The organism is Paenibacillus massiliensis 2301065 = DSM 16942, from assembly GCF_000377505.1.
Classification (GTDB): Bacteria; Bacillota; Bacilli; order Paenibacillales; family Paenibacillaceae; genus Paenibacillus; species Paenibacillus massiliensis.
This window is the reverse complement of record NZ_KB898187.1, coordinates 1-115,343: the sequence shown is the minus strand read 5'-3', so window position 1 is coordinate 115,343 and position 115,343 is coordinate 1. Positions and strand designations below refer to the sequence as shown.

The 115,343-nt window shown below is 47.3% G+C and carries 101 protein-coding genes (1 of these 101 running past the window's edge); 7 read left to right on the top strand and 94 right to left on the bottom strand.

The window, feature by feature from the left end; all coding sequences use genetic code 11:
* The 21 genes from D328_RS28500 to metH all read right to left on the bottom strand — a co-directional run.
* Nucleotides 1-2,049, bottom strand: partial view of a DUF5704 domain-containing protein gene (locus tag D328_RS28500; protein ID WP_018884289.1) — the 5' portion only. 984 nt of this gene lie to the left of the window's left edge; only the first 2,049 of its 3,033 coding nucleotides appear in the window; its start codon is at nt 2,047-2,049; its stop codon lies beyond the left edge, outside the window.
* Nucleotides 2,050-2,423: 374 nt separating this feature from the next.
* Nucleotides 2,424-3,674 (bottom strand): S-layer homology domain-containing protein, encoded by a 1,251-nt coding sequence (locus D328_RS0107125; RefSeq protein WP_018884288.1) that lies wholly within the window; start codon nt 3,672-3,674, stop codon nt 2,424-2,426.
* Between the two features lie 96 nt (nt 3,675-3,770).
* Nucleotides 3,771-4,754: a hypothetical protein gene (locus tag D328_RS0107120; RefSeq protein WP_018884287.1), complete on the bottom strand. Its 984-nt coding sequence runs from the start codon at nt 4,752-4,754 to the stop codon at nt 3,771-3,773.
* A complete protein-coding gene (locus D328_RS0107115; protein ID WP_018884286.1) occupies nt 4,741-5,292 on the bottom strand; it encodes a hypothetical protein in 552 nt (183 codons plus the stop codon). The genes D328_RS0107120 and D328_RS0107115 overlap by 14 nt, the downstream gene beginning before the upstream one ends.
* Before the next feature lie 12 nt (nt 5,293-5,304).
* The gene (locus tag D328_RS0107110; RefSeq protein WP_018884285.1) at nt 5,305-5,688 is read right to left on the bottom strand and encodes a hypothetical protein; all 384 of its coding nucleotides are present in this window, start codon (nt 5,686-5,688) and stop codon (nt 5,305-5,307) included.
* Between the two features lie 33 nt (nt 5,689-5,721).
* A complete protein-coding gene (locus D328_RS0107105; protein ID WP_018884284.1) occupies nt 5,722-6,138 on the bottom strand; it encodes a hypothetical protein in 417 nt (138 codons plus the stop codon).
* Nucleotides 6,139-6,180: 42 nt separating this feature from the next.
* Nucleotides 6,181-8,250 carry a hypothetical protein gene (locus tag D328_RS0107100; RefSeq protein WP_018884283.1) on the bottom strand — a complete coding sequence of 690 codons (2,070 nt, stop codon included), beginning with the start codon at nt 8,248-8,250 and terminating at the stop codon, nt 6,181-6,183.
* Nucleotides 8,247-10,121 (bottom strand): P-loop NTPase family protein, encoded by a 1,875-nt coding sequence (locus D328_RS0107095; RefSeq protein WP_018884282.1) that lies wholly within the window; start codon nt 10,119-10,121, stop codon nt 8,247-8,249. Before D328_RS0107095 ends, D328_RS0107100 begins: the two co-directional genes overlap by 4 nt.
* Nucleotides 10,121-10,975: a hypothetical protein gene (locus D328_RS0107090; RefSeq protein WP_018884281.1), complete on the bottom strand. Its 855-nt coding sequence runs from the start codon at nt 10,973-10,975 to the stop codon at nt 10,121-10,123. The genes D328_RS0107095 and D328_RS0107090 overlap by 1 nt, the downstream gene beginning before the upstream one ends.
* A 1-nt stretch (nt 10,976) precedes the next feature.
* The gene (locus tag D328_RS0107085) at nt 10,977-11,720 is read right to left on the bottom strand and encodes a hypothetical protein (protein WP_018884280.1); all 744 of its coding nucleotides are present in this window, start codon (nt 11,718-11,720) and stop codon (nt 10,977-10,979) included.
* 15 nt (nt 11,721-11,735) lie between these two features.
* A complete protein-coding gene (locus D328_RS28495) occupies nt 11,736-12,902 on the bottom strand; it encodes an SAF domain-containing protein (protein WP_018884279.1) in 1,167 nt (388 codons plus the stop codon).
* A 21-nt stretch (nt 12,903-12,923) separates the two neighbouring features.
* Complete coding sequence (locus tag D328_RS0107075) at nt 12,924-14,414, bottom strand: serine/threonine protein kinase (protein WP_026281044.1); 1,491 nt, start codon at nt 14,412-14,414, stop codon at nt 12,924-12,926.
* A 256-nt stretch (nt 14,415-14,670) separates the two neighbouring features.
* Nucleotides 14,671-15,735 carry an SAM-dependent methyltransferase gene (locus D328_RS0107070; protein ID WP_025680112.1) on the bottom strand — a complete coding sequence of 355 codons (1,065 nt, stop codon included), beginning with the start codon at nt 15,733-15,735 and terminating at the stop codon, nt 14,671-14,673.
* A gap of 14 nt (nt 15,736-15,749) precedes the next feature.
* Nucleotides 15,750-16,523: an ABC transporter ATP-binding protein gene (locus D328_RS0107065; RefSeq protein ID WP_018884276.1), complete on the bottom strand. Its 774-nt coding sequence runs from the start codon at nt 16,521-16,523 to the stop codon at nt 15,750-15,752.
* Complete coding sequence (locus D328_RS0107060) at nt 16,520-16,834, bottom strand: thioredoxin family protein (RefSeq protein WP_018884275.1); 315 nt, start codon at nt 16,832-16,834, stop codon at nt 16,520-16,522. Before D328_RS0107060 ends, D328_RS0107065 begins: the two co-directional genes overlap by 4 nt.
* A 6-nt stretch (nt 16,835-16,840) precedes the next feature.
* Complete coding sequence (locus D328_RS0107055) at nt 16,841-17,179, bottom strand: cyclic-phosphate processing receiver domain-containing protein (RefSeq protein WP_018884274.1); 339 nt, start codon at nt 17,177-17,179, stop codon at nt 16,841-16,843.
* A 110-nt stretch (nt 17,180-17,289) separates the two neighbouring features.
* Complete coding sequence (locus D328_RS0107050) at nt 17,290-18,129, bottom strand: deoxyribonuclease IV (protein WP_018884273.1); 840 nt, start codon at nt 18,127-18,129, stop codon at nt 17,290-17,292.
* A gap of 3 nt (nt 18,130-18,132) precedes the next feature.
* Complete coding sequence (locus D328_RS0107045; protein WP_018884272.1) at nt 18,133-18,954, bottom strand: Fpg/Nei family DNA glycosylase; 822 nt, start codon at nt 18,952-18,954, stop codon at nt 18,133-18,135.
* 33 nt (nt 18,955-18,987) lie between these two features.
* On the bottom strand, nt 18,988-19,767 hold the full coding sequence (locus tag D328_RS0107040) for a TIGR01457 family HAD-type hydrolase (RefSeq protein ID WP_018884271.1): 780 nt from the start codon (nt 19,765-19,767) through the stop codon (nt 18,988-18,990).
* A gap of 348 nt (nt 19,768-20,115) precedes the next feature.
* Nucleotides 20,116-21,048, bottom strand: a complete 933-nt coding sequence (rnz, locus tag D328_RS0107035; RefSeq protein ID WP_018884270.1) for a ribonuclease Z — start codon at nt 21,046-21,048, stop codon at nt 20,116-20,118.
* 74 nt (nt 21,049-21,122) lie between these two features.
* A complete protein-coding gene (gene metH / locus D328_RS0107030) occupies nt 21,123-24,560 on the bottom strand; it encodes a methionine synthase (RefSeq protein WP_018884269.1) in 3,438 nt (1,145 codons plus the stop codon).
* A 317-nt stretch (nt 24,561-24,877) separates the two neighbouring features.
* Between metH and D328_RS0107025 the strand changes: the two genes are divergently transcribed.
* The gene (locus D328_RS0107025) at nt 24,878-25,420 is read left to right on the top strand and encodes a 1,2-dihydroxy-3-keto-5-methylthiopentene dioxygenase (protein ID WP_018884268.1); all 543 of its coding nucleotides are present in this window, start codon (nt 24,878-24,880) and stop codon (nt 25,418-25,420) included.
* A gap of 287 nt (nt 25,421-25,707) precedes the next feature.
* On the opposite strand, the gene D328_RS0107020 is transcribed toward D328_RS0107025, so the two are convergent.
* From D328_RS0107020 to D328_RS31180, 4 genes are all read right to left on the bottom strand, one after another.
* Complete coding sequence (locus D328_RS0107020) at nt 25,708-26,502, bottom strand: HAD family hydrolase (RefSeq protein ID WP_018884267.1); 795 nt, start codon at nt 26,500-26,502, stop codon at nt 25,708-25,710.
* A 20-nt stretch (nt 26,503-26,522) separates the two neighbouring features.
* On the bottom strand, nt 26,523-27,047 hold the full coding sequence (locus tag D328_RS0107015) for a hypothetical protein (RefSeq protein ID WP_018884266.1): 525 nt from the start codon (nt 27,045-27,047) through the stop codon (nt 26,523-26,525).
* Between the two features lie 69 nt (nt 27,048-27,116).
* Nucleotides 27,117-27,329, bottom strand: coding sequence for a DUF896 domain-containing protein (locus D328_RS0107010; RefSeq protein ID WP_018884265.1), 213 nt, complete (start codon nt 27,327-27,329; stop codon nt 27,117-27,119).
* Between the two features lie 323 nt (nt 27,330-27,652).
* Nucleotides 27,653-27,847, bottom strand: a complete 195-nt coding sequence (locus D328_RS31180; protein WP_169445788.1) for a LysM peptidoglycan-binding domain-containing protein — start codon at nt 27,845-27,847, stop codon at nt 27,653-27,655.
* Nucleotides 27,848-28,303: 456 nt separating this feature from the next.
* Between D328_RS31180 and lexA the strand changes: the two genes are divergently transcribed.
* The gene (lexA, locus tag D328_RS0107000) at nt 28,304-28,930 is read left to right on the top strand and encodes a transcriptional repressor LexA (protein ID WP_018884263.1); all 627 of its coding nucleotides are present in this window, start codon (nt 28,304-28,306) and stop codon (nt 28,928-28,930) included.
* A 273-nt stretch (nt 28,931-29,203) separates the two neighbouring features.
* On the opposite strand, the gene D328_RS31800 is transcribed toward lexA, so the two are convergent.
* The 11 genes from D328_RS31800 to D328_RS0106945 all read right to left on the bottom strand — a co-directional run bounded on the left by D328_RS31800 (nt 29,204) and on the right by D328_RS0106945 (nt 39,311).
* Complete coding sequence (locus D328_RS31800; RefSeq protein ID WP_018884262.1) at nt 29,204-29,929, bottom strand: M23 family metallopeptidase; 726 nt, start codon at nt 29,927-29,929, stop codon at nt 29,204-29,206.
* Between the two features lie 386 nt (nt 29,930-30,315).
* Nucleotides 30,316-31,644 (bottom strand): type I glutamate--ammonia ligase, encoded by a 1,329-nt coding sequence (gene glnA / locus D328_RS0106990; protein WP_018884261.1) that lies wholly within the window; start codon nt 31,642-31,644, stop codon nt 30,316-30,318.
* Between the two features lie 49 nt (nt 31,645-31,693).
* Nucleotides 31,694-32,104, bottom strand: coding sequence for a MerR family transcriptional regulator (locus D328_RS0106985; RefSeq protein WP_018884260.1), 411 nt, complete (start codon nt 32,102-32,104; stop codon nt 31,694-31,696).
* A gap of 83 nt (nt 32,105-32,187) precedes the next feature.
* Complete coding sequence (locus D328_RS0106980; protein ID WP_018884259.1) at nt 32,188-33,441, bottom strand: methionine gamma-lyase family protein; 1,254 nt, start codon at nt 33,439-33,441, stop codon at nt 32,188-32,190.
* Between the two features lie 101 nt (nt 33,442-33,542).
* The gene (gene hflX / locus D328_RS0106975; protein ID WP_018884258.1) at nt 33,543-34,829 is read right to left on the bottom strand and encodes a GTPase HflX; all 1,287 of its coding nucleotides are present in this window, start codon (nt 34,827-34,829) and stop codon (nt 33,543-33,545) included.
* Nucleotides 34,830-35,120: 291 nt separating this feature from the next.
* The gene (locus tag D328_RS0106970; RefSeq protein ID WP_018884257.1) at nt 35,121-36,089 is read right to left on the bottom strand and encodes an AAA family ATPase; all 969 of its coding nucleotides are present in this window, start codon (nt 36,087-36,089) and stop codon (nt 35,121-35,123) included.
* 149 nt (nt 36,090-36,238) lie between these two features.
* Nucleotides 36,239-36,901, bottom strand: coding sequence for a YdcF family protein (locus D328_RS0106965; protein WP_018884256.1), 663 nt, complete (start codon nt 36,899-36,901; stop codon nt 36,239-36,241).
* Nucleotides 36,898-37,455, bottom strand: a complete 558-nt coding sequence (locus D328_RS0106960; RefSeq protein ID WP_018884255.1) for a DUF402 domain-containing protein — start codon at nt 37,453-37,455, stop codon at nt 36,898-36,900. The genes D328_RS0106965 and D328_RS0106960 overlap by 4 nt, the downstream gene beginning before the upstream one ends.
* 252 nt (nt 37,456-37,707) lie before the next feature.
* Nucleotides 37,708-37,977, bottom strand: coding sequence for a thioredoxin family protein (locus D328_RS28485; RefSeq protein ID WP_018884254.1), 270 nt, complete (start codon nt 37,975-37,977; stop codon nt 37,708-37,710).
* A gap of 32 nt (nt 37,978-38,009) precedes the next feature.
* Nucleotides 38,010-38,276 (bottom strand): hypothetical protein, encoded by a 267-nt coding sequence (locus tag D328_RS0106950; RefSeq protein ID WP_018884253.1) that lies wholly within the window; start codon nt 38,274-38,276, stop codon nt 38,010-38,012.
* A gap of 72 nt (nt 38,277-38,348) precedes the next feature.
* Entirely contained in the window at nt 38,349-39,311 is a 963-nt protein-coding gene (locus D328_RS0106945; protein WP_018884252.1) for a sigma-70 family RNA polymerase sigma factor, read from the bottom strand.
* A 154-nt stretch (nt 39,312-39,465) separates the two neighbouring features.
* Here D328_RS0106945 and D328_RS0106940 point away from each other — a divergent pair, with 154 nt between their 5' ends.
* Nucleotides 39,466-39,705: a hypothetical protein gene (locus D328_RS0106940; RefSeq protein WP_018884251.1), complete on the top strand. Its 240-nt coding sequence runs from the start codon at nt 39,466-39,468 to the stop codon at nt 39,703-39,705.
* Here D328_RS0106940 and D328_RS0106935 read toward each other — a convergent pair.
* The 46 genes from D328_RS0106935 to D328_RS0106695 form a co-directional block, all read right to left on the bottom strand.
* Complete coding sequence (locus D328_RS0106935) at nt 39,699-39,941, bottom strand: hypothetical protein (RefSeq protein ID WP_018884250.1); 243 nt, start codon at nt 39,939-39,941, stop codon at nt 39,699-39,701. The genes D328_RS0106940 and D328_RS0106935 overlap by 7 nt on opposite strands.
* Nucleotides 39,942-40,306: 365 nt before the next feature.
* The gene (locus D328_RS0106925; protein WP_018884248.1) at nt 40,307-40,882 is read right to left on the bottom strand and encodes a hypothetical protein; all 576 of its coding nucleotides are present in this window, start codon (nt 40,880-40,882) and stop codon (nt 40,307-40,309) included.
* A 4-nt stretch (nt 40,883-40,886) separates the two neighbouring features.
* Nucleotides 40,887-41,147 carry a hypothetical protein gene (locus tag D328_RS0106920; RefSeq protein ID WP_018884247.1) on the bottom strand — a complete coding sequence of 87 codons (261 nt, stop codon included), beginning with the start codon at nt 41,145-41,147 and terminating at the stop codon, nt 40,887-40,889.
* A gap of 175 nt (nt 41,148-41,322) precedes the next feature.
* A complete protein-coding gene (locus D328_RS0106915) occupies nt 41,323-41,616 on the bottom strand; it encodes a hypothetical protein (RefSeq protein WP_018884246.1) in 294 nt (97 codons plus the stop codon).
* Nucleotides 41,603-41,947, bottom strand: coding sequence for a hypothetical protein (locus tag D328_RS0106910; protein WP_018884245.1), 345 nt, complete (start codon nt 41,945-41,947; stop codon nt 41,603-41,605). The genes D328_RS0106915 and D328_RS0106910 overlap by 14 nt, the downstream gene beginning before the upstream one ends.
* Nucleotides 41,948-42,261: 314 nt before the next feature.
* Complete coding sequence (locus D328_RS0106900; RefSeq protein ID WP_026281043.1) at nt 42,262-43,377, bottom strand: hypothetical protein; 1,116 nt, start codon at nt 43,375-43,377, stop codon at nt 42,262-42,264.
* Between the two features lie 317 nt (nt 43,378-43,694).
* Nucleotides 43,695-44,225, bottom strand: coding sequence for an RNA polymerase sigma factor (locus tag D328_RS0106895; protein WP_018884242.1), 531 nt, complete (start codon nt 44,223-44,225; stop codon nt 43,695-43,697).
* Between the two features lie 342 nt (nt 44,226-44,567).
* On the bottom strand, nt 44,568-44,882 hold the full coding sequence (locus tag D328_RS0106890) for a hypothetical protein (RefSeq protein ID WP_018884241.1): 315 nt from the start codon (nt 44,880-44,882) through the stop codon (nt 44,568-44,570).
* Between the two features lies 1 nt (nt 44,883).
* Entirely contained in the window at nt 44,884-45,906 is a 1,023-nt protein-coding gene (locus tag D328_RS30615; RefSeq protein WP_169445787.1) for a peptidoglycan recognition protein family protein, read from the bottom strand.
* Between the two features lie 56 nt (nt 45,907-45,962).
* On the bottom strand, nt 45,963-46,310 hold the full coding sequence (locus D328_RS0106880) for a hypothetical protein (RefSeq protein ID WP_018884239.1): 348 nt from the start codon (nt 46,308-46,310) through the stop codon (nt 45,963-45,965).
* A 268-nt stretch (nt 46,311-46,578) separates the two neighbouring features.
* Nucleotides 46,579-50,526, bottom strand: coding sequence for a DNRLRE domain-containing protein (locus tag D328_RS0106875; RefSeq protein WP_018884238.1), 3,948 nt, complete (start codon nt 50,524-50,526; stop codon nt 46,579-46,581).
* Between the two features lie 36 nt (nt 50,527-50,562).
* Nucleotides 50,563-53,364 (bottom strand): GLUG motif-containing protein, encoded by a 2,802-nt coding sequence (locus tag D328_RS0106870; RefSeq protein ID WP_018884237.1) that lies wholly within the window; start codon nt 53,362-53,364, stop codon nt 50,563-50,565.
* On the bottom strand, nt 53,349-53,972 hold the full coding sequence (locus D328_RS0106865; RefSeq protein ID WP_018884236.1) for a hypothetical protein: 624 nt from the start codon (nt 53,970-53,972) through the stop codon (nt 53,349-53,351). The genes D328_RS0106870 and D328_RS0106865 overlap by 16 nt, the downstream gene beginning before the upstream one ends.
* Before the next feature lie 33 nt (nt 53,973-54,005).
* Nucleotides 54,006-54,497, bottom strand: coding sequence for a hypothetical protein (locus tag D328_RS0106860; protein ID WP_018884235.1), 492 nt, complete (start codon nt 54,495-54,497; stop codon nt 54,006-54,008).
* Between the two features lie 138 nt (nt 54,498-54,635).
* Nucleotides 54,636-55,868: a hypothetical protein gene (locus D328_RS0106855; protein WP_018884234.1), complete on the bottom strand. Its 1,233-nt coding sequence runs from the start codon at nt 55,866-55,868 to the stop codon at nt 54,636-54,638.
* An 81-nt stretch (nt 55,869-55,949) separates the two neighbouring features.
* Nucleotides 55,950-56,783, bottom strand: coding sequence for a hypothetical protein (locus D328_RS0106850; protein ID WP_018884233.1), 834 nt, complete (start codon nt 56,781-56,783; stop codon nt 55,950-55,952).
* A 14-nt stretch (nt 56,784-56,797) separates the two neighbouring features.
* Nucleotides 56,798-57,955: a hypothetical protein gene (locus tag D328_RS0106845; protein ID WP_018884232.1), complete on the bottom strand. Its 1,158-nt coding sequence runs from the start codon at nt 57,953-57,955 to the stop codon at nt 56,798-56,800.
* Nucleotides 57,895-61,002 carry a hypothetical protein gene (locus D328_RS0106840; RefSeq protein ID WP_154658987.1) on the bottom strand — a complete coding sequence of 1,036 codons (3,108 nt, stop codon included), beginning with the start codon at nt 61,000-61,002 and terminating at the stop codon, nt 57,895-57,897. The genes D328_RS0106845 and D328_RS0106840 overlap by 61 nt, the downstream gene beginning before the upstream one ends.
* Before the next feature lie 21 nt (nt 61,003-61,023).
* Nucleotides 61,024-62,859 carry a major virion structural protein gene (locus tag D328_RS0106835; RefSeq protein ID WP_018884230.1) on the bottom strand — a complete coding sequence of 612 codons (1,836 nt, stop codon included), beginning with the start codon at nt 62,857-62,859 and terminating at the stop codon, nt 61,024-61,026.
* 36 nt (nt 62,860-62,895) lie between these two features.
* The gene (locus D328_RS0106830; RefSeq protein WP_018884229.1) at nt 62,896-64,338 is read right to left on the bottom strand and encodes a hypothetical protein; all 1,443 of its coding nucleotides are present in this window, start codon (nt 64,336-64,338) and stop codon (nt 62,896-62,898) included.
* Between the two features lie 47 nt (nt 64,339-64,385).
* Nucleotides 64,386-67,055 (bottom strand): PKD domain-containing protein, encoded by a 2,670-nt coding sequence (locus tag D328_RS0106825; protein WP_018884228.1) that lies wholly within the window; start codon nt 67,053-67,055, stop codon nt 64,386-64,388.
* A gap of 15 nt (nt 67,056-67,070) precedes the next feature.
* Nucleotides 67,071-67,457: a hypothetical protein gene (locus D328_RS0106820; RefSeq protein WP_018884227.1), complete on the bottom strand. Its 387-nt coding sequence runs from the start codon at nt 67,455-67,457 to the stop codon at nt 67,071-67,073.
* Nucleotides 67,458-67,461: 4 nt separating this feature from the next.
* Nucleotides 67,462-67,887 (bottom strand): hypothetical protein, encoded by a 426-nt coding sequence (locus D328_RS0106815; RefSeq protein ID WP_018884226.1) that lies wholly within the window; start codon nt 67,885-67,887, stop codon nt 67,462-67,464.
* 89 nt (nt 67,888-67,976) lie between these two features.
* Complete coding sequence (locus D328_RS0106810; protein ID WP_018884225.1) at nt 67,977-71,444, bottom strand: peptidoglycan DD-metalloendopeptidase family protein; 3,468 nt, start codon at nt 71,442-71,444, stop codon at nt 67,977-67,979.
* A gap of 14 nt (nt 71,445-71,458) precedes the next feature.
* A complete protein-coding gene (locus D328_RS0106805; protein WP_018884224.1) occupies nt 71,459-72,499 on the bottom strand; it encodes a hypothetical protein in 1,041 nt (346 codons plus the stop codon).
* A gap of 1 nt (nt 72,500) precedes the next feature.
* Nucleotides 72,501-73,121, bottom strand: coding sequence for an S-layer homology domain-containing protein (locus D328_RS0106800; protein WP_018884223.1), 621 nt, complete (start codon nt 73,119-73,121; stop codon nt 72,501-72,503).
* Between the two features lie 319 nt (nt 73,122-73,440).
* The gene (locus D328_RS30180) at nt 73,441-77,748 is read right to left on the bottom strand and encodes a hypothetical protein (RefSeq protein ID WP_018884222.1); all 4,308 of its coding nucleotides are present in this window, start codon (nt 77,746-77,748) and stop codon (nt 73,441-73,443) included.
* 67 nt (nt 77,749-77,815) lie between these two features.
* Nucleotides 77,816-78,043, bottom strand: coding sequence for a hypothetical protein (locus tag D328_RS0106790; protein ID WP_018884221.1), 228 nt, complete (start codon nt 78,041-78,043; stop codon nt 77,816-77,818).
* Between the two features lie 101 nt (nt 78,044-78,144).
* The gene (locus D328_RS0106785) at nt 78,145-78,603 is read right to left on the bottom strand and encodes a hypothetical protein (RefSeq protein WP_018884220.1); all 459 of its coding nucleotides are present in this window, start codon (nt 78,601-78,603) and stop codon (nt 78,145-78,147) included.
* 196 nt (nt 78,604-78,799) lie between these two features.
* Nucleotides 78,800-79,858, bottom strand: coding sequence for a hypothetical protein (locus D328_RS0106780; RefSeq protein WP_018884219.1), 1,059 nt, complete (start codon nt 79,856-79,858; stop codon nt 78,800-78,802).
* Between the two features lie 13 nt (nt 79,859-79,871).
* A complete protein-coding gene (locus D328_RS0106775; protein WP_018884218.1) occupies nt 79,872-80,324 on the bottom strand; it encodes a hypothetical protein in 453 nt (150 codons plus the stop codon).
* Nucleotides 80,325-80,414: 90 nt separating this feature from the next.
* On the bottom strand, nt 80,415-80,741 hold the full coding sequence (locus D328_RS0106770) for a hypothetical protein (RefSeq protein ID WP_018884217.1): 327 nt from the start codon (nt 80,739-80,741) through the stop codon (nt 80,415-80,417).
* 748 nt (nt 80,742-81,489) lie between these two features.
* On the bottom strand, nt 81,490-81,726 hold the full coding sequence (locus tag D328_RS0106760; RefSeq protein ID WP_018884215.1) for a hypothetical protein: 237 nt from the start codon (nt 81,724-81,726) through the stop codon (nt 81,490-81,492).
* A 312-nt stretch (nt 81,727-82,038) separates the two neighbouring features.
* Nucleotides 82,039-84,672: a PBP1A family penicillin-binding protein gene (locus D328_RS0106755; RefSeq protein WP_018884214.1), complete on the bottom strand. Its 2,634-nt coding sequence runs from the start codon at nt 84,670-84,672 to the stop codon at nt 82,039-82,041.
* A gap of 178 nt (nt 84,673-84,850) precedes the next feature.
* Nucleotides 84,851-85,096, bottom strand: coding sequence for an RNA chaperone Hfq (hfq, locus tag D328_RS0106750; RefSeq protein WP_018884213.1), 246 nt, complete (start codon nt 85,094-85,096; stop codon nt 84,851-84,853).
* 19 nt (nt 85,097-85,115) lie between these two features.
* Nucleotides 85,116-86,096 (bottom strand): tRNA (adenosine(37)-N6)-dimethylallyltransferase MiaA, encoded by a 981-nt coding sequence (gene miaA / locus D328_RS0106745; RefSeq protein WP_018884212.1) that lies wholly within the window; start codon nt 86,094-86,096, stop codon nt 85,116-85,118.
* Nucleotides 86,080-86,898: a class I SAM-dependent methyltransferase gene (locus tag D328_RS0106740; RefSeq protein ID WP_026281039.1), complete on the bottom strand. Its 819-nt coding sequence runs from the start codon at nt 86,896-86,898 to the stop codon at nt 86,080-86,082. The genes miaA and D328_RS0106740 overlap by 17 nt, the downstream gene beginning before the upstream one ends.
* A gap of 43 nt (nt 86,899-86,941) precedes the next feature.
* On the bottom strand, nt 86,942-89,302 hold the full coding sequence (mutL, locus tag D328_RS0106735) for a DNA mismatch repair endonuclease MutL (RefSeq protein ID WP_018884210.1): 2,361 nt from the start codon (nt 89,300-89,302) through the stop codon (nt 86,942-86,944).
* 61 nt (nt 89,303-89,363) lie between these two features.
* Nucleotides 89,364-92,270: a DNA mismatch repair protein MutS gene (gene mutS / locus D328_RS0106730; protein WP_018884209.1), complete on the bottom strand. Its 2,907-nt coding sequence runs from the start codon at nt 92,268-92,270 to the stop codon at nt 89,364-89,366.
* 270 nt (nt 92,271-92,540) lie between these two features.
* Nucleotides 92,541-93,773, bottom strand: coding sequence for a putative amidoligase domain-containing protein (locus D328_RS0106725; protein ID WP_018884208.1), 1,233 nt, complete (start codon nt 93,771-93,773; stop codon nt 92,541-92,543).
* A gap of 202 nt (nt 93,774-93,975) precedes the next feature.
* Complete coding sequence (locus tag D328_RS0106720; RefSeq protein ID WP_018884207.1) at nt 93,976-94,530, bottom strand: outer spore coat protein CotE; 555 nt, start codon at nt 94,528-94,530, stop codon at nt 93,976-93,978.
* Nucleotides 94,531-94,637: 107 nt separating this feature from the next.
* Nucleotides 94,638-95,615, bottom strand: a complete 978-nt coding sequence (locus D328_RS0106715; RefSeq protein WP_025680093.1) for an aromatic acid exporter family protein — start codon at nt 95,613-95,615, stop codon at nt 94,638-94,640.
* Between the two features lie 223 nt (nt 95,616-95,838).
* Nucleotides 95,839-96,669, bottom strand: a complete 831-nt coding sequence (locus D328_RS0106710; RefSeq protein WP_018884205.1) for an ABC transporter permease — start codon at nt 96,667-96,669, stop codon at nt 95,839-95,841.
* A gap of 5 nt (nt 96,670-96,674) precedes the next feature.
* Nucleotides 96,675-97,442 carry an ABC transporter ATP-binding protein gene (locus D328_RS0106705; RefSeq protein WP_033412505.1) on the bottom strand — a complete coding sequence of 256 codons (768 nt, stop codon included), beginning with the start codon at nt 97,440-97,442 and terminating at the stop codon, nt 96,675-96,677.
* A gap of 36 nt (nt 97,443-97,478) precedes the next feature.
* Nucleotides 97,479-98,480, bottom strand: a complete 1,002-nt coding sequence (locus tag D328_RS0106700) for an ABC transporter substrate-binding protein (protein WP_018884203.1) — start codon at nt 98,478-98,480, stop codon at nt 97,479-97,481.
* Between the two features lie 382 nt (nt 98,481-98,862).
* Nucleotides 98,863-100,380 (bottom strand): carboxypeptidase M32, encoded by a 1,518-nt coding sequence (locus D328_RS0106695; RefSeq protein WP_018884202.1) that lies wholly within the window; start codon nt 100,378-100,380, stop codon nt 98,863-98,865.
* Nucleotides 100,381-100,528: 148 nt separating this feature from the next.
* Here D328_RS0106695 and D328_RS0106690 point away from each other — a divergent pair, with 148 nt between their 5' ends.
* The 4 genes from D328_RS0106690 to D328_RS0106675 all read left to right on the top strand — a co-directional run bounded on the left by D328_RS0106690 (nt 100,529) and on the right by D328_RS0106675 (nt 102,981).
* Nucleotides 100,529-101,101 (top strand): beta-class carbonic anhydrase, encoded by a 573-nt coding sequence (locus tag D328_RS0106690; RefSeq protein WP_018884201.1) that lies wholly within the window; start codon nt 100,529-100,531, stop codon nt 101,099-101,101.
* A gap of 327 nt (nt 101,102-101,428) precedes the next feature.
* A complete protein-coding gene (locus D328_RS0106685; RefSeq protein WP_018884200.1) occupies nt 101,429-101,998 on the top strand; it encodes a PadR family transcriptional regulator in 570 nt (189 codons plus the stop codon).
* A gap of 242 nt (nt 101,999-102,240) precedes the next feature.
* Nucleotides 102,241-102,696, top strand: a complete 456-nt coding sequence (locus D328_RS0106680) for a hypothetical protein (protein WP_018884199.1) — start codon at nt 102,241-102,243, stop codon at nt 102,694-102,696.
* Nucleotides 102,697-102,702: 6 nt separating this feature from the next.
* Nucleotides 102,703-102,981 carry a YxcD family protein gene (locus D328_RS0106675; protein ID WP_018884198.1) on the top strand — a complete coding sequence of 93 codons (279 nt, stop codon included), beginning with the start codon at nt 102,703-102,705 and terminating at the stop codon, nt 102,979-102,981.
* Between the two features lie 154 nt (nt 102,982-103,135).
* Here the strand turns inward: D328_RS0106675 and cysC are convergent, their stop codons facing one another.
* From cysC to D328_RS30610, 12 genes are all read right to left on the bottom strand, one after another.
* Complete coding sequence (gene cysC, locus D328_RS28465) at nt 103,136-103,747, bottom strand: adenylyl-sulfate kinase (RefSeq protein WP_018884197.1); 612 nt, start codon at nt 103,745-103,747, stop codon at nt 103,136-103,138.
* Entirely contained in the window at nt 103,744-104,634 is an 891-nt protein-coding gene (locus tag D328_RS0106665; RefSeq protein ID WP_018884196.1) for an STM4011 family radical SAM protein, read from the bottom strand. Before D328_RS0106665 ends, cysC begins: the two co-directional genes overlap by 4 nt.
* On the bottom strand, nt 104,631-105,977 hold the full coding sequence (locus D328_RS0106660) for an STM4012 family radical SAM protein (RefSeq protein ID WP_154658997.1): 1,347 nt from the start codon (nt 105,975-105,977) through the stop codon (nt 104,631-104,633). The genes D328_RS0106665 and D328_RS0106660 overlap by 4 nt, the downstream gene beginning before the upstream one ends.
* 166 nt (nt 105,978-106,143) lie before the next feature.
* Nucleotides 106,144-106,926, bottom strand: coding sequence for an STM4013/SEN3800 family hydrolase (locus tag D328_RS0106655; RefSeq protein WP_018884194.1), 783 nt, complete (start codon nt 106,924-106,926; stop codon nt 106,144-106,146).
* 44 nt (nt 106,927-106,970) lie between these two features.
* Entirely contained in the window at nt 106,971-108,314 is a 1,344-nt protein-coding gene (locus D328_RS0106650; protein WP_324608925.1) for an STM4014 family protein, read from the bottom strand.
* A 57-nt stretch (nt 108,315-108,371) separates the two neighbouring features.
* A complete protein-coding gene (locus tag D328_RS0106645) occupies nt 108,372-109,211 on the bottom strand; it encodes an STM4015 family protein (protein ID WP_018884192.1) in 840 nt (279 codons plus the stop codon).
* A 297-nt stretch (nt 109,212-109,508) separates the two neighbouring features.
* Nucleotides 109,509-110,975 carry an efflux RND transporter periplasmic adaptor subunit gene (locus tag D328_RS0106640; RefSeq protein ID WP_026281036.1) on the bottom strand — a complete coding sequence of 489 codons (1,467 nt, stop codon included), beginning with the start codon at nt 110,973-110,975 and terminating at the stop codon, nt 109,509-109,511.
* A gap of 169 nt (nt 110,976-111,144) precedes the next feature.
* Nucleotides 111,145-112,656 carry a DHA2 family efflux MFS transporter permease subunit gene (locus tag D328_RS0106635; protein ID WP_018884190.1) on the bottom strand — a complete coding sequence of 504 codons (1,512 nt, stop codon included), beginning with the start codon at nt 112,654-112,656 and terminating at the stop codon, nt 111,145-111,147.
* Nucleotides 112,657-112,667: 11 nt separating this feature from the next.
* Nucleotides 112,668-113,321: an HlyD family secretion protein gene (locus D328_RS0106630; protein ID WP_018884189.1), complete on the bottom strand. Its 654-nt coding sequence runs from the start codon at nt 113,319-113,321 to the stop codon at nt 112,668-112,670.
* Between the two features lie 372 nt (nt 113,322-113,693).
* A complete protein-coding gene (locus tag D328_RS0106625; protein ID WP_018884188.1) occupies nt 113,694-114,476 on the bottom strand; it encodes a hypothetical protein in 783 nt (260 codons plus the stop codon).
* Between the two features lie 27 nt (nt 114,477-114,503).
* On the bottom strand, nt 114,504-114,953 hold the full coding sequence (locus D328_RS0106620; RefSeq protein WP_018884187.1) for a flavodoxin: 450 nt from the start codon (nt 114,951-114,953) through the stop codon (nt 114,504-114,506).
* A 203-nt stretch (nt 114,954-115,156) separates the two neighbouring features.
* Nucleotides 115,157-115,342 carry a group II intron maturase-specific domain-containing protein gene (locus D328_RS30610; RefSeq protein WP_081625233.1) on the bottom strand — a complete coding sequence of 62 codons (186 nt, stop codon included), beginning with the start codon at nt 115,340-115,342 and terminating at the stop codon, nt 115,157-115,159.
* Nucleotide 115,343: the final 1 nt, after the last annotated feature.

Sequence of the window (115,343 nt, the reverse complement as noted above, 5' to 3'; positions counted from 1 at the left end):
AATTTTAAAATCGTACAGCCGACCAATGACTTGTACAGGAATCGTATTAATCGCCGCATGATGATTCAAGTCAGTATTCGCCATACTCTGCCAAGTGAATTCAGCAGGTGCATTCTCCGCCATAGAACGAAAATGGACAGTATAGTTGCCTTCATCTACCCATGTTGGCATGCGAAATGTCGTATTCAATTGAGCAATTGGAATATCAATCCACGTATTTTTCGGGATATACTTGTTCTTATCCTCGTTGTACACATCAAATTCAAATAGTACCTGCTTATACGCTGTATATTTTGCATAATCCCGATGGCCAAAGCCGCGAATATCTCGGTGCACACCACTTGTTGGCATTGTCACTGTAAATGGTCGATCCAAAATGAGTGCTGCACGCCAAGACGTTGGTGATACCCGTTGATTAAACGCCTTATCGTCCGTAATGGCCGGATACATGACGACAGGGGTATGGACCGTTACGGAGTTAAGATTTCCAATAGGCTGTTCCTGATTAGTTGGCTCCCCCAAACTCCCCTCCAGTGGCAAATAGGTAATTGTTCCTGTGGAAGCATTATCTGCTTGATTCACTTTCACCTTTGGAATCATATTATATGGCTTAAATAAAGTGTTATCGTCAATGCTTAGAGGCGTTGGAATTCGGCCTGGCGCGGGCCCATTCGTTTGAACGATCGCACCGTCCATAATGGTATGACCATTAAACTCCAAAGCATCATTTCGTACATTCAGCTGTGGGGTGGCAGCCTCTGCAAAGGATTTTAGGTTTTGGTCCGGTACATCTGGCTCACTACGGCCACCATCAATGGTTTGACTTGGGGCGCGGGCCGTTACAATGTCCGGATATTCGAGATGTTCTACATCCGTCTCCAGCATCATGGATGGACTGTCATAGCTACTTCCTGGCTGAATCACAATTTCTCCGCCTTCAAAAGCATAGTTTTTAAGCTTCGCATTGTCGATTTTGAAAGCTTGCATTTCTGGAATAGTCCAGTACGAATATGGACGAACGATATCATAATGTGGATTCACGGTAACACTGCTGGATTTATTTACAGTGACCGTACGTGATGTGCCATCAGGCCGCTCCCGCTCCTCCTCCTCTTTCCATTTCAGGTTATATGTCTTGGAAACAGGAACCGTAAAGGTACATGTACCCGTGAATTTTTCAAATTTGTTGTTGTACAGATACTGCCGCGCCTGAACAACACCATATAGACTTTCACTGGTCGGAATCCCTTTGGCCACTTCAAATTTTTCACCGTCACGTTCATCGGCCTTAATTTTGCCTACAGCACTGCCATTCATGAGACTACCTGTCTGTGCACCTGCTGAAGCAGGATTAGTGCATACAACTCCCGGCTCCTGCTCCGGCTCGGGCAATTCTTCTCCATCTACAGCCACAACTATTGAAGAGGTGAGCCAGTAAACATCACTTTTCCAGGTTGCCGTAACTTTAGTGGTACCTTTAGCTTTAGCCGTGACCATGCCTGTCTGCGGATCGACAGTAGCGATATTGCTGTTATCTGATTTCCATTCCGTCTTATCAGTTTCACTATTACGAGTTGTCACATCGAACCAATGCCCGAAGCTCGTTTGACCCGGTGCCTGTGTAGCCACCTCAGCGGTGAATTGAGCTTGTTCGTCAATGGCAAGCTGTTGTTTCCCCGTGACCTGAATCTTTTTGTGCTCGACGATGGTACCTCTCCATTCGAGGTCGACTGGGGTGTAGTACATGGCTGTCTTTTTAGGGTAGCCACCTGGTCTTTTCGAAAGATTGCCGTTGTTAAATTGATCTTTGTTGTAATCTTGTTCATATAGCGAACTTCCATCCTGAATACCAGATCCACTCTCTCCTGAAAGAGAAATAATAAGTACAAAGTAAAGGTCTACTATTTTAAGATCGGTTATTAGAGAATCTGTACCTTGTCTACTTGTTGTCATTGCTTTTGCAATATGAGCATTGCTAACCTGATCTGGCGAGTATGGCTGTTCAAAAAAGTCCTTGTAGCCAAACGGTTTATATACATTTTTGTTCATATCGATTTTATCAGTTACCTCACCAACACCTGGCCAAGGATCAGAATTAGTACCAATATTATCTACAGTTACTTTCCCCCCAGAAGCACGATGTGAGGTAGCAGACCACTTACCATCGTCTCTTTGTACCCAATAAACTCCGGGGTTAGCATCCTTTATACCGACAACAGGAACAACATGCTTTTGATGCCTCACAGGTCCTAATGGAGTAACATACGGGGTTTTCAATGGCGCTTGATCATCTAAAGACCCGCTAACTACAGTAATTTGATTTGCACTAGCACTACTTGTAATAAAACAACTAGCAGTTATAATAAGGCTAAAGAAAACGACCCCAGTTATTATTTTGATCAACAGCGAACCCCTTTCTAGCATTACTTTTTTGGAGCGTAGAATAACGAAACTTTATCATTAACGTAAATCTCTTCAGAGCCACGTGTTGAATCGTAATTTCTTCCAATTGTAGTTTGCATCCAAAACCTTTGAGATTTCCCCATTTTAAAGAATCCTGAAGTAGCGAAATCGTCTTGAGGAAGAGCGTTTATTCTATATTTTTTTGCGGTCCCACTACTAAAATTACGTGCACTCAAAAAATGGCTTCCTGTTGCATTAGTAAAGGACAAATTATCCAAATTATCTCCATCAGGAATAACCGTAGCTTCAAGAAAAACAATGTATCTATCCGAATTAATAACCCTACTATATTTCTCATCAATAAACATCTTCCCATACAAATTCTTAGGCTTTTTATCCGTTGTCGCATCTACTACGATCATCCGATGGAGGATCTGGGTTCCCAGGTTGTTACGCAGCTTAAATGCTTGATCACGGACTTGATTGAAATCAGCTACTACCCCTGTTGCTTTAATAGTCACATACTCATAGTCAGTAGCCGACGTCAGATTCGTTCCAGTCAGGCCTACTTCACGCATTTCATTTAAGTCGCGGAAGCTACTCGCTTCTTTCTTCTGCACTTCTTCATAGCGGCTCAAAATCGCTGCCACTTCAGCACGTGTCGTTGTCTTCGCGGTTCCAAAAGAACCATCCTCATAACCATTCATAAGACCTGTACCAAGTGCTACAGATACATACGGATAATCCACCTTGTCCAAGCCACCCTTGTAATACTCAGCAACAGGCACCAGCGTATCCTTGGTGTCTTCTAATGCTTTGTGAAAATCCTCTTGCGCGGAAGCCAAGCCTGACGCCATCCACTTCGCCATCTCACGGCGAGTCAGTTGTGTTGAAGGTTTGAAGCCTCCAGGGTAATCAGAAGGTGACATAAAGCCCATACCTAACGCTTTAGTAACCTCCTGCTCACTCCAATTCCCTTTCAAATCCGCAAAGCTACCCTTACCATCTACAACCTGATTTGTGGAGATACGGGACAAAATTGCGGCAAACTCCGCACGTGTCACAGGGGCGTTGGGACGAAAAGTACCATCCGAGTACCCTTTCAAGTATCCCTTGTTAACTGCAGCATCTATTGAAGCTTTGGCCCAATGATTGCTTGACACATCCTTGAAGGCGGCAGCAGCTACTACAATGTTTGATGTACCCACTAAGGCAGTTACTGCAGAGATAAATGTAATACCTGCAAACACGGCTAGAGCTAGTTTTTTCATTTGTATAAATCCCCTTTTTCTCACTTTTTTTATCACTAAATCTAGTTTAACCCTCTTTCCTTATTTAACCAATATTTTTATCCATTTATTGTAAATTTATTTCAATCCCCGTCTCCCAGGATAATAGCCCGCTTGAGCCGCATCACGCTCACTACTGAATTTCTCCAGAATTTTGCCACCAAAATGATCTGACTCCCGATAGTATAATTTCTGACCATCCTGCTCGTATCCGTATATTACCGGTGACTTGATTAGTCTGCCTCCTCCCAGCGCATAGCTGTTATAGTAGTTCATCCCAACCGGAACACCTTGTATGAAGGAGAGCACGCCAACATCATTGATGGTGTTATTCCATTCCTCCTGAGAAATAACAGGCAACATGAACCTGTAACTAATCCCCACTCGACTGGCATGCTGGTTATATGAATTGATCGTATGCTCCACATTCCGCTGTAACGTATCTATTATCGTTTGCCTACGAACAGCTTCGAAGGCTTCTGGGTCATTTACCAGTGAGATATTATAATCCACTTCAGCAGCGACTTCCTCTCTCGTTCCCTCAACCCACTGTTGATTGTGAGAATTATAGGCATAGATATAGTCGTCCAGCGTGAAAGCAATGCTATTGCCTTGCTCATCCAGATATGTGTATGCTTTTTTCGATTTCCACACCTGCCGGTTCTCCAGCTCTCCTCTTTCATTGCGGAACGATTCATTCGTATACACCCAGATCCCGTCGTAGTCAATAATAGCTAATAGAGGAATATAAGCTTTCAAGACACCTTGCGCTATGGCATCATCTGCAATACCAGTATTATGAAATAAAGTTTCGTAGAAAGCTTCTACAGCCAACTCCTTATTGGCTCGAATTTTCTTCAGTGAACCGTAATTACTTTCCTGGTTCTGATTCTCATTCATCTGCAGTGCAAAAGCAGCATCCTGCACAGCCGCCTGAAAAGCTCCGTTATACATGACCATAGTTTCCTGCGTGCGCTCCTGTTCCATAACTCTTAGGTCATTCTTAAAGAACAGAGGGAACACGATCATGATAAACACCACAGCCCAGCTAAAAATCTTCATTCAAGATCATGCCTCCATACGGAATATAGATCCTGTTATAACCCATGGATTCACTGCCCGTCAGAAAATCTCGGATCAGCGTAGCCTTCGTCGTATTCGTATTCCTTACGGTCACGGAAAAGAAATCCCCAGTTCTCATATAGTACTTGCGACTTTCACTTCTATCTGAGGTCATCCCTTCAGGAAATAACGTAGCCATTACCTCCTTGGTATATTTCCCGTCATAGAATACGTCAGTCTGTCCTGTGAAGGAGTCTGGATCTTCCGGATCTGAGTATATCGGATGATATTGCTTGGCCTTATGTTCAAGCTGGATATCATACAGATTCGAGGTTCCCAGTTCCCTGACAAAATCGTTATACATGATCGGAGAGATATATCCTTTATTGCGGACTGCATCCACAAAGTTGGTCGTTGCCTGATAAGCCATGTTATAAGCAATTTGATCCTGCTGCTCAAAGGCTGATTGCATCGGATAAATATACAGCAGACCACAAGCGACCATAAATACAAAAGGATAAAGTACGTATTTGGCCATCTTCAACCATCCCTACCTTTTGCGGAAAACAACGCGTTCGAGCTTTCCTTGATTATTCCTGAAATACTCTATGCCATAGTCCGATTCCATTGAGATCATACCGACATTTGCCTCATGGATGTCAGCATCTTTTTGAAAGAGATACCCATCCACTATAATATCCGCATCAATCTCAGCAATCTGAAATATAGACTGGAGAACTATGGTGCCATACACAACCTCGTCTCCCTCTAAGGCAGGACTCATGATCAAGTCTCTATCCCTTATGGTTATAGCTTCGTCCACCGTAGCCAAAGCAGCCTGACTTTGACTATTCAATGATATCGCCACTGTGATTGCCGTAATAAATAACCCTACGCTAAATGACATGAATAACATTCTTCCTACTACGTTCATGCTCCCGATCCCATCCTAAGTCCAGCTTGAATGCTATCTCTGCTTAAATACAATTCCTGTCACGACATTGTTGACATCCCGTTCAATCGTACCTTCAAATTGACCAGATGGATTCACATATTCATTGGAGGTTGGCTTCGTCGTTCCACCAATGTTCCCTTTTGTATAAGACGTACCTCCCGAATTTTTATTAGTAATTACCTTCACCGAAAAATCCTCTTTATTCGAATATTTGCGGATCGTGTTCACCACCTGACTACCTGTCAAAATGGTATTATCATAACCAGCATAGGACTGACCCGATAGCTCTGTCTGAATGGCGGAAAACTCCGTTTGTGCTTGCTTCGCACCCTCCTGCGCTGTACCAAACAACGTTACACTTAGCGTAATGAGAGCGATAGCTAGAAATAATCCCGCGGCTCCTAAAATAGCTTTTGCTGCTGTACTCATGTCCTTATCTCCTTTTCATATGATTCACAATTCAAACTGCCTCTACCTTCCTGATATTCTCGTAATTTGCTGAAACGAATCTGCCGTCTGCATAATGCTTAGATACACCATCGGTACAACGAGATACAAGAAAATCAGATAAAATGATGGGGTAAGACCCAGTGCTCTTCCCCAAAATGCTTTCACCTCAATTAATCTGTTGAAATGCTCCTTTCGTTTCTCCGAGTAATACTCCTTTGTTAGCTCCAAATCATCAAATGCCTGCCTTAATGGAATTTTCTCAACGGACAGCTGTAGCTTCTCGATGATTCTCCCAAATGCCTCAAAGGATACGATTTCTTTTAAATTCTCCAAAGCCTCCTCTGGGCCACTACTGAAGATATTAAGCGTATTCTTTAGCGGGTCCTTGAAAATCACACTGTAACGCTCCATCCATTCCATAACAGTCTCAACATCCATTCGTTCGAAATGAGCCAAAATCGATATAATAGTATGAAATTGATCCACCTCATCCTGCATTTCCATGTAACGTACTTTTTTCTGAAAGTGCAGTAGCCAGACGGGCCAGTGATAAGCTGCTGTTGCCAGGATCAGGGTAAAGAGTAGCTCCCACCATTTGAAGTATTCCTGTTGGATCTCCATATACTTGTGATATATCCGATTAGCTGCTGTAATTGTTCTCGTATCATGCTCACTAGTCTGTGTGAATGTGCTGATTAAGGTCCTTAACCTTTCGGGTGTTACCTCTGTTCCTTGGGCCAGCGTCCGAATTATGGCACGATCAAAATCTGTATTCTGCTGAGCAGTCTTTAGTTCATTGGGGCCCAACCTTCCAAACACTCCCGTACCCCTCAGTGGATCATATAGTACGTTGTGTGTAGCTAATGAATGCATGTACACGAACATCGTTACCGACATAACAAGTACGATCAGACAGAGTAACATGCGCTGTACATAAAGCCATTCCAACGTTAGATAAGAATTTGCGTTCTTGATTAGTTGAACAAGTCTAAAGTGTTTTTTTTGATGTCGCTGCGGTATGATCCGATCCACCAACCATCGTAGTGGCAGTATCTTGGTATAAAGAAGCTTCTCCCACAGCATACGCTCAGACTTGGCTATGTACCGGGCTTCATCGTTAGCGAGCAGCTTCTTGATCATGGAGTAGCATAATAGCACTATGAGGAAGAAGAACACCTTTGTAAAAAAGCCCATTTTACTTGTATAAAAGTCACTCATCACTGGAAAATACCTTCGCGCCCAGCCCTCAATAGGTTGAATGAACAGAACCGAGAGCACTGCGATCGTGGAAAGTCCCTTGAGAAGATAGTTAAGTCTATCTCTTCGTAGAATGTCATAGTTAATGTCCTGAATTAGCTTGGCAATTGCATTCAAGTACATAGAGGAGTCCCTCACGATTCGATCGCCATACTCCGAGACTAGATAAGAGAAGCCGGTGAACATTTTATAATATTTGTTGGGCGCAACTTCATAGTAGATATCCAGTGCCCTTTGCTGATCATCTGCTGTTAAAATCTCATAAATGCGTTCTCCGTGGCCAGCTGTCTCATGAGGAGCACTCTGACTAGCTTCATAAATGGCCTCCTCAACATTCTTGGTACGCTGGAACTGATGTCGTGTATTTTCAAATAAAATAACAGACTGCTTCAGTAGACGATCCTCTACACGGTTCACGAACGTCGTAATCATAATTCCATTCACCACGACAGCTCCAAACAAAATGAAACACATCGTAATGAAATCCCGACTGATTAGACAGAACAGTATTACCAGTACAGTAGTCGAGATCAAGGTAGTAAATGCTATTCTCATCGTCTGACGCCGAATCGTGTATTCATCAAAAGAATCTAGAACTTCAAGGCGTTTGCGAATTTTCCATATATACCTGCGCAGAGGAGGTACTCTCTGAAAATGTACATACGCTCTTTGATAGAGCAGATTAATACGATGCTGTCTAGCACGTCTGCCAAACTGCTGCTGCAAGATATTCCTCTGTCTAGTTCGTTGGTTACCGATCGTAAGAAGAATAAACAACAGCATGAATATAATGAAGCCCCCCAGGGCCATCCCGAATAATAGCCAAAGTTTCATGCAGACTGCCCCCAATAGACTGATATCAAATGAATCAGCTTGGCACGATCCGCATCATTCATATGCTTCATCATTTCTGATGTTTGGTGTTCCGAAATGGGATGCTTGGCAACATACCCACCATTCTCAAATACGATAATATCCCGTCCCTCGAAAGTCTTGCGATCGGTCATACGTCTGTAAAACTCCATGGCAGCCTGTTCCGGCTCATTCGGGTAAGACTGCTGATCCAATAAAGGTACACATTCCGTTATTCGCTCAATGTATCTTCGCCCCCGTGCATCCTTGAACAAGTGGATATCGAAATCCAATACATTCACTACCTGCTGCTCGGCAATGGACTCATTACGAAATAGACCTGTCTGAAGAGTCGAGTTACGAAGCGAGTAGACCAAATCCCGAAACGTCTTGGCATGGTGTGATAAAATGGTAAACAAGCTGGCAACGGTCCCCGCCTGCAAAAACCAGGTTACTTGCTCTGCTGTAGCTGCCTCACCGATAATATTGACAGCTCCATCCGTCTTCTTCTGGATATCCATCCCTTTCTGGCCTGTAATATCCGCTGTCTCGCGAATAGAAACAATATTACGCTGTGGAAACAGCTTGCGCAGATGGAGCTCAAAAGCCATTTCCTGTACCCGCAGTGTCAGATACCCATGAATGTACCGAGTCATAGCCATCATTAGCGTGGATTTCCCTGTTCCCTGATCACCAGTAACTGCTGTAACTCTCGCCCCCTTCATCAAGAGCGCAATCAATTCGGCAGGCAGGTCTGCATTACAGACAGATTCTCCATCCTCAGGTTGTAGAAACTGCTCCAGATTCGTATATGACAGATTGAACTTTCGATTAAAAAACACCCACGACTCGGCGAAAGGAGGACGCATTACTACAATGCGGGAATGATCCTTCATGTCATTAACAATATAACCATTCTGCTCAGTGAGCTGGCCTGGATTGTTCCATTTGTAGATCGTCTGACAGATTCGCTTCAGTTCTAATTCACTGCCAAAAGACAGGAAGGACAGATGGATCGTTTTGCCACGATACATAATCCAGATCGAATGAGTGGCATCCTGTGCTGAATTAGTTCGCATCGTCATCAACATCTCCTCTTCGTCCTCAATATCCCTCATAGACGAAGGAATACCTGACACTCCCCCGGATATACCGTCAATATCCATGTTGCGAATCTCATCAATAACACCAAATCCCTTGAAGCTCTGATAAATCCTTTGCGTAATAACCTGTAGCTTGTCCTCAAAGCTAAGGCTACCTCTTACCTTCTGCCGATATATGTGCCTGATTTCCTCCGCTGTAATGATGTAGGATTCTGTATCACCATGTTCAATGACCTGTTTGAGATCATCCAGCCGATACTCATCAATCATGCGAGAGAGGGCTTTGTACTGATGCTTTTGTTTATACAATTGAAGCAAAATATCAAACTGATCTTGAACCGTAAGCTGTGCTGGCTCTCCAAATGGAATGATCTGATCCACATTATGCTCGTTCAGTCCGTAATCGCGAATGAGCAAATCAAAGATAAGCTCCTTGATGTACAGCTTGTCATAAAGATCACCACTATTGCAGCCTTTCAAGGCTGCCTTCAATTCCGTACGCATTTGCTTATGACGATTAAAATCCTCCAAATCTAGTGCCAAATCGTATAGGTTGGCTCCAGTCAATTCATTGAATTGATCTTTAATGTACTGAATCATCACCTGTAAGCTGTACTTTTCACGTTCCATCTGAGGTAATGCTGTGGCTGGAACCGCGTATGCATTCAATCTTCTTAATTGGTAGACGCACCATACGATCAAAGTAAGTAGAATCACACAAATGATGATGCCATTTATGAGAAACGTCACTACGATATTCCCCTCTCTATCCTTTTAACATTTGTATTGACTCCTACCTGAGTTAAAATCTCTTCTGTGATTCGCTGTACATCACTGATAAATGAGTAACTATCATGACGTCTACCGACATGGCGTGTGCGCCGGAACCAGGACAGCACATCCTTGTCATTTATAGCATCCCGATAAGCTGAAAGATAAGGTACCGTTAGGATCGGCCCTTGAATCCGATACGTACGCTTTAGATTCACCATGCTGTATTTAGATCTACTGTCATATTGAGACAGGAGAATAAGCTTAGGCTTATGTTGAAGTGATTCTGGCCAAAATTGTGGACGCATACATCTCTCAATCCCATCTGTCTCTTGACCCAGACTAATCACGATCAGATCAGACTGCTCCAACAGCCGATTAGTCACTGGATTCTCAAATCCACTGCACACATCTAGTATGATCGCCTGATAATATAGATTAGCCTGTTCAAACAACAACGGTAGCATTCTTGAAAGCTCTTCTCGATAACAGTGATCCTGATAAGCTCGACTCTGTTTGTTAGTTCCTAGCAGCAAATCCAGTCTCCCAGGTTCCAGAGAAATAGAGTGATTGCTGATGCTTTCCGGAGTGAGTCGCTTCGTTTTTAATAGTCGCTCCAGGGCATCCAAGCCTAAAGTAGCTGTGTTCACAAAATTTTTGAGCTGTAGCTCCTTGGATTTGGCGAAAGCTCCCTGTAAATCTCCCCCGCGTTGCTGAGTCTGCACCATTAACGTTCGCAGGTCATACTCCAGTCCAAGCAGCGTGCCTGCTGCTGCAGCATTTGCTGAGTTACCTCTCCCACGATCAGGACTCCAAAATGTAATAATTGCCATCCTATCTTCCCCTCTCAGCTAATTTCAGTGCTCCCTGTAGTTGCTTCGGTGGAACCTCTGTCCAGATCCCCAGAAGATGGAGCAGATTGCGCTTGGTTGCCCTAGAAAGGGACTTTAATCGAAACTCTGATTCGAATTGCATCTGACTCTTCAGGGCCACCTCCCGCTCATCCAGATAAAATAAAAACTCGCGCTCCTCTTCAAACGTAATCGGTAAATGAGACAGGGTAGACCGTAAATACTCTGGATCGACAATCGTTTCCACGAACGGATAGTGTATCTCTGTAAAGGGTATGAGCTCCGTCTGCATCTTTCCCAGATATATCTCCAACATGGCTATATTACAGCTAATGGTGTACCGATCCGCATTTGACACAAGCACATGCTGGTCCACCATTCCCCACTTCCGAATCGAATCTGACTTAAGAAATGACGAGATGTCGGTATCAATTAACACAAAATCGTACGTACCCAAGTTCTTCTGTTCCTGCTGTAATTCTGTATTCAAGGCTTCATAGATTGTCTCCCCAGCTGTACAAGAAGGAAAAAAGTTCGTGGCGACATCAAAGCCGTTACATTCAGTAATGATCTGCTTCGCCTCAAATTCCGGAATCATATAGCTGTATCTCTGCTGCATCGTGGCATCAACGATCAACACATGCCAAGCTGCCTTGGACATTATTTTGGCACAGTACATTAATAGCTCAGATTTATCACAGGCCCCTATAAACAGTATTTTCTTCACAAAGCATGCTCCTCTTTATGGTTCTACGTGCTTCTCCGGCTGTTGCCCATAGATGACATCCTCAACAGTTGCTGCAGGATCTCCCGCTTCCGATACATTGACGGAATTGGACTGAACTTTTGACTCTTCGCTTGACAAATCATTGTTTAAAGAACTGTATACTTCCTTGCTGCCCTGATTTTGCTGCTGGTTTCCCCTCGAACCTTCAATTATGGAACTCACATCCACAGTTGAATCTGTAGAGCTAGTTGGATAAGTGCTCATTACTGGTGGGAGCTCTGATGTATATTCATTGCTTCCTTTCTCGATGTAGCTGGTACTTAATCCATTTTTGCTTTGATTTTGAATGCCGGCTCCAGCCTTAAAGTTCTGGCGGTCTGCCTCCGACATATTTATGAGATGCGCCTCAAGCGTCTCTCTTTTGCGGATTTCAAGCTGCTTGGTCGCAATTGCGACGATATTGGGATCCGATTGAATGAGCTTGCGAACCTCCTGCTTCGGCGGATAGGTAACCACCGCATTCTTTTGCATATAAGGATCTACATAGCTGAGTGCATATATAGTTGCGTCATGAATATAGGCGTCTACAATGGCGCTTGACATCATGAGTATCTCCTCCTCACTCATTTCGTAGGTAATGAGATCGCCAGAGAGATCTTTTATTTCTTTTTTGGATAGAACAATAAAATCCTCTCCAGTCGGAAACTTGATGCGAACATCAACGAACTCCCTTTGCTTTAGCTTCTGTGGAAGCTGAATTAGCCGAAACTCCTGATTCCGTATATCTGCTGCAGTTACACCCTTGGTATACAGCATAGATGCAGTAACCGGTGTGTTTCTTGGTAAAGAAATCTTGGTGTACTTGCCGATCACATCCTCCAACGCCAAACTGTTCTCAGGCAAAGCTGTCACTGGTAAGCGAACCATTGCAATATCCTCTGCCGATAGTTGATCCCCTGCTGTGCGTGCCCTGGACACCAGTGGAACCTCCTTAAATTCTTGGTTTAATATCTCCTGTGCTTCAACAAGCTGAAGTTCCAGCGCAGAACGCTGCTCACTGTAGTCGCCTTGCACACTCTTCATGATCCATATACCTACTGCTGTACAGATTAACAGTGTAATCGCTGCGCCGGTCCCCACAGCGAGTGCGAGTTGCCTGTGGCGAAGTCTAAATCTGGACATTCCAGCTGATCCTCCCTCATTCTATCTTCTGAACAAAAAACGAAACCACTTTTTACGTACTGGCATAGAGCCATGAATTAATTTACTTAATTCTTGCTCCATATCCGTGCTTGGACCAAATGGGTCCAGATGCAGCGGAAGAGCGAACATTCGCTTTGTCTTTAGAACACGACCGACCCTAGAAGCAACTTCCTGCGAAGCGAGTGGAAGGCAGTAGCTCCATCTTGCTTGCGGCTCGCAGGGAAGTGTCTGGACAAAATGTATCAGATCAGCCACTCGCCATTCAGCTCCTGGCGCGACGATAATTGGGAAGTCTGCACGCTGAAATTCTTCCAGGCTGTACGTATGACTCAGATGACCCATATCAAGGACAATCCATTCGTAGTTGCCGCCAAGTAATGCAATGACGTCCGCTCTGGAGCTTCGCCGCCAGTAATGCACTCCCTCTAGGGCAAAAGAGCGACTAGCCCGATTCTGCTCCATAGACTCTGCTTCTCCCTGCAGAAGGCCTCGTATTCGATCAAATGCACGCGTCTCTTCATTCATTTCTGCCAAAGCAACCGAATAGCCGTTTCTTTCAAGAAAATGACTAATGGCAATAGCCGTGTGGGTCACTCCACAGCCAGCTGCAGTGCCCATGAGTGCAATAACTCGCGTACCACTGTGCCCGATTCCTTTGGTGCGGTGACTATCCTTCCATTCACCTCCATATAGGCTGAACTGAATATCGCCAACTACCTCTTGCGCTGTCTGGTAGCGTTCACCTGGATTATAACGCAGCAATTTGCGAATGATTGTCAGCAGCTCACCAGGTACACATGATTGAATCTCTCGATCCACCTCTGGTCGCCATTCGCTATATTTGCCGGATGAGGCCATGTACAGGAGAATTGCCCCCAGACTATAGAGGTCCGAGCGTTCATCCGTCTGCCCTCCTCCATACTGCTCCGGTGCGGCAAAGCCAATCGTCCCGAGCTTTACAGTGTCCTCTTCATAACCTACCTTGTAATTGCGCGCAATGCCAAAATCAATGCATTTCAGCTCATAATCTGGCGTAATCATGATATTGGAAGGCTTCAAATCCCGGTAAATTACAGCAGGCTGATGGCCGTGTAGATATTGCAGAACATCCAGCAACTGCAGTGCGAACGATCGGATATGATCATCCCGATGTAGGTCTGCACCCGCGCTTCGCAGATGCTCCTCTAGTGTCACCCCCTCGATATAGTCCATCACCAGATAGACGTAGCCGCTCTCCATATCTTCGAAAAAATCAGTCACACGTGGCAAGCGAGAATGTGTAAGTGATATCAACAAGCTAGCCTCCCTGCGCAGATCGATTAAGCGGCTATGCTGCACGGCCGTCTCCTTGATCGCCCACACTTTTCCGCTCAGCTTGAGATCCTCTGCCATATACACACAGCTCATACCTCCTGCACCAATCGTTCGAATGATCCGGTATCTACTGACCAGCACCTCCCCTTGAGCAAGTCGCTCCTTTGCCCTCAACATGATCCCTCCCATATCCATAGCCTTATTCATATAAAATTCACAACACAAAAAAGGGAAAGTCATCCATGAATCCTCCTCTATTACGAGGTGATTCGGGATGCTTTCCCTGTATGCGCTATTCAGTTACCATGCAATTTAGAAGTAATTATATAGCATGTGTACAGAATTTGTAAACTAGTTTTTGAAATTTCCTGAAGTCAGTCCTTGGATTCAACCAATTACCCTTAAAACATAGTACATAGCGCATTACACACATCTACAAATACTTAATCATATAAAGTGTAATCTCGTCCCGGTTATGAAAAAGCTGTTTGGCACGCTGTACCTGCATACCGGCTTCCTCAAAGGTAGATATGACATCCTGTATGAGCGCAAGCGGTTTCTTATGCATCAGCTTTACCGTCACAATTGCTGTTCCGCCACTAACCAAGCTGTATAGCAGATTCGTAACCAATTTAGCCATCTGCTTTGGGCTCCAGCTCATGTCGCATACCAGAAGGTCGAACTGCTGCTCCCGAAAGCGCACTTCACCTGCATTTTTTCGCAAGTAAGTCAGGTTAGGCATACTCATAACAGTCGGGTCCATTTTTGCCGGATCAACAGCTGTCACCTTCACGCCACGCTCAAGCAGGAAGGACGTCCAGCCACCAGGTGCTGCTCCAATATCCAATGCATTTCGATAGGCAGTAAAATCAATACCAAATTGCTCTGCCGCTTCCAGCAGCTTGAATTTGGCCCGCGAGACCTGTCCCTCTTCTTTCTGAAAGCGAATCGCTCCACCATTCCAGTCAGACAGATTGTCAGCAGGCTCCGACAGACCTGCGTACCATACAGGACCATCAGCCAGCACTGATAGAATGTAATCCGCCTCACGCACCGTGAATTCGGCCTGTAGCTCCGACAGACGATCCGTAATAGCCTGCTTAAGAGCCCCGGCACTTTCTGCCCAGTAGGTCGAGTCTTTTGTTTTACGCACCTGAATAGAAATTCGTCTTCCCTGCAGCTTCTTATGCTGGCCCAGTACATATTTCGTTAACTGCTCCAGTCCTGACTCGGCATCCTCCACAGGCTCCTGATACTGTACAGGGAACAAGTGGCGCAAGAACATGACAGGGTGTTCCTGCAGCCGCTTGACCACATCTGCAGGCTCAGCAGGTAAGGTAACTAGAAAAATTTCTCCTGGTACAAGCATCGTGCTCTTCAACGAACCAAATAGACGGCGGAGCTCCTCCTGTGCATAGGGTGCAAAACTAAAATTAGCCGAGCAAATAAAACGGGCTTGACTGCCCGTGTCCTCGCCGTGGCCTGATTCCGGTAACATCGCTTCCAAATTCCTTAACCTCCAGTGCGCACCCGAATCCAAGGCCGATCTTCATCCCAATTCAGATCGACGCTGATATCATAGGTGTGCATAATCGTTTCTTTTGTCAGAACTTCCTTTTTCGGCCCAGCAGCCGCTATCTTGCCATCTTTAATGAACGCCACATGCGTGAATAGAGGTACAATTTCCTCAATGTGATGAGTAACATATATGACTGACATATTCCGTTGCCGCAACTGAGCGATCTCGATCAGCAAGTTCTCCCGCTCATACAGATCAAGACCTGAACACGGCTCGTCCATAATTAACAGCTTCGGTTCCGCCATCAAGGCACGGGCCAGCATGACTTTCTTGCGCTCCCCCTGAGAAAGTGTGCCAAGCGGCTGCTCTAGAGTGCGCCCAAGTTTCATCTCCTGTAATAGTTGAATAGCCTTTTCCTTAGCTTCATCAGGAATGTCCTGATAAAAACGAAGAAACGCATACGCACCTGTCGCTACCGCTTCCCACACCGGGTCCTTCAAGGACATTTTCTCCAGCAAGGATTGACTGATATACCCAATATCTTTCCGGACCTCACGGACGTCACATTGACCGTATACATTGCCCAGCACCTCAACCTGGCCGCTAGTTGGGAACAGATAGCCTGTCATCATCTCCAGTAAGGTCGTTTTGCCTGAGCCGTTTCGCCCCAAAATGGCCCAATGCTCATCTTGTCCGAGCTGTAGGTTGACATCATCCAGAATGCGTACATTCCCGCGATTAAGAACAATATCCTTCATCGAAATCATGCTTCTACACTCCTCACCTGTTCAAGCAAATGCTGTACGGACTCCATCCGATAAATGACACGGGGACTCTCACTGCCTCCATCAAATAGAAGCAACGCAGGCACACTGGCAATCTGATACTCCTGTACGAGCTGAGGAATGCCATTAATGTTAGTTTGTACCAATATATCTGTATCCAGCATCTGCTCTACGACATCCAGCATCTTACGGGCGACAGCACACGTTCCGCACATGGGAGTGTACACATACACAGCCAAGCGGTATCCTTCCCAAATGCTCCGTTGTAGTTCCTTCTGTGCAAGCTCCTTCATAGCGGACTATCCTTCCCCTGCAATCTGGATGAGTAGCTCATGAGGCATAGGATGGTTATACAACTGGACATCATTTGGCTTATGCTCATACAGTAGCTCATACATGGCTCTTCTGCCGTAATCACTGGAGGAATGGAGATAAATACGTCTAGGATACAGCTTCTCTCGCACAATGGCCGAAGCAACCTCAAGTCCTGTCGTTCCCCATGGTCCCAGATCAAAATCAAGGGAGAGAATATCTATTTGATCGTGGCATTCTCTAAGCATCACTATACATTCCTCAGCATCTCTGGCGAGGGCGAAGCCTTGTGGGCAAGGCCTGTAATCATCCATATATAAGTGCATTCGATCGCTCCTTCATCCACCTAGCATCCCCTGTTACAACCCGTTGGCGTATTGCTGTTGTGGTAGCTATTCATACTGCTCATGCTATACATACCTTCTGGCTGTACATGCTATTCAAACCAAGAATAGAGCATGTGTATATCCTCCTGATGAGTACCATCCTCACCAGGTGCACTTTCCAGTATAACAGGGATTGAACGGATCGTCTCGTGCTCCAACAACCAACGCAAGCCTCGCTCCCCAATTCGTCCCTTTCCCACACGCTCGTGGCGATCTTTCAAGGACCCGGCTCCATAGCGTGAATCATTAAGATGTACCGCTCCGAGTGTTGCCCAATAGCCCAATGCCTCTCCTTTATTCCACCATTCATTATCCGGCTGCCCACTCCACATCCCCGAAGCAAAAGCATGGCAGGTATCCAAACAGAAGCCGATACGCTCAGGAGCATGGCAAAGATTGCGAATCTGCACCATTTCCTCCATCGTGACTCCCATCGGCCCATGATCTCCCGCTTGATTCTCCAGCAGAATTTTCGTCTGCCCGTGCCAGTCCTTCAGAACATCATTCAGACATTGAATAATGTTCTTGTAGCCCGTGAGCGGATCTGCTGATTTGAGATGTCCAAAATGAACAACGATCCCCGAGGAGCCACACCCTTCTGCAATGAGCAGATCATTGCGAAGAGATGCTACGGTCGCAGCGTAGAGCTCGTTCCCTTGAGTCATTCCTGTCGCCGGATTCACTACATAGGCAGTATGTACAATGGATTGTAGCCCATGAGTACGACAATAGCGAAGACAAGCCTCAGTATCTCTAAGATCGGGAGCCTTAAGCTGAAGGCTGCGCGGATTTTTCGAAAAATACTGAAAGGCCCCCGCTCCTGCGGCTCGGGCTCTCTCTGCGGCCTTGAGAAAGCCTCCTCTGGTGCTAACGTGGGCGCCGATATACATAAGTTATACCTCAGTCTGACAATCTGGGCAGTAAAATACCTTACGGCTCGCGAGCTCGACTCGGCGAATCTTACCAGAGCAGCGCGTGCATGCCTCTCCCTCACGATCGTATACTCTGCACTGATCATTGAAGCCACCTGTGTGAGTATCTTCCTTAAATAGTGGCATCTCCATATAACCCCCGCCCTGATATGCTTCACGCAGTACAGATTGCATAGCATGATACAGCTTGCTCGTAAGTTCAGCGGATGCAGCAATGCCTGTAATTTTGGAGGAAGGCGTTATGCCTGCGATAAAAGCAATTTCATCTGCATAACAGTTGCCAATGCCAGCAATCCAATGCTGATTTACAAGCGTGCTCTTGAGAGTTCCACGGCGACCTTTTAGCAGCCCAGTGAATTTCTCCAGCGTCATATGGCGGTCTAGAGCATCAGGGCCCAGATCAGATAGTGCCTCCATTGTCTCCTTCGAGGTCAACAAGTGAAGATATCCTAATCGCAAGCCAATGAACCATAGCTTCAGCCCACTAAAGTCCAGCTCAATTTGCGTGGTACGATCAGGCTTGTCCTCCTCACTGCCCAGATACATCATACCCCCGAGCATCAAATGTAGCAGTAGACGGCGTCCTGAATTCAGATGGAAGATCAGATGCTTACCTTTCCGCTCAATATACACGACACTGTTCCCAAGCAATGCATTACGAAATACATCTGTGGATACGTTCAGAGATTTTTCCCGTTCTATGGTGACGCCCGTAATGGGTTGATCAAGAATGCGTTCAGACAGTAAAGTGCGATAATTCTCCATTTCCGGTAGTTCAGGCATTAGTTCATCAATCCTTCCACATAAAATAAAATGTTAGCGCTCCAGCCAAGTCAGGAGCTCTGGCAGATCATTGAATACATAGTCCGGCCTTACGGCTGCGACCTTCATATGTGATTCCATATTGGTCCGTGTAGATACGCCTGTCAGAACCAGAGCTGTCTTGCATCCAGCTGCCGCTCCTGCAGCGATATCCGTACGTATGTTATCCCCAACGACTAGCGTATCAGCAGCGTTCACTCCAAGAAGCTCCAATGCATAATCCATCAGAATGCCGGACGGCTTGCCGATTACTAGTGGCTTCACCTGAGTCGCTGCTTCGATGGCTGCTCCCAAGGTGCCTGCACCAGGTATAAGTCCACCAGATGCTGGGAGCTGCAAATCAGGGTTCGTCATGACGAACTTCGCCCCATCCATAATCCAGCGCATCGCAGCAGCCAGCTTATCATATGTAAAATGCCGATCAATCCCTTGCACGACAACATCAGGACTCTCTTCCACAAGCTGTAGACCTGCGTCCACAATGGCCCGCTGTAATCCTTCCTCTCCTATGCAGTATACCCTTGCTCCTGGATGTTCTTCCGCAATATATCTGGCGGCAGCCATCGCTGAGGTACATACGTCCTGTGAATCGGCGGGAATTCCCATTCCTGACAAGTGTAACGCTACCTGCTCAGGTGTCCTTGATGAGTTGTTCGTTACGAATAAATAAGGGAATTCTTTCTTTCTCAGGCTTAATATGAAACGATCTGCCTCTGGAATCATATGACTACCGTGATATAATGTTCCGTCCAAATCAATAAGTAAAGGCTTCATAGCTGTACCTCCAAGCGGTTCCCCACCGTAGTAGCAATCTTTGGGCAATATAGAAATGCTGAATAAAACTGTTCATTCCCCGCTGATTGTAAACCATGTGTCGCAATACGTCAAAATCAATAGCAGGAATACATTACACCGAAGAAATCCTGGTCGAATGGAAGCAATTTATGTATCAAATATTAAGAGTTTCGTCAAGAACAAATGTCGTATCCTGCGCTTGCCCGGAAAATAATCACCGGAAATATCCCGCAGAACACCGATTTTCCACCTCTACATAGACAAAAATAAGTGCCGGAGTCAGCCTCCGGCACCTGCAAAATGAGCCTGAAATGAGCGTCTGGATCGTTATTCTCCGGCTCCTGTTATAGGTAATATAATATGCTCCTCAGCCAGCAGCGTATTAGGAAATACCGACTTGGCCTCAGTCAGCAATTCCTCCAGCTCCTCCATGTCTTTGTATCTTGAGCTGAAATGTGTTAGTACAAGCTGGACCACCCCTGCTTGCTGTGCTGCTTCAGCTGCCTGACGAGCAGTACTATGATAGTATTCATGTGCTGTATCAGCCAGACCATGGGCAAATGTAGCTTCATGCACGACCAGGTCCGCATCAGCTGAGAGCTTAACGACACCCTCACAGGGACGAGTGTCCCCTAAGATCGTGACAATTTTGCCTTTCTTCGGAGCACCCAGTACATCCTCGGGATGCACCACACGTCCATCCTCCAGATGAATAGGCTCACCCTTTTTCAATTGACCATACAATGGACCGGGCTTGATTCCATATTGCTGTAGCAATGCTGGCTCCAGCCTGCCTGGTTTATCCTTCTCGATGATGCGATAGCCATAGCTGTCTATTCTGTGCTCCAGGAGAGCGGCCTCTACCCGAAACTGCGCATCCTCGAAGATGACGCCTCCCTGATGCTCTATAATCTCCAGTGGGTAGTTAATCCGCGACTGGCTTAGCTCAAGCGAGGTATCAATATATTTCTTGATCCCTGGTGGACCATATATGGTGAGTAGATTCACACCACCCTGATAAGCCCGACTGGAGATTAGCCCCGGCAAGCCGAAAATATGGTCACCATGCATGTGCGTGATGAACAGCTTTTCCAGCTTGCTTAGCTTTAACGGGGATTTCAGAATCTGCTGCTGTGTACCCTCACCGCAATCGAATAGCCACATGCTTCGACGCTCCTCCAGGAGGCGCAGTCCAATGGAAGTCACATTCCTTTGTAATGTCGGTACACCCGCATTTGTCCCCAAAAAGTACAGTTCCATACCTCTCTACCTTCTTCCTCTGATCAGACAGAATCCTCAGGCCAGACATCTGCCCAAACATTCTGCAATAAGAGTTATACCTTTTCTACGTTAAAATATTGTGCCTGCGGATGACTGAACACCATCGCAGATACGGAAGCCTCTGGTTCCATCATAAACCCTTCCGTCAGCTCAACACCAATATCCTCTGGCTTTAAGAGTTTGAATAGCGGCTCCTGATCCTCAAGATCCGGGCAAGCTGGATAGCCAAACGATACCCGAATCCCCTGATATCTGGCTCCATGACGCTGCTTCATTGTCATGTCAGCAGGATCTGGGAAGCCCCAAATATCGCGCATCATGTGATGTACTCGCTCTGCAAGACCCTCAGCTACCTCTAGAGCCACAGCTTGCAGGGCATGGGATCTCAGATAATCCCCCTGGTCCTTCCAGGCTGTCGAGAGCTGCTGTATTCCTTGACCCGCTGTGACGACCATGAAGCCAACATAATCCATAATGCCAGAGCTAACCGGCTTCAGGAAATCCGCCAGACACAAGTATGGCTCCACTTGCTGCCGAGGGAAGGTGAACTTGTGCAGCACCTTCGATGTGTCAGCCGGATCATACACAAGAATGTCGTTACCCTCAGACTGTGCCGGGAAGAAACGATACATGCCATGCGCCTGAATAATTGAGTTCTGTACCGCTTCCTGAAGAATTCCATCTACCGTTTCCTTTAAACTGATCGCTTTGGGGTCGCTCGCGGTGAGCAGCTGCTCTACATTGCCCTTCAGCCCAAGATGATGCCCCAGCAGCATCTGCATATTTACATAAGGAATAATATGGCCGATCGGATAATTACGCAGAACATGACGGTCCAGATCCGGGGCTACATAGACTGGTACGTCTGTCGAGATATTAGAACGCACAGCCCGACTAAGCGCTGGCATTGGCTTAGGGACTGTCGCGGTCGCTGCCTCAGCTGCCTGCTCATTTTTCATTTCTTGGAGCATGACCTCGCGCGTCTGCGGATTCATCAGCTTATTGGCGATATCCAGACCATCCATAGCATCCTTTGCGTATACTACCATTCCATCGTACTCAGGGCGAATCCTTGTCTTTGTAAATTTACGTGTCAGAGCAGCGCCACCTACGAGAATGGGCACATCAATGCCGGCTGTCTTCAAATCCTGCGCTGTAACGATCATTTGCTGTGCTGATTTGACCAGCAGACCTGACAATCCAATCGCATCGGCCTTTTCCTCACGATAAGCTTCAATAATCCGCTCAGGTGGTACTTTAATACCCAGATTAATGATTCGGTAACCATTGTTGGAGAGGATGATCTCCACCAGATTTTTACCGATGTCGTGAACATCCCCTTTAACGGTTGCCAGTATAATTTTCCCCTTCACCGAGGATTCATTCTTTTCCATGAAAGACTCCAGAAAAGCTACAGAAGCCTTCATGACCTCGGCACTTTGGAGTACCTCAGCTACAATAAGCTCATTGTTATTGAAAAGTCGTCCGACCTCTTCCATACCCGCCATCAGTGGACCGTTAATGATCGCGAGTGGTGCATATTTCTTGAGTGCTTCCTCCAGGTCAGGAATAAGCCCTTCTTTACTTCCCTCGACTACATATGACGCCAATCTCTCTTCCAGCGTCAGATTGGAGACCTTCTCCTTCTTCTCTACCTTCTTATTACGGAAAGCTGCAACGAAGGATGCCAATGTCTCATCATTGGTGTTATATATCAGTTCTTCAGCCAGCTTCCGCTCGAACTCGGGAATGGACGCATAGCGCTCCAGCTTCTCTGTATTTACAATTGCATAATCCAGACCTGCCTTCGTGCACTCATATAAGAAGACCGAGTTCAGCACCTCACGGCCAGCTTCTGGCAGGCCGAACGATACGTTACTGATTCCCAGAATGGTATGCACCCCTGGCAGTGCCTCTTTAATGATTCGGATAGCTTCAATCGTCTCCCCAGCCGATCCGATATACTGCTCATCTCCAGTTCCTACGGGAAATACAAGTGTATCGAAGATGATATCTTCCGACTTGAGACCATGATGGTTCACCAGCAAATCATGTGAGCGCTTGGCAACCTCCAGCTTATCCTCACGGGTGATCGCCTGCCCACGCTCATCAATCGTACCTACTACAACGGCTGCACCATACTTATGAATCAGCGGTACAACTGCATCGAACTTCTCCTCGCCATCCTCAAGGTTAATGGAGTTAATGATCGCTTTTCCCTGAGAATACTGCAGTGCCTGATCAATAACTTTGACATCTGTAGTATCAATCATCAAGGGAACCTTAACCTTGTTAACTACCAGCTTCAAGAAGGCTTCCATGTCTGTAGCTTCATCCCGATCCGGGTCCTGCACACAAATATCAACGACATGTGCTCCGCTCTTGACCTGCGCACGAGCGATTTCAGAAGCTTCCTCATATTTTCCTTCTACAATTAGGCGCTTGAACTTCCGTGATCCAAGCACATTGGTGCGCTCACCAACCATATACGGACGATTATCCTGTTCAATATATACAGGCTCAATGCCCGATAAAGCAGGAGAATGCTCTCCTACAAGTGGTCTTGGTTCATATTGAGACATGGCTTCAGCCATAGCCCGAATATGTTCTGGAGTCGTTCCACAGCAGCCTCCAGCAATATTAATCCAGCCCTTCTCAGCAAAAGCAGCCATCTTGCGGGCCAGCGAGTCCGGTGACTCATGATACTGCCCGTTCTCATCAGGCAAGCCTGCATTAGGGTAACAACTGATTGCTGCACTCGAGATAGATGACAGCGAACGAATATGGTCCCTCATGAACTCTGGACCCGTGGCACAGTTCAGTCCAATGGAGATCGGATTCAAGTGCTCTAGCGAGATGGAGAACGCTTCAATATTTTGCCCAGCAAGAGTCGTACCCATCGGTTCAATCGTTCCCGATATCATTAGCGGAAGCGTTACACCGCTCTTCTCAAATGCTTGTCGAATGCCAATACTCCCGGCCTTGACATTCAAAGTATCCTGCGAGGTCTCCAGCAGCAGCACGTCCACTCCGCCTTCGATTAGCGCGAGCGCCTGCTCCTCATAGCTCTCAACCAGCTCAGCAAAGGTGACACCACCCGTTACCGATAGTGTCTTGGTCGTTGGCCCCATCGCCCCAACCACATAGCGGGGATTGTCCGTTGTTGTATATTTATCCACTGCCGCACGTGCAAGCTTAGCCGCAGCCAGATTGATTTCACGTGACTTCTCAGGGATATCATAGTCCTCCAATACAACAGAGGTAGCTCCGAATGTATTCGTCTCAATCAGGTCAGCCCCTGCCTCCAGATACTGCTCATGAATACGCTGTATTACATCCGGTCGCGTAAGGACCAGCATCTCGTTACAGCCCTCCAGCTCTTCGCCGCCGAAGTCTTCGGGAGAGAGTGTTTCCTGTTGAATCATGGTACCCATGGCACCATCCAGAATAAGGATTCGTTTCAGAATAGATTCCTGAATGCTTGGTTTCATCGCGTGCATGTTCCCCCCCGTAAAACGTTAAATCTTAGTTTAGCAGAAAGACCGTCAATATGATACATTCAACTCGCATTTTCATACATAAACCTTACATAATCAAAATCATAAGTTACAGCTAAGCTTCGGTAACAGATACTAATCCCCGACATGGTAAATGCGCACCAGGAAATTCACTCTCTATAATTTCTCTCTAGCTATGGATAAGTTATGCATATCCTCTCATAATCTTCATCGACAAATGAACTATCATTGGTTATAATATTATATTAATATTAATATAATTAATCCAAGTGGAAAAGAGGGAGAATGAAATGGCTGAAATCGTGATTCGCAACACTGGGGAGCGTATTACCGGAGATCAGGCTGTAAGAGCATTTTTGGAGAAGCAAGAGGTGCTTTATGAGCATTGGGATGCTAGCAAGCTTTCTTCCGAACTAAAGGAGAACTTTTTACTCACAGATGAACAGAAAAAACAAGTACTAGAGACATTCGATAGCGAAATTAAGGACTTGGCGGCACGTAGAGGCTATAAAATTTGGGATGTGATCACTCTCTCTGAAGCCACACCGAATCTGGAGGAGCTTCTTGCCAAATTCGAGGATATTCATACACATACCGAGGATGAGATTCGCGCGATTGTCGGCGGCAAAGGGATCTTTATCATTAAGGGCGGCGAAGAGCTTGGATACTTCAATGTTGAGCTCTCTCCAGGGGACGTGATTTCGGTGCCAGAGAACACCCCTCACTTCTTCACACTAATGGAAAACCAAAAAATCGTTGCTGTGCGACTGTTTATCGAGGAAAATGGTTGGATTGCCGAGCACTACGATGATCCTACTTTTATCAAGGCGTAATTCGAATTGTAACATTACAACTTATGGTGGGAAGATGGGTCACAGCTCAAACTCAATTCTTGCCTAGTTCGTAGTCCCTCTGCGCTTCAGCATCTCGTTCGATGCTAACTATGAACAAGCTCCATGTTCTGAAAAGGAACTATGGAGCTTGTTTTTTGCGTATGCAAAAAACGGCACTGACCTCACAAAAATGAGGTCATGCCGTTTTCGCTGCAATGATTAAGCCAAGTCCAATTAGGTGAACTTACCACAAAGAAAGGGTTCCAAGGATCAGTTAAGATGCCTGATTAGATCGTTTGAATGATATCGTGCAGCTCGGATAAATGCTTTATCTCGTAGTCTGGCTGAATGGATTCGGTATTTGTCTTGCCGTTCCGGTTCACCCATACCGCACGAATATGTGCAGCTACCGCTCCCTTAATGTCGGTTGTCAGCTTGTCACCCACCATAATTGCTTCCTCACTAGTAACACCTAGTTGGGAAAGAGCATGCTCAAAAATAGTCGGGTCTGGTTTCCCTTTCCCGAAGCTTCCCGAGATGATAATGTGATCAAAGTAAGGCGCCAGCTCAGGAACACCATCCAGCTTCTCCTGCTGCAGGGACGGACAGCCGTTCGTCAACAAAAGCAGCTTGAATTGGCGATCCTTCAGCTCTTTCAGAACTGCGAAGGTCTCCTCATATACGTACGGTCGTGATCTCCGCTCAGACATGAATTGATCTGCCAGCCTTGCAGCCAGCTCCGCATCCTGTACACCTAATCGCTCAAGACCTTTACGCCAGGATTCTGTACGGTATACGGGCGCAAGCTGCTCCAGATTCCGGAACTCCGTCTGCTCTCCTCCATTGAAATGAGCCCATAAGCCTTCAAAAGGATTAATGCCTATCAATTTCGTGAATGGGAAGGTCTCATAGGACTCATAAAGTGCACGCGCCTCCGCACGTACTGCTTCTTTTAATTTCGCGGGATCGATCCCCTTCTCAGAAGCAGCCTGCTCACATACAGCATCGAAAGATTCCTCTACACTTCGTTCATCCCATAGCAAAGTATCGTCCAGATCAAACATAACAGCTTGGATTGTCATCTTAACCGCCCCACTCTTCTTTAGCTTTTTGGATGTTCTTCTGTAAATTTAATGTTGTGAAGTGCTGCAAATGCCTTCAGACGTTCCGTAATAGCGTCCGTGTCGTATCTAGCGAGTGTCTTGGAAAACACCCAGTTCCCCCATCTGCCATTCTTCTCAACCGTTACATAGCCACGCTGCACCTGAATACTCTTGATATCCTTCACTGCCATGAACTTCTCACGACCGCTGCGGAAAGAATACAGTGTGTCCTTGGTTATTCTCAAGTAAGGACGGCGCAGGAAGAAGATAACTGCTAGTAATATATACAAAACAAAGACGACCCAGTCCATGGTGCCCATACCCCGATTGGTCAGAAAGAGCGTCATGGACAAATACAGGATAGCTAGGCCCGCCAGCATGACCGGTACACTCACATTGCGGCCATAGAACTTGTCTCCAGTCGAAGCACTGCCTCCTTGTATAGTTTGTTGACCGTTTTTCTTACGGTTTTTATTGACCTGCTGCATATTTTTACGTACTTTTCGCTCAAATGATCGAGACATATTCACAGTTCCTTCCCATGGAATATCCGCTAGTGCATAGTTGAAGCGGTCTTACGGTTTTTCGAAGCATTATTGCTTGTTGCTGTCTGATCCATCTTCTTTTGAACTCTCATCATCCACGAATTCAATGGATTCCAGCTGCTGCCGGAAATTTTTGCGGATGTTGCCGAGATATATTTCACGGAGCTCAGCTTGCTCCAGGGTCTCCTCTTCTGTAAGTCCCTCTTGTTTGGCTTTACGTGCGAGCACATTAATACGCTCAACTAATACCTCAATCTCCAATCTATTTCCCTCCATTATAAGCAAAGATATAATACACTTTGACATGTAGAAAAGAGCTTGTCAAGGCACGCCCCAACAAGCTACAAATGAAGTTCCAGACAAGACTAGGAACGGATATGTAATAGAAGATACAATATTACTGTATATCAACAATCGAGCTGGATTTACCATAAGAATCATGGGCTAGCTCATTCATATTAGCTGTATTTCGTAATCCTGCAAAGGATCGTACAAAGTCGATTACAGTGGGATTCAACTTAACAGCAGGGAGGATAGTCACTGTATCTACTATTCAAATGTCCAAGCTTGACATCCATCCAGTCTCAGGGTAGGTACAGCACCTGCCCAGCTCTTACTCCTGACTCCTTCAACCCATTTACATGCTTGATCGCTTCAATATAGACTCTCGGGTCCATTCTCTTAGGCTTATGGGACACCGCAATACCCCACAACGTATCCCCAGGTTCTACAACAACCTTTTCGGTCAATGGCTGAGTATTTCCCTCATCAGCAAGCACTGTAATAATTCCTGTTCCGCTCAACCACAACACAAACATAATTGAAACAAGTCTGAACAAAACGGATTTTGTAAGTCTCACCAGTAAGCTTTGGGTATGTGAAATTGCTTCAGAGCTTGTAGAAGCATAGATGCTATTATAAGTTGTATATCTCATTTTCCGAGCCCTCCAAACATGTGTTCGTTAATGTTGAAATCAATATAACACGAACACATGTTTTGTTCAATACATTTTCCGAACAAAGGTTCTCCTTTTTTTCGACTTTGTTCCGAAGATTAACTTCTGCCTCTTTTCATACACCCGCCTTGATCTCAACTATCCAGTATTCCAGTCAATGGCTACCTGGAAACGGATCTAACTTCATTTAATCACTTACTATTTAGAACTTATGTTTGTGCGAACGGAAGTTCTATGTTATAATTTTCCCAAACGTTACTATATTGGGGTTGATACGGTATGTCCAAGATTTCCAGCAGACAACAGGCAATACTTGAATTCATACGTAATGAAGTACGCTTGAAGGGATATCCTCCTTCAGTCCGAGAGATTGGCGAAGCAGTAGGCTTGGCGTCCAGCTCGACAGTTCATGGTCATCTGGATCGTCTTGAGAAGAAGGGCTTGATTCGTCGTGACCCTACAAAACCACGCGCCATTGAGCTTCTGGGTCAGGAAGAATCCGATAGTGCCCATATGTTCAACTATACGGTGTCTCGTGTCCCTGTCGTCGGCAAAGTTACAGCTGGTGTACCTATTACAGCTACTGAGAACATTGAGGACTACTTTCCTCTTCCTCAGCAGTTCGTTGGCGAGGACAAGATGTTTATGCTATCTGTTGTAGGAGATAGTATGATCGAGGCAGGCATTTCCAACGGGGATTACGTGATCGTTCGTCAACAACAGACGGCGAATAACGGAGAGATCGTCGTTGCCATGACTGAAGAGGACGAAGCAACTGTGAAGACCTTCTACAAGGAAAAGGATCACATTCGACTGCAGCCAGAGAACCCTGCTTTTGAACCGCTGCGTTTAACCCATGTTACAATTTTGGGCAAGGTTGTAGGACTCTTCAGAGATTTCCATTAGACTTCTTTCAGTATGTAAGATATAAGCCAATACACCCTCATTTACTATGAATGGACAAGCGTGCTTGCTTCTTCTAAGTATTATGAGGGTGTATTTTCTTACGTAATAACTAGGGAATGTCCTACTTTCGTAAAGCATAACGTGCGATCCAGTCTACTTTTCCAGCATATTTTTCTGGCATTATGCTTCTAATACTGCTTCAATTCAGGCCCTAGGATCATTTAGTGAGTATCCGGCTAACACGGATATGTGGGTGACTGGCAATACATTCATTTAGGAATTATTAGGTGTTTGATTAGTGGCTCTTTCGATCCTCTTTAAGCGCTCGTCTAGCTCTTTTACATTCCCCCCGACTTCTCCAATCAGAGTCAAGAAATTTCGCCGCAAGCGATTAATCACAATCGCTGCTTCCTCCCTCGTCATTGGAGCTCCTGGTCGACTGCCGTCAAAATAGCCGTTAGCTTCGGCTTCCTTCCAATCCTTCTCGGCCCATGGACTGACGCCATGAACATCTCTTTCCTGTGCCACTGGGTTCTCCTTCCCCGGCTCTGTTGCCCTATAATAATTTATCAAGTATTGAGTAGGCTCTACAACTCCGGCTTCTGTGGGTGTGTAGCCGTATGAGGGTGATGATGCCCTACGAATTTCGTAATGCAAATGCGGTCCTGTTGAACTCCCCGTACTCCCCTGCCGACCAATGACCTGACCTCGCTGAACTTGCTGTCCCTCTTTTACTCCCGCACTAGATAGATGTGCATATACATGTAGATATCCATGCACATCACGTATAGCAACAACTATACCCATATTACCGAATCCAGAGCCGGTAACTCCCAGTTTGGCATGAAGGACCAATCCTGAAGTAAATGCTTTTATTTCGCCATCAGGCGGGGTAATCACCAGATCCACTCCGCGATGAAATCTTCTGACCTGGTCCACAGGATGAGTCCGATATCCGAATGGGCTGGTAAGCCGGTAACCATCGAATGGATTTGTCATCTTGCTCGCCCCTCTCCTTTTCATGAATACGGACGTGTGATATAGAAAGCTAGTAATCTCTCTCACTACTCTCTTTACTGGTTACTCTCTTCCTTTATTCTATGATTACAGCAGGATATAGCAACGGCACCTCGTCGCCTGCTTTGTCCAAAAGCTTCAGCATTTATAGATTCGGGCTCCCCATACTCAATTTGAATTAGAATCAAAATACCATAACAAATTTCAACAAATGTGAGGAGAAGTATTTCTTAGCAGTAGATATCTTAGCAGTAGACATCTTAGCAGTAGTAATTCTATGTTATGATCTACTTCGACAGTAGGGGTATTTCGCCCCCTTCAACAAAGCAAAAAACCCTTGGAGCCTTATGGCCCCAAGGGTTGTCATCTTAGTACAAGGACAGATATTGATCGCGTTCCCATTGGTGGACTTGAGTTCTATACATGTCCCATTCAATTTCCTTAAGCTCATAGAAATATGCGAGCGCGTGATCTCCCAGCGCACTTGCAATTACTTCACTACGCAGTAGCTCGCCGAGCGCTTCCTTCAGATCTGCAGGCAGGCTTGCAATGCCTTCCTCCACCAGTTCTTCCTCTGTCATGACGTAAATGTTACGGTCAATCGGAGCTGGCAATGTCAATTGACGCTTAATGCCATCCAGACCTGCTCTCAGCATTACAGCCAGTGCCAGATAAGGGTTAGCAGCCGGATCTGGGTTACGAACCTCAATCCGAGTGCTCAAACCGCGAGATGCCGGAATTCGAATCATCGGGCTACGGTTGCTAGCAGACCATGCCACATAGGAAGGAGCTTCATAGCCTGGTACAAGACGCTTGTACGAGTTCACAGTAGGATTCGTAATTGCCGCCATCGCACGAGCGTGCTTCAACACTCCTGCCATATAATAGCGTGCTGTCTGGCTCAAGCCAAGCGTATCGCTTTCATCATAGAATACATTAGTGTCGCCTTGGAACAAGGATTGGTGACAGTGCATTCCTGAGCCGTTCATGCCAAACAATGGCTTAGGCATAAATGTAGCGTGCAGGCCATGCTGTCTCGCGATAGTCTTCACGACCAGTTTGAACGTCTGGATCTGATCCGCAGCCTTGATAGCGTCTGCATATTTAAAATCGATTTCATGCTGGCCTGGTGCCACTTCGTGGTGGGAAGCCTCAATCTCGAAGCCCATCTCTTCCAGTGTCAGAACGATCTCGCGACGGCAATTCTCGCCCAGATCCGTCGGAGCCAGATCGAAGTATCCACCCTGGTCATTCAATTCTTCTGTTGGATTGCCCTTCTCATCTGTCTTGAACAGGAAGAACTCAGGCTCAGGTCCAACATTCATGGAAGAGTAGCCCATTTCTTCGGCTTCCTTCAACACTTTCTTCAAGATCCCACGTGGATCTCCAGCGAACGGCTCACCATTTGGCATATAAATATCACAGATTAGACGCGCCACGCGGTTTTGCGTAACCCAAGGGAAAATCACCCATGTATCTAGATCTGGATACAGATACATATCAGATTCCTCAATGCGGACATAGCCTTCAATCGAAGAACCATCAAACATCATTTTGTTATCCAGTGCCTTCTCAAGCTGACTCAGAGGAATCTCTACATTCTTAATGGTACCAAGCAAATCCGTGAACTGCAGACGAATAAAACGAACGTTTTCTTCCTTGGCAATACGGAGAATGTCTTCTTTGCTGTAACTCAATGTAACCTCTCCTTTTCTCTCTTATCATGTAATGGAGTATAATAGCTAATTATTTATTAAAAAACCTGGACAGCTCACCCTGAATCATGGAGACCTGACCTGGTCTCTTCCCTGCAACGAGCTGCTGCTTCAGCAAACGGTGCAGCTGCGTATCTGACAGCTCCCGACGCTTGACCTCAGTATCAGCCGTAATTACCGTTGCTTCCTCAGATTCTTTGGAGACAGGGTTCATTACCTGCTTAATGCCTGCGATATTAACCCCTTTCTCAATCAGTGCTTTGATTTCAAGCAAGCGCTCTACATCATTGAATGAGAAAAGGCGCTGATTACCGGACGTACGTGCCGGAACAATCAGACTGTGCTGTTCATAATAACGAATCTGCCTCGCTGACAGATCTGTCAGCTTCATAACGATTCCGATTGGAAATAAGGCCATATTTCTGCGAATTTCGTCACCCATCGTTCATCAACCTTCCAGTGATCTTTTCTTCACCTCATTGTACATTTATCTGATGTAAAATGTCAATGATATGTTAGGTAAACTCACAGTAAATTGCGATCCTTCATCGTTTGCAGTGCCATTAGAACACCAAATTTGACGTGGGAATAGGTAAGTCCTCCTTGCATATAACCGATATAAGGCGCTCTAATCGGCGCATCCGCGGATAGTTCCAGGCTACCTCCCTGAATAAAGGTCCCTGCCGCCATAATGACAGGATGCTCATAGCCAGGCATGTCCCAAGGCTCCGGCACCACATGACTATCCACAGCTGCAGCACGTTGTATCCCCTGTACGAATGCAATGAGATGCTCAGCACCTGTGAAAGAAACAGCTTGGATGAGGTCAGTCCTTTGCTCCTGCCAGCCTGGTTTGGATTCGAAGCCCACTTCCTCGAACACAGCTGCTGCGAAAACACTTCCCTTTACAGCTTGCCCGACTAAGGTAGGCGCCAAAAACAAACCCTGATAAATATGTCTCGTGGTCCCCAGCATAGCCCCAACCTCTGAACCAATCCCTGGTGCAGTCAAACGATAAGCCGCCAGCTCCACATATTCCTTTTTACCACATATGTAGCCTCCGGTCTCTGCTATTCCGCCCCCCGGATTTTTAATTAACGAGCCCGCCATCAGATCGGCACCAACATCCGTAGGCTCTTGCTTCTCCGTAAATTCTCCATAACAGTTATCTACGAAGACTACAACGTCTGGTTTCATTTCCTTCACCTGCTGAATCATCTCAGCAATCTGAGCCACTGTGAAGGACGCCCGCCAGTCATAGCCCCGTGAACGCTGAATACCGATGACCTTTGTTGCCGGGCTGATCGCCTGCTGTACGGCTGACCAGTCAATCTCGCCATCTGCCTGAAGAGCCACTTCCCGATAACGAATTCCGAAGTCTGCAAGTGAGCCCGTTCCGTCATTCTCGTGACCAATAACCTTGTGTAAAGTGTCATATGGACGCCCCGTAATGTACAGAAGCTCATCGCCAGGACGGAGCACACCGAACAACGCTGTTGCAATTGTATGCGTGCCAGATGCAAAGTGCGGTCTAACTAGGGCAGCTTCTGCCCCGAATACATCCGCATACACCAGGTCGAGCACCTCTCGCCCACGATCGTTATACGCATAACCCGTCGAATTAGCAAAATGAAAATCACTCACCTGATGCCGTTGGAACGCCTCAATGACCTTCCACTGATTCAGGTCCACAATGCTGTCAATCTCCCGTAATCTCCCCTGAATCTTCTCCTCTACCCGTTCCTTAACCTGTTCAATCTCTGGTGAAAAATGAACCATCCTTAACCTCAATCCCCTTTTTGTCCCTCAAGCTGACGAATAGTATACCTCGTCATGTCATTTTCTTGACAGTCTATATTGTAAATAACTTTCATTTCATGTTATGCCATTGTAAATTCTCGCAAAGCATAGCCGTATTTTTCATACTCGCTTTTCTGCAATCGAACCTCATATATCACATCATTCTCTTCATATTCCGTCCGAATGACATCCCCAACGCGATAGATGACCGACGTCAGATCTCCTCGCTCCGCTGGAATTTTGTACACAATGGTATCCCCAGTAAGATGCTCCTGAATCATCTCCCGAACCTTCAACAAATCCGCTTCATCAAAAGCACTTAGCTTCACGTATTCAGGACCTGCCGGAAGCATTTCCAGCTGCTCAGGTGAGCAAGCATCCTTCTTGTTGAACAACACCAGCTGCGGTTTGTCTGCTGCACCCAGATCCTGCAGGATGTTCTGTACCACCTTCATCTGATCATCTCTCATGTCAGACGAAGCATCCACCACATGGAGAATCAGATTCGCCTCATTAACCTCTTCTAGCGTCGCCCGAAATGCGGCCACCAAGTCATGTGGAAGGTTCTGAATGAATCCAACGGTGTCCGTCAGTACAATTTCTTTTCCACTTGGCAGTTCCATATTTCGAGAAGTCGGATCAAGCGTAGCAAAAAGCTGATTCTCAATATATACATCCGCAGCAGTCAGCTGCTTGAGTAATGTTGATTTCCCTGCATTTGTGTACCCCACCAGTGCCACCTGAATGACTCCGCTTTTTTGCCTTCTCTCTCGATGCAGCCGGCGATGCCGTGTAACCTCTTCCAATTGACGCTTTAACTCCCCGATCCGGTCACGAATATGACGTCGGTCTGTCTCCAGCTTGCTTTCACCAGGCCCCCGTGTTCCAATTCCCCCTCCAAGTCTGGAGAGGTTTTTACCTTGTCCCGACAAACGCGGTAGCAGGTAGGAGAGCTGGGCAAGCTCAACCTGTATGATCCCTTCACGCGTGTTGGCCCGCTGCGCGAATATATCCAAAATGAGTTGCGTACGATCAATGATCTTCAGGTCCAGACTTTCCTCCAGATTTCGCACCTGGGCACCGGACAGCTCCTGATCAAAGATGGCCGTAGTCGCACCAAGTGTATCCGCAATGGCCCGCAGCTCCTCCACTTTCCCTTTACCGATGAACCATTTTGTATCCCTTGTCTCCCGGTTTTGGCTCATTACACTTAATACTTCTACCCCCGCCGTCTCTGCCAGCTTCACCAGCTCATCCAGAGAATATTGGGGATCGACGCCGGTACGCTTCACTTCATCCGTGATCAGGCTGACCAGGACTGCACGATCCTTAATATCTGTTTGTGTATCAAAAGTTTGGTTACTCATCTATGCTTGTTCAGCTCCTCTTGCTGCAATGTTCGTTTCAATTTCAATATCCGAGCAGAAACCGACCTTATCCAGGTCGGCTCAGGCTTTAGAGATATGATTGTTATTTGGGCACGCTTGACCCATTTCTGACCCTCATACATCCTATTCATCGGTCATATTACTCTGTTTGATGATACTACACAGTTACAGCAAGCTATTACTAAGAGATTATTAACTGCTTCCTTATTACTCATACGCCCGATCATTACTGTATTTATAGAACGCTTGTGCCTAAACCCTCATTATCGCCTAATCGTTGGATATTTTCAAATCCTCCGGACGTAGCGTCATCAATTCCAGCTTGCCGGGCTGACCGCTAGCATACTGATTCAATAATCGAACCGCTTGATGACGAATAGAACGTTCAATGACATTGCGAACATAGCGCGCATTACTGAACGCGTGGAGACTTTCCTGCTTTGCAGACATTAAATGCTGCTTCATTTTTAGTATGCTTTGGGGGAGCAAAATATAATCCCGATCCTTGGCCATCAGCTCACAGATTTGAATCAACTGGTCCACTGTATAATCTGGGAATTCCATTTGAATGGGAAAACGTGAAGGTAATCCGGGATTCGTATGCAGAAAGAAATCCATCTCCCCGGAGTAGCCTGCCAGGATCAGAATAAACTGATTTTTCTGATCCTCCATCGCTTTTACCAAGGTGTCAATGGCTTCCTTGCCAAAATCCTTTTCTCCGCCCCGCGCCAAGCTATAGGCTTCATCCACAAACAATATGCCGCCCATGGCTTTTTTCACTAAATCACGGGTCTTCTGAGCTGTATGCCCGATATATTCCCCAACCAGGTCCGCACGCTCCGCTTCAATCAGATGCCCCTTGGATAATACACCAAGCCGCTGCATCATCTTGGCAACGATCCGGGCCACCGTCGTCTTTCCCGTGCCTGGGTTACCTTTGAATATCATATGATAGACGTGTGCATCGCTCAGCAGTCCTGCGTCTGCACGCATATGCGCAATTTGCAAGAAAGCATAAATTTCAAACACCAGTTCTTTGATGTTATCCAGACCAACGAGCTGATCCAGCTCTTTGCGGATCTCCTGATACAGAGCATGCTGTGGCAATTCCTTGGCAGGTAGCGCTGCAGCAGCAGCTTCTATAGAATTCTGAGGCTCCTGGCTGCGTATTACGACATTGATCTGCCTGGAAGGCCGTTCCGCAGCTTGTTTACCTGCTGCCATTCCCCGTCCGTTCATGCATCCATCACCTCGACATTTGATCGGGTACCGTCCCTTTAATCAATGTATTCAGTGGTGCATGTCCATATTAGCAGTTTTGTTCATGACATGAGGCAGGGCGCAGCCGATTCAGGCTCGCACCACCTATGATCCAAGAAAACATAAGTTCAGACAGCTAGCAACATGCGCTGAAGGGTCCATTTCGCATAAGCCAGCACCTCTCGTCCCTGATGCACGATCGGAGAAAGAACCTCCGTATCGGTAAGAGATAATTGTGGATTCTTATAATCAAGGGCACGCGCAATCTCCATGGCTCTGGGACCGTGGTAAGTATGCGTGACGATAATGGCCGTCCTATAGCCATGGTCTTTCATAATCTGCTGACTCAGCAGTAAATTCTCATACGTACTGGTCGCATCATTTTCAAGTAAGATATGCTCCTCAGGAATGCCATGCTGGATCAAATATCGTTGCATCCCTTCTGCTTCTGTATAGCGAAATGACGGATCATCCAGACCACCACTTACAATCAGCCTTGGAACCTGTCCACTCTCATATAGCAGCCTGGCCTCTTCTAGCCGTTCCTTCAGACCAGGGCTGGGAGCATCTCCCCACATTGACGCTCCCAGCACGATCCCTACATCCGCAGTCACAAGATTTGCTGTGCTCTCAGCCGTGTTCATTCTCCAGATGAAGCTGCTGGCCCACAATGCACCGCCAAGGAGAATGATCACAAAAATAATACGCCAGCGCTTGGTGCGCGGCCTCGTAGGGGATGGTTCACTTACGTTAACTATGGAGGAGCTGTGCTTGCGCAATAAGTTCTTCATTGCCTCCTCCTGAACTCTCCATTGTGAAACCACTCCGCACGATGCTGAAGCGACATCTTGAAATAAGGAAAGACATGTGCATCAATGGCCTTGAGCAGGTCGGCAGCGGTGCGCTCCGCAAGAGCAGCATCTTCTGCAGAGATATGTCCCTTCTCAAGGGCCTCCTCCAGTTCATCTTCGTCTACCAAAAAAATCTCGCCATTGCTCAGGACAACCACATCCAGGTACAGATCATCAAACCAGGGAACCCCCTGATCCGTGACTCCTTGACCGCGGCAGGTATCAATATACCATTCAACAATCTGTTGCTTATCATCGAACATCGCCGTTACTACATAATGCTCATCTTTAGGATAATATTGCAGCCAAGAATAGCCTTTGTCTGCAATACAGAACGTATGACTGCCATACGTCTTCCATAATGGCTCCTTCAAGTTCAGCATTGTGTATAGAGTCACGTACCCGGTGAACGCTTCACACTGAATATACCGACAGGTGAATTTGCGATTCGTAATGCGGCGCCAATTCGCTCGGTCTCCAAATTTACGCTTCATATAGACGTTCCTCTCCAACATTGGTACCTCAAGCTTACCATATTTAAACATGACTCTCAAAGCAGATGCTTCGTACAACAAAGAAGGCCGCCAGATAACAAGTATCTAACAGCCTTCCCCAAAGAAATCGAATTCAATAAGGAGTAGCGGATGTGGGCAGTTGCAATAACAATAATACCATTGAGTGCAGCACAGGATTTGTGACTGAAATTCATCAATCCAACTAATGCCTGCTGTGTTGGTCTCATATCTTCATGCTTTAATGTACTCTACCAATTGATCCAACCAGTTGTCGATGTCTTTCTTCGCTAGTGCGCTGCTGAAACGGCCTAATTCCTTGCCTGAATAGCTTACAATGATTGTTGGGATATACTTTATTTCAGAATGCTCTTCGGGCTTGTACTCAATCCTAGAGACTGTTATATATGAACGTTCCTGCTCAATTTTCTCCACTGTTTTGGAGAAGCGACGGCAATGACCACAAGATAAGCTGTAATAAAAGTCAATACGCAGGTTGCTCACCTCCAGCAGAACAGATCCTTCGACACCCTTTTTTAGAATGAAGCAAACGCTGTAGTAAATATAGATACATCCTGCAGCTCTGTCTCCGTTACATCCATTTGCACTTTATTCACAGGGTTTGGTGTGTATAGTTCAACCGTGTACGTAATGATATCCGTTCCGTTGGCATCAACATCTGGCATTACATTTTTAATGGCAACCACTTTGGCAATGTAATATAACATTCGATTGCTTGTTTCTATAGCGATGACGGCCTTATCACCGACGGCGTACTTTGCTGAAATAATAATATCAGGCATACTTTTTTTGCTCCTTCGTAAGTTCGTTTTTGTGGATACATTTAAACCGAATGATTTTCGTCGTGCTGCATTTCACATGTCCACTTTTTGCATTGCTTTTTGCCGAATATAATATAGATTTCTACGGGTATAAGAGGTTTTGTCGTAGCCGCATACATCCAGTAGATCCGCAATATCCTCGATCCCCAGTATCTCGCGACGCTCACGCTTCTCTTGAGCAATGATGCCGATTTCGACTGAATACTTGGATGGGATCTCTTTTTCTACGGTCCCACTCTCACCCTCCCTGGCTTCAATCTTAGATCTAATGCGGGCAAGAGTCCGGTTGATCGTCATCGGGTACACCCCAAGCCTCTCGGCAATCTGTGAGTGGTTATTATCAGGGAATTTCACAATAAGCCTCATAACCTCTACTTCAAAATCCGTAAACATCTCGTCCTCCAAAAGACTTTGTACATACAGACGCGTCGTCACAGACTCCTCCAAATTCCGCTCAGATCTGTCCGCTATGTCAAAGTCTTCGATAGCATCATAATGCTCAATCTCATCGCTGAACACCGCAATCTCTCTGTACCGATCGAGTGTAATATGAAGTAGATTAGCCATCTCTTCCTCACTTGGACGATAGCCCAAACCATCTTCAAGTTCAATCATTCTTTTGATTAGATCGATGGCTCCACGACTTAGCTTTACTTGCTTCGAGTCGTTATATAGGAATTGATTGACCTCCCAGAGAATCGGTCTGTACACATAAGTGCTGAACTTGATTCCTTTATCAAAATCAAAATTGTGAAGTGCAGTTATAATTCCGATACATGCGTGCTGGAAGAGCTCCTCTTCTGTAATATTGAACTTCTTACACAGTTCCTCAATATTTCCTTTGAAATGAATAAGAATGGAGAAAATGAAATCACGGTTAGCAATCAGAAATTCGCCCAACAATGTCCGATCATGCTTGCACGCCTTTATCAACTCCGCGTTATGCAGATCTGGTACACCGAACTGTTTTAGAAGCTGGTATTCGGGACTTGGCAATTACTTCACCCCGAACTTTCTTTCTGGAAAGCCGCAGGCTTTTTGCAAGGCAGCATCTATTATGTAGTTTCTCATTCAGCCCATCTCCTTTGGTTCAAACCGTCTAGTGTCTTTCTCCCTGAAATAGTCGGTCTATGCCCAAAAAAAGGTGCTGATGAAATGGAACCTCTTTACCATGCAGCGAGAGACGGAATCGGCAGTGCAATTGGCCATTGAGAAACAACAAGCCCATCCGATGATTTCTGCTTCTTGGTATCAAAAAAATGTCGCTGGAGGCAGGCTTTCGTTTGCCCATCATCTAATGCAGCAAGCTGATACTGGCCAAAAACGAAGAGCAGCGATTCTACAATCAAGAGAATCGCTGCTCTGCTGGTATTTTAAAACTATTCAATAAACGTCAATATTAGGCATACAGGAATCTAACTGCCGCCGAATCGCATCAAGATTGATCTCCATCGAAATATCCGTATTGTACAGCTTCATATAGGATTCTTTGAGTGCCCAAAGCTCATCTGTTATGATTCCCTTGCTTTCATCATGAAAGGTGTTATCGGTATCGATCCCCATCTGTCGTACAGCCTGCTCCAAGGTCTGTAAGGATGTGTACACATCTCCGAAGGTAAACTTCATTTAATATCTTTCCTCCATCCTATGTATCCTTTTTTATCGTGATACGAAGAACCGATACATTCCTGAACACAAGTCTTGTAAGATTCAAGCAGATTCGGGATACTTACATCTGAGAAGATCTCGTTTGACATAATAAAGCTCAATACATTCTGGAGTTGCTCCTTGTCCCGTCGAAGAGCATCGACGGTGGCAGGTGAAGCATGGTGCATCGCTTGCTCGATCCTCTGTATAGTAGATTGAATTCGTTTAACTTCCTCAGCTACTACGCCGAGGGTATAGGTATAACTCGAAGATGCCATATACTTCCTCCATTCAATTTAGATTGGTAGAGCTTGCCTCAGATTGATAGACCCCACCTAAAAAAACTAAATATTAAACTTATATGAATAGATGTCTCTTGTGACAGACTTATCCTCTTCATTTTCAATGAGTTCATAGAAGTCCTTAGCAACCATCGTCACACGTTCACCGTTATGTCTCCCTACGTATACGACCACATTTCCAGCTGACACATAAGTATCCAAGCCTGCTGCCAGCTCTAACGTTTGTGCTTCATATATAAGCCCTTGAATCTCCCCGTCGGAAAGTCTCCCCGCCTCATCTCCTGTGAAGTGATAGAAGTCTTGTGGAAACTGGGGATACGGACAGTAACCCGAGGTAGTGTGATATCCCTCGCTGACACCATCCAATTGAGCCCGTAACACATCATTCTCGTTACGAAGGGCTTCGTTTTCTTCTAGAATGCGCTGAATTCCACCTAGTTGCCTAATTTGCTCAGCTAGCTCCAGAAGCTCAAGCAATTTCTGCGCAGTATTGAGATCCGATAGCTCCTGGTTTATTCCCGACAAGATGTCATTGCCACCTGCATTCGAGAAACAGAAAACATCCCCAAATTCTTCACCTTCATTTCCGAAAGCTGCACCGTAGTTTCCATTAAGCACGTGTTTACTCCTCCATTTGTGTGAGACTTGTGTAATCCCTTGATACTTCCAAACAGTATCCCTCAGCCTCAATAGGGCTAAGCTCGAAATGATGCCCTGCTATTTGCAGAGCGTAATCAGAAGGCACAATAATTTTTCCATCTCCATACTTTTCAGTCAGATACCCTAGCATGGCCTTCAGTGCCTCAACCTGACCTCTTAGGAAATCTAGTTCACCTTCCATTTGTGTTCTGCAGGAAACATCTGCAAAGTCAGAAAAGCTCATTGTCCATTAATCCCCCAATAGCTTCTGTAATGTTGATACTTATGAAACAGCTACATGCTCAGCGTCAGCCATCTGCCTGATATGTTTCCTCACTGTTATTCATTCTTGCTTTTATAGTCGCTTTATCTCCTCAAAAAGGTGCTGATCAAAAAAAGACCCCGAAGGGTTGATCCAGTCATGGCGAACAATTGCTAATGCGTTCAGAAGCCGAGTCTGACCTGAGGTCAATGATCTCGACGATACAGAAGGACACTTTTCGCAAATCGATAACAACACCTTTTCCTGATGTAGCTACCACTTTGAATGGAACACCTGATTCAATCATCTTTGAAATGGCGCGATTCATAATTCTCGTAACGGTCTCGACCTGATCATGCTCTCCCTTGTCTTGCAGCCACCAGGAAACGGTAGTGCACTCTCCGTTATCAAAGTAAAATTTGCCGTCCACCCTGAATTTAGCTGTCTCCATTGCCCTCATCATCCTCCGTATAACGGTAATCAGCGAAATCCTTAATATGAATTTCGATCTTCTCCAGGATGCCACTATTCATCTCATTAAGGCGCTCCTGCAGATCAAGGAGCTCTTCCATGCTCTCCCTTGAGATCGGAGGTGCAATAGACTCCTCTCCATCATCGACCCGCACCCACCAGCGGCGAATCGTCTCCATAGTCAAAGTCAGGTTAATGAAATTTCCGCAGTGCCGACACCATACAACCAATGCATTATCACATTCCATAGACTCGGGCACAAAGCTTGAATCCTCGCCGCAATTTGGACATTTATTCATGTAACCGAGCATAGAATCCCCCTTTCTTTTTCACGTGCCTTAACTTCGTAATTCCCCATTAAAATATTTGAAATAATCATTTTTCTCGCTTAGTTTCTCGTACCTGATTCCGTTATCGCCAGGGTATGGGGAATTGTGAATTACCTTTAGCTCCTGAATGTCCTTCGGAATGCCATTAGGGAACGCTATACATGTCATAGTTCCTAGCTCACTTCTGTTCAAATACTTGCAAAAGGTACATGGCAAAGTGATATCCATCTAATCCCGCCTATTTGTAGATTTCCAATTTCCTGTATACATGCTGTCTGTACAAAAATCCGTATGAATTACCAGCCTTCACATTTGTAACCACCATACTGCTCATACCATTCCCAGATCTTCGGATCAATTGGAACACCCGTGATTTTTGCTGTGAAAACTTCAGGTATCAGCTCAATTGGAAACCATTTCGTAGCATACTGACCTAGGTTGTTAGCAATATAATTTGTCTCCGAAGGTTTAAGAATTGTCTGGTCTCCATAAGCATCCGGATCAAGGGATGAGTATTTATAAAACAAACTTGCCCCTACATGGTTGTAATGCAACCAATGGCCTATCTCGTGTATAATCGTCCGCAGTCTGTTCGGTGATGATTTCTGCCCGGAGTCATATTCCATCTGCGTAATCTCACTTGCATGCTCAAAATTGTAGCTTTTACTTACAACAACCTCTTCTGTAGGTGGGTTAAAATAACCATTGGCGCCGTTACCGTTCTTAATGTTGATGTTTAGTGGATGCTTCTTAATCATGCCAGCGAACCCGCCGCACGAATTGAGCAGCAGTGCTAATGCCTCCGTTACATAATTGGCTGCTTTGACATTTGTACCAAAATCACAGTTGACCCCCAGATTTTTCGCCCATTCCTCGGCGTCAGCCACCTTATTAAAGGGACTCCACACTACTGGAAGTTGAATATCCCCGGGTGTGGGATAGGGCACGGTACTATCTACAGGTTCTGCTGGCGGATCTGGATAATGTCCCAAATCAGTTGTTCCTGTGAGTTGGAGAGTGATATTCGGCTCTGTAAGAAAGTGAAACAATAGCTCGACCTCTCTAGCTTTTCCATCCGCTGTGTTGTATTCAAAGTAAATCTCCGAACCAGCGGTCACCGGGTGTGCTACTTGCAAGTACAGTCCCTCTTCATAGCTCATACAGTGCAGCTTACTGCATATCACTTCACCGTCGATCATCAGATGCCAATAATCACGAAAGTCCAAGCTGTCTGATTTAAAAGAAAGAGCGTAAAACTCAAGATCATGTGACATATAAAAAGTATCCTTAATCCTACGCTCAACGTTTGCCTTTTCAGGTATAGTTATCTTCCTGCCTATAAAGCAGGGGCTTGTCTTAGTTGGGTAAAATGGCGGATCAAATCGGCCACCCACCACGTTTCTTGCAAACATCTAATTCCTCCCCTAGCCAGCCTGTACAAAGTGATGAATGCTAACGACTTATAACATTAATTACTATGGAATTGTGAAATATCTACACAATGATGAAAAGTTAGAATAAGTAGGTTTCAAAAGTATAGTTCTTGGGTAATAATGAACCAATAGTCGTAGTCCTCTAGAAGGATTGAGGACTTTGCTAAAGCATGGTACAATGCGATAAGTTGTTAAGAAATCTCTTTATATTTCATGCTTATATTTTCATGATGAGTAAGACGTAAATTATGACATACTTTTTTTAACAAATGTGATATACTTATTTAAGTGTGATTTTAAGCATGACAAAACTTCTGCATTTTAGCCATTGCACGCGATGCATGACATTTATTTAACCCAAGAGATATGGCTACCCCGCCTGGAGGTATGTCCATTCCTTCCTCTTTGTAGATCATGTATTCTACGATTTTTCTTTGTTGTGGAGAGAATTTTTGAATGTTCGCTTCATAGTCAGCACGAACAATGGATACTTCATACCCCGGCTCTTCCACTTTATAACAGAAATAATCTGCAGAACCACCTACTTCTTCGTCAGCTCCATCACAGAAATTCACAAGTGTAGAGGCTCTATTAATCTTACGATTGTTACGTCGTATGTGGTCTACCACAACGAATTTAACAATGGAATAGGCATAAGAGAAGAGATCTTTTTTTACAGCCCCCTTCTGGATTCCCTCCAGTACCTTCAAGACAGCTATACTTTTAACATCTTCTCTCTCATCACGGTTTACCTTATAAAGTAGCGTTTTAAAGATAGGTGTCATCATTCTTACATCAAAATCTGCTACAGTAATTTGTTGTATCATATCGAAAATTCCTCCGAATAAATGGGTAATATGTAACGTTAAGCCTTATACTATTGGTAGTCGTTCCATCTTGTAGAAAAGATGCAATTTTCTATCGAGGTTTTTTTGTCATTTTTACTTCTAAATTGTCAAACACCCAAATATTACTGCAGCGCAACAAACTACTGTTATCTGTGCATTGGTACAAATTACATTTTTGAACGAATGCAGTTCTGGAAAATAAAAAGGCCAGTCCAATTCACAAGGTTGGACTGGCCTTAGTTAAGTGATTTAAGAGATCATGAAGAGAAACATCGCCCTTCAGGAATATCAGCCTCTGTAATTAGATGGACTGTTCATTAACTATACTGCTTTTTTGCTTTTAACAATTCCCAGCTTCTTTAGCAGGCCATTCAGATAATTCGCACCCCGTGAAGAAAGAATACCTGCAGCTACTGTTGAGACAATACCCGCTGGTCCAGTCAATCCGAACGGATTCAATTCGAAGGCAAATGCTAGTGTAATACCAGCAAGAATAGAAGTAGCGTAAGTCGCCCTTCCCTGTAGCCTTTCCGAAAACAAACTCTTGAGGACCTCAGTTACCGCTTCTGTCAGGCCTGCCACCAAGAGCCATAGTCCAATGGCCGAGATCATGGATTCTGCTGTACTTACTTCCATTTTACTTCCCTACCTTCTGAATCATAATCGTATTCAAGAATGTTAATTCCGACACAGTGAGCGTTCCACTCTTCGCTTTGTCGATCCACTCTTGGCTCTCGAACTTGCCTGTGTTTTTCAAATCAGAAAGTGTTGACACCAACGTATCGGCTTGCCATTTAGATAGCTTCAACTCTTCCTCCTCCATTTCTTTATGTTCTTGTATTAGAGCATTCGCTAGCGTCGCTACTTTGGCATCAATACTGGACAATGTAGCCCTACCTGCAATTCCGTCTACAGCGATCCCCCTAGCCATTTGGAAACTTCGAACGGCTTGTTCGGTCTGAAATCCAAAATCACCATCAACCAGAAGCTTATAGCCTAGTTTGTTTAACTTGACCTGTAGCTTCATAACCTCCTCCCCCTTACTTCCACTTGAAAGAGTAGTTTCCGTAGGTGTCTCAACGCTATACTCAGGAACTCCTGTTCCTAAACAAGACTTGTACTCATCTGCAACATCTGCAATCAGGTTTTCCAACGTTTTACCAAGGTGCTGAAGTGCATTCCTTGGATCTGTCTTACGAGAAGGATCAAGCTGGTTATGTCCAATAATATCCTTAATTGGATTTAGCCCATATTTGTAACACAAATACGCCAGATACCAAACATAGCGTTTATATGACTCTTTGTTATTTATGGATCCTTTTTTGTAGGAATAACACAGCTCCACTCCAATTGCTGCGTCGTTCGCATCGACACCATATTTGATATTGTCACCTGTCACGTTGTAGCGGACATGCCATGCTTTCTCCGGTGTCTGTAAAGTTGCGGGAATACACTCGATAATCCGCTTGTCATCAATGAAGGTATGTGCAGATGCGCTGATCTCATGAGCTGAACGCTCGTAGTAGCCCACATTGCCTGAAGCAGTGCTCCCATCATTTCCTGTATCATGCGCTACGATAAAACGTACCTTGCTGAGCCTGATCCCTGGACGTCTTTTGGTTCCGGAAGTCAAAAAATCCTTCTCAATGATGTATTTCATCTGGAACATGCGTTAAGCCCCTTTTCTTAAAGATGTGTTCCACGCTCCAGAGCATGTTAAGAGGATTCTTCATCCCCCCACCCCCTATCCTTTCTAGTCTCATCCACTGAATATCTCGAAAGCTGCTCTACCAGATGCTCCACTTTGATATTTAAAAGCTTGTTCTCTGCCACTAGCTCCATATTTTCCTGCCGTAAGATAATGACCTCATGGCTGAGTCTGGCAATCTCTTCTTTGTTGATCTTCAATTCCTCGCGCAGCTCTGCGCGGAAGGTTTGTTCATCTTTGGACAGCAGTTCCCTGTCTGCCACCTTGTCTTTGCTCTTGCCGCTGATATATCCAATGCCTCCCGTAATGATGGATACTACCCCTCCCACGAGTGCAGTGATTACTCCTGCGTCCATAGCTTCACCGACCTTTCCTACGTCATAATGCAGTTAACAAGTCACATCACGTGTGACGTTGTTGGATAATGTTAAATGGAGAGGATGATGTGAGATGGAAAATCTATGGAGACATCATAGGTTACCTTTCTTGCGAGCTTTGCTGCACACAGGCTGCATACAGCTTGAACATAGCTCTTGTCTAGGAAGCGTCACCCTCTTGCCTCATCAATATAAGTTGCAAAAGTTAAAAAATAACCCCTACCAAGTATGGTAGGGGTTTAATCCATTACATAATGAAGCAGTAGCCATATTCCGCAACAACGTCAATGCCACACTCAATGCTACTGTGTTGCTTAACATCAGTTGAGCAAGGAATTTGCGACTTGTGACGCAGTGCAATTTGGCATACTAATACTGATTTTTCCCATACGTTAATGCTTGATGGGATTTCATTTATGTCCGCGCGCCTTACGGAGATGCTAGAATCGACGGTAGACTTTCTCCACACGCTGATGAGACTTTCCAGTAAAGACTTCTCCCAAACACTGATGGAGCCGTCTAGCACGGACTTATACCAAACATCAAGCGAACCTTCGAGACCGTCGTTGTCAATCCTGACACGCACGGAGAGGGTGCTTGGTAGGTCGCTCACTTGGTTGACTATAATCGAACCATTGATTTCGGAGTAGTCATTCCAACGAACTGCAAGGTGTGATCGCTGGTCATGCCTATCCCAACCCCTTACACCGATTGAAGAAGGCTTATTGTACTCACCCCACATTCTGATCGAGATAGAGCCATCAAGCCATGAGTAATCAGCGACCCTTGCCTTAATCATAACCAGCAGGTCGTCTTCTATCGTTTTGCGGTTCCTGATATTACTTGGCAGATCGTTTTCTCCCCACCCATGAACCGTAACGTCCCCTTTGAGTTCATCCTTACCTGCGGAACGCACTTCGATGGAGAAGGTGAGGTCTTTCCATCTCTCCACCCGAACACCGATACTCGAACCCAACCAACCGGAGCGAACGCCATATGAAGACTCAAGGTCTGACGTGCCCTTATTTCTAATGGCAATCAGAGAAACCTTATCGTAAATCTTGTTATTCGGAATAGTGATGCTGCTTGCTAGATAGCCCGACAAGATTTGAATATGAGAAGGAATGTCCTTCTTAGGCGGTACGTACAAGTTACTTTCCATGTCAGTGCTTGGTGGGACCACCAAGGACGATTCAAGAAACGCCCCCTCCCATCCCCTTACACTAATAGAAGAACCTAAATGCTTGGCGTAGAAAATATCCATGTAGCCTTCCATCCAGGACTTATGAATGGTCATGCTTCCTTCAAGGCTATCATGGTATTTAACGTAGCCCACTGCCGGCAGGTTGCTGCTGTCTATAGTTCTAACCTTAATGTTACCGGACAGATTAACCTTCTCGATAATCTCCAAGTGACCAGGGATAAAAGGAGTAGACACCACAAACAAAGATTCCAGGTCGAACTTCTCATCAACCTTAATTCCGATTGTTCCTACCGTATCAGGCCGGTTTACTGTCATTGTCCCAGAGATTTCAGGAATCGGAAAACCATTCCGCCTTACCACGATAAAGGACTGTAAGTCATTTCTGTAATTGACGCAGATGCTAAACGGAACTTCTGGTTTGTTGGCTACGATTGAACTATCCAAATCGAAAGGCTTGCCCCTGCGACTGACGCTGATGCTGCCCTCAATGCTGTTGTCCTTTTTACGACTTACCACAATCTTAGATACCATTGCGTACCTGTTCGCAGTAATGTAAGAAAACAAGTCACGCGGGTTATCTACAAAGATGCTCCCCTTAAAGTCTACTTTTCCTTGGAAAGAGCGAATGAATAGACTTGATATCAGATCAGAGTTGCGGTTTTGCTGCACCGTAATCTCAGATTCAATGGAAGCTCTGCCGAAGCTGAGGATTCGCGTGTCGTAGTAGGTAATCTCAAGCATAGGTCGGAAAGCCTTCTGCTCTTTCGTGAGGAACGAGTACAGTTGGTCTTCCCCTTCAGCTAGCGCCTTGAGGATGAAGCCGTAGTTCTGCTTTGCTCTGGTGTGCCACTTGGCAATAGTCTCTGTTACATCAAACTCCATGTAGCCTGAATCTGCCCTCACGTTCTCAGTCACAATGATACCATCATACGCTGAGGTAGGCTGGTCGTAACCGAATGGGAAGGGTTGGTTTTGCCATGTAACTCCGTACTCCGTCCAGTTCGCCGTAGGTTCGATGACCTGAACCTGTTTGGTCGTATCATACTGCCCGTCCAAGTAGACTTTCAGAACTGCTTTGGCTATGGTCGCATTCTCGTTAGGGATAGAAGCTGATAGCAGGTCGAAACCAACGTAACCTCTAAACCTCTCCCTTCCCCGTAAAGTGTAGCCCGCGACCATCTGTTCCTCTATACCAAAGTTCATTCTTGGTAATGACTCACGAACGAATGCGTCCTTATTAGGATATAGAATCGTTGTGTAAGTAGGAGGTTCGATAACGTTATACTTAGCCCTCATCCACGTGTAAGGAGTAATCCTAATGATCGACTTGAGGTCAGCCGTCTCCCTTACTGTTAAGCCTGATTCAAGCTCTCCCGTATACAATCCAGTGATGTTATACTTGGCAGCCGCCATTGCGTAAGGTGCTACACCAATCTTAGATTCCACATCGAACGTTGACGTGATTGTTAGTGACGAGTGCAGATTATATTCGCCGCCTGCTGTCACTCCATACCTGGCACGTACCATCGTTTCTGTTGCTACCGAAATTCTACTCGGTACATTCGAAGTGCTTGCAATTGTCAAGGACGAGCTGAGGTCCTTTATGCCGCCAGTAAGTACACCATACTTACCACGAACGTATGTGTTTGTGTTTACCTTTATATTGCAGATGAGCTGCCTTACAGCTTTAATGTCAACACCAGACTCCAAGTCTTTTACGACTATGGTCTGTACCTTGTACCGCCCTATAGCTATCCCTACTGAGTTGACTTTGATGTTACCTACAAGGTTACCCAAGCCCTTGACAGTAATGGATGATTCAAGGTAGTTGACAAGTAACCCCTCCACCCCATACTTTGCGACTGCTTTGGTATAAGGATGGATACCGATGCTCGCAGGTAGGATCCCTGATTGGTTTACCTTCAGGGATGAAGGTAAGTCAGCAAGGAAGAGTCTTTCAATACCGTATTTCCCCGTCAGCCTCGTATGTGGATTGACTGTAACACTACTATTAACATCATTGACCTGAGTTACATTGATAGCACCCGAAAGAGAGTCCCCACCCACCACAATAATTCTGTAGTTACTTCTAACATAAGTGTTTGGATTAATTGTGATGCTACCCTCAAAGCTGCTGTGCCGCCTTACTTCAATGTAAGACGCAAGTTCAGATTCGCGAGTAGTAGTGATATTGTAGTGACCAGTGACCTTACCACCAATTGCAACGTTCAGCCAGCTTGGGATGGAAGACCGCTCAGGCACTGTAATCCTAGCTGCGGTCTGATTCTTGTCATCGGTAATCAAATATCCATTAAGGTAGTTCTCCCCCACCTCATCCATTGATAAGGCACGGTTATAGACCCTGATTGCAGGTATAGCGCCACGAAACCAACCGGATGGATCGATATGATGCCTACCAATTATTAGATTTCTGCTTGGAAACACATTTTCTGAATCAACAGCCTTCGTGCGCCCCATTGGAGCACCATTCAAATAGGCATTTAAATACCCCGTTGTATCATCATAAGAGCCTGCGATGTGATACCATTGTAGACGGGGCAGAGTGCCAAGGTTGACTAACGCTGATTTAGTTTCTGTCTTAATATGAAGTTCCAGCTGCCCGAACTCATTGAACACAGCAGCGAAACCTTGATTATTTGCTAACTGCCCACCTGTTGAGAGTAATACATTACCACCAACATATAGGAACCACGCTTCAAATGTAACGCTTGCGGAGGGCTTCAATGAGGAAGCACCACCGCAATCTACATAGGTACTATATCCGTCAAAGTACAGTGCGTAAGGGTCAGCTTGGGTGTTGTTTCCCACCCAACCACTCTCAGGCTGAAATGAAAAACCGTCAAGTACTCCGTGATTACCTTTACCGCTCAAATCGTACCATTGAGAGGTTCTGGCATTGTTAGTGCCACACGATAGACCTTTATCGGCAAGTGAAGCGTGAAGGGAAAGGACTAGGCCTTTCATAGTCATTGTAACCACGCCCTATTCCATTGTATTGGAACGCCGTTATACTGGACTAGCTTTCGCTCTCAGGTCGAATGTGCCACCCGTTTTAACGGAGATATCTGAACTCAACCGGACGAAGAACTTCGCGGAACTTCCTTTGGAGAATGTGCCGCCGAAATTAATCTCATCCAGTGGGACAAAAGGAGACTCGGAAAGACTCAAGTCTACTGTCATTCCTTGCACCACGGTATTTAGATCGATGAAGACCTTCATGCTGTTGACGCTAAATTCTGCATTGTTCTGTAACCACACTGCCTTCGGGAGACCTGTCTGACTCGCCACTAATGTACCAAAATCAAGGTAGCGAAGAATATTTCCTTGAGGGTCTGTGTAGTATTTACCGAATTCGTTTCGGAATCCGAGAATCGGAGGATCAGGAATTAACAGATCACGAAGCGTTGGATACCCTGTGTTGTACTTCTCATCCAGCAGCCAGATGTTTGCCATGTCCCAGTTCTTATAAGTGGAAGGGTGCTTCATCTCCACTGTGCTCTTGCCAATACTACCTGTATTCGCACCTACCTTGCCCCCATTGATGGTCTTATCCCAGTAGTACTCAGTAGTGGCAGGAAGTTCACTATTGGTGTAGTTATAGCCATAGTAAGAGCTTACACTGCTTGTCCCATAAGCCTTGCAATAAGCTACAAAACGCTTGATTATGGAGCCCTGATTGCTCCTATTGAAATACCCTACTACCAATCCAATAATGGTGCCGTTCAATTCTGCGTTTGTAAAACAGTCTTCAATCAGAAATGTCGAACCTGCCTGAACAACCCCAACAAATCCACCCAAGTAACCTCCAGTATTCTCTGTCCTACCTGAGGCATAGCATCTGCGGATAATCGCGTTATTATAGATGTTCCCGACGAACGCGCCGACACAGTCGGAACTTGATGTGACGACATTGGCCGAGCAGTCTTCAATCACAGCGCCAGTAGTTAGATTTCCAACGAGCCCTCCGACATAAGTTCCAGACACTTTGCTGGCATTAAATGTATCAGAGTGGCAATTGCTAATCGTAGCGTTTGTAACGGAGCCGAAGACTGATGTGAACTGTCCACCTGAGATGTTACAATCTATAATATCCAGATTCTTAACCCAACCACTTGTAATGGCACCAAACAAGCTGACATGACTATCACCTAGACGGGAGATAAATAGATTAGCAATACTCCTGTTGCCGCCGTCGATGAATGCCTGGCAGTTGTTATCCTTGCCTACAAGAGCGAACCCGATGGGGTAAAACCCTTTACCCGTCTGATGGTCAATCATCTTAAGATCGTCCTCGAACCTGAAGTAGAACCCTTTTCTCCACCATCGAATTTGATTCAGCTCAAACTCGGTCGTGATAACGAAAGGCTCTGCCTGTGTACCTTTTCCGTGCTTGAAGTATACAAACTGTCTATGCTCAGGATATCCTTCGTTGTATTCTTCGTCGATGTACCAGTAAATATCGAAGTTCCAGTTCACATATGAAGATGCTTTTTTGGCATCTGCTGTCGAAAGGCCGATACCGACTGCGCTGTTACCGCACTTGGACTTCTCCATATCCCAATAATTATCATAATAGGAAATGTACTGATTAGAATCAGCAAGGCCTGCGAGACCACCAATATTGGCTTTATCCATAGCAAGCGTAATATCCTCAACTACACCAGTAGAGAAGCAATTAGCAAGGTAACTGCTTCCGGCGTAGCCGTATTGAAATTGTCCGATAATTCCGCCAGCAACGTTTCCGCTCGTTCTGACGTTACATTTGTAGCTATAGCAGAAGTTGATTACAACGCCGTTACCACTATACCTATTATCTGCCAGAGCATAACCAACAATACCACCAACTGTGCCTACGCCCGTCACTGACCCACCAATAACGTTACAGTTCTGAATCACAGGATTATACCCGCCGCCCATGAACGAGCCAACACGACTGCTTGAACATGTAATATTGGGGTCAACCAAACGAAGGTTTCTCACTGTTCCACCGTATACATACCCAAACAGTCCTGTGTACTGCACAGTAGAGTTGATGAACAGGCTCTTAATAGAGTAGCCGTTACCATCGTACTCCCCCATCCAACCTGCTGAAGTGGTACCAATTGGAACAAAACCTGCACCTGTCTGGAAGCTACCCATGACAATATCGCGGTCTTGTTTATACCATGCTCCAAGATTGTTACGAACCTTGTTAAGCTCTTGCTCGTTGGAAACGATGTACGGGGATGCTTGCGTACCACCGCCTCCAGAGAAGTGGTTAACGTAGATATACGTCTTACCACCCTTCTTCTCATAGTAAGGACGCTCCCCGCCAGTTTCTTCCTTGTCCTTAACAAACGTCAACTCAGCTACGCCGTCTTCGTCTGCGTCACTGACCACGTACACATCAGAATAGTCATCATAAGGCAGAACAATGGTACCGCTGATATTGGACGCTCCGTGAACATAAGCAAACTCACGCAAGAACGGAATCTCTGCCTTAGTCTCAGCTTCAAGGACGTGCTGCACTCGATCTCGGCCAAGGATTTCAATACCGTTCGGGTCTGCTGTGTCGAAGATGATTGTCTCAGCAAGCTTGTTTTCCTCAAATGCCACGGTGAGGTCTTGGTATTCACGAAGTGAACGCGCTTCAACTTCAGTAAGTTCTTGCGTTGCCGACTTCTCCACGAGATCTGCATACTCATCATAAATGTTAGCCCATCCGGCAGGAGTGAGGACTTCCACTGGATATGAGTAAAGCTTGAAGGTTGACTTATTCTTTCGCTTGTCCACTTCAATTGTATAGTTACGGATTACTGAATCAGCCAATTTAATTCACCTCCAACGTTCGGCTTGAGCGGTGCATCGTACTCGTATACATTCAAGCCATTCACTACGAACTTCAAATGACCCCACAATTCCTTGTCTGCTACTAAGCGAACCTTGAGTATTTGGTCATAGGAATGGGTAGGAATCATGCAGATGGCTCTTAAATGGAACATCACACCGTCAATCTCGAACATGGCCTTATATCCAAAGTTAAACTGGGTGATGGAGCTGCTGAAGTTACCGCCAGCTCCTATCGCCACCGAACTAAAGTTTGCCAGACCACTTGCTTGTGCGTCCTTATAAGTAATAACATCGCTATAACAATAACGAATATTTCCTGTTAGTCGAAATTCTGTTTCTGGTGTAGAGTACACCAAATCTACCATCTTGCCTGCCAATTTGAATGTCCCATCCGCTTCAGTAAAGAACTTCTGCCCCCTACCTACAAGCCCGAACCGCAATAGATTCTCGCGATTAATAGAATAGAAGCTGTTCTCTTGGTGTGTCAGGAAATCAAATTCGGCTAGGTGAGTACCGTCTATGTACTCACCTAACCAAATGAAGTCTTGTTGGGATACTGGTGAGTATCCGTTACATTGGCTAAACATTGGTTAGTCCCTCCATTGTATTGGATTGATGGATTACACGTATTGGTAGGCTACCCGTGTAAGGAAGTTAACGTTACCTGCTGTTGCTGTCGGAGGTACATTGGCTTGAAGGGTCACTTCTGCAAAGTTTCCTTTCGAATTGGTTTTAGAACCATCATTCATTGCTCCAAGAATTTCTTTGTTGTTCGGAGAGTACGTACCTGAAGTATTGGTTGTGTTGCCGCCCGCCTGAATGATTTTTGTCTTCGTACCGCCGACCTTAGTAAACCCTGACTCAGCCATACTATCGACACGCACCTCAATCCAGACGTTAAGAACAAGCTCTCCTGTGTCCCCGCCCGCACTATCTTTAGTAGTGATCGTACAGTTGGTCATAGTAGACAGGTCTGCGGTACCTCCACGGTTGTTCCAAATGAGAACTCCCAATGCCGGAGAAGTAGAACCTGCGTCAATCGTACCGATATCCCATCTAGGCAGTGACGTTACGTTGTCTGATTTATACCAAGAGACTGCTGGTGCTGGCATTTTATAGCCCCCTCTTAAATTTGTCCATGACCTTCGGTCATTGGTAAATACAATATAAGAATCTCGATAGCAAACTTAACACATGGATTGTACGAATTAAAAAAGACCCCTTTGAATCAAGGGGTCTCAGACAGGTTCTTACAGAACCTTCTTGTATTTCACGTACACAACGTCAGGGATACCTTCAGTGACTTTTAGACTATCTGGAGCAAAATCGAAGCCTGTAATGTTACCGTTAGCATCCATTTTGAACGCATAGTTGATTCCAGGAGCTTGAGCTTGACCATTGATGAACAGGGCTACCGTCTTGGGCTTGGCTACCCCTTTCACAAGGGTATACTCTGCCTCTCCGCCTACGGCTTCGAAGACCTCCTCCTCGTCCTCCGTCTCCAGCTTATGAACACGCTCTTCATGGTTCTTAAACGCGTTGTCAGCCGCAGTCTCAAGATCAACGATACGTCCTTCTGCCGTTCCAAAATCGCCGGCCTTGAAATATCCGTTAGCGGAGTCAGCATCACGATCAGATATACCCGAAGTCAAATCTTCAGCATCAACGAGACGCTGTGCCAGATTTGCCAATATATCCTGAACAGTAACACCAGTGTAGTTCGGATCAGCGACTACCCCGATGAGACTTGCCCCTTTAGCCGATGCAGTCGAAGCCAGGTCATTACGGATTTCGTTATCACCTTCTGCTCTTGCAGTGCCTTCATCAACAATCATCTGAGTTACTGGCTTGGTAAGATTGGCATTACCATCATTGTCAAGATGACCTGCTGCTCCGTAAAGGTCCTTCATCAGCTGGATAAGATTCATGTAAGCTTTAGCGTCAACCGCATCGGCTACAAGACCTCCCCCGCCAGACACGATTGCGTCTACAGGGATGACAGACAGATTCGTACGAGTGATATATTTGTAGTCGAGAATAGCTACTTCGGGGAAGGTATAAGGAGCTTCCGCACCTGCAACCTCACTGTAGAAATCCAGATAAAACTTGCCTGCATCCTCGCGTACCTTACCATATACTCTATCGCCATCTTCATCAATGAACGGGAAGTCTTCTGTACCGTTCTTGCGAAGATCAATGACAGTATTGACAACCGTACCCTCGGTGTTAACATCCGTGGCTACCACAGGGTTCAGGATATCCGGGGTAATTTCAATAGATTTTGTACCTGCACTTACATTTACATCGTTCTTTTGAACGAACACGTCGATTTTCGTATCTTCCAGAATCTCGCGGTGGCTACGCCACAGAATATCGACCTTATTCTCGTTAATCTTGTTGTTGACATCAAAGTGGTTATCGCGCATCAGCTTATTGTTAAGCTGTTCACCACGGAATCTTGCAATGCCTCTAGTTCCTGCCATATATTTTCACCTCTATTTGAAATGGTTACTGCATATACAATATAAGTTCATTGGACGGCTTTTTAGCCGCCCAATGTAGAATTAGATAATAACCACAAGTTCAATTGTGACTCCCTCTATTCCCTCACCAAGCTCTGCAACGTTAATCCTGAAATGGTCATTCTTCTCAATCTTCGGGATGGCAATTGCATATGGGCTAGCAGCAGTATTCGAGGATTTCTCGTCGGGGTCAAGAGTTAGATCTTTACCCAAGATATCCGTCCATACGGGTGTAGTGTCGTAGTTTTCTTGAGAGCACTTCTCGATTTTAAACACCGTTCTCGTTGTTCCGGGCTTCATCGCTGATCCGTACACCTCAGTAATCTGTCCCTCATACGGAAAGCGAATCTCCAGCTTGGCTACCCCACTGAACACACGGTTCAGGACGAAGACCATTGTCTTCGATTCTGCCCGCTGCTGAATGTAATCAAGTCTGTCGTCGAGACGGTAGAATGGAATGTCACCATCTTTGTACTTGCGAGCATTGATGACCTCTTCCTCAAGTCTCTTGAATCGAAGATCATCAATACCGCTACCATTTCCTTGACGGTATTCCGCCTTCCAAGTCCGAATGTAAATCTCGTCTCCAGCCATAAGAAGGACTGCTTGCCCCATGAACGGATGCTCAGGAGGATACACGCCAAGATCAAGGCGAATATGAGTCTCGTCAATCTCTTCATAGCCGCCACCTTCAGATAAAAGCTGACCGTTAAAGTACACATCCAGCATCTTGCTCCCCACCACGTAAGGGTGTGTCAGAGTGATGTACAAGCCATTATTCGTATCAAGGAATGCTGGGTCAACGATAATCTCTTGCTCGTTCCAGTAGGTTATTTCATTACCGTACCTGCGGAGCGTCATTTTAGTACCTGCCATAGTCTAACACCCCCTTACGTATGAGTAATATCAAGGATAAAGTGAATCGGCTTGATTCCGAAGTGCTCCGAGCTTCTTTCTACTTTCATCCAAAACTTCTTACTACCTAGAGGTTCAAGTGAACCCATGTCCAGGGCAGTCTTTGCATAATCGCCTACAGGGCTATCCATACCATCGTCGTGACAAATATCTGCCCACTCGTAGCCGAATTCTTCAAGGTACTTGAGGATGCCCATAGTCACATTATTCGCGGTCTTATGATTGCTCGGGTTATGCAGCTCCATCTGTACCTGTATCAAATCATCATACATCGTCCCCAGGTAGGTCTCTTTTGTAAGATTCAATTCCACACCCTTCCATAGAACCCGTAAGTCTGTGCCATAAAGGTATGTGTCCCCACCGTAGATATCGAATGCACCTAAGCTTGACAACAGCACTCCACGCTCATCGTAGACACGGAGAATGCCGGTATAGGGAAGAACTGGAAGCTCTAACTCAACCCCGGTCCATAAAGGCTGAACCGTGGCCGAAGCAACCGAATTACCATCAGAATCGCACAGGTAAACGGAGTACCCTTCAGGCAGGTTCCCAATGGTGACTTTACTACTCTTGCACACTACGTACCGGTCAAGATTCAAGGTAACGAATCCCTGACTATCGGGGTTCTTAAGCACTACGCCCATCTTGTGGGCTGCAATATTGGCAGAATCGAATAGCTCCCATCCTTCGCCACGATTAGCATAGAATGTCCAGGTATTATTATGCTTGTGCGCCCGCCATCTGCTATATTCCCTTGTAGTCGTGTCTCTACTTTCCAGGAACTCAAGTCGGTGGTACCCGTCCTGCCAGATTACGATGCCCCCCTCGTCCCCCAGCACAGTCGGAATATAATCGGCAGTGACCTCGAACATCAGTGTAGGCTCATCCTCTGGAACATCGAACAGAACCATAGACTCCAGTTCTGTATGTGACATCATTAATCGGTTAAGTCCTGTATCTAAAGTGAACGCATCCGCAGGTGATAAGTCGTAACGGGAGTCAATGCTTGCACCATCAAACTTATCGTCGAAGATTAAACCGCTCCACTTTTTATAAATTCCCATCGTCTCACCTACCTCGTCTTCTTCCAGTTCCAGATACTCCAGGAAGCAACCTTGCCCAAGATGAGCCATATACGACCCTTCTTAGGTTTTGGCGGAGTTTTGTGTGTAGCTTCGGAAGGTTTTTCGATTGCCGTCTCAATAACTCTTTTAGGTCTGGTTGCATGATCAGACTCTTCTATATTCACGCTGACAACCTCCTTGATCCGGTTGCTCCGCTCCCCGTTCTCAACCCTGGTGTCGATGATCTTCTTTTTCCTTGTCGAGTCAAAAGTTTCTGTAATGACCATCTCGTTCACTTTCTTCTTCCGTTGAGAGTCTACGCTGTGCATAACATCAGTTGGGATTACTTTCTTTTTACGGATGCTATCCGTGATTTCACCTATGTCAGTGCCTCTAGTTATAAGTACAGAATCGGCTTCCGTGTCCTCTCCAACCTCAGACTCAACGGTTCCTCCGTTCAATTCCGCTAGTATCATCTCTTGATTATCGGAGATCATATGGAAGTCTCCAACACGAGCTGTCTCACCGTTGTTATTAACAGCGTCAAGGATTAGCTCGCCTGTGCCTCCCTCGGTCGTGCTCTGTATAGCATCAAGTACCAGATCTGCCGAGCCAAGTCCCGCCTCGTTATCAAGAATACCTTCACCAGAGCTGTGATTATCAGCCCACTCATTACTTGCGACTATGGTAGTTATCGTACCCTCATTCCCTGCACCGCCCTCAGCCTCATGCGCAACAGCATCGTTGGTGAAACCCTCGCTGCTGGCCAGCGTAGGCGTCTCGTACATACCTTCGTATGTTCCTCCGAACCGATCTGCATACTCTGTCGAGTGTTCAAAACCAATGTCCTGATCGATCCAATCGGCGTATTCAGGATTGGAATTGACTGCTTCAAGTTCCATCTTTCGAGATGCTGTTTCAATTGGCTGATCCATGCCTTCATAACGAATATCGCGAATGCTCGTTTCTGTAACATTAGTAAAGTAGCTTTCAGGCACAATAGTTGGCTCTCCATGCTCGGTTGAAGTAAGCTCCACATCCACAAGACGGTCTCTTGTACCGTGTTCAGGCTGTTCAAGAACTCCCTTATCCATGCTAATGATCTCCCCCTGCTCAGGTACTTCCACCGTGACAAGCTTTTTGTTCGCCTCGACAATAGCCTTTCCGATATCATGTATGACGCCATCGTATCCGATATTGCGCTCTCCCGCTTCCATGAAGTGGTACATACCTTCACCGAATGTTAAGGCATTACCGTGCACTGGCTTGGAGTCAACACCTTCCATGTAGGTGTCTACTCGTCCATGCTCTGTTAAGCTATTCGCCCCTTCTGCAGAGCTGTCCATCTTACCGTGTGCTGGTTCACTTAGAATCCCTTCGCCGAGGTTATCTAACATCCCGTGCTCATGCTCGCTTTCTACTGCATTGACAGTAAAGTCAACAGACCCGTGCTCAGGTCGGATACTGTTGTCTGCTTCACCATAGCTCTCGACGTTACCGTACTCAGGTTTGACCTCCACTGCGTCATCAAAGTACTCTAAAGTACCCTTAGACATTCCATCAGCCATTTCCACTTCAAGCGTTCGTGCGTTTAGGGCTTTGGTCATCCTGGCGATTATGGCATCCGTGATGGATCCTGAGTCAGCTAACGTAGCTTCTTGGCTCAACGTGTCCTGAATGATCCCATCCATACCTGCATAGACCAGTTCCATGGCTCTGTGTCCGTACGTAATCTCCATCAACCTTGCCATTCTGCTGACTTCGGGAGATTTTGTGACCATACCCTTAATCATTTCAGCTGTTAGGGCTCCATCAATTGCAGACTCGATCTGCTGGGTATCATGCTCCGCCTGTACAAGCTCAATTGGGCCCATCAGTTCATTTGCTAACTGGTTTGCCGCGCCTGTCATGTGCTCTACTACAACTTCCCCACTATCTTGTGTCTGACCGTCAAGGAATTCCAGGATCTCCAGTTCATTACCGTATACGGAGCTGACTCCTGCAGCTTCTTCAATCAGACCATCGAACATATCAGACAGTCCACGAGACCCTACCGCGTTATGAATCTCGGTGGCATGTTCGTCCCTACCATCAGATGCCGCAACAAAATACTCGACGTCGGTATGTTCCCAATCTTTGGTCCTGCCTACACTAGTAAACTCTTCGATCTCTGCTAGCTTGGACAGTTCTCCCTCAACTGCACACTCAATAGGTGCTGAGTCGAGCTCGTCATCACGCACCGAAGACGTAAAGAGAATGAAACTCGCATCCTTAATGTCCGTGGTCAGGTGTGTACCAGTAAATTGTTCAATATCTGTTGTCACAACGTTATCCGCCACCGTCTGCATCAATACTTCTGTAATTGGAGCCATATCGAAGCTGTCTGAGAGCATGTCCAAGCTGATATTGAGCGCCGGCCTAATGTTCTCTGCTTCCGCGAACTTCAGTGAGAGCATATTATAGATTAGACTAATGTCTCCATATGTGTGCTCTTGGACGGCGGTACCACTTATGTTAGATATGTTGTCAGAATTCGAGAGACTGTGAAGCTGGATTGTTTTTGTATTCTCAGAGAAAATGAGCTCTTCAGCTGCTGCTCTGACTATGTTTTCTGCTGACTCCGTCGATTCGCGGTACGCTTCCAATAAATTCTCTGCTTGAACTGTGAAATCTAACCGGACGTTATGAAAAACTTCACCTTCACTCTGTCCGCTACGCTCTGTTTCAACCGCTGTGCGCTTCCCTTCGGCTGTTTTGAGCCTTATACTATCCACCCTGCTCTCCCCGCTGAAGTACCTTTGAATATCTGAAAGGTAGGAAACGACATTGGCATAAACCGTTTGAATCTCCACAGCTTCAAACTCAGTAACGTTAGCGGCTTCCCGCAGCCTATTCCCAAAAAGGCTGGAAGCAGAGTATGGGGATTTCGTGGCGGTTTTCATCACGTCCATTTTCAGTGTCCGGTAGGTACTTATTGCAGGGGCTGTAAGATGGTATTGGGTAGTGCGCACGTCATCAAATATCGTGTCTATACCAATAGCCAGTTCATAGCCCTTTTTATTAAAAAGGGCGGTGAAACTGATAAGGTAAGATTTATTACCATTCAGCATATTCACCGCCGACCTCCCTCATTTATACTAACTGTTCTTCACAAGGGTCTTTTTAAGGATTCCGAGACCGATTGGAGCGAACGGGCTGATCGTAGCCAATGTCAGAGGGGAGACAGGCGTATCAGCAAGAGTATAGCGATAGATTTGCTTGTACTCGTAAGTTGCAAGAACCTCAGCGCCAACCGCAGGTTCTTTGCCCGCCGCGAACGTAATCATCTTGGTCGTATAGTCGATTGTGTAGTCTGTATTGTAAATCTGGGATTCACAATCCACCTTGACCACTAGGCGGAACGGCGTCCCATCATCCTTCATGGAAGGTTGATGGGAAAGGTGGAATATCCGGTTAGTGCCGTCGCCTTTGCCCAGGTCCTCATCAGTAGACGTCTCGATAACCTCCAACTCATCCAACTGCGAGATATTCTTAGGATGTACAGCGTATACCTCATCCAGCTTGCCAACAAATCCATCATTCGGGTGAACGACATACATCGGAGAAATATGATATTTACCACTGTATACAGATGGATTAAATCGGGATTCACCCGCGTCGATTTCCTTATCATGCGTGATGAATGCCAGATAGTGTTTCTGGTAATACGTGCCGCCGATCGACTGCTGAAGCTGTACAGAGCTATTCCCATTGGACGTGTTGTTTCCATAGTCCACGAAGGTCGCTCCAAGCTTCATATCCTTCTTCCACACGACCTCATCCTTCTCACGGCAGCCCGATAGAAGCACATGATTCTTTCGGGGAGACTTGCCGATCGTCGTCATGCGACCAATGTACAGTGGTGCATAGTAAGTGTTCTCTGGTCCTGATGTCGGGTCGGGACGCAAGAACATGACGATGCGGTCTTTTGTAAAGTTGCCCCAAAAATACATCGTGCTGTCCCTCTGCCAGCCACGATCGAAGTTGTCCAATGGAGTAAAGGATAAGGCTGTCGGTAACGAAGGGTAGATGTAATACATGCAGGAGTAGACAGCATCCATCATCCTCTTGGCATCATCTGGTGTAAAATCACGGGTCATGATATCACCATAGTTGATTGTGCTTGTCCCCGTTCCTGCCAGAACACGAACGTAGGAGCAGTTAAGCTCTGCACCAGCAAACGGGGCTGGGATGGTATCCTTGATCGTGATGGTGTTATTTGTGTAGTCAACCGTGAAATCATCAGGAGATGCCTCAGCTAAGTTGACAAACAGGCGAACAGATCCCTCATTAATGGTAGCCACAGTTGGAATTCTGAAGACCCGTCTAGTGCCGTCGCCATCTGGCAGAATCGATTCAGGATCGCCCACCTTTACACCACCATTTATACCTTCTACAATCTTCTCAGAACGGACATCATCAAAGGTGAAGAAGAACAACCGCTTCGGCATTTCAGGAGCATTTACCGCAGGTGCATACGAGACCGTGAATTTGTCTGTCGGGTCAGGCTCTTCATTCATGGTGAACTGTCCAGTGAAATAATCCATGGTGTACTCACTCTCACCAACAGACACACCATTTTTGTATATCAGCTCAGAACCTGAATCAATCGGATGGACAAGAACCTGGAACTTATTCTTTGTTCCTGCCACCGCCGCAGCTTCACCGAGCACAGAATTCTGAGATATGAAATCTAACTCGCCAGGCTGTTTCTTTTTGTTGCCCCAACCAAACACCATGCCAAAGTTACGCATTTGACCATCACTGCCAATGGAACGGAACAGACGTACATCGGCAAATTTAGTGGTAGTCTTCCTTGGATCTCCTGTAACCGCACGGTATTTAATATATGTGTTCCAACCGTAGGTGTTGAATTTATTTTCAAGCTCGTCAGGAAACAACTGAATCGTAGAATCTCCATCAAACCATGCCACGACTAATCACCTCTTCTATTAATCTCCCTACACCCTTTACGGGGTGGTAGTAGTAATTTCCTTATCCTCATCGTCTACTGTGTTGAGATACAGACCGATCCCCGCTGGACGGAACTGCGTTCCCGGTCTCTTGGTGAATGGAGAGATCCCCTCAATCATAAAGTAACGATAAATGTCAAATTCATCAGGACAATTCGCTCTCTTCACACGCAGCTTGTTCGCATTGAACGAGAATGCTGAAAGTGCGATTGTATCTTTAAGAGTGCCTCTCACACCTTCCTCCGGATGTACTACGTAAACCTTCGAGGTGTGTACTTTGCCACTATAACGAGAAGGGTTGAAATTGTACTTATACAGAGGGTTCTCTGCGTTGTTCCAAGCACGTGGGTAATCCCTTCCGTCACTGGTCGTACGTGCAGGTGGCATTGCGTTAGGTGGAGAGTTCCAAGACAGGTAGTGCGCCTGATATCTTGCTCCCAACTTAGCTCGGTGAACCATCACGTTGTCCAGACCGTTCGCAGGGTTTTTCGGGTACGTCTTCAGTAACGGCATAATGTTAGGCTGACGTGTCGCCGTGTTATCGAAGTCATACTTGGCTACACCATCTACCGTATCCAGCATCGGGACGCTGCCTACAAACATGGCATACGCCTCGTCACCTTCCTCCACAGAATCCAGCTTACCGAAATACAGAGGTATCGTAGGAACCAGGTTCCCTTCTGGGGCAGGTACGTTATCAGCCTGAAGGATGAAGCACAAGCTAGTATCTGTCAGAGTCCCTTTTATTGAAATTTCAGAGTCACTCCACCAGTTGGTGTACATGACGGAGGAGTTGTATTTTTCATCCCGGTAAGATTCCATGAACTTTGCCCGCAGACCTGCTTGCATGATCGGAGACTGCATACGATCACCATCAGCCTTCGTAATGGTGAATACACCATTGGAAGAGCTTCCCGAGGTTACCCATGCCGTCCCTTCCACTTCGATATCCAAGGCTGCTCTCTTCAGCCCCGCTTCAGAGCTGTCAGTCCAAGGTAGACAAATGTCATCTCCTGCACGTGTCAGACCATTCAAATTCTCCACCATGTAAAAATACAGAGTCTGCGGAGAACGGTACTTACGAAATTCCTGAGTGGCCCACTCTGCGAAGATCGGTAGAGGCGTCTTACCTTTTACCGGTGATTTGCCCAGCGCGTCAATCTCACCGTTAGTTGTATTCCACTGACCTACCAGAGCTAGACCAAACATGCGGCCTTCTTTATTCTTGTAAATGAAGTGCTCCGCTACACAAATAGGGAACGCAGCAACTGCATTGTTAGGGTAGTTTGGTCTGAGCGTATCGGCGTTGAATACGACCTTCTTGAAATCTGCCGCACGTTCCCATCCTGCCGTTTCGAGCAACGTACCCAACAACGGCTGTAGTTCATTCTCCCTGATCTTTGGTGTAAAATTGGCAGGAGTTGTATCAATGAATGGCATTTTATAGCACCCCTTTGCGTAATTGCATTTATATGAGAAGCCCCCAGTTACACGGGGCAATCCACCAAATACTCCCAAGCCGATCTTTGATCGTTTGAGGTCAAGACAACCTTAATCTGCGTCACACCAGCAACTGGATTATACGAGAACTTCAGTTCACCTTTTCCCGATACCTCCATGTGTGTAGTCGCTAGCAGTTGACCCATGTAGAAAACCTCCATCTTATCGGCTGCAGTGAACATGTTATAAGTAATCTTGACCATGCCTGCACTAGCGCCCATCTCATGGTGTTTCTCATAGTGAGCCCCCCCACCTGTATTATTCGATACACCGCACTGCAATGTGTTAGGTGGAGGCGGCGGCGGTGGGGGCGGCGGTGGAACTGGCTTGGCGTTCACAGTGATCGTTGCCGAGGCCGTCCCTGACTGACCCAGTTCATTCCATACTGTAAAGCTCACCGTGTAAGTCCCAGCTGTGTTAAATGTATAGATTGCACTCTCTGCCGAGTAACTTCCCTTCGTCAAGCTGCTCGCCGCGTTCCATCTGAAGTTCGTCAGTGGAGAATGCTTACTGTAAGCTGTTGTAAACTTGATGCTCTGACCTTCTTCGATCACAGAGAAAGCCGGGGCGATCGATACGTTCAACTCTGGCGGTTCAGGCTCTGGAAGCGGTATCTCAGGGAGTACATATCCTTCCTTCAGAATCCCTAGCCCCGCAGGTCTATACGCCGTTGCAGGTCTTTTCGTAAGTGGCGATATCCCTTCTACCAAGTAGTAAGAGTAGATTTCATAACGATCTTCCTCGTCAGGAGCACAGTTATTTCTTGTCGCCTGCAGCTCATCACCATTCATTATAGTTAAGGGGGAGACTAAAATAACGTTCCGTAGTGTACCGAACTTACCATCTTCGGGATGTACTACCGTAGCCCTTGAAGAATGAGCCTTGCCACTGTAACGGGAAGGATTGAACTGAAATTTATACTGGTCGTTCATGTAGTTGTTCCATGCCCGTGGATAATTCCTGTCCTTCTGATCCTGCCTTAAAGGAGGCATCGAGTTGGCTGGTACAGCCCACGCAATGTAGTGAGCTTGATATCTTGCGCCGTGCTTCGTTTGCTTCACCATGACGGAATCTACACCATTGCTTGGATAATGAGTGTACTCCTTCATGATGGGAAGAAGCACCTCTTGCTTCACTGCAGCATCATCGAAATCAAACTTTCCGGAAGCATTCATCGCGGCTTCTACATCCGCCCCTTCCTTACTCAGTGCTGTTCCTGCAAATAACGCGGCTGGGGCTCCATCTGCACCCTTGTCCGTCTGGATGACAAGCTCTAGCCACATCCTTGCACCGACTGGAGTATAGCCGCTTACACCCTCTCCACTGGATGCTTCAATGATGATGGAGTTCTTACCCTGAATCTCAGTGATATCGAACCTGCCCATATATTCAGCATCGTTTCGATCATCCGTTGGCCTGTGATCTCCACTGACATTAAATGTCTTGATCTCCTGTCCTGCGATGGTGAGCTTCACCCACTCATTATCAAAATCACCGTTCACATCTCCCATCAGCCATACATCAACATATGATTGTGCATTGGCCATAGGTCTGTTAGAAATGACCGTAGATGACTTTGTAGTCGTACCGGAAAAGTCAAATATGATTTCCCTATGTACGACCTCCTCTGAGGTTTCTTCGGTATCGAAGTCACCCATATACAAGGGAATCGCAGGAACGACGTTGTTATCCCACACCGGAGCTGTGTCTGAAAGGATGACGAACATAAGTGATTTGCCATCAACGAACCCCTTGAGCATGACCTTGCTGTCATCCCACCAGTTCGTGTACTTAATGTCGATACCACCCATCTTCTCGAAACGTTCAAGCTGAGGTACTCTCGTACGTGAGACTACGATGGGCGATTGGTACATCTGAGGGAACTTGTCAGTTACCTGGAACTGAAGGGAGTTCGTATCATTTTGCAGTCCCCACATGGATGTCTGCATTTCCACGTCCAATACCAGACGCTTCAACTCTTCAGCGCTTGCGCTATTCCATCCAGTGATCATTTTTCCGTTGCCGATCCACTTCTCCAGCTGGTAAAAATAAAGGGTGTGTAGCTCGTACAGATTGTCCTCTTCTGCCTTCTGAACAGCCCAAGAGAATATCCCCTCATCCTGGGGCCTCAACTGGGTCCCATAATCGGCATCAGGATCATATATGGCAAAGGGTACATGATTGCCTGTATTACCAATCTGCTCATGGATGTGCGCCACCTGTGCCATTCCGAACAAATTCCCTGAAGCATTCTTTATGATGTAGTGCTTCGCAACATAGAAATCAAAGGTATCCGTTCCCTCCACTGCGCTATAATAAATAGCTGCCATACCGCTGACCCCTGCTTCAAATAGAAAACTGAGCTTGTCCCCATTCTCCGTTACGGTGTAGTAGGAACTCGGGCAAATCTCTCCATCAAGGTAGACATAGAAATCGTTGTTCAATGGCCTTGTGATCTCTACGATTGGGTTTGCCAGTGGCAAGTAAAATCGCTTAATTACAGGCTTCGTAAGTGTGCTACGATAGGCAATTTTGGTAAACTCTTTCACCTTTGTCCACCCGTTATTCATACAGATGCCCGCAATACTGTCCATAAGACTTTTCTCGTTGACTAATGTATCAATCCAAGGTGTCGGCTGGTATGCTGTGTCCCCCATGTCCTCACCTTCCTTCTATTTCAGCATCTGATAATTGACCCATACGTATTTCTGTTTCCCTCCCTCATTAAAAAACTCAAGGTGAAACAGTGTTCCGATCTCACATGGAATGATAGCAGTCAGATACATGCCCTCCGGGACATCTTTCGTATAAATGTTTTTGCATACCAGCTCATTCCCTACATACAAGTTCCAGTAATCTTTCGGCTCATAGTTAGACACGCCGACAGCAACAGACAACAGCTCACAGGGCTCCTCAACTACAACCTTGCTCTCAACCTTGCCTATCCTCTCTGATTCAACCATACTACCCACGATAAAAGGCTTCGTTTTGGTAGGCATAAAAGGAGGGTCGAATCTGCCGCCAACCATATAACTTGCGAAATTAGCTCCGCTAGACAATCGATTACACCGCCTTTGTGTACTCTAGTAGCAAGTTCTTAAATAATCCGTTTTCTCTAATGAGCGTACCTTGGATGGTGGAGAAACCTGCCATATCGGTCTCCTCCTCCAACTGCTCGTTTACGAGTGATCGGCTCGAAATTTCAATCAGAAATCCGGTAACCAGCAAGCTGTCATCTCTTTGAAGGGTTAACTGCTCCATGCTCCCATTGTCGTAGGTGTAGATCACAGTAGTAACCAGTGTAGGGTGGCTCGGCAGCTCTCTCAGACACTCGATATTAATTACGTTCGGCTCAGGCAGCAGTTGGGTGATCAGACTCCCATCTGTACCGTTACCGGCGTATAGTCCCTGCCTGCCCATCTCTCGCCGAATCATATCAATGATGGGGAATACTTCATTAGAGTTAATATAGTTGCGATCATCAGCCATTTAAACCACCTCGCTCCAATAGCATTATAAGTAAAAGAAAGGGACAATTATCGTCATCGACGTAATCATCCCTTGCTGTCCCTATCGGATTAGGATTTCGTGAGCGTCTGCCAGGTGAGCTCCAGATAATTCTGGATCCCTTGTCCATTGCCTACCATTCGGTTCCCTTTCACAATGAAGTAATTGGCGGTATAGGTATTCGCGTCGTACACATATACGGCATCTAGCAGCTCGATTAATGGATTCCCTTTTACGACGACGTTTTTGGTTCTGGCCTGCCTTTTGATATCAAAGAATACCTTGCTGGCTACCAGCTCCTTCGCTCCTCTCATCGCAGCCCCATCTTGTTCATCAATATAGTCCGCCTGTATGCCTGCTGTACGGATGTTGCCTTTGGTGGCCACAATCAGACTTTTATCGAAGAAATGCTCCACGTTACCAGCAGAACCTGAGATCATCAAGTGGTTCCTGACACCAGAATAGTCAGTCGAGGATGCCAGGGAGATCAGGTTCTCCCCGTCAATAAACTCCCAACGGGCACCATCCTGAACTTGCCAGTCCGGGTAGTCCAGAAAGTCCATGCGATGCATCAAAAATGTGCCATATCGGTCACAACGAGTGTGGTAAGGAATGTCCTGGATCAGAGACTGTATGGCGTCTGTGGCCCTGGTGCCGATTGGAAACGTTACGCTGGCTACAAAAGGATTCTCCCAGCCACCTACCTTCATGATGTCCTGCTGATTAACAGCCTCCAGTTCTCCCGTCTCACGGTTAAATTTCATGAAGGTGTTCTCGCCCTTATTGACATCAATATACACTGTATCCTCAATCTCGTAGTCAGCATGCTTCAGGTCTTCTGCATGAAATCTCCAGTTAGCTAACCCTGCGGCCACCACAATATCCTCTACGATCGAGGATTTGATCCACGCATATGCCCCTCCATCACCAGCATAGGCCTCATCAGGCGGATAATTCATGGGCTTGTAGAAAACAAATTCCTCCAGCAAATCGTACATATCAACACAGCTAAAGGAGATCGTTTTTTTCTTCGAATCCTCCTGGATTTCACCTTGTATCATTCCAGTGAACACACGTACAACCTCTTCACCATAGCCTGCATAGATTCGGATCGGAGTACCTTCACTGACTACGTGGCGAACCTCCCCTTCCTCGTAATAGGACATAGCCGAATCAGGGCTGCGATACGCTTCGGGGAACTCTGGTGAGCGCTCCCATGTCGGGGAGTACAAGCCTGAGCTGTTGTTCAATGTCACCCGCGCCGTCGCGGAGGCCATATCCATATGGGTATTTACTTCCCACTCCATGATGTCCGACTCAATGGTGAAGGTTTCCTCGAACACAAAATCACCAACCTCATACCACAGCTCTGAATAATTTTCAGCAATGTGCGTGGCAAGCTGCTCAATAGCATAGTCGCTAGCAGCATATTTGACGCTATCCAGCTTCATCTGCCCTTTCGTGACCGAGAACAGAATGCGACTTTGATAAGGGTATTGGATTGCGGCTCCGCGAATACCTGTGTTCACCCAGGTTCCTGCCTCATCTGCTCCAATCCGTTTCACATACAAGTCCATATCCGTGTCATCATGACATACCATTGTGTATTCCACGAAATCATCAGTGTTGTTCGTGCTGTACTGTCCGCCGCCTTGTGAATATACCGTGTCATGGGTCAGATTCAATACAAAGGCCTTTTTGCCGTCGCCCACAACAAGCTTTCCTTGGGAATCCGGGGTCATCTTGACCCTGAAGTTAATGGTAAACGGGAACTTTTTGATCTGGTCGAGGCGCTGTATGCCTGCTTCGCTACCTTTTGTTGAGATCGCCTGGAAGGAGCCTCCGTCTGCTTGAGATACCGTTCCGTAGGGTGTCCAGTTATTTACAGAGTTCATAGGGTCCTCGAACTCCCACACCTGTTTTTGTTCAACAGTAGATACCGTAAACTCCTTGGCTCGCAAATCAAGCAAACCAAATTGGCCGACCGAAGCCTTGGTAGAATTGGCAAAGCTAAACTCTATTTTATGCTTGCCCTTGGGCACAGGTATGGAAGCAGGATAAGCTATACCATGCTTTGCGCTGTTTCCCTTAAGGGTAACGAGCAAATAATTGTCCACTTTAACTGTAACCACATCATCCAGCTCAAAATCGGCATAGTACGCCCACCCCAAATTTCCATTATTCGTCCAAGTGTGCTCAAATACCAGCTTCTTCTCACTTCCAGCTCCCGACGTTCCTTTGAAGCCGAGTACGTTAATCTGATTATCACCATCTTTGACGAAAAACTGCTCAGATCCGTCCTGAACAGGGAATTTGAGCTTGTCCAACGCAGAACGCTTGGAGAAGTCCTTATAGAAGGACTGCTGCGCTATCGTCTTGTTGACCTGGTAGGTGACGATCTCCTTTGCGGGTGTAATCTCGTATGTCGTGCCACCCCCTCCTGCCGAAGTCCTTTCCTTACCGTCCCCCCAGCTCTTCACACGCACAAGTACATTTTTACGGCCAAAATTTAACGCCTTAGCTTTGGTCTCCATCAGGATATCCAGGCGGTTTCCTTTAATGTCGCCCCCAGTGTCATCCGCCAGATATTCTCCCCAGCTTACGCCATCTACAATTAGTTCGACCCTGCTTTTCAGTGGGATTACCGAAGGATCAACGGCGATAATCTTCCAGTCTTTCCAAGTCCTCACGTCCGTTCCGCCCCGAGTGATCCCGATGCATCCGGGGCAAGTTGCTACATAAGCTGTAGCTTCAATATTCATTTCCACATCGCTGGAAGAACCGGGGCTCGATGATGTCGAGGTCTTTGTAGGGGTCTGGATCGTCTTCGTCCCTCTAAGGAAGGGTTCAGGATTCAGTGCCACATCATCCTTGCGAACCTCAAAGTGCAAATGAGACCCATCTCCTCCTCCACTGGAAATGCTGCGGCCGCTATTCCCTCCAAGTCCAACCTGCTTCCCCACGGATACCGTATCCCCTACATTAACCTGTATTTTACTCAAATGTGCATACCTCGTCTGCCACCCGTTGCCGTGGTCGAGATAAACTACATTTCCGTATCCTTTAAGATAACTTGCTACACGTACAGTACCACTCCATACGGCATGGACCCCGTCTCCTATGGCCAAATCAAGGTCAATTCCTTTATGCCGCTTGCGGGAGCAACGAGGGTCTGTCTCGAACCAGTCTGTAATATACATTCCTTGAATGGTTCTCTTGCCATTTTCTTTACCGTGCATTGTAGAACTGGAGAGGATGGGCATGGACATATTAGCATTGCGAAGCTCTGTTGGAATTTCAATCAACTCACCGCCCTGATACTCCGTCAGCTTCTGGGCCTTATCAATGGATAGCAGATCACCTGTAACGCTTTCCGCCACATACTTGACCGCATCATACTTGCGGCGGAAGCCGTCCACGTATGTCATTTTATCCAATTCAATATATACCTTCGGTGAATTTCCGAAAGCGTTTATCCTGTCCCTGATCCCCTGCAGCAGACGCTCAGATGGGTAATTCAAATCCGATACCTGGGCCATTTCATACACCCGCCTTATCTATATACTTCCGTAACCCATTCAATGAATCGGTTCAAATAGGTAACGGCTTCAGCTCTTGTCATGCACTCCTCCGCCTCAAACCTCTCATCCTTATACAACGGGAACACGTAGCATCCGTCAGCAAATTTTTCATTCAGCATGGATAGGACAAGACCTCCATACCACCTCTTCTCCCATGAAGCTCTGTCGGCTACGTGTCTCGTCGGATGAGGATTGATCTGGAAAGTTCTATCCGTGAACCGATTGTGGATATTTTCCAGCAATCTGCCCATCAATGCAAAGAATTCACCGCGAAGTAGGCGGACCCCTGGAAAAAACCTGTCATTGTACCTTACACACCTTGACTGAACCACGACAGTCTCCGATGTATGCTTCCTGGTTCTGTTAATAACGGCATTGTATCCGATCTTCGCAGGAAAATCCTTGTACATATAAGGGAGATAGACTCGCCCTTTGTAAATGGTGAAGGCATCCTTCCTGTCTCCAATGACAGCCTCAATTTTGTCCTCAACATTGTCTCCCGGATTAATTTTCACTGTGATCCTTTTCAGTTTTTTGCCAAGCACCGTGCATGTTTCCGGCTTGTGATTCATGCTGAAGAAATACGTTGACTTATATTTGAGGTCTGCCCAGGGATGTACCCTGTCTGAACAACCCTCGTATGGTGACTCCACGCAGCCAATACGCTTGATATCCGGAATACCGTACGCAACACATACAACCTCAATACCTGCAGACAACGGATTGGACATGGTTACTTTGCCGTTCTCTACCTTTTCCGGGAGAACCTCTACTCCATTGACGATCACATATACGGGGTCGTTAGCATCATAGGTGTAGCCAGGTAGCAGGAATTCCAGCTGGCCCTCGGTTGTAATAAACCTTCTGACTATTCTTTCGTGCCCCGCCGCAAATACGTTATAAGTCTTGCCTGCAAGGACTTCGTCACCGTTCAGGTTTGTTTTTAGTCTTGTCATCTCCAGTGTATCCCGGTAGAACCAGTCCAGTGGGTCTACATCAATCCAGCGCTCCACCTTAATACCCCCTCAATAGCTTGTCGATGTAACGATAAGATCTCATCAGCAGGGTCACGGACTCCGAGCGGGTGATGGGGTCATTGGGTCTGAAGTAGTCCACATTGCTGCCGTCAGAAGACCAGTTCGTCGCAACGAGCCCCATCTGCTGCATCTCATTGATATAATCCTTGGCCCAGTGGTCATCAATATCGAGGAAGTTCGTCATATACCTGTACTCAAAATCCTGCTTACGGATCAGAGCCAGCTCGATGGTGATAATGTACTTTGTCTCCATCTCTGCATTCTTAATGTCCGGCTCCCCAACTACAACACCAACGTAGACGGTTCCTTTTTCGTCGTAATATTTATGTTGAGATCCAATGAACTGCAGCCAATCCGCATACTCCTTCTTGGAGTAGAACAGCAGGGTTATCGTGGCCGTGTAGTGGGAGGTCCCCGCCTGGATCATGCCCGCAGAAGAAGATATTGTTTGATTGACCTGTGATTTCATGGTCGGTGTTGGGGGCTTGTATTCCGTTATCAATTTTGCCTGAATCTGCTGATACCCGATTCCGTTATCGTAGAACAGCTTCTTCTTATATATAGAGTCTTCATTCAAGATGACATTCTGTTGGGTCATGGGTATAACCTCCTTAAAAAGAATCCCCACCTCATTATAAGAGGCTCTTCAAAAAGTCATCTTTTGATCACGAAGGAAGTCAGGAAGCGGACTCGACATCAAATCTTGAATTCAGCCGGGCCTAAGCGGATGCTTCCGAAGCATGTTTCCTACGGAAACATTTCAGGTGCTCTCGTACCCCACGTACGCTTCACTCCTCAGTCCCTAGCTTCATTCAACTCCAGCGTTTTGAAAAAACGCACTTCGGAAGCATAGGCTTCGGTGCTGAAAACCTGACTTTTTGAACTCGCACTATAAGGCGGGGAGCTTCGAATTTAGTTTATCTGCCGTACCGACTGCGGTAGCCTGTTTGCGGATTTCCGCCCAGTTGCTGTCGAATACCACCCACACGTCCTTGCGCCAGCCCTTGTCCTAGACCAGCTCCGATCTGCTGCAATTGCTCTGCCGAGGTTGCGCTAGTGACGTTAGGCAAAGTAATATTGACCGTCACATCGCCCATTCCTACCGTAGTTGACGTGTGTGTACCATTACGGGTCAAATATTCATATCGCGACATGGCCGTCACGCCCTGTGGCATATTAAACGTGCCAGCCCCCGTCTTAACCTCCTGCAAGATTCCTAATTGGGCCTGTAAGGACTGCTTCTGCAAGTCCCGGATTTCCTGTTGAATTTTCACTGCCTCTCCCGCACCGGCTGTTTTCAAATTGGATTGATGCTGGGAGATTAGCTCGTTGATATCCGAAATTTCCGACTTGTAGTTCGCAATCCGCTTGTTACGCAGAATCGGGGAGCTCTCATCTGTAATCCCTGATCGAACTTGAAGAGCAAGAAGCTCATTTTCACGATCAGACATATTATCCGAGATGCGTTGTCTTCCCAGTGTGATGGAATCCAGTCGTAATTGCTTGAGATTAACCCGCTCCTGTGCAATGTTGTTCTGCGTTTGCAGTATCTTCGTCGCATGCTCCTCAGTCTGTTCACCCTGTACCTCGATAGCCTTCAGGTTCTCCAGCTCTGCCTGCATTTGCGATATCTTGTTCTGCGTGATGCTCTTCATAGCATCGTAATATTCTTTGGACTGAGTATCCATGTAATAGGAAGCCTCAAGCTCCTTCGCCTGCGACATGAGCTCAATACGCTGCATTCTCATGTCAGAGGCACCTGTCTGCTTCTGATACTTCTCAAGAATGACCTCATTGTTGTCATTCTTGATTACTTTTTCGCCCTTCTCCTTTACCTCATCCCGGACAGACTTCATATTTTCAAGCGTTTTCTGCGCATTCTTGTATTCTTCCGAGTTAGGATCAGCAGTTTCAAGGATCTTCTTAGCCCTGTTAATGTAGCTATCAATAATCGCTAGCTCATCCTCAAGAACTTGGCGTTCCGCTTCCACCTGTGCTTTACGCATTTCAATGTATTTGGGATCATAAGAAGACAACCCACCCATGAGTGCGTCCGAAATCTTTTGTGAGTGCTCCTCCTTTACCTTTGTCAGCTCGCTATCAATACGTTGACTGAGGTCATTCGAATTGATGCTAGAAGAGTTAAGCTGCCCCTCTTTATATTGCTTCTCATATTCTTTTTTAGCATTCTCTTGGAGACTATTCTCCTCTGCAGCTTTCAATTGGGCTTGCTTATATTGCTCGTTGATGCCCTCTTGTCTCATTTGTTCGTTCTTCTTGGCTTCCCCAGAATTTTCGTACCACTGGTTTACTGCCTGCTCCATCGTCAAACCTTTTGTTTCCTTGAGCCACTTTGCCATATCCGGGGCTGTACCATTGTAACCGTAGTACGCTGACATAGATTTAAAATCATCCATCAATTTACCAACACCAACATCATCACCGTTACCACCAAAAAATTTACTAATGCCATTCCCTGCGCTCCCGAGCATGCCACGGACTACACCACCCCAATAGGCTGGATTAAGAAGAGGCTGCAGACCACCTCCACTCATTTCCTCTAACATATTGGCAGTATAGGTGCTTTGCTTCTCCCTGCCCTCTGCAGCTGCGAGTTTTTTTTCACTCTCAGTCGTTGTCATGCCTTCGGTAACTCCTTGTACAACCTTCCCAAGCGCATACATAGCAGCCATCTGCACTCCCATTTTGGCGATGTTCTTGGTAAGCCCTACAATAGAGCTGCCTGCCCCACGTGCTAAATTCGGGATATCTTTCAAGAAATTTCTGAATCTCTCGCGAATACCACCTGCACTGGATGTGCTAGAGTTCAGCGAACGGATCGCATTAGAAAGGCTGCCGTAGGTTGGTGTAGCCCTTCGTGCCGCGGATTCCGACTCCCGTATACTATTGCTGTAGTGATCGAGTGCTCTTGAGAGTGAAGTGATGTCATGGATCGGCGGAAGTCCGTTACGCTGGCGCTCCACCAAGCTGTTCTCAAAACCAGCAAACTCTTTCTGAGTCATGCGGCTCATCCGGTCTGATACGTTACTGTATTCCGCATTCGTTCGATGGCTGTTAAATGCACCCATACTAGCTGTACTACTATTTAGTGTACCGAGGAAACCAGAACTAAGGGCACTTGCCACTTCCGGGCGTGTGGATAGACGATTATTGTACTGTCTGATTCGCGAGTATTTCTCCACATTAGTTAAGTCGGGCCTTTTTTCCCAATTCGGAGCTTCGTCCATCGCAGTGAAGAGCGTCGGTAAATCTTTAACATCAATCCGCTTATCGGACAAATAAGCTTTGAAATGATTCCTTTGCTCCTCGGTCATACCATCCAACTTGCGAATGTAACCTTCAAGAAGAGGATTTTTCTGCATCTCCCCAACCTGTTGGCGACTCAGATTTCCGAAAGCACTTGACAACAGCCCATCTGTACGTAAGCCGCCGACAGAATTAATAAATCCAGTTCGAGTTCGCTGCGTTTCTACATTTTCAAGAAGATTCACGCCAGGTTTATTTCCCACCCACTTGATTCCACGCCACGCCATTAAGCCTGTAAGCATTGTTGCAAATATTCCACCGAGGTCAGCCAGGATTGCCGCATTCTTCTCTATTCCGCCAGCCATATTCATCAGCATATAAGACACTTTATTAATGGCCGGAGTGAATTCCTGGGTAAGTGCATCCAACGCTACGCTAATACTTGTGTGCGCCCGATTCGCATTAACCATAGGATTATCTAGAGAGGCTTTGATCGTATTCTCATACTGCCCTTGATTAAACTGATCCACCTTGTTCATTGTCTCTACGAAATTGTTCATGATGCGGGACATGCTCCCCGCCTCTTTGGATATCTGTTCTGATCCGAACAGATCCCGGTACGTGTCGCTTCGAGTGGAGGAGTCCATACGAGTCAGAGCTCTTGCTACCTCTGTGAACAGCTCATTTGTAGGGCGAAGTGTTTTCGCACCAGTAATGTCATCTGCCTTGTAGGGGTCCACTCCAAGCTTGGCCAGACGGCTCAGCGCATGATCGGATTGCAAACTTTTCAGAGCATTGTTGTAGAATGTATTGATATCTACACCTTCGGTCGCCGCAGACTTGATTGAGGTGGCCGCCATAACAATCGCTGTATCCGGATCCATATTGCCACCCTTATTCGCAGCGTCAAAACGTCTCATTTCCTCTATGATCTTAGTTGATGGAGTACGAGTAATTTCGGTTACTGCCGCTAGAGGCTGTGCTACCTTCTCCTGCACGTCTGCCAGTGCCAGATCAAACTGCGATATAACAGATCCAAGCCCGCTAGCGATTTTGATGATATCACTACCCGGTTCAAGGGTCTGAAGCTGAGCAGCAAGCTGGACAAATTTCTTGATTTCCGTAGGGTCATCGAACTGCTGAACACCAATACCAGCCACCTTTGTCAGCGTCCCGTAATCCGTGCCATAATAGATGGATTGCTGTCTGACAAACTTCTGAATGTCCGGGATGTCCGCTGTTGTAGCCATTGTTTTACCCGCATCGGACACATTATCCTTGGGCTTTGTGCTTAGGGCATGGTTTTTCATCATCATTGTCTGCATCATCTTGATCTGCTCATTCTGAACTGTCTTGAAGGTATCGACAGCATTGGAGAGCAGTTGTACCGGAATATCTGAATTTTTGCCCAACATACCACCGAAGGACTTGATAACTGCATCCGTCAGCCCGGATCTTTTACTGCTGCTTGCAGCCCCCTGATCACTACTGCTTGAGACACTGCCTGACCCGCTGACGCCGCCGCTCTTCGCTCCAGGGTCTCCACTATTCGTTGAGCTTTTTACATTTGGTATGAGCCCATTCCTGGTCAGATTTAGAGGGCCCACCTGGCCCGTGCTGACCTCTTGCATGATGGACTGTACCTGCAGGTTAATCTGCTCTCTTACCTTATCAATGATCTTTTTATTCATGAGATTGATCTGCTCAACCAAATAACGCTTCAGCTTCTCCGAAGGAAGTATCTTAACATCATTAATGGCTTTGATAATGTTTTCTATCTCGTCCCTACGCTCAATCATTTGAGAATCCAACGCGCCAAGAGAGGACTGCATTGCCTGAACGCGCTGGTCAAGCCGCCCAAAACGGCTATCCAAGCCTTCAAGCTCCTCTCCAAATTTCTTGATGCTGGCTATGGATTGTTTAAAGCCCGAAAGTAATCCGGTCTGAATATTGTCCAAGACTGTCACCACCTTGATTATAATAAAACTCCCGCCCCTCCATTCTGGAGCAGACAGGAGTCTCGGATCACAGCAGACTTGCGAGGAAGTCCATATCTCCCTGGTCAGCGACTTTGTATCCATCCACATATGTTCCATCGGCTTTTACGACTTCACCTTGTTCGTCAGCAGCAACGCCTCCACTAAACAATCCAAGACCGCCAAGTGACATCGTTGATATTTTGACTGTGAACTGGATGTGCTCATTGCACTGCTCGAGATAGTAACCTAGCTGCGGAAGGGTTAAATCCCACACATCCTGCTTCTTAAAGTTGCAGTAATGCGCGAGCTTGAAGAAGATATTCGCCCAGTCTACTGGCGGTTGACTGTCATATTCCTCTTCTTCCTTCGAAGTGGTTACAGTGACTTTTTTAAGCCATTCAACCCGATCATGCAGTCGATGATCGTCTTAGCCGTATCCAGGTCTATAAATTCTTCGAGGTACTCCACTGTGATATGTTTGTAATATGGCTTGAAGGCCATATGTAAAATCTCCATTAATTCGTCGAAACGGTCTTCCTCTTCCTCACCTTCGGGAATCAAGTTAGCAATAATGACGCCAGAATCAATCGTGTTCAGTTTCTGGATCAGCTGACGAGCGTCTTTCAGTCCCAGAGGTGGAATGGAATAAGTAAAACCGTCTCTAAGACGAACCTTCTCATCCTCTTCAAAGTAGACCTTCTCACGTTGATCTGCTTCTGCCTGAGTCATTGGAGGATTTTCCTGTACTGTAGAAGCAGCTTCTCCCTGCCCGGCTTCTTCAGGCTGAATCGTTTCGTCATTTGCTCTAGGAATAACCAAATCTCTTTCATTCATGAAAATAGCCCCCTTTAGGTGTTTCCCCCAATTGCAGTGAAACGAGGGCGACCAACAGGCGGGGGACATCCTGTCAGTCAACTCGTAACTCATTCTAAGTAAATCTATTGGTTATGTAACAGAAGAGGCTGTACAGAAGAAAAAACCCTCCATGGAGGGTTTTTTCTATTCAAGATAGTACTTGTTTTTTCATCAATTAGCACACGGTTCCTGTGCTCGCTACCTCGTAACGTTTAATGCTTCCAAGTTTTCCATCAGGACGCTCAGGATCGATCACCGTCAGGGTCACCGAGTGTGTAGAAGCCTGCTGGCGTTGCGCATCCAGAGTAAAGTTAGACTTCACGCGGCATTGGAACAACTCGGTCTGGTAGCCTTGAATAGTGCCGTCTTTTTGCTCGAATTGTCCATCATGCACGACATGTACAGTCAGTGGCATATCCTGCGTGGTAATATCGAGAACGTCTACCACTTCGTTACGCTTGTAGTTCACGTAGATGTTTACGTCCTTCAACGCAGAGTTAAACTTCAGTTTGCCGCCTTCAACAACATATTGGTCCTCGCCAGGAGAAGCGCTCGCCGTCTTCTTCAGCAGCTTGTTTCCATTCAGTGTGCGGACAGAAATTTGCGGCTCACTATGCAGTGAAGAAGCATAAACCAGGTCGACCTCGAAGCTACTTCCCTTTTGCGTAATGGTGTGCTTCTCTTCCAGCACCCATACAAAGCCGTCAGGGTCCGGTGTTACACCTGGCAGAGCGACAGCATACACAATCACAACCGTAGCACCGGCAAGAGCCATATCAAAAATGACCGTTTTATCTTTTCCCGTGATGGATACGCTAGCAGTCACATCATTGCCGCCCACTCGGTTTTCATAAGCCTTAGGAGCTGGGGTGGTGATTGGTAGCTGCGATAATTCAACCTGGTAAGGTGAACTTGAAGGGACTACAACCGTTTCTGTAACCATATTGAATGCCGCACCCGAGACACCTTCACGTAGCTTGGAGCCGAGGACCAGACGAACAAGATTCAGATCGAATTTGGCCGATTCAGCGGTGACATCGATCGTCTTCTTGCGCAGTAATGTATCGAGCGCTACGCTGGAGTCGCCTCCCTCGATATCCTGCATATCAAGCTGGACATCCAGACGCATGTTATTCAAGGTACCGATTGTAACCAGGTCATCACAATTCGGAATTTTAGCCATGAATTTGCCGGCACCCTTGATAATCATTTTTTTATTCTTGGTGTTTGCCATTAAAAAGACCTCCTTATTCATCCTCATCTATCCCAATGGTAAAACCAATTTGGGTAAAATACTTGTAGCCTTTTCCAGGGTTAGATACATCCTCTGCACTCGTAATGTATTGCCCGAAAAAGCTGACTTGCTTCAACCCTCTCATGAACCTGTCATCAAAGAGTTCTGTGATTCTGTCGGCGATCCGAACAGCCAGCCCCACATCATCCTGAGTGTGGACGATAAAAACGACGCTGAACCTGTACTCAAGATAGCTTTTCCCGCGCTCTCCCGGAATTTTAAAAAACGAGATGAGAGGCAGATTGTCTGCTTCCAGCTCTTTTGGATTCCTTCGTTTCTGAATCCTAACAGCCAGTTTTTGAGGCGAAGCATCCCCTTCTAATCCAAGCATCTCCAGAATCTCCGGGTCTTCCCGAAGATTAGCATGGATGATGTCGTATACGTCAGAGATGCTAATCTTAGCCATGCGTATCACATCCTCTGCTGACGGCTTCGTAACTCAATATAAGACGCAAGAGGGACAGCTTTAACCGGATTGTGTACAGTCACTGGTACTTCACAATATTTCAAGGATCTGCACCACAGGCTCACTGGCTGCAGTAAAGAACACACGGTCTACTTTGAATGCTTTCTGCTCTTTCATCAACAGACGCTGCTCTTCGACTCCAACCTTTACTTCCGGGTTCGTGCTAACATAGACGTCACCATAGCCCAGATTCTCAACAACTAGAGTGACACCTTCATTGCGCGTGTTGTAGATGAATTGACCGTAGGAGGAAAGCTGTTGTACAAACTCTGATATAATCTCTCCATTCAGCTCTTCTACGGTAACAGGTTCATCTTGATCAGCTAATGTTTTCTTAGTTTCTTTTTCTACCCTCATACTCTTCATCCATCCTCTTTCGTTGATAGTTGTTCAAATGAATCCTCTTTTTTTCATACATGGCCTGCATCCTGCAAGTGTGGATTTGGGTATAATCTGTGCTCTTGTATTGGATAGCTCCACTTCCTCCGGATACACCAAATAGCCAAATTTGTTCATGACTTTGCCTGTCATTTCACCGATACAATGAAGACAAAGCAAGGGCTCCCCCTTAAGTTCCTCTGCCTGGTAGTTTTCTCTCGCCTTATCCGTCACGTAGCGAAAACCGCACTTGACACACTTTACAAGGTCACTCATGATCTGTTCTGCTTTCTGATCAATGTCATCTGTTATCCTCCAAGTCCCAAGAGCTTTCTTCGGAGTTCAGCTTTCTTGTTATCTTGAGCACAAGGACGACACTCGTATATTCCCATGTATCTATCCATAAGTTCCTGATAGGGAACACTGAGCACATCAGACAGACAGTGAATACACCTGCCACCCTCAGCCTTGTATACGTTAGCCAGAAATTTTGCCTGCTGTGTTATGAATCTTCCGCAATGACATTTCAATACGCTCACCCCAATGATCAATATAAGCAATTTTCACCCCGATCAAGCCTTCATAAGTGCTACACACCTTTTTCAAAGGATAGAACGTCTATTAGACATGGGAGAGGATGGCATAAACAGCTCGGACCGATAGAATCTGATATATAAGGAAATATCTATCGAGGTATCTATCTAAAATCTAAAAAAAGCCCTGCATGTCACAAGGCAAATTCTCGAATTACCTCTTTCAACTCATCCATATCCTTGCAAATTACAGATACATACTGCTCAATGTCCCCGAAGCTTACCCAGTCTATAATGAATCCATCTGTCACACCTTGGCCGGAGTGCTTGTCGATAATGGCTATTCCGGTCTCGAATTTGAAAGCAAGCCCCATAAATAAAGTTGCCTTCCCATACACCTCATCAAGCATTTCAAACAGGTTATCTAGCATGTTATATCTCTCCCTTGGTATGTTTGCGGGTACACCCCCAGTTTGATAGTCGTTTAATCCCCCGAAAAAGATGCTGCCTTTCTTAAGCCTTTTAAGTTTTCAGTCTTTTTTTCTTGCGCTAATCGAATTGTTCAGCTCTGCTGAAAGCCTCTACACTCAGTTATCTTCAAAAAAACAGAGCCCATCTCCGGTGAGGAAGACAGGCTCTGTGCGTTGATTTAATATCTATGGTCTTTTCATCACTTCTTATTTTGCTCCACACGGACTGAAGAAACTGAACTCAGTGAATATGATCAAAAATCGCTCGGCAACTTAGCCCCCGAAGCCATTCCCCTGATTCCCATTTCCGTTACTTCTTCCGTTACCATTACCATTTCCGTGATTGCCGCTATTCTCTAGCCCGGGATTGATCGTTGCATCCGGAGTCCCCTGAACAGGCTCATTGGATGGATTCGTGCTCCCCGGATCTACTGGAGGAATCTCTTGCTGATCACTTGGAACCTCGCTATCGGAACCAGGAGTCACGGGATCATTCCCATTCGTACCCCCTGGCTGCTCTACGCCAGTTCCGTCTCCGTTATTCGGGTCCTCAGGCACTCCCGGCCACTCCGGGTTACCAGGCTGTGTCCCATCACCTGGAATAGGGTTCTCAGGGTCCGGTTCGAGATCGCCAGGCTGCTCCTGTGCAGGTGGTTCGGCAGCTGTAATCTGAACACGAACCGTATTGGACGGATCAGACTCATTGCCTTGCGCATCGTAAGCGACGACATAGTAATCAAAGGTCATACCCTCAGGTACATCAATATCCTCTGTATTGGTAACTGACAATCCCTCAATAATCCCCCGGAAATCCGATTCGGTCTCAGCCTTCCGGTAGACACGGTATTGTACCTGCTCCGTCTCGGACGAATTCCAAGACAGGTTGACAATTTGTGTCTCAGGGCGATAATCTGCCGCAAGTCCGCTAACCGGGGACACCAGCGGCTCTTCTACCACGGGTTCCGGCGGCTCCAGTCCATCCGGCTTCTCAAAGGAAGTCACTGGATGACCTTTGAGCGCCTCGCTCATGACACGACCGAAGAACTGGGCTGTCAGACCACTACTGTTCTTCAGCATATGGTTACGGTCAGGTTGATCATACCCCATCCACACAGCTCCCGTGTATTCAGGTGTGTAGCCGACAAACCATACATCCCGGTTGCCGCTATTGCCCGAAATGCCACTTTGAGTTGTACCCGTCTTACCTGCAACTGGCCAATCAATCTTAGCTCTTCTGCCTGTGCCTGTATTCACGACATCCTGCATCATCTCAGTCATGTAGTAAGCCGTTGCTGGAGACATGACCTCGGTCAGGCTCGATTCATGCTTATAGCGCACAGAGTCAGAGCTATCCCGTATTTCCTTAATAGCATAAGCGGGCTGATATTTCCCCTTATTGGCAAATGCGCTGTACGCCTGCGCCATTTCGAGGGTGTTGGTCCCTTTCTCCATACCGCCCAAGGCGATGGCCAAGGTCTTATCATTTTCGCCCATTTGAATCCCCAGCTTCTGGGCGAACGTATAGCCTGTGTTCACACCAATTTCATTCAACAGCCATACCGCTGGAATATTTTCCGATTTGGTAATGGCTTCCTTCATACCTACAGTTGGCGAGTATCCATGAAGGTTCTTCGGACAATAGTTACCGAAGCACTGCTTCTCATTGTTCAGCAGGGAGTTGGAATTGAACTTGCCTGTCTCCAGTGCAGGTGCATAGGAGACAATCGGCTTCAGTGCCGAACCAGGCTGTCTGCGCACACTTGTAGCCCGATTCAGATTACCACGCTGATAGTCACGCCCCCCTAGAATGGCAGCCAGAGAACCGTTCTGATTATTCATAATAACCATGGAGCCCTGTACAGGCTGCTCGTCCCTGCTCTTCTCGAACAAATCATCGTCCTTGAAGGCCTTTTCCAGCGCGGTCTGCGCCTGGGCATCCATCGTCGTATAGATTTTGTATCCACCGACAGTCAGATCATCACGGGTAAGCCCCGTCACATCCTCTGCCTCGTCCAGAGCATATTCAATGAAAGGCTGGTATTTCTGCTCTCTTGCTGGAGGCTCGTATGCATAATCTACAGCCTTGGCCTCATCCATCTGCTCCTTGGTGATATAGCCTTGCTCCTGCATCAATGTAAGCACGACAGCTCTGCGATCCTTGGATTCTTGCGGATTCGACAATGGATTGTATTTGGATGGTCCTTTTGGCATTGCGGCCAATGTCGCCATCTCCCACAGCTCCAGCTGATTGAGGTCGCTCTTACCGAAGTAGTACTCCGATGCTGCCTTGATACCTACCCGCTGATGACCGAAGAAGATCCGGTTCAGGTACAGAGTCAGAATTTGATCCTTCTCCATGTCCCGTTCCAGTGCCATCGCAATGGAGACCTCGGTTGCTTTACGGAAAAAGGTTTTGTCCCGGGTCAGGAACAGGTTCTTGGCGAGTTGCTGCGTGATCGTACTACCACCCTCTACCGCAGCTCTTGCCACAACGTCCCGCACGGCCGCACGGCCGATGGCCCAAATATCGACGCCCTGATGCTCATAAAATCGTTTATCTTCAGTAGCTACGAACGCATCCTTCAATAGCTGAGGTATCTCATCCCCCTCGACGGGATCACTTTTTTCGTATGATAGCTCTGTCATCAGCTTACCGTTTCGATCGTAGATCTCCGTAGGTGGATTCACCGTGACTTTGTCCAGGTTAGCCTGGTATAGCTTCTCCCCATTTACGGTCAAAAACAGATATCCGGCCAGTGCACAGAATACCGCAAAGGCTGTTGTAAAAAACAGCGTCCACATCACACGTTTGCCTGTAATCTTCTTTTTCTTAGCCTTCGGCTTCGGGTTGGCAGGTGTTCTGGGTCTGTTGCGATTTCCGGATCTGGACAATGAATCATTTGACATTACCCTGACTCCCTTTCGCTATACAAAATATGTCTCTCTCTCTGCTGCTCCAATCCATGTCGATTAGCACAGACAATGACTTCCGAATGAAAAGAACAACCTTGTTTCAGGTTGCTCCGGATTCATTGTTATTCTTTTAAACGCAATGTGAAGCTAGAAAGTTTCAGAAATGACCTACTTATCCCTCGTTGCTGGAATCCTGCTGCTGCATCAAGGAGACATTGCGCTGTGGCGTGAAGGTCGAAATAGCGTGTTTGTAGATCATTTGCTGACGTCCATCGGAGTCGATAATAATTGTGAAATTGTCAAAGGCCTTAATAATCCCACGTACTTGGAATCCGTTCACCAGATACACAGTTACAGGAATCGTTTCTTTGCGCAGTTGGTTCAAGAACGTATCTTGGATGTTGATGGACTTGTTCATTTAGCCGTACCCCCAATTATCATTTGAGTTGTTCTGAAGTATATTCAAGGTCTGTCCCGTACTTTCCTGCAACAATGTCTCGGATTTTCCGAGATGTCTCTTGAACAGATGATGCGTGCGTGACATCAATCCATTCAATGTCCTTCATGTGCCGGAACCAGGAAAGCTGCCGTTTTGCAAAATGGCGGGTGTCTCTTTTGAGCAACGTAACTGCTGCATCCAGAGTCATCTCACCACGCAGGTAGGCTGAAATCTCCTTGTAGCCCAGTCCTTGCATGGATATTGCATCACTACGCACACCACGCTCCATTAGCGCGGACACTTCTTCTACAAGCCCTTGCCTCAGCATACCGTCGATGCGGTCTTCAATACGTTTATATAGCATTTCCCTATCCATTGTCAAACCCACAATGCACAGATGATAAGGAGATTCCTTCGTTTGTGCCGCCAGAAGGGAGCTGTGCGTCTGACCGCTGACATGGTACACCTCAAGAGATCTGACCACTCGGCGAAGATCATTCGGGTGCAATCGCTGTGCGCTCTCTGGATCAATTTGTGCCAGTCTGGCATGAAGGGCATCGGCACCATGTTGCTGCGCAAATTCCAGTTGCTCCTCCCGGAAAGCCTCATCAGCACCCACCTCTGAGAACTGATATTCATAACATACCGACTCTACATAGAGTCCCGTACCACCTACGATAAATGGAAGCTTGCCGCGACCTTGAATATCCTGAATCAGCCGCCGGCATTCCGACTGAAATTCCGCCACAGAATAAGGGTACTCCGGCTCATGAATATCGATCAAATGGTGGGGGATGCCCTCCATCTCCGCTTCGGATATTTTCGCAGTACCAATGTCCATATGTCTGTAGACCTGCATGGAATCTCCGGATATAATCTCACAGCCGAAGGTCTTGGCCGTGTCGATGCTTGATTTGGTCTTGCCGACCGCTGTTGGGCCGACCAGCACCAATAGTGGTGGCTTATGTAGCGCTGTCAATGTTAATCACTCCGTACACTGTTTTCTTCTGTCCGCGTGTCTCCGCCTCAAAGCCAAGACGTCTGAACTCAGCACTGCTGCGTTTCTCCTTTAAAATAACCGTCTTTCTCGCTACCCGGCAGGCTTGCTGAATGCTGACTTCGCTCAGCGGATCTGGATTGGCGTAACTACGCAACGGACCGATGGAATCTGAGTCCAGCAAGGGGTCTCGGAACATTGGATCAAAATAGACCACATCCACGCTGCGATCCTCCAATTGGCTGAGCCATTCCAGATGCCCCGTATGGCGCACATCAATTCTCCGTAACGCCTCATCAATCTCGGGTACACCCGACTGATACTCACTCATCCCTTCACGCAAAAGAGCATACACCGGGAAAGAGCTTTCCAGCGCAGTGACTTGTCCGGTGCGACCAGCTCCCATCGAGAGAACCAACGCATCGGAGCCCATACCCGCTGTGCAATCCAGGATCTGATCGCCTGGAGCCACTCTCGCAATGGTCAGCAGTGGATCTGATTCCTGCTTCAGCACGCGCTTGGCGCGAATGAGCCCCATGCTGGGATGGAACGACATGGGTGTTCGGCCCGGCCGAATCAGCCGTACAGCTTCGTGCAATATAACAAGCACGTCCACGGCTTCATGGACCTCCGCCAGCCTGGCGATGGACAAGCGCCCTCTTGGTGCATATTTGAGCTTATGCGTATACGCGAACTCCTCTGCTCGCGCAATGACCGCGGGGGAAGGGGTGTCCCCCGTAGTCACGATCATATCTTGGATTGGATTATAACTGCTCACTGGCATACTTCCTCGCTATATCTTGCTGAACTGTTGATATTGGCACATACTACATAACTCGCTTGAACATCTTCTCCAAATCATATGTCGAGAAGGAAATCACGATGGGGCGACCATGAGGACATGTATACGGCTGCTTACAGGCCGCGAGACGCTTCAGCAGCACATCCGCCTCCTGTAACGTAAGCTTCTGGTTAGCCTTAATGGAGGCTTTGCAGGAGCACATAATCGAGCTGGCCTCGCGCAGCTTGGCAAGGTCGATGGATTTTTCGTCAAGCACCCACTCTGCCATCTCTTCAATAACATCCTGCTCCTCCCCCTTGGGCAACCAATAGGGATAAGAGGTTACGCGGAACGTCTGACCGCCGAAATGCTCCAAATGTACCCCGACCTGAGCGAACCAGCTCAAGCGGTCCTTAAGTTTGTCAGACTCCGACGGGGTGAATTCCAGCGTAATGGGCAAAAGAAGCTCCTGCGAGGCCTGCTCAGGCTTACCAAATTTCTCGTAATAGTACTCGTAATTAATACGCTCATGAGCCGCATGCTGATCAATCAGATACAGGCCACTATCATTTTGCGCAATCAGATAGGTCCCATGATGCTGACCAATGACACTGAGCTCAGGAAAAGCCGGAATTTCAGGTACAGATCCCGCTACCGATGATAGCTGCTCTGGTGTCCAGCTCATGGAAGCACGATTCGAACTGGACCCCCGACCTGACTGATAGCTCCCGGCTCCGCGGCTTGACGTCTCACGTACGATGCTTCCATTGCTATAAGCTGTCGGCGCCACGCTTGCATTCTTAACCACTGTACTCGAGGCCATTTTGGAAGTCGTTGAATCTTTTATTCCAGCTATGCCTGAAGCATACTCCCTATTTCCCGGCTTCTTTACGGCATTTTGTGCAGCTGTCTGCTCTGTTAGGTCAGACTTGTCTGAATATGCCGGTGCCGTATAGACATTGCCAGATTGGCCTGTGCCCTGGTGATTCATTGATGACGATGACTTGCCTCCATGCGCCGTATCTTCGGACTGTAATTCTGTTCTTGTGCTAAGTTGTTGACTTGGCTCACCGCTGAGTTGCTCGCTGAGAGCCGACTCGGAGCTGGCTCCAGCATCCCTTCCTGACGTCTTGGAAGCCTGCTCAGGAATGGAATTGGACGCTCCCTCCTGTTTCGTAGCTTCAGCGATCACATCAGGTGCTGGGGCATCGAGTTCTTCGTCCTCAGCTACCAGATGTGTCTGGCTACTAGCTGCTGCCTGCTCCATCGTCACAGCTTCGGAGGTCTGCTGTAACGCCGAAGACGAATCTGGCAAGGTACTCGCTCCCTGCTCTGCAGACCCGAAGCGAAACTGCTCTTGGATGAAGGCTCTGCTGGTAGGACTGCCAATCTCTCGCTTCACAGCCTTCGGAATCAGCACTTCCCGATGCAAAGCACTCCGTACAGCCTGCTCCACGAATTGATAGAGCTCGGGCTCCTTACTGAATCGCACCTCCAGCTTAGCGGGATGTACATTCACATCCACCAATGATGGATGCATGTCCAGACACAATACCGTAAGCGGATAACGATTAATAGGCAGCAACGTATGGTAAGCCTTCAGCAAAGCTTGATTCAGACCGTAGCCACGAATATAACGACCATTCACAACGGTTGAGATGGCATTCCGACTGGAGCGAGTCCACTCGGGGCGGCTGACATAGCCATAGAGTCGGTAATCCAAACTTTCATCCTCTAGCGGAATCATAGCCTTCGCGGCGGCTGTACCGTAGACTGCGGCGATGACCTGCAATAAGTCACCATTTCCCAGAGTCCTTAGCAACGTATTGCCATTATGACGCAGCGTGAACGCAATCTCTGGATGTGATAAGGCCATACGATACAGCACATCCGAGATGTGGCCCAGCTCCGTCTGAATCGTCTTCATATATTTCAACCTGGCCGGAGTATTATAAAACAGCTCTCGCACTATGAAATCCGTTCCTTGCTGTGCAGCCGCTTCCTCATGGGTCACCAGCTTACCGCCTTCAATAACGATTCTGCGGGCCTTGCCATCATCTCCAGAGGCTGTCAGGAGCTCTACCTTGGATACGGCAGCTATACTTGGCAAAGCCTCTCCACGGAAGCCCAGACTCGTGATCTGGAAGAGATCCCGTCCGTGGACGATCTTGCTCGTCGCGTGTCGGTAGAAGGCTGTCTCCACATCCTCCGGGTCGATACCGCCACCGTTGTCAGTTACACGAATGCTCTGGAGGCCCCCTTCTTCCACGGATACTTCCACTCGAGTACTTCCCGCATCAATCGAATTCTCCAGTAACTCTTTGACTACGGATGCAGGGCGTTCCACGACCTCGCCAGCAGCAATCTGGTTCGCGATATGCTCATCAAGCACTTTAATTCTAGCCATAGCATTACCTCCTTACAGCTCAGGCAGACTTATACAAACAGTAGCACAGCACCATGTTCGATTACGACAGCTCCGTAGCCCTCAGCTTCAGCTCATTTAGTAGCTGCATCGCTTGCAGAGGCGTCATATTCATAACATCCGCACGCTTGACCTGCTGGATAAATTGCTCCACAGCAGCATCTTCACGGGACACAGTCTTGACTGGTGTAATATCCTGTTCGCCAAAGAGCGATAGCTGGTACACACCCTTGCCATCTGACTGCGGCGAATGTTCTTTTGCTATTGCTGCTATCTTTTCTTCTCGATCACTTTGCTGGTCCGGATGCTGAACATTAGATTGATCATTGTACGTGTTATTGTCTTGGCTAATATGCTGATGAGGATGCTGATTCTGTGATTCATCTTGCCGAGCTTGTTGATGTGTAAGCGGGCTGTTCCAGGTCTCGCTCGCTTTCATCTCGGACGTCACAGAGACTTCGCGCAGCGCGAGCCCCTTCTCCGTCTCCTTCAGGTGACTATCACCTTCGGAAGGCTTATAAGCCTGTGCATCACGCTCCACACCAGCGGTCACCCGTGACGCAGCATTCTCAAAACCATCCAGAAGACCATTGGCACGCTCTATAATGGATCCAGGAAGGCCGGCCAGGCGAGCACAATAAATGCCATAGCTGCTGCTTGCAGCCCCCGCCACCAGCTTGCGAAGAAAATGAACCTTGTCCCCACTCTCCTGCACCGCCATAGAATAGTTGCACAATGAATGAAGGCTGTCCTCCAGGTGCGCCAGCTCGTGAAAATGAGTGGATACCAGTGCCTTACATCCGATATGGTCGTGCACATATTCAATGACAGCCTGAGCAATAGCCATCCCTTCACTAGTCGAGGTCCCACGTCCCAGCTCATCAATAATAATCAAGCTGCGTGGGGTGGCCTTTTCGGTCATGACCTGAATATCCGCCATCTCAACCATAAATGTGCTCTGACCACCAATCAGATCATCAGCAGCACCGATCCGTGTGAATATTCGATCCAGCAGAGGCACCTTGGCCTGCTCTGCCGGAACGAAACAGCCAATCTGAGCCATAATGCTAATCAGTGCGACCTGACGCATGTAGGTGCTCTTGCCAGCCATATTTGGACCGGTAATCAGCAATATACGTGCCTTGTCCTCTTCCAGCCTGGTCGCATTAGCAATAAAGCCAACATCCTTCATTACCGCTTCCACGACTGGATGACGCCCCTGCTCCACCATTAGATCATAGCCATCGTTGATCTCAGGCTTAACGAATCCACGCTCACTGCTGACCGTCGCCATGGATTGATAGACATCCATCTCCGCAATTCGCTCCGCCAAGCTCTGCAGGCGGGGAATCTCTTCATTCAGTCTGCTACGCAAGGCAGCAAACAAACTGTACTCCAGATCGACCATCTGATCCTGAGCTTCCAGAATCAGAGTCTCCTTCTCCTTCAGCTCTGGTGTTATGTACCGTTCTGCATTTGCCAGCGTCTGCTTCCGTTCATAACGTCCAGCTGGAAGAGAAGCCAGATTCGATTTGGTTACTTCTATATAATAGCCGAACACCTTGTTATAGCCGATCTTGAGGGAACGAATGCCTGTCGCTTCACGCTCCTTCGCCTCCAGCTCAGCAATCCACCGTTTGCCGTTCGTGCTTGCCTCCCTCAGCTCATCCAGTCGCTGATGATAGCCCTGCTTGATCATGCCACCTTCCCGCACCGATACAGGAGGTTCCTCCATGATAGCTTGTTCGATCTCCTGATACAGATCTGTACATGGGTCCAGATTGCTGGCAATCTGCTGTAATGTGATGGATGGTGAAGCAGCACACAGTTGCTGAAGCTCAGGAATGCGCTCCAGAGAAGCACGCAGCGCGATCAGATCACGGGCATTGGCACTGCCAAAGGCAATACGTCCCACCAGACGCTCTAGATCGTAGATCTCCTTCAATTGTTCACGGATATCCTCACGGAGAATGAACTGGTGATATAGCTTGTCCACAGCCTCCAGACGATCCTCTATCGCTTGCTTCGAGATTAGAGGCTTGTCAATCCAGCGGCGCAGCATCCGAGCTCCCATAGAGGTCTCGGTTCGATCAAGCAGCCACAGAAGCGAGCCTTTCTTGGAGCGCTCACGCACAGTCTCTACCAGTTCCAGGTTCCGGCGGGTGAACGGGTCCAGAATCATGAAATGGTTCGGTTCATAGGATGAGATCTGGGTCAATTGACCTAAGGAGCGCTTTTGCGTCTCATGATAGTAAGCCAGCAAGCGTGAGACGCACTGACGACGCTCCTCAGGCATACGGGCCCACACAGGCTCCCCGAATTGGCTTCGCACGAGATCGTCCTTGGATTTGTCCCACTCGGTATAGACGATCTTCCTGCTAGTAGGGAGCGTTCTAGAGGATATAAGTGTCAGCAGTCGAGCATCTCCGATAATCTCTGATGGCTCATAAATATTAATCTCATCCATCAGCCACTCCTCGGCGTACGGTACCGAAGTAACGTACAACTCACCAGTGGACAGATCACTCGCGCTTAGGGCCAACATCCCTGAAGCCTCTGTCACACATACAACGTAATTGTTGGCCCGATCGCCGAGGTTCTTCCCATCCATCACCGTTCCTGGTGTAATGACCCGTACGATTTCGCGCCGGACCATCCCTTTTGTCACAGAAGGGTCTTCCATTTGCTCACAGATCGCTACCTTATAGCCCTTCTCAATCAAGCGCTGAATATAGTTGTCGGCAGAATGGTAAGGCACTCCGCACATAGGAATTTTGGCCTCGCCGCCTCCTTCACGTCCAGTCAGTGTTATCTCCAGCTCCTTGGAAGCCAGAACGGCATCATCAAAGAACATCTCATAGAAATCACCCAATCGAAAGAAAAGAAAAGCATCCTGCGCCTGTTCCTTAATCTGTAAATATTGCTGAATCATTGGCGTATAATTGGCCATGACAACCTCCAAAATTACATCAATCTGTATACTGTCTCCAATATTGCTATTTCAGCATTTTGCATAATTCGATTTTAATCACTTTCGGATACAAATTATTGACAAATAAAATCAATTTGATCAATAAATTGCTGGATATAAGTCGTTTCTTGGATTTATGCAAAATGCCCTATATCATCTATTCGAACAATCCTAGAGGTTCATTATATCAAAAAAGCCAGCTCAAAACATGCCAACTGTTGCTAGCATGCTTCCGTTGTGTTCTCTTCCCTACGTAGGAAGCCGCCATAGAGGACGAATGTCTCTCATCTCATCCCAATGACCGCCTGAACGCAGCTCCCGAAAGAGCGGTCCTGTAAAGGGCTCATAACGCTCATAATCTACCACCTTCTCCATCCCTTGCAGCAATGGTTCCAAGCAGGTATACAAGCGGTCACGATCAGCTGCATAAAATGCGGCGTGGATCTCTTCCTGGTCCAGTGGCCTGAGGTGTAGCTCCCGATAATGCTCCGCAATCAGGTACGCTGCACCAATGACGCCTTTGGCCAGCAAGGGTGAAATCAGAAAGCTGGGCAAGGTCCGATACTCGAAGCCTCCATGCTCCTTCCGTCTGAAATCCCCCAAGATACCATACCGCGGGCGTCTCGCTGTGGATTTTGGGTCCTCCAAGGTGGCAATAGGTAAAGCCAGATAGTTATCCAATGCACGCAGTACCTCTGCCTCCAGGCGTACACGGCTAAAATGCAGATGCCCCCCTAGAGGAAGACCTGGCTGTGGCATGGCACCAGCTCTCCACAATAAGGAACGATCCGTGATTCGAGAAGATGCCGCTGCAAGTGCCTTTCGTAAATGCCGCAGTAACCGTTCAGGCTCACTGCTGGGTGCTGGCCTGAGTTCTGCAATCGGAAAAAGTGTACGCTCTCTTCTCGTCACCGCATCACATCCAGCTTCCCCCCACCGCTCCAGAAATCGTGAGGCAGGAACCACCTTCCCTTGGTCACGTCGGACCAGGATGAACTCCGGGTCCATCCCTACGAGGGCTCTCCCATACCCGGCAATGTCACGTTCAGCCTTCTCCTGCGCATGAGCAGATTCCCTGGACTGATACATGCGTTGCAGACGTGAATCTTCCATCCATGGCGCCTCCCTTACGGACCGCACCTCGTACCCTGCGTCCATTGCTGGCATCAGTATTACCTCACCGCTGTCCAATCCCAGTGTGTACAACGTTCGGACAGCCGCTCGCTCCAGCTTTTTCATCAAGACAGAACTTATCGACTCATCCTGCCCTTCCACGGCCATGATCCTCATACGTGCCGCAGTTCCTCGTCTGCTCACCTCGAGAAGCTCCAGCTCACGAATCTGCACAGCGTAGCCCAGCGCGAAGCCCTTCGTGCGGGATGGCTCCCAATTGGCTCGAATACCACTGCGCAAAAGACGTGCAAGCTTCTGCTGTTCGCTTAGCCCTGCATATAGAGAAGGATCTCCTAAGGTCTTCACCATTTGCTCAGCTCCCTCACTCGCGTCACAACCTCGTCTTGCCCCCTTTAATTCCTCTAAAAAAATAAAAAGGAGGGCATCCGCCCTCTACTTAGCCGCTGTCGGCGCATATATTATCCCATAGTCACACGCAAGGGCATCCTACAAGGGCTCTGTACCATCACCCCTCTGATCTAAGCGCCAGTCGCTCTATATGCTTCTCTCTCTACAGCTCATCATCCAGCAATTCGAAGTCGAGATCCTCTAACTCGCCTTCATCGGAGAGGAATTCGTAATCCTTATCCTCCTCATCGGCAGTGTCATACACACGTACAACGACCTTGGTCTCAGCGATTAGCTCTACTGCGAATTCACGCTCTACACGAATCACGACACTGTTGCCTGCCGAGGACACCGTCGCTTCCACACAGCTAGGCTCCTGCGTTGCATCCGCAGACACCTCCACTGTAGAAGCCCGGTGCTTCGGATCTACATAAGACAGACCAACCTGCTCTACATACGATACCGTTTCCTTCGCCACATCGGTTTGAGAGTTTTTGTTGTAGGAATACCATATGTTAATATCATAGGTTCCCACAACCTCAATTCCATCGCCGGCGGAGACCGCTTCATACTGGTGGTTGATAATCCATGCCCCCAGAATGCTGGTCGGATTATGTGGCGGAGTCACGGTATGTGTTACGGTAGAGAATTTGCGACCTTTGCCGCAGATCGCTTTGGTAATAATTTCTCTACGATGTTGTTTATGACTCAATGACATTCTTGAACCTCCTCCATACAATCATTCCATACATATGTATGCAGGATGTGGGCGAATGTTGAGTAAATAGATATAGAGAAAATGAGATTATTTATCTGGAAGCACTCTTAGGAAGGAAAAGGAGAAGCACGATGCTCTGTTGGGGCAGGAGCCTTATCCTTTTTGGCTATCTTCAAAAAACGCTCCAGCTCGCGGTTTAGCTGCAAAATAGCCGAGCGGACCTCAAACTCCTCACGCGAATTTGGCAGCTCCATTTCCTTGAACTTGTTCCCTACCAGTTCGGATAGCTTCTCCGTTCTTCCGGTATAGTGCTCCGTGAGGACATCCTTACTAAGCTGCTCGAACAATTCAGCCATCAGGTCGCCCTGTGGCATATGCTCGTACATCTGCGAGACAAGCTGAAGCATATATTGAATGGATTCCAGCTGCTGCTTTCGCATATAGAAATAGATCTTCCAATCCTCTTTCGGATTAATCACCTGATTCTCCAGGGAACGTCCAGCCTCCGTGATCCCCTTGGCAATCGCCATCTCAGCATCAATAATCTCCTGACCATTCCAGACGAAGCCAGGCTCGCGCAATGTCCGGGAGATATTACTGAAGATGATGGAAAATGTCTCGTCAATATGATGCCGAATCTCCAGCATCGTATTATCCGTACGCGGCATATAGATCAGATTCACAACCATTGCTGAGCCCAGTCCAATAAGCAGAAGGTACAGCTGGGTCAGCAGTGTATGCGTGTCCACGACCCCTTCGCTGAACACCCGGAAGACGACAACCGAGCCTGTTACAATCCCTTCCTTGAAACCAGCCCTTACAATGATCGGGAAGGCAGTCAAAATATATAGCGCCAGCACCCAGTAATGCAGACCAAACAAGAGAAAGAGTACGCTTGCAAACAATAGGCCTACCACTGATGCAAAAAATCGGGCCGAAATAGAGCGGATACTCCTTTTACGGGTTACGTCCACCCCCAATATCGCCAGCAACCCGGCCGAAGTCGCTCCATGTACTCCGAGACCGTCTGCGATGAGGACAGCCATTAGCGCTGCAATCGCTGTCTTAATCACCCGAAAACCCATGCCATTCACATAATCCCTTCTGAAAGTCATTTTGATGCATTTTCATCATACATCATTTTTTTAGAAATAACACATTCGCTATTTTCATGACTATAATCTCATATCAGCATCAGTTCTATGCGTAACGATCACTCAGCCAGTGCTAACAAAAAGAGGACTTCTCAGGATATAGCCTCCTGGAACCCCTCTCTTATGACCAACTTATGCCCTATATTATGGTTCTTCATTGTGGCCTGCCCGCCAGCAGCTTGCGCTCCAGATAGGCCACCCCCTGATACATCAACGTAGCCACCACCGAAATAATCAGGAGACTGGACATCACCAGCGTGAAATTGAACACTTGAAAGCCGTAAATAATCAAATATCCCAGTCCGCTCTTGGCTGTCAGGAATTCACCTACGATGACACCAACCCATGCCATACCCACATTCACCTTGAGCGAAGAGATAATAGTAGGAAAAGAGGCGGGCAGGATGACCTTCGCAAAAATATCGCGCTTGCTCCCCCCAAGTGTCCTGACCACCTTAATGTAATGATCATTGACTTCCCGAAAGCTGTTGTACACGACAAGCGTTGTAACGATGACCGTGATGGACAATGTCGTCATCAGAATGGCCATGAAGCCTGCTCCAAACATAACTATAAATATCGGACCGAGAGCCACCTTGGGCATGCTGTTAAATACAACCATGTACGGGTCCAGCACTCTGGAGAGGAAAGGTGACCACCAAATGAGAACTGCCAGCAGCGTCCCGAGTAGTGTTCCCAGCAAGAAGCCCGCGATGGTCTCCCCGACAGTCACGCCCAGATGACCCCAGAGCTCGCCGCTGAGTGCATCACCGACAATCTGAAGCACCACCTTGGTGGGGTAGCTGAACAGCAGTACATCAATCCAACGCAGTCGAGCTGCGATCTCCCATAGGGCAAGGGATGCAAATAATATTACGAGCTGCACGGACAGCACACGTCGGGTTAACTGTCGACTACGTCTCAGATGCTCCCGGTGCAGAGTCTTCAGCCAGGATGAATCCCGCTTCACAACGGATTTCTCCATATCTGTCACTCCCTTCCGCCCGAGTCTTCCAGCTCGGCCCAGATTTCGTGGAACAGCTCGTTAAAGCCCGGCTGCTCCCTGGCATAAAACGGTTGTGTGTCGCGAATCTGCACCGGTACCCGGAACATGCGTCGAAGATGACCAGGATTTCGGCCCAATACAATGACACGATCACTGACTGCGATCGCCTCCGCCAGATCATGCGTGACCAGAATCGCTGTCTTGCCCCGTTCACGGAGCGTCTCGGCAATCAAATCCTCCAGCTGCAGCTTCGTCTGATAATCCAGAGCCGAGAACGGCTCATCCAGGAGCAGAAGGCTGGGGTTGGTCGCAAGTGTTCGGACCAGTGCCACACGCTGCCTCATCCCACCGGACAGCTGCGATGGGTACAGCTGCTCTGTACCACCTAGTCCCATGCCCCGCAGCAGGAGCTGTGCCCGTTCCTTTGCTTCCTCGTCCACACGGCCATTCAATTCGAAGCCCAGCAGCGCATTATCAAGAATCGTCCGCCAAGGAAATAAATAGTCCTGCTGCAGCATATACCCAACCATGCTGCTAGGGCCCTCTACCGCTTTGCCGCGGAGCAGGACCTCCCCCGTAGTTGGCTGCAGCAGACCCGCAATCATGGATAGTATAGTCGTCTTGCCACATCCGCTGGGGCCTACAAGACTGATGAATTCGCCGGCAGCGACCGATAGATTCAAGTCCTCTACCGCCAGAGAGGCCTGACGATCCGTCACATATACATGGGTCACATGTCTGAGCTCTACCATTCGGTTCAAGGCAGGTCGCCCCCTTTCAGCGATGATTTATTCGGTCGAAGCGGCTTGCAGCGCATGACTGTTGTCTACAATCTCGGTAAGTGGTACCCGACGCTGAAGCTCTCCAGCCCCGTCCAGCACATCCAGCAGATTATTCCACTCTGCTTCGTCGATTTCCGGGCTAACGGCGTATGTCCCCTGCTCCTTGTACCGTTTGACACTGCTGACCACAATTGCTTTGTCGGTATCCTTGAAGAATGGCAGGATCGCTTCGGCAATCTCCTCTGCTGTATGCGTGTCTACCCACAGCTGGGCTTTGTGTACTGCGTTCGTGAATTTCTGAATGGCCTCTGGATGTTTCTTCATATAACTCTGTTTAGCCATGTAGACCGTATACGGTAATTGTCCACTCTCTTCTCCAAAGGAAGCAACCACCTTGCCTCGGCCCTCCTGTTCAAAGATCGAAGCCTGTGGCTCGAACAGCTGCACATAATCGCCAGTGCCTGAAGCGAACGCCGAGGCAATATTCGCAAAATCTATGTTCTGAATCAGTTCCATATCCTGATGGGGATCAATCCCCTGCTTACGCAATGTAAATTCTCCCGCCATTTGCGGCATGCCGCCTTTGCGTTGACCCAAAAACTTGGACCCAACCAGGGAGTTCCAATCGAAGGGCCCTTCAGCATGTCGCGCGAACAGGAAGGTCCCATCCGTCTGCGTTAGCTGTGCAAAGTTCATGACAGGGTCCTCTGTCCCCTGCTGCGCTACATATATAGAGGTCTCTGCTCCGATTAGCGCAATATCCGATTGATTGGATAATAGAGCCGTCATGGATTTATCCCCTCCGGGAATCGTCGTAAGCTCTACATTTAGCCCCTCTTCTTCAAAAAAGCCCTGACTCAGTGCTACATATTGCGGTGCATAGAATATTGTCCGCGCAACCTCGCCTAGTTGTATCTCGATCCCTTGCTGCTTTGGCACGCAGCCACCGAGCAATAGCCCGCACAGCACTGCTGCCATTCCCGTCTTGATCCAGCCGGCTGTTCTCATCCCCATTCCTCCCAATTCACCTTCAAACTTTCTATATAACTATGCAGATGTTTCAGGAATGGTTAATCGCACATACCACGCTACATCCATCTTTCTACAATGCACACCGCACTTAATACATACACTACACTATCCATTCATGCACGCATCTCGACAGGGATTACCATGATTGCTTAAGTTACAAACTGTGCAACAATGTCTCCTTCTACTGGGGCAAGCTTCGCGCAGAGATAACGACAAAAAAGCCCTCCTTGGGAGGGCCTTTTGTGCTACATGCAGCCATGACAAACGGTGTTATCCCATAGTTGCTAACAAGCTTAATGGGAACGCAGCAGCATACATTCGTTATCGTTAAGAACGATTTCGGTCTGATCAATTTCGACTAGAGCTTATAAATCTCAGTATACTTCTGCTCCAGATAATCAGCCAGATAATCCGGATTCAATTCCTCACCTGTAATAGCTTCGATCAATTCGGAAGGCGTGCGGCTCTTGCCGTACACATAAATTTTGTCCGTCAGCCACTCCTTGATGGGCAGCAGCTCACCACGCGCGATATAATGATCGAATTCTGGCATTTCCTTACGCAGCGTCGCCAAAATTTGTGCGGCATACATATTTCCTAAAGAATACGAGGCGAAATATCCAAAATCACCGCCAGACCAATGCACGTCCTGTAGCACTCCCTGACTGTTGCTTGGAGGTGTGAGCCCCAGATACGCTTTGTACTTCTCATTCCATACTTCTGGTAGCTTACTGACCTCAAGACCTTCGTTGAACAGCATCTTCTCGATCTCATAACGGATAATAATATGAAGATTGTAGGTCAATTCATCAGCTTCAATCCGGATCAAGGAATTCTCCACCCGATTCACTGCCAGATAGAACTGCTCCATCGTCACGTCCTTCAATTGCTCTGGGAAATGCTTCTGCAGATCGTTATAGTAGCGCTGCCAGAATGGTTTGCTTCGGCCAATCATATTTTCCCATAGACGGGACTGCGATTCGTGAATCCCCATCGAGGTTCCTTCAGCCAGTAGCGTACCTGCCAGCTCCTGCGAGATATTTTGCTCATACAGCGCATGCCCTCCTTCATGGAGAGAACTGAAGATCGCACTGAGGACATCATTCGGCATGTAGTGAGTCGTGATGCGAACATCCCCGGGATTCAGTCCAGTAGCAAAAGGATGCACACTCTCATCAAGTCGTCCCGCTTCGAAGTCGTAGCCCATTTCCTTGAGCAGGAACAGTCCGAATGCTTCTTGCTGCTTGACATCATAGTCCTTATGTAAGAAATCGTGTGTCGGCTGGTGCGGAGATGCCTGAATACGCTCCAATAGTGGTACCAGTCTTTTCTTAAGCCTTCCGAACACATCGTCCAGCTTTGCAACCGTCAGCTCAGGCTCGTACATATCCAGCAGCGTATCATAACGAGTATCCTTCACGCCCCAGTATTCAATAAATTCCTGCTTGAAGGCTACAATCTTCGTAAGGTAGGGTTCAAAGCCAGCAAAGTCGTTATTAGCCTTCGCTTCTTCCCAATAGCTCTCGGATTGCGCGGCGAGAATGCTGTACTCGTTGATCTTGTCCGCCGGAACGGAAAGATTACGCTCGTATTCTGTGCGGCATTCTTCAATCAGTCGTCGATCTGTATCGCTAAGATCTGCCATGATTCCTGGATCAGCAAAATACTTCAGCAGCTCGCCCATCTGTGGCGACACCTGCAGCTTGAAGCATTCTGTAGTGAGCATTCCGATCGTCTGCGAGCGGATATCGACTCCTTTGCGGGGAGCTCCCGTTCTTAGATCCCAATGCATGAGTCCGATTGCCTCCACATAGCTTTTAATCTTGCGAACCAGTTCCTTCAGCTCTTCGAGCCGCTCAGCTGGTGCTTGTGCCATACTATCCACCTCATTTCATTTTTTTGCTTACTACTTGATGATACTTCTATAGTTACGTATAATCAAATTCAATTCCGCTTCAAAAGCTAAATTTTGAAATAAGTAATTCACCGCTTTAAGATCACTTGCAAATGTAGGAGGAATGAACGTGAATCAGATCCAGCAAATACTAGAACATAACAAAGCCTTCGTGGAAAAAAAAGAATACGAGAGCTTCAAGACTGGCAAATTCCCCAACAAAAAAATGGTGTTAATCACTTGTATGGACACCCGTTTGGTAGAGTTATTGCATAGTGCTATGAATTTTCGTAACGGAGACGTTAAAGTCATCAAGAATGCCGGAGCGATCATCTCTCAACCCTTCGGAAGTGTCATGCGGAGCGTGCTGGTAGCCATCTATGAGCTAGGCGCCGATGAAGTCGTTGTCGTCGGACATCATGAATGTGGCATGGCTGCCTTGAACTCAGATGTCATGATCGGACACATGCTGGAGCGCGGAATATCACAAGAGGTCCTAAGTACGCTAGAAAATTCAGGTATCAAGCTTAAGAAATGGCTACGTGGCTTCGAAAATGTCACAGAAGGCGTGACAAGCACTGTGGGAGTCATCAAGAACCATCCGTTACTACCTGCGGAAGTGCCCGTGCATGGCATGATTATTCACCCAGAGACAGGTGAGCTTACCTTAGTAGTAGACGGTTACGAGCAGGAAAAAGCATAAGTTCCCTCTACACTTGAGAGGCCGATTTCAGGAAACATATGGAATCGGCCTCTTTCTGTTACATAAGCAATTCAGAGCACAAGTTGTCAAACCATACAGTTTCAGTGTACACTTTTATATAAGCCTTTTGCATCAATCCAATAAGTGATTTTCAACGAACAATATTTATAGTGCAGTTCAATACTTTGCGTATAATATTGTGCTTGATGACGCTGTAATGGGATGTGCAAAACGCTGAAAAAGTGGCTGCTCGTATGCAGCAGACCGCTCAGCCGCCGATTCAAATGTACAACATGTTCGCAAATTGGATGAAGGAGACTATTCAATATGAATTTGCTATCCTATGGTTTATTAGGATTGCTCGCTAGACGGGAATCCTCGGGCTACGATCTGATGCTGGAGATTCAGCCTTTTTGGCAAGCCAAGCACAGTCAGATCTACCCGTTGCTATCACGTATGGAGAAGAACGGACTTCTGTCCTCCCGTTGGATTCAGCAATCGGACAAACCCGACAAGAAAATGTATTCCATTACAGACAAAGGTATTCATACTTTGCAGCAATGGACTCAAGAGTCTGCAGCCCCACCCGTTACGAGGGATGAGCTGAGTCTTCGCCTATTCTGTCTATGGCTTGCTGATCAGGGCAGTGCCGTCCGTATGCTGGAAGAACGCAAACGGCATTTTACAGGACGCATTCAATATTTCGAAAAGATTCTGGAGAACATCCCGACAGATAATTTGCATTTCGGCAGCCCTTCCTTCGGCGATTTCATTCTGGTACAGAAGGGTCTCTTGAATGCCAAGGCTGGTCTGGAATGGTGCCAGATGGTGCTTCGCATGCTCGCTACGGGTGATGTAAGAGCTGATAACAATCCATTCTTGACGCTCAACAGCTAGTAACTTAATCGGAATTTGGACCTGATTACTCCCGAGCTGATCTGCCATTCAGAACTGTTTCAGATCACATTAGTGCTCTGCGGTAAAAAAAGAGGCATTGAATTACTCGTTCGTATTGCACGCATAAAATTATCATTTTTTTATTAATTATTTTTGAAACCCTTCTCCAGCTGATTCGTATAACATGTGTAAGCGGCTGAGTAAGATGATTAATTTAAATTAAATGGAGGTATTCGATATTAATGAAAGCATTCTCACTTAAAAAATTCACCATGATTATGATGGCCTTCACCTTAATCTTTGCCTTGGCTGCGCCTTCCACGGCAGATGCTAGACGAGGCGGCTTCAAATCCGGAGTCAAGAGCTACCAGCAGACACCTAACAAAGCCAACAACAGCAGTAACGTCAACAAGAGCGACAGCGGCACGAACAACACGAATGGCGCTGCTTCCAACACGGCAAACCGTACTACGGGTGGTGGCATGTTCGGTGGTGGCGGACTCATGAAGGGCCTGATGATCGGCGGTATTGCAGGCTTGCTGTTTGGCGGACTGTTCGCTGGTATGGGTGGACTGGGTGAGATCCTGGGTCTTGCAGTGAACCTGCTCGTTATTTATCTGATTGTGGTAGCTGCATTCGCACTGTATCGCAACTTCAAAAATCGCCGCAAAGTCAATGATTCTCACCAAGGACGTTGATAAACTATGGTTATTAGCATGGATGAAATTATAAACGCGGTCTGCCTTCATATGGCTGAACGCAAGCAAGTAAGCCCGACCGATATTTCGGTCGAACTTAGCTGGGATGAGGACACAGGCTACACTGCTGAAGTATGGGTTCATGGCAGAAGTCAGTATCTGGTCGAGTCCAACATTACTGAAGCTATCCTGAGATACGTGCATACCGAATATCAGATTCGGGCCTATCGTGAGGATTTGACGCTGCATTTGGATGAAGAGATCACAGCTCATATTCGCACGTAGTCTGAACACCGAATAGATATACGTTAATAGCAAAGGGGATTCCCGATGGTTCCATGAACCGGGGAATCCCCTTTTTGCACATAAGCTAGAATCAGACCCATCTTTTCTGCATCGCTGAATTTGATTGTCTCTAATGTTCAAAATTCAAATGGCTCTAGTGATGAACGTTATCCAATCTCACGTTTCGAATCAACTGCAGTGCGGACAGCCCGGACAGCAGCTCATCGATCGATTGCTTCACATCGTTGTGCCCAGTCGCAATTCGCAGCTCTGGGTGAGTGGGCACCTCATAGGGTGCGCTGACTCCTGTAAAATTCGGAATATCTCCACTTCGTGCCTTCCGATACATTCCCTTAGGATCACGACTTTCGCAAATATCAAGGTCACAATCCACATACACCTCGCAGAACGGAATGGGCCCGATGATCTCTCTGGCCTGGTGACGATCTGCTTCGTAGGGTGAAATCAGAGCACAGATGGTGACCACTCCCGCATTCGCTAGTAGACGTGCGGCTTCGGCTGTCCTTCGAATATTCTCTGCTCGTGCCTCGGCAGTAAACCCCAGATCACGATTAAGGCCTTGGCGCAATACATCCCCATCCAAGAGGGCCGTTCGAATGCCCTTCTCATGCAAGATATGCTCAAGCTCTATAGCAAGCGTGGATTTGCCTGCACCGGGCAGACCCGTTAACCAGATTACGGCTGCTGTATGCTCGTTAAGCTGTTCCTTGTCTCGTCTCAGAAGCGGCGTACGAGCCTGTATCATGCCTGCTGCACCTCCCTGTCCTCTTGCGGTATCGGTCGACCTGGAATCCGTTCCAGCAGTCCTCCGCCGAATTGCTCACCAATCGGATGCCCCTTCATATGGATATATCCGATGTGACAGCCGCACATCTTCATGCGACAGCTTCGCTCAGCAGCCAATCCCTCAAGTCCTTGCCGATAGAGATGGCCGATGACTTGCCGATCCTTGTAGCATCGTTTGACATTCCCATTCCCCTGCACGTAGAAGACCGTCTCTCCTGCTGCACAAGCCTTGCCCTGACTCGGATAATCCTGTACATTCCATCCAAAGTGAGGATCAAGAGCGGTTAATTCCTCTATCTCCGCGGGCGTATAATAGTGTGGGCGGTCTTTGAAGGCATTCACCCACATATAGACCTCCTTCGGAAGCTGGGCCCGGAGGGTGCGAATAGCTGGAAACGACTGACGAATCCCCACCGTCCCAACACTGAGTCCAAGCCCACGGCTGTGGATGGCTTGACATTGAGACAGAAAGTGGTCTTCCTGTGTCTGACCTGGATGATAAGTCGCCCAGAATGACATTTTCCCTGGCTGCAATTGCTCTGTCCAGTCCAGCTTCACGGATAGATTCGTCTGAATGGATAACTTCTCGATATGAGGCATATGGGATAAACGTACCAGAGCCTCGCGATACCAGGAATGAATCAACGCCTCGCCATAGGGATTAAAAAAGATCGACAGCGTATGCCCCTGCTCCTGCTGTGCTTCAACCCAGTCTACAAATTCCGCCAGCTGTCTGCGATCAAGCATTAGTGTCTCACGCGAATCCTTCGTCTTGCTGAAAGGACAATATGGACAAGTATAATTACAAGAGGATAGTGTCCCTCGATAATATAAAGTCGCCCTCATGCGTGTACATATCCTTCCATTCGGTTACGAACATCGGATGAAATCAACCAATCCCCAATGGCATCCGAGTAGCCCATGCCCTCCTCTGTCAGCCGAAGAACGTTCTCTTCAATATATGCAACTCCAGTACCGACCAGCATCGACAGCTCTGGTACGTGAACGAAGGGCTCTGCGCCAAAGCGCTCACTATAGGCTGCAAGCTCCAGCCCCTCTGCATGGAGAAGTGCCTTCAGGATGAAACGACGCTGCCGCTCCTCTTCATTCAAGATGAAGCCGTAGTCCACGGCATCATGTCGCTTGGCTGCCACATAATCTGCAAGAATATGCCGTGTTGCTGCAATGCTCGTACCGTATCTGGAAGCGTAATGAACGCCCTGAGTATACGAGCGTGCGCCGCAGCCCAGACCTACCATTCCTTCCTCCTGACAGCTGTAGGGAAGCAGTGATTTCGTGGTACCTGCACCCTCACGTGCAAAGCGTCGCATGGAGAACTGCTTATAGCCAGCCTGCAGAAGCCGTTGACTCGCGGCCTTGTATAGCTCAAGGCGAATATCCTTCTCTAGACCTGTCTGTCCAGGCTTGAGAATGGTATTCTCACGAATATATAGTGGGTAAATAAAAATTTCACCGGGATTGTACGACAGAGCCTGTTCCAGCGAATACAGCCACGACTCTACCGTCTGCCCAGGTAGTCCATAGATCAGGTCTACATTTAGTAGCGGGAAACGATACTCTTGTAGCATACCCAATGCCTGTCGGACCAGAGCGGGCTTTTGCGGTCGATGAATGGCTATGCTCTCCTCTTCTACAAAGCTCTGAATGCCCATGCTGATTCGATCGGTACGGTGCTTCTTCAGCACCTCCAGCCGATCGGGAGTAACTGTATCTGGTGAGGTCTCCACCGAAATGGAGACTTGCTCCGTATCCAGCCCCATCTCTTGCTTGGCAATATGGAATACCCGCTCCAGCAGCTCCGCTGACAGCAAAGTAGGTGTTCCACCACCAATCGCAAAGCGAGAGAACGGACTTCCCTTCACAAATGGAGCCCATTCACGTGCCTGACGCTCAAGCGCATCCACGTACTCCACATGGACATCAGCTCTTCGATCCGGGAGCGTGAAGAGATTGCAGAAGCCGCATCTCGCACCGCAAAACGGGATATGCATGTACAAAAAATAGCTCTCCAGCTTCTCCTTACTCCATAGGGTGGATAATGGAATCGGTGGATTAATCTCATGATATGCCGTCTTATGTGGATAAGAGTATAAATAAGAACGATAGGGGGCCTCCCGTAGTCCTGCCTCCCATTCGATCCAGTGCTGCGGCCAATCTGCTCTGTTCATTCGCTGTGGCCTCTTACTCTGATGTGTAGAGCCGCCACGATTCATGGACAGAGCCGGTTCCTCGGGCACGGTACTCATTAATGCTCCCTCCTCTCATTTATGCTCCATCAGGACATCAAGCCCCTGTTCATACTTCAATCTGCTGTCTGCTGCACGATATTTCTCATCACAGGAAGAATTCGCGATATGGCACATTCCAGACGACCTCGTGTGCTAGCCGATGCCCTTCATAGCCATCCTCTCCGTAGGCCGTTCCATGATCCGAGAACACCATGCAGAAGGTCTTGGAGCGTCTGCGCATCGCTTCGAACAGTGGCCCCAATTGCTCATCCACATATCGAAGCCCCGCTCTCTGGGTCTCGATGGAATCCTTCTTCGCACCCGGTACAAAATAATGATTGGGGCCATGCAGAGCCGACACATTCAAAAACATAAATAGCCGCTGCGCAGGATCAGCATCAGCTAGAAGCTTTAGCGCATGATTTACTTGATGCTCCGTGGATCTCGGGTTCGTTACACCGAAGGTCATCCGCCAGTAGCTTTCCATAAAGTATGATGGCAGAACCTTGGCCAGCTTGTTCTTTTTGGTGAAGAAGATGACACCACCTATACAAATGGTCCGATACCCTTCCTGCTGTAGTCCTGTTACCAGGTCAGGGGCATCAAACAACCAGCTATGGGGGTGCGTGGGCAGTCCTGTATTTTTCGTATGAAACAGCCTTACATGTGAGGCTTTGTCGGTGTTCGCTGGCGTCGGTAGAAATCCACCAAAGAAGGCATGGTGAGCCGCATAGGTAAAGCTTCCTGGTGTATGTCTCTTCTCCCAGGGGCCGTCCGCACACAGGTTCGGACAATGCTCCTCCTCCAGCTTGGCTACATCATAACGCAGCGTATCCAGTGTAATCATCAGGATGTCATGGGTACCTACAATCTCATTCATATCTGGCATTCGGCACCCTCCTTGTCATTGCAGTTGTCTATCTTACTCTATATTTAATGCGCCATTTCCCACGTATACGTGTCCATGCCTTCATAGCGAACATGATACAGCAGATCACCATAAGGATTCATATCCACCACATAGGGTGCGCTGCCGTCCGCAGGAACCAATACATCCACTCCCGCTGTCGTGGAATGTGGAAACGCCGCAAGAGCTTGCTCGGCTGTTGCTGCCACCTTCTGCAGGATAGGATTGGCTAGCCCTGCCTCCTCAGGCTGAAGACGTTCGTTGCGCAGGTGAAGATTGGTAATCGGTGTTCGGCTTGCACGTAGCACGGCATGGCAGGCCTTGCCCCGGTGTACTAGCTGCCGGACATCGAAGGCTTTCCCGTGAATGGAAGCTTTGGGAATCCAGCGCTCCACATGTACTCCCTCGTGACATAGCCAGTCTAATAGTCGCCCGATGCTTGCTGCGTCGGTATACTTGTGTAGGCGGCCAGAGTTGTAGAATACGAGCTCACCTCTGCTTTGCTCCATTCCAATCGTCGTCTGGGCAATTTCTTTCCCCGTCACCGGATGAAATTGATAGGCAATCACACCCGAAGCAGCAGAGCCGCAGAACAGCTTGATGAATGCGCGATGCATGCCTGCATTCTGCAAGTTCTCTCTCAGTTCCTCACCGCTTCCTGGAATCGCAACATCCGCAGGGCAATGCTTCGCAGAAGGCCTTAATGAGTGCCCATGCAGCGATTGAGGGACTCTCACCCCTGCTGAAGACAGACGGATACTGGTGCAACGCTTGTCGAACATGACTGGAATCTCCACAGGATCATTGATCCAGTGGTGTTCAGGCCATAGTAGTAGCATTTCCGAGCGAAGCCATGCCAGCAATCGGCAGTAGCCTTTGAACCACTGCGCAGGATACCAAATACGCCCTGGATGCGGCTGCAATGCTCTGGCCTGCTCTGCCAAGAGCATTCTTCCCGTAGCTAGACTGCCCTTCATGGGCAGCAGGCTATCGTCGCCTATGCTCTCTTCAGCGCCTAGAGCGATAAGCTCCATTTCTACACCAAAATGATCACCTGGAGCATCAAGACGCAGGACTGGGCCTCTGGCGCTGGCTGAACGATTAACATGCACCGCCATCAACTCAGGCATTTCCGACAGGTGTCGCCCCCTACGCTTCCATTCCAGCAGTTCAAGGTAGCTCAGCACTATGGGTGGTTGCAATCCGAGACTGTCTCTGGCTTGTTGAATACCGAGTATGCGCTTATTGCCTGAATTACCGATGACAATGTAAGGCACATTCCTCATCCAGGCGATGTTGTCCACATGAGGGCTGTCTGCATAGATGTCAGGCATCCCCTCGCCTACCTGCCTACATGTCGCGCGATTCATGATGATCCCACCTTTGCTACGTTCATCAGCTACATTCACTAATGTCTATGGCACATCCTATTCGGTCAATGCCGGATAACGCCAATCATCCTCATCAGACTCTTGCTGTTCACTTACATCTACAGACAGTCCACTTTGTTTCCATTTCAGCAGCATCTCATCCGACATGTAATGGTAGCTTAGATTCAGATGCTTGAGCTTACGCACACTCTCGCTTGCCAGCAGAGCCTCAGCTCCTTGATCCGATAGCGTGCCCATGGAGAGGTCAAGCAACTCCAATTGACTCAGCACCGGGGACTGTGCAGCAGCGATTGCAATCTCGTCCTGTAGCTCACTATCCTTGAGCCCAAGATAAGTCAGCTTCGGAAAAGGATTCTGGTTCAGAAATGGTAAGATATCCTCCATTTGTCCATCAAAGCCATAGTCCTCAACCCCAAGATACAGCTCCAGCTTCCGTAGCTCCGGTAGAGAGGCTGCATGGATTTGATGAAGGACTCTTTTTGGAAGTCCACCACAAATAATGACGAGCTCCTGTAAATGGTCATGATTCAGCGGGTCAAGCTCCAGATCTGTACTTCCCTTGACCGTGAACGACTCCAGCTGGGGAAAAGCCTGCAGCAGCGGCCCCAGATTCGCTTGATTGATCCAGGATACCTCACATTCCTCGTAGCCCATGTCTCCAATAAACAGCTTCTTTAATTGCGGGAACTGTTCCTTTTGTGCAATCAGCTCTTCCACAAAATCCTCTGGGCCCTGCTCATAGGCTCCGCCCCAGTCACCAATGATCAATGAGGTCACCTCTGTGCTCTCCGGCTTCCCCGCCAGCTCACGAACCAGGTCCACCATTACTGCTCCACCTTCATAGGCTTCATAATCCAAGGATAACTTGATTTCCATCGTGAATCCCTCCATTTATCATATGAAAAAGGCCACTCTTAGTGTAAATGACCGACCTGCTTCTCGTCAAAATTTGACAATTCACACTATATAGATTGAACTGAAGATGTTCAGAGCTCGGGTCCGCGCAACTATGGTGAACGTTTGGACCTCCAGCCGCTTTCATGCTTATTTAGCTCGTTCTACAACCTTGCCGCAATTAGCACTTGAATTTGCAGAACAAAAAACGGTGCTACCGACTATCGGCAACACCGCTTATATACAGCAACAACAATTATAACAACTGCATATTACAACTTATTGGGAAACACGAATTGGAGTATGGTCCTCCAGCAAAGCCAGTTTATTGGTAATAACGGACTCTCCCTTTCCAATTCCGCCTGTTAACAGTGTCTGCGAACCGGCTGTTTGCCCGATCTTGACCTCTTTACGTACAGCTACCCCTTCTTGAGCAACATACACATAATCATGCTCATCTACGTGCTGTACGGCAGAGCTAGGAACCAGAATCCCGGACTCGGCATCATGATCTGCGAAGCTGACGGCTGCCAGCATCCCTGCCTTAAAGCTCATATCAGCATTATCCACTTCAATCTTCACCGGGTAGCCTTTTCCATTCTGGCTTAGCGGGCTGATCGTCTTGACCGTCCCTGAGGTTACGTAATCGAAGGCGGTAGCTCGTACCTGAACGCGGTCGCCTGGCTTAATCTGATTAATGTCCTCGGATGGCACATAGATCAAGGTATTGACCTTGCTCAGATTCGTCACTACTAATGCCGCTGCCTGAGGAGATACCATCTCTCCCGTTTCCATATTTCGGGCCCCTACTACACCGTTAATTGGCGAGGTAATGACGCTGTCCTTCAGGGCATTTTGTGCAATATCCTTGTTAATCTGTGCCTGCTTCAACGATTCCTGACTTGCAGTAATAGCTGCCGTACTGCGTGATACCTCAAGCTGATGCTCAGCATTTCCGTATCCACTGGAGGCATTGCTAAATGAGCTATTGGCATTCGCATAGGCTTGACGAGCTGTCTCCAGCGCCTTCTGGGCCGCGATGTGCTGCTGCTCGGCATTCGCTTGTGCGTTCTCAGCATTGCTATGTGCCGTTTCGGCAGCAGTCATGCTTGTTTGAGCCTGCTCCAGCTGGGATTTTGTAGCCGCTCCCTCTTCGAACAAGGTCTGGATTCGACTAAGATTCCGCTGCGAATCCTCCAAAGCCTGCTGGGTCTGCTTAACTGCATTTTTTGCCGTGGTCACTCCATTCGTACTCTGCTTAACGGCAGACTCGGCTTGTGTGACTGCATTGCTAGCCTGGCTGAGCCCATTGCGGGATTGAATAACACCGCTCTTGGACTGCACTACCCCTGACTGTGCTTGGACCATGCTGGATTCATGCGAGACGGTCGCCGTCTCTACACCCGCTGCTGCTGCGGTAGCTGCTGCCTCGGCTTTAGCCACATTATTGCGCAGGTCCTGATCCTCCAGTGTGAAGAGCACTTGTCCCTTCTTGACCTCGGACCCTACATCGACTTGAAGAGCCGCCACGCGACCGGATATTTTCGGTACGATGTTTACCGTTTCGGCAGGTGTAATCGTGCCCGTATATTGGCTTCCGTGACCAAGGATGCCTTCTTGCGACTGGTACACCTTCACAGGCACAACCATTTCCCCTGTTGCTGGCGTACTTGTTGCGCAGCCCGACAGGAGGGCAGTTGTTACTATTAGGACAGGCAATGCCCGCTGCATTTGCATTTTTATCATAGCTATTCCCTTCTTTACTGATGACATCATAATCTGTTGTACGACAGACAGACCTGGTACTTCATAGCCCTTCATCTGAATGCCGTTTTGTGTAACGCGTTGCTTAGAATCCGTGATGAACATCCCTACTTACAAAGCCGGAATTACAATCCATCATTATAATGCGTGCTTATGAAGCCTGCTCACGCTGCTTACGCTGACCGATGAACAGCAAAATAAGCGGTATCGCGCAAAATAACGGAACCGATGAGATCAAAAACGTATCCGCAATACCTCGTGATGCAGCATCCAACTGAATCAGCTTGGAGACCGTAGAGGTCCAGCCACTGCCCAGCATACTCTGAAAAGTGTGAGCCGCATCTGCAGTAATCGACTCGGATACATGCTGTGCATGCACTGCCGATCGGCTCTGCATAATGGATGTAAAGACCGCAATCGCCATCGAAGCCGATACCGTACGCACCAAGTTAGAGGCCGTGGAGGCGTTGGCTACCTTGCTTGGATGAACGGCGTTCATCCCTACTGTCGATAGAGGCATCATACAAATGCCGATTCCGATGCCGCGTAGCGCCATGACGGTCTCTAGCCATGCATGGGATGTATCTGGTGTAAGCAGATGCAAGTGATAAGTCATGAAGCTTGTGAGTGTCAGCCCCACCAGTCCGAGCGGCACGATGCCGTATTTATCGAATAGACGTCCAGCAATCGGCATCATGACAGCCATCGCCACCGCTTGGGGAATGAGTATGATACCTGTCTCAATCGGTGAGACACCCTGAATATTTTGCAAAAACAACGGAGTCAGGAAGGTCCCGCCATACATCCCCATCATGACCAAGCTGGAGGCCACTACGCTAATGCTGTATTTAAAATTTTTGAACAAGGAAATCTCAATCACTGCGTTCTCCTTGCCACTCTCCACATAAATCAGGAAAATCAAGGACCAGACAGCTATGAATAACAGACCTACGATCTTGAAAGAAGTCCAGCCGTCACTCTGTCCGTTGGATAGAGCATACAGGAGTGTTCCTGCACAAGTCGCAGCCAGTACAAAGCCGGGCAGGTCAAACGCCCTCGGCGTCCCCTTCTCTGGCTCCTTGATCAGGAAGACCACTAGCAGAATCGCCAATACCGTTACAGGCAGACACACGATGAACAGGAATCTCCAGTTGACCCACTCGATCAAATAACCACTGAGCGTCGGACCTACGGCAGGAGCAGCCATCGCTGCAATCCCCCATATTCCAAGTGCCATACCGATCTGATGTCGTGGAATGATCTTGTAGACAATTGTCATGCTCAGCGGCATGATGACGCCTCCACCCAAGCCAGCCAGCACGCGTGCCGCAATCAAGGAGCTGTCGCTCCACGCCAAAGCACAAATAGCCGTTCCGATCGCGAAGATGCTCAGCGCAAGGATGAGAAATTTCTTGTAGCCAATCTTCTGCTCCATGTACCCGGTAATCGGAACGATCACCCCCGAAGCCAGGGTATAACCAGTTATTACCCATTGAATACGGGAGGTCGTTGAGCCGAGATCCGTAGTCAGCTTTGGAATCGCGACATTAATCAGACTGTTATTAAGGATAGCGACGAACGCTCCGAGTACAATGGCCATAAATGCCAGCCAGCTTTCCTTGTCAGCACCTGGTGGAGAGGTCGTGATTTCCGTATCAGCCACGTTTACCCCTCCTATTTTGTATGGATTTTCACTTCAACGTTCGAGCCAGGGATGAGCTTCATGCCTTCGGGAACGTTCAATTCAATTTCAATGGGAATTCGCTGTGTTACCTTATTATAGTTACCACTCGTATTGACGGAAGAGATCAAGGAGAAGACGGAGTTCGTAGCTTGGCCAATGGTTCTGACCTTCCCTTGAATCGAACGGTTGCCTGCTGCATCCAGCGTAACGTCCACTAGCTGCCCAGCCGCGATGCGACTAATGTCTGTCTCTTCAATGTTCGCTGATACGTACAAACTATTCATGTCGGCCATCGTCACTACAGCCTGCCCAGATGTCCCCATTTCATGCTCCTTGGCATGCACCTTGATGACGGTGCCACTGATCGGGGCATGGAGAACGGATTTGTTAATCATGCTGGAATCCAGTCCACTAACGTCCTGCTCTGCCACAGGCTCATCCTTGAGCAATTCGTCGCCTTCTTCCACATCAATATGTGTAATTTCCGCTGAGATCAAGGGCATAACCTTGTAGGCATCCGCCTGAATTCGAGCATCCTCACTCTTCACAAAATGAGAACCCTGATACCAGTAATAGAATCCGATTGTTCCGCCGCTGAGAATCAATAAAATGACTAACACCGGCAATATTGTCTTCTTGCTCACTGCCTTTCCACTCCAGTTCTATATTTATTATGAAAATGTAACATTAACAATTTGAAACATTTTACATTTTTACCTAATCAACATGTCCCTCATCCCCTTATTTGCTCTACATCATGTGCGATCTCCTGTTGTTCTGACTGTCTCTTACACCTAGTCATGAAGAACCATATTACAATTTTAACATATGAAACTAATGATATATTATATAAGTATTCTTCAAATAATCAATAACAAAATTTGCTCAATACCAAAATATTCTGTATGAATCACAACAAAAAACGGTTGCTCAGGACTGGCGAAATGCCGCAAAGCCTGAAACAACCGTTATATGTACTTTCACAATAACCATATTTGAAAAGCTCAAATACCTACTCAGCTCAGTAGTCTACCTGGCCCTTCCCCTGCTGACTCCACTCGATTCAAATAGCTCATTCGCCGGGACACACACGATGCGCACTGGCATTCGCGGCTGCTCCGCTGGACATCCTTCAAGGAATCGCGCAGCAAAGCTACATAATCCATAGCCTGACTTAAGGACTGGCGATGCGTAAAGAAGGTCAATCTACGATTCTCCAGCAAGCAAAAAACCTCAATGCTGGAAGGAAGCCGACCAAAGGCATAGTAACAAAAGACGGTCACCAGATGGCGGTAAGCCTCAACTACAGCTTCATGGTAGCTGACCAAATATTTCTGTACCAGCATCGGCTGCCCTTGATCAGCCTGCTGCCACATCGCTTGAATAATAACTGACAGCTCGATTGCCAAGTCTGGGATTGGTGTACGGAATTGCTCGTATAATAGGACTGGTACGCCCAGGTCCTGATTCGAGGTCCCTACTTTGTAGATTCCCGCAGTGATTTGCTCCTTCATCTCCCAATAATGCGTTACGGATTCGAAGCCATCTGGCCGCTTGGGCCACCATTTCTCCAGCATATATTGCAGCGGAATTTCATTCCTGACCTCAGGGCGCAGGTGATAGTACTCACTAAGAGCGTGACCAACCGCGTATTGCACATGATGCTCCCAGTCCCAGCTTTGTCTGCGGTTCGATTTCTGCTCCGCCTTCTGAAGCCGATAAGGGCAACGCCACAAATGCTCGATCTGATAGTCCATCAGCAGCGGAAGGGAGACCGATTCCTGATCAGCATTCTTCATCCAGCTTCACTCCCCTCTTGACATGTGTCATACCGGTTCTTTGCTATGTTGTACGTACTGACGTCCAAAGGAGCGGCAAGTCTCCTTCTCATCATCCCTTGGATTGAATTCAAGCTTCAGACTCTCCTGCACCACAGTAGCTCCGCGCTCCTTGATCTTATTTTCGAGCAAATCTACGGCTCCACAGAATTCCGCATAGGATGTATCTCCGCTGCCGAACAGTGCAGTGCGCGTACCCGCGAGATCCACTTCATCCAGCTCCTCGAAGAAATCCTCAAATTCATCAGGAAGCTCTCCGTCGCCCCATGTGTACAATCCCATAATGTATCCATCATACTCCAGCAACTGTGAAGCACTGCACTCATGGGATTCCTTCAATACGACTTCATGCCCCTCCTGACGAATCCCCTCCGCAATCAGCTCGGCAATCTCCTCGGTATTTCCTGTCATGCTTGCGTACACAATGATAAATTTCATCTATATAATCCTCGCTTTCTGGCTCATGATCCATATTCTATATCCATCATATTTGATAATGATTCTCATTGTCAAATATAAAAAATGAAGCATTATTTCTCTAGAGTAAAGGGCTGGATTCAAACCAGCCCCTCCTCATCAAACCGTACATGAGGTTTTCCCTCATACGGCTTTCCGATGTTCGTCTTTCATGGGCATGCAGATCACAATAACGTTTTTAGTCCATACATGTTAGCAATATACTTGACTTCAGGTCCTGAACTCATCCAACTCCTGCGCTGCCTCTTCTTTGCATACCACCGGGTTAATCGCTGCAGAATATACCAATCCAGCTTGGCTAATCTCTTTTGGCTGTGGTTCGTGTAGTAGTAATTTCTCCATCCTTGAATC

Bases quoted from the DNA above. Each gene is read 5' to 3' on its own strand.
- D328_RS0107125 (WP_018884288.1), bottom strand. From the start codon at position 3,674: ATGAAAAAACTAGCTCTAGCCGTGTTTGCAGGTATTACATTTATCTCT.
- D328_RS0107120 (WP_018884287.1), bottom strand. From the start codon at position 4,754: ATGAAGATTTTTAGCTGGGCTGTGGTGTTTATCATGATCGTGTTCCCT.
- D328_RS0107115 (WP_018884286.1), bottom strand. From the start codon at position 5,292: ATGGCCAAATACGTACTTTATCCTTTTGTATTTATGGTCGCTTGTGGT.
- D328_RS0107110 (WP_018884285.1), bottom strand. From the start codon at position 5,688: ATGAACGTAGTAGGAAGAATGTTATTCATGTCATTTAGCGTAGGGTTA.
- D328_RS0107105 (WP_018884284.1), bottom strand. From the start codon at position 6,138: ATGAGTACAGCAGCAAAAGCTATTTTAGGAGCCGCGGGATTATTTCTA.
- D328_RS0107100 (WP_018884283.1), bottom strand. From the start codon at position 8,250: ATGAAACTTTGGCTATTATTCGGGATGGCCCTGGGGGGCTTCATTATA.
- D328_RS0107090 (WP_018884281.1), bottom strand. From the start codon at position 10,975: ATGGCAATTATTACATTTTGGAGTCCTGATCGTGGGAGAGGTAACTCA.
- D328_RS28495 (WP_018884279.1), bottom strand. From the start codon at position 12,902: ATGTCCAGATTTAGACTTCGCCACAGGCAACTCGCACTCGCTGTGGGG.
- D328_RS0107075 (WP_026281044.1), bottom strand. From the start codon at position 14,414: ATGTTGAGGGCAAAGGAGCGACTTGCTCAAGGGGAGGTGCTGGTCAGT.
- D328_RS0107070 (WP_025680112.1), bottom strand. From the start codon at position 15,735: ATGTTACCGGAATCAGGCCACGGCGAGGACACGGGCAGTCAAGCCCGT.
- D328_RS0107065 (WP_018884276.1), bottom strand. From the start codon at position 16,523: ATGATTTCGATGAAGGATATTGTTCTTAATCGCGGGAATGTACGCATT.
- D328_RS0107060 (WP_018884275.1), bottom strand. From the start codon at position 16,834: ATGAAGGAGCTTGCACAGAAGGAACTACAACGGAGCATTTGGGAAGGA.
- D328_RS0107055 (WP_018884274.1), bottom strand. From the start codon at position 17,179: ATGCACTTATATATGGATGATTACAGGCCTTGCCCACAAGGCTTCGCC.
- D328_RS0107050 (WP_018884273.1), bottom strand. From the start codon at position 18,129: ATGTATATCGGCGCCCACGTTAGCACCAGAGGAGGCTTTCTCAAGGCC.
- D328_RS0107045 (WP_018884272.1), bottom strand. From the start codon at position 18,954: ATGCCTGAACTACCGGAAATGGAGAATTATCGCACTTTACTGTCTGAA.
- D328_RS0107040 (WP_018884271.1), bottom strand. From the start codon at position 19,767: ATGAAGCCTTTACTTATTGATTTGGACGGAACATTATATCACGGTAGT.
- rnz (WP_018884270.1), bottom strand. From the start codon at position 21,048: ATGGAACTGTACTTTTTGGGGACAAATGCGGGTGTACCGACATTACAA.
- metH (WP_018884269.1), bottom strand. From the start codon at position 24,560: ATGAAACCAAGCATTCAGGAATCTATTCTGAAACGAATCCTTATTCTG.
- D328_RS0107025 (WP_018884268.1), top strand. From the start codon at position 24,878: ATGGCTGAAATCGTGATTCGCAACACTGGGGAGCGTATTACCGGAGAT.
- D328_RS0107020 (WP_018884267.1), bottom strand. From the start codon at position 26,502: ATGACAATCCAAGCTGTTATGTTTGATCTGGACGATACTTTGCTATGG.
- D328_RS0107015 (WP_018884266.1), bottom strand. From the start codon at position 27,047: ATGTCTCGATCATTTGAGCGAAAAGTACGTAAAAATATGCAGCAGGTC.
- lexA (WP_018884263.1), top strand. From the start codon at position 28,304: ATGTCCAAGATTTCCAGCAGACAACAGGCAATACTTGAATTCATACGT.
- D328_RS31800 (WP_018884262.1), bottom strand. From the start codon at position 29,929: ATGACAAATCCATTCGATGGTTACCGGCTTACCAGCCCATTCGGATAT.
- D328_RS0106985 (WP_018884260.1), bottom strand. From the start codon at position 32,104: ATGGGTGACGAAATTCGCAGAAATATGGCCTTATTTCCAATCGGAATC.
- D328_RS0106980 (WP_018884259.1), bottom strand. From the start codon at position 33,441: ATGGTTCATTTTTCACCAGAGATTGAACAGGTTAAGGAACGGGTAGAG.
- hflX (WP_018884258.1), bottom strand. From the start codon at position 34,829: ATGAGTAACCAAACTTTTGATACACAAACAGATATTAAGGATCGTGCA.
- D328_RS0106970 (WP_018884257.1), bottom strand. From the start codon at position 36,089: ATGAACGGACGGGGAATGGCAGCAGGTAAACAAGCTGCGGAACGGCCT.
- D328_RS0106965 (WP_018884256.1), bottom strand. From the start codon at position 36,901: ATGAAGAACTTATTGCGCAAGCACAGCTCCTCCATAGTTAACGTAAGT.
- D328_RS0106960 (WP_018884255.1), bottom strand. From the start codon at position 37,455: ATGAAGCGTAAATTTGGAGACCGAGCGAATTGGCGCCGCATTACGAAT.
- D328_RS0106950 (WP_018884253.1), bottom strand. From the start codon at position 38,276: ATGCCTGATATTATTATTTCAGCAAAGTACGCCGTCGGTGATAAGGCC.
- D328_RS0106940 (WP_018884251.1), top strand. From the start codon at position 39,466: ATGAAATGGAACCTCTTTACCATGCAGCGAGAGACGGAATCGGCAGTG.
- D328_RS0106935 (WP_018884250.1), bottom strand. From the start codon at position 39,941: ATGAAGTTTACCTTCGGAGATGTGTACACATCCTTACAGACCTTGGAG.
- D328_RS0106920 (WP_018884247.1), bottom strand. From the start codon at position 41,147: ATGAGCTTTTCTGACTTTGCAGATGTTTCCTGCAGAACACAAATGGAA.
- D328_RS0106915 (WP_018884246.1), bottom strand. From the start codon at position 41,616: ATGGAGACAGCTAAATTCAGGGTGGACGGCAAATTTTACTTTGATAAC.
- D328_RS0106910 (WP_018884245.1), bottom strand. From the start codon at position 41,947: ATGCTCGGTTACATGAATAAATGTCCAAATTGCGGCGAGGATTCAAGC.
- D328_RS0106900 (WP_026281043.1), bottom strand. From the start codon at position 43,377: ATGTTTGCAAGAAACGTGGTGGGTGGCCGATTTGATCCGCCATTTTAC.
- D328_RS0106895 (WP_018884242.1), bottom strand. From the start codon at position 44,225: ATGATACAACAAATTACTGTAGCAGATTTTGATGTAAGAATGATGACA.
- D328_RS0106890 (WP_018884241.1), bottom strand. From the start codon at position 44,882: ATGGAAGTAAGTACAGCAGAATCCATGATCTCGGCCATTGGACTATGG.
- D328_RS30615 (WP_169445787.1), bottom strand. From the start codon at position 45,906: ATGAAATACATCATTGAGAAGGATTTTTTGACTTCCGGAACCAAAAGA.
- D328_RS0106880 (WP_018884239.1), bottom strand. From the start codon at position 46,310: ATGGACGCAGGAGTAATCACTGCACTCGTGGGAGGGGTAGTATCCATC.
- D328_RS0106875 (WP_018884238.1), bottom strand. From the start codon at position 50,526: ATGACTATGAAAGGCCTAGTCCTTTCCCTTCACGCTTCACTTGCCGAT.
- D328_RS0106865 (WP_018884236.1), bottom strand. From the start codon at position 53,972: ATGTTTAGCCAATGTAACGGATACTCACCAGTATCCCAACAAGACTTC.
- D328_RS0106860 (WP_018884235.1), bottom strand. From the start codon at position 54,497: ATGCCAGCACCAGCAGTCTCTTGGTATAAATCAGACAACGTAACGTCA.
- D328_RS0106855 (WP_018884234.1), bottom strand. From the start codon at position 55,868: ATGGCAGGAACTAGAGGCATTGCAAGATTCCGTGGTGAACAGCTTAAC.
- D328_RS0106850 (WP_018884233.1), bottom strand. From the start codon at position 56,783: ATGGCAGGTACTAAAATGACGCTCCGCAGGTACGGTAATGAAATAACC.
- D328_RS0106845 (WP_018884232.1), bottom strand. From the start codon at position 57,955: ATGGCTCATCTTGGGCAAGGTTGCTTCCTGGAGTATCTGGAACTGGAA.
- D328_RS0106830 (WP_018884229.1), bottom strand. From the start codon at position 64,338: ATGCCATTCATTGATACAACTCCTGCCAATTTTACACCAAAGATCAGG.
- D328_RS0106825 (WP_018884228.1), bottom strand. From the start codon at position 67,055: ATGGGGGACACAGCATACCAGCCGACACCTTGGATTGATACATTAGTC.
- D328_RS0106815 (WP_018884226.1), bottom strand. From the start codon at position 67,887: ATGGCTGATGATCGCAACTATATTAACTCTAATGAAGTATTCCCCATC.
- D328_RS0106810 (WP_018884225.1), bottom strand. From the start codon at position 71,444: ATGGCCCAGGTATCGGATTTGAATTACCCATCTGAGCGTCTGCTGCAG.
- D328_RS0106800 (WP_018884223.1), bottom strand. From the start codon at position 73,121: ATGACCCAACAGAATGTCATCTTGAATGAAGACTCTATATATAAGAAG.
- D328_RS0106785 (WP_018884220.1), bottom strand. From the start codon at position 78,603: ATGAATGAAAGAGATTTGGTTATTCCTAGAGCAAATGACGAAACGATT.
- D328_RS0106780 (WP_018884219.1), bottom strand. From the start codon at position 79,858: ATGGCAAACACCAAGAATAAAAAAATGATTATCAAGGGTGCCGGCAAA.
- D328_RS0106775 (WP_018884218.1), bottom strand. From the start codon at position 80,324: ATGGCTAAGATTAGCATCTCTGACGTATACGACATCATCCATGCTAAT.
- D328_RS0106770 (WP_018884217.1), bottom strand. From the start codon at position 80,741: ATGAGGGTAGAAAAAGAAACTAAGAAAACATTAGCTGATCAAGATGAA.
- D328_RS0106760 (WP_018884215.1), bottom strand. From the start codon at position 81,726: ATGCTAGATAACCTGTTTGAAATGCTTGATGAGGTGTATGGGAAGGCA.
- D328_RS0106755 (WP_018884214.1), bottom strand. From the start codon at position 84,672: ATGTCAAATGATTCATTGTCCAGATCCGGAAATCGCAACAGACCCAGA.
- hfq (WP_018884213.1), bottom strand. From the start codon at position 85,096: ATGAACAAGTCCATCAACATCCAAGATACGTTCTTGAACCAACTGCGC.
- D328_RS0106740 (WP_026281039.1), bottom strand. From the start codon at position 86,898: ATGCCAGTGAGCAGTTATAATCCAATCCAAGATATGATCGTGACTACG.
- mutL (WP_018884210.1), bottom strand. From the start codon at position 89,302: ATGGCTAGAATTAAAGTGCTTGATGAGCATATCGCGAACCAGATTGCT.
- mutS (WP_018884209.1), bottom strand. From the start codon at position 92,270: ATGGCCAATTATACGCCAATGATTCAGCAATATTTACAGATTAAGGAA.
- D328_RS0106725 (WP_018884208.1), bottom strand. From the start codon at position 93,773: ATGGTGAAGACCTTAGGAGATCCTTCTCTATATGCAGGGCTAAGCGAA.
- D328_RS0106720 (WP_018884207.1), bottom strand. From the start codon at position 94,530: ATGTCATTGAGTCATAAACAACATCGTAGAGAAATTATTACCAAAGCG.
- D328_RS0106715 (WP_025680093.1), bottom strand. From the start codon at position 95,615: ATGGGTTTTCGGGTGATTAAGACAGCGATTGCAGCGCTAATGGCTGTC.
- D328_RS0106710 (WP_018884205.1), bottom strand. From the start codon at position 96,669: ATGGAGAAATCCGTTGTGAAGCGGGATTCATCCTGGCTGAAGACTCTG.
- D328_RS0106705 (WP_033412505.1), bottom strand. From the start codon at position 97,442: ATGGTAGAGCTCAGACATGTGACCCATGTATATGTGACGGATCGTCAG.
- D328_RS0106700 (WP_018884203.1), bottom strand. From the start codon at position 98,480: ATGAGAACAGCCGGCTGGATCAAGACGGGAATGGCAGCAGTGCTGTGC.
- D328_RS0106695 (WP_018884202.1), bottom strand. From the start codon at position 100,380: ATGGCACAAGCACCAGCTGAGCGGCTCGAAGAGCTGAAGGAACTGGTT.
- D328_RS0106685 (WP_018884200.1), top strand. From the start codon at position 101,429: ATGAATTTGCTATCCTATGGTTTATTAGGATTGCTCGCTAGACGGGAA.
- D328_RS0106680 (WP_018884199.1), top strand. From the start codon at position 102,241: ATGAAAGCATTCTCACTTAAAAAATTCACCATGATTATGATGGCCTTC.
- D328_RS0106675 (WP_018884198.1), top strand. From the start codon at position 102,703: ATGGTTATTAGCATGGATGAAATTATAAACGCGGTCTGCCTTCATATG.
- cysC (WP_018884197.1), bottom strand. From the start codon at position 103,747: ATGATACAGGCTCGTACGCCGCTTCTGAGACGAGACAAGGAACAGCTT.
- D328_RS0106665 (WP_018884196.1), bottom strand. From the start codon at position 104,634: ATGAGGGCGACTTTATATTATCGAGGGACACTATCCTCTTGTAATTAT.
- D328_RS0106660 (WP_154658997.1), bottom strand. From the start codon at position 105,977: ATGAACAGAGCAGATTGGCCGCAGCACTGGATCGAATGGGAGGCAGGA.
- D328_RS0106655 (WP_018884194.1), bottom strand. From the start codon at position 106,926: ATGCCAGATATGAATGAGATTGTAGGTACCCATGACATCCTGATGATT.
- D328_RS0106650 (WP_324608925.1), bottom strand. From the start codon at position 108,314: ATGAATCGCGCGACATGTAGGCAGGTAGGCGAGGGGATGCCTGACATC.
- D328_RS0106645 (WP_018884192.1), bottom strand. From the start codon at position 109,211: ATGGAAATCAAGTTATCCTTGGATTATGAAGCCTATGAAGGTGGAGCA.
- D328_RS0106640 (WP_026281036.1), bottom strand. From the start codon at position 110,975: ATGATAAAAATGCAAATGCAGCGGGCATTGCCTGTCCTAATAGTAACA.
- D328_RS0106625 (WP_018884188.1), bottom strand. From the start codon at position 114,476: ATGAAGAATGCTGATCAGGAATCGGTCTCCCTTCCGCTGCTGATGGAC.
- D328_RS0106620 (WP_018884187.1), bottom strand. From the start codon at position 114,953: ATGAAATTTATCATTGTGTACGCAAGCATGACAGGAAATACCGAGGAG.